Below are 115,343 nucleotides of genomic sequence, written 5' to 3' on the forward strand. Positions count from 1 at the left end.
AGCCCGCGAAGAAGATCGGCGTCCACAGGGCGTTGAGCACCATCTGCACGGCGAACAGCACGAGAACGCGTTTTGCCGCGTTCTTCTCGGGCGCCCGGAAGCCCGAGCGCCAGATCAGGAACCCCGCGAGAGCGATCAGCAGATAGAGGATGCTCCACGCCGGCCCGAACACTCCGTTCGCCGGGTTCCACGGCACCTTCTCCACGTCGGCGTACCAGCCGTCGGTGTGCGACACCGACGCAAGCGATCCGACCACCGCGGTCGCGGCCACGACGGCCAGAAAGCATGCGGCCATGATGATCTGCCGTTGCGGGCGCGGGGTGCTGTTGGTCATCGGAGCTCCTGGCACGAGCCTAGGGCCTCGGACGCGCGGAGTGGGGCGCGGCGCGGATGCCGGACGAGGTCCGACCCGGGGACGGCGCGTTCCGGGCATAGCATGTGCCCATGCCCGGTGGATGCCTCGCGCTGCGCCCCGTGTCCGCCGTCCGGATCCGTCGCAGGAGACCGCGTGCCTGAAGGCGACACCGTCTTCCGCGCCGCGCGCCGTCTCAACGCGGCACTCGCCGGATCGGAGGTGACGCGTTTCGATCTCCGCACGCCGAGGGTCGCCACCGTGGACCTCAGCGGGCAGACGGTGCACGAGGTCGAGGCGCGCGGCAAACACCTGCTGATGAGGATCGGCAGCCGGACGGTGCACTCGCACCTGGGGATGGACGGCGCATGGCACATCTACGCCCCCCGCCAGCCCTGGCGTCGGCCCGCCTTCTCGGCGCGAGCGATCATCGCCTCGCAGGCGTGCACCGCGGTGGGCTTCGACCTCGCGCGGCTCGACGTGGTCCCGACCACCGAAGAACACAGTCTCGTCGGGCACCTCGGGCCCGACCTTCTGGGGCCGGACTGGGATCCGATCCAGGCGTCCGAGAACCTCGCCCGAGACGCGCGGCCGATCCACGTCGCGCTCCTCGACCAGCGCAACCTCGCCGGCCTCGGCAACGTGTACGCGAGCGAGATCCTCTTCCTGCGCGGCGTCCGTCCGACGACACCGGCGGCGGAGGTCGCGACCGCCGATCTCGCGGAGACCGGCGCACGGACGATCCGCGCGAACCGCGATCGTTCGGTGCGCACGTTCACGGGAGACGCCAGAGCCGGGCGCACGACATGGGTATACCAACGGGAGAACAGACGATGCCGCCGCTGCGGCACGCTGATCCTCGCGGGTGGGATCGGGGCCGATCCCACCCGCGAGCGCCGTGTGTTCTGGTGCCCCACGTGCCAGACGTGACGTGAGGTCTGCCCCTCCCCGGCCCTCGTCCTACCGTGCCGCGCGCAGCGTCACCAGCTGGAACGGCCGCAGGCGGAGGCGAGCCCCGCCGCCCGCCGCCTCGACGCCGTCGGGGTCGACGGGGCGCTCGAGCAGGTCGGTCTGCGTGATCGACGCCGTGTCGAAGCCGAAGCGCACGGCGGTCGACGCGCGCCGCCCGAGCGCCTCGTAGAGCCGCACGACGACGTCGCCCGATCCGTCTTCGGCGAGCTTCACGGCCTCGACGACGACGCCCTCGTCCTCCACGACGACGAGCGGCGCGATCTCGGTCGCCGCGGCGCCCTCGACGAGGCGCTCGGGGAGGTTGATCCGGTAGCCCTCCGCGATCGCGTCCTGGACCTCGGCGCCCACGACGAGGCCGACCCGCACCGTGTGCGCGCCCTGGTCCTGCGTGGGATCCGGGAACAGCGCCGAGCGGATGAGCGAGAGCCGCGCGTTCGTGATCGTGCCTCCCCGCTCGTCGCGCTGCTCGCGCGTGATGTCGTGCCCGTACGTCGAGTCGTTCACCACGGCGACCCCGAAGCCGGGCTCCTCGACCCGGATCCAGCGGTGCGCGACGGTCTCGAAGCGCGCCGCGTCCCACGACGTGTTCGTGTGCGTCGCGCGGTGGATGTGCCCGAACTGGATCTCCGAGGTCGCGCGATCGGCGTGCACGTCGATCGGGAACGACAGCTTGAGCAGCTTCTGCGTCTCGTGCCAGTCGATGTCGAGGGCGAACTCGAGGACCCGCGATCCGGCCGCGAGGCGGATCCGCTCCCGCACCGTCGAGGAGCCGAACGAGCGGTCGACGACGAGCGCGTCGCCCTCGACCGCGATGCCGTCGACCCCGTCGAGATCCGTGACGGTGTTGCGGTAGTGCACGTCGACGTCCCACGCGTCCCACTGGGTGGGGGTGTCTCGGTGCAGCTGCAGGAGCCCTGCCGCGCGGCCCGGCGCCACGGCCTCGCGCCCCGTCGCGACGTCGACGGCGCTCGTGACGAGCCCGCGCGCGTCGACGACGACGCGGATGACGCCGTTGTCGAGCACCCACTCGTCGCCTGACGGGGCCGGGCGGACGGCCGCGGCGGAACGGGGCGCCCCTGCTCCCAGCGCGGCGACGGAGAGCCGCGGGTGCGGCGCCGCGTTGGCGAGGAGGGTCTGGGATCCCTCGCCCGCGAGCGCGCGCAGGCTCTCGGCGATGATCTCCTCGAGCTCGACCGCGAGGGCCGCGTAGTTGCGCTCGGCGTCCTGGTAGACCCACGCGATCGACGACCCGGGGAGGATGTCGTGGAACTGCTGCAGGAGCACCGTCTCCCAGATCCGCCGGATCCGCTCCGCGGGGTACGCGTACTCCGTGCGGACCGCGGCGGTCGTCGCCCACAGCTCGGCCTCGCGCAGGAGGTGCTCGCTGCGGCGGTTGCCCTGCTTCGTCGCGAGCTGGCTCGTGTAGGTGCCGCGGTGGAACTCGAGGTACAGCTCGCCCGCCCACACCTCGGGGTGCGGGTACTCGGCCTCCGCCGCCTCGAAGAAGCGCCGCGGCGAGCTGTGCACGACACGGGGCGATCCCTCGAGGGAGCGGGTGCGCGCGACCGCCGCGACCATCTCGCGCGTCGGCCCGCCGCCGCCGTCGCCGTAGCCGTACGGCAGCAGCGACACCGAGCTGCGGCCCTTGTCGGCGAAGTTCTCCTCGGCGTGGGCGAGCTCCGCGGCGCTCACGCGCGAGTTGTAGGTGTCGACGGGCGGGAAGTGGGTGAAGAGCCGCGTGCCGTCGATGCCCTCCCAGCGGAAGGTGTGGTGCGGGATCCGGTTCGTCTCGTTCCACGAGATCTTCTGCGTGAGGAACCAGCGCGCTCCGGCCGCCTGGGCGATCTGCGGGATCGCGCCCGAGTATCCGAACGAGTCGGGCAGCCACACCTCGGCTGTGTCGATCCCGAACTCGCGGAGGAAGAAGCCCTTTCCGGCGACGAACTGGCGGGCCATCGCCTCGGATCCCGGCAGGTTCGTGTCGGACTCGACCCACATGCCGCCCACCGGCACGAAGCGCCCCTCGGCGACGCGCGCGCGGATCCGCTCGAACAGCTCGGGGTACGTCTCCTTGATCCAGGCGTACTGCTGGGCCGACGACGCGGCGAAGACGAAGTCCGGATCCTCGTCCATGAGCGAGAGGACGTTCGAGAAGGTGCGGGCGACCTTGCGCACGGTCTCGCGCACGGGCCACAGCCACGCCGAGTCGATGTGCGCGTGGCCGACGGCGTGCAGGGTGTGCGCGCTCGCCGCGGCCGGGAACCCGAGGACCCCGGCGAGGATCTCGCGCCCCGCGAGCGCCGTGCCGGCGACGTCGTGCGGGTCGACGGCGTCGACCATGCGCTCGAGGGCGATGACGATGTCGGCGCGCCGGGGAGACGCCTCGGGCAGCTCGTCGACGAGACCGCGCAGGGCGGCGACGTCGCCCGCGAGCGCCGTGACGGTGAGGTCGCGCAGCCGCACGTCGACGTGACGGAGGGCGTAGACCGGATCCGTGCCAGCGGTCGCCCTGTCGCCGACGGGCGTCGGCTCGAACTCCGCGAGGCTTCCGACGTCGGGGTTCGAGGCCGCCTCGATGTACACGTCGATGCGGCCCGCCTCGTCGACGGGCTCGGTCGAGGCGTTGTTGAAGGGCTCGACGCCTCGGAGGATCCGCCCGTCCGCCGACCACAGCATCGCCTCGCACTGGAATCCCGCCTGCCCGCCCGTGAACCCGAGGTCGACGACGAGCTCGGCGCGCGTCCCCTCGGGCAGGGATCCGTCGTCGGCGCGCCAGGCGTCCGGCACCCGGCCCGCGACCCGCATCCAGGTGGTGCCCCACGGCCGGCCCCACGGATCCCCGGGCCGGAGCGGCTCGTAGGCGCCTGCGGCGGCCTCGGCGAAGGGGACGGGTTCGCCCGGCGCCTCCCACGCCGTGACGTCGAGCGGTTGGGAGCGGCGGAACTGCGCGGGCAGCAGGCGTTCGCGGGCGAAGCGGTCCACGCGGAGGAGGGCGAGATGAGTGCGATCGTGCATGGTGATCCTTCTGGTGGGGGCTCAGCCCTTGACGGAGCCGGCGAGCGCGAACGAGCCGCCGGAGAGACGCTGGACGATCACGTAGAGGACGACCATCGGCGCCGCGTAGAGCACCGAGTAGGCGGCGAGCTGACCGTAGGCGATCGTCCCGTACTGACCGAAGAAGTTGAAGATGGAGACGGCGGCGGGGAACTTGTCCGACGTGAAGAGCAGGACGAACGGGATGAAGAAGTTCCCCCACGCGCCCGTGAACACGAAGATGAACACGACGCCGATCCCGGGGCGCATGAGCGGGATGACGATGCGCCACAGCGCGGTCATCGAGCTCGCGCCGTCGACCCACGCGGCCTCCTCGAGCGAGATCGGGACGGAGTCCATGAAGTTCTTCAGCATCCAGATCGCCATCGGCAGGGAGGTCGCCGACATGAAGACGATGACGCCCGCGAGCGAGTCGAGCATGCCGAACGAGACGAACAGCGCGTAGACGGGCACCATCATCGCCGTGATCGGAAGGCCCGTGCCGAACAGGATCGTGTAGAGGAACGGCTTCTGATAGCGCGCCTGGAACCGCGAGAGCGGATAGGCCGCGAGGAGCGACACGACCGTCGTGATGACGGCGGTGCTGAGCGACAGCCAGATCGAGTTGAGGAGCGGGCGCCAGGCCTGATCCCACGTCATGACGGCGGCGTAGTTGCCGAGCGTCCACTGCTCGGGGATCGTCATCGACACCGTCGCGCTCGCGTCGAACGACGAGAACAGCACCCAGAGCATCGGAACGAGGAAGAGCAGCCCGATCGCGGCGAGCACGACCGAGGAGATCGCCGTCTGCATGCGCTTCCGCGGCGCCGCCACGCTCAGCGAGCGCTTCCGCTGCGTCGTCACGACGCGGGTCTCGGTGATCGTCATCTCAGTCCACCTCCGGCTTGAGCACGCGGATGTACACGATCGAGAACAGCGCCCCGATCAGCAGGGTCGCCGTCGCGAGCGCCGTGCCGTAGCCGACCTGCGAGAACTTGAACGCCTGCTGGTAGGCGAGGACCGGGAGCGTCGACGACGAGGTGCCGGGGCCGCCTCCCGTCATGACCCAGATCAGCGTGAAGACGCCGAGCGTCTGCAGCGTCGTGAGCATGAGGTTCGTCGAGATCGACCGGCGCACGACGGGGATCGTCACGCGGGTGAAGCGCTGCCACGCGTTGGCGCCGTCGATCGTCGCCGCCTCGGTCAGCTCGGGCGGGACCTCGGCGAGCGCCGCGTTGTAGACCATCATCGAGAACGCGGTGCCGCGCCAGATGTTCGCGAGGATCACCGCGAGGAGCGGGAACGTGTAGAGCCAGGTCGTGCCGCCGAGCCCGAACCAGCCGAGGAAGACGTTGAGGGATCCGTCGCGCGAGAAGAACGCGTACATCGCGAAGGCCGCGACGATCTCGGGCAGAACCCACGCGAGGATCACGATGCCGCTCACGATCGACTTCAGGGGGCGCACGGCGCCGCGGATCAGGACCGCGAGCAGCATGCCCAGGACGTTCTGCCCGACGACGGCCGAGGCGAGGACGAACACGACCGTCAGGACGAACGAGGCCCAGAAGTCGGGCGAGGTGAAGAGGCTCGCGTAGTTGTCGAGCCCGACGAACTCGGGGTTCGCCGCGCGGGGGCCGGTGAGGGACCGGTTCGTCAGGGATCCGTAGAGCGAATAGACGATGGGGCCGAGCATGAACGCCGCGAGCAGCAGCACGGCGGGGACGAGGGGCAGGAGCCTGCCGAGGGAGCGCAGCGGCCGCCGCGGCCGGGACACGAGATCCCGGCCGCGGAGCGCGGCGCCGTTCGCGGGAACGGTGCTCATCGCGATCAGCCGGCCTGCGTGTTCTCTTCCCCGACGATGCCGACGAGCGTGGCATCGTACGTCGCCTGCGCGTCCTCCGGTGTGGCCTGGCCCGTGAACACCGACTCGGTGGCGACGGGGATGGCCGAGGAGATCTGCGAGTAGTCGGGCGTCGCGGGGCGGAAGTGGGTGTACTCGACGAGCGACGAGAAGAACTCGAACGACGGGTTGTAGCTCAGGTAGTCGGGGTTCTCGGCGACGTCCGAGCGCACCGCGATCTGGCCGTTCTCCTCGTGGAACATGAGGGCGTTCTCGGGCGTCATCGCCTGCTTGATGACGTCGAAGGCCGCGGCGGGGTCGTCCGCGTTGGCGCCGACCGCGAGCGTCCAGCCGCCCGACATCGACGTGTATCCGCCGCCGTCCTCCGTCGGCATCGCCGCGAAGCCCAGCTCGTCGTTCCACTCGGGCCACGCGTTGTCCCCGTCGATCCAGCCGCTCGGCAGCCACGATCCGTCGATCGCGATCGCGATCTCGCCCTGCGGGAGCAGCTCGTTCGAGACGCGCGAACCCCAGGTCGCGTCGAGGGCGTCGGCGGGATCCGGGCCGAGCTCCTCGTCGGCGACCGTCTGGTAGAAGCCGAGCGCGTCGAGGAAGCCTGAGGATCCCGTCGTCCAGGCGCCAGACGAGGTGTCCATGAGCTCGTGACCCGTGCCGTACAGCAGCATCTCGAAGCCCTGCATCGAGGTCTGCTCGCCGCCCGACTGCGCGGCGTAGATGTTCAGCGGGATGACGTCGGGAGAGGTCTCCTTGACGGCGCGGGCCGCGTCGAGGAGGTCGTCCCAGCTCTCGGGCTGCCAGTCCTCGTCGTACCCCGCCGCCGCGAGAATCGCCTTGTTGAAGTAGATGCCGCGGGTGTCGGTCCCGAGCGAGACGCCGTAGGTCTTCCCGTCGTCGCCGACGCCCGCCTGCTTCGCGCCGTCGTCGTAGAGCGACCAGTCGTCCCAGTCGGCGAGGTAGTCGTCGACGGGCTGCAGGTATCCGGCCGCCGCGTCGGAGCGGATCTGGAACGTGTCCTCGTAGATCACATCGGGCGCCGTGTCGGCGGATCCGTTCATGAGCGCGAGCTTCGTGAAGTACTGGTCCTGCTCGGCCTCGATCGGCACGAGCTCGACGGTCTTGCCCTCGTTCGCGGCCTCGTACTCCTCCTTGACCTTCTTCATGAGGTCGTCCATCGCGGTGAACGAGGCCGTCTTCTGGTAGGCGACGCGGATGGTGTCGGGGTCGCCGCCTCCGCCCTCGGAGGAGCAGCCGACGAGGCTGAGCGCGAGGCCGCCGGCGGCGACGATCGCGAGGGTTGTCCGGGTTCGCTGCATCAGAAGCTCCCTTGCTCTGGATGGCGGCAGCAGGCACCGTTGCCGGCTGACGTGCCTAATTTCTAAAACATAGTGAGTAATTACGTCAAGGGGTCGACGGAGTCGAGACCGGGTCGTGATCAGCCGCGGCGGATCATGAGGCCGCTGGGCCGTGCGGTGAAGACCTCGTCGAGGATCAGGCAGGCGGCGCCCGCAGCGGCGAGGTCGCTTCCGAGGCGGGCCTCGAGGAGCGTGATCCGGTCGGTCGTCGTCGCCTGCGGGACGTGGGGGAGCAGCGCGCGGACGCGGGGGAGGAGCTCAGGCGCGAGGGCGCTCCAGGCCGGGCCGCCGACGACGATCGTGCTCGACTCGAAGACGTTGTTGAGAAGCACCGAGGCCGTCGCGAGCGCGTGCGCGACGTGCTCGAGCGCCGCGCGTGCGTGCCGGTCTCCGCCGGCGGTGCGCTCGCAGACCGCGTCGAGCGCGGCGAGGGCGCCGGCCGGCGTCTCGTCCCGCGGCATGACGGTGGCGTTCCGCAGGATCCGCCCGAGGTTCAGGGTCTCCCCGAAGCAGCCGCGGGATCCGCAGAAGCACTCGGGCCCGCCGCTGTCGACGACGAGGTGGCCGATGTCGCCCGAGTTGCCGCTGCGCCCGCGCACGATCTCGCCGCCGACCGAGGCGCCCATGCCGATTCCCGTGCCGAAGTAGATGAGCGTCGCGTCGGACAGCGCGCCGGCGGCGTCGACCCACAGCTCGCCGACGAGGGCGGCGATCACGTCCTTCTCGACCGCGACGGGCAGCCCCGTCGCCGCGGCGAGGGGGTCGCGCAGGGCGACGTGATGCCAGTTCGGGAGAAGGGGCGGGGTCGCGAGCGTGCCCGTCTCGTGGTCGAGGGGCCCCGGCGCCGCGACGCCGATCCCGAGGACCGCGTCGGGTGCGACGCCGGCGCGCGCGATGAGCGCCCGCGCCGAGGAGGCGAGGTGGCGGATCAGCTCGTCGGGATCGGCGGCGGTCGACGGCGGCTGCGCCGCGTGGGACACGACGGACCCTGCGAGGTCGACGAGCACGAGGGTGTCGACCGAGGGGTCGAGGTGCACCCCGACGGCGAAGCGGGCCGAGCGGTCGAGGTGCAGCAGGGTGCGGGGCTTGCCGGGCCCCGACACGACCCGGTCTCCCTCGAAGACGAGGCCCTCCGCGACGAGGCGGCGCGTCACGTTGCTCAGCGTCTGGGCCGACAGCCCGGTCTCGGCGGCCAGCTCGGAGCGGCTCAGCCCGGCGTCCGAGCGCCGGATCATGTCGAGGACGAGCGCCTGGTTGTAGGTGCCCACGGCGGGCATGTTCGAGCCGCTCTTCATGGATCCCCCTCGATCCGTACGCTATCCCAGCGCCTCAGCCGGGCGGCGATCAGCGCCCGCGTCGGTTCAGCGGGCGGGCGAGGTTCACGTGGATCGACGCGCGCCTGCCCGGGTGCTCGGGGCCGTAGCGGACCGTGTACCGGTCGCCGACGCGCGGCTTGTCGGCCTTCGCGGTCGGGATCGACGCGGTGTGCCAGCGGGTCCGCCCTTCGGCGTCCTCGTACTTCAGGGTGGCCTTCCAGCGGTACCGATCGTTGACGATGTCCATGTCGGCCTTCGTCACGGTGGCCGTCGCAGGGGTCCCGTGGATGCGCGCCCAGTCCTGGCGGCGGGCGTAGCCGCGGCCGATCCGGTGCGTGACGGGCTCGATCAACAGGCAGGCGGCGCCGCGAGGATCAGGAGAGTCGGGACGAGCCAGCCGACGGGGCCCAGGATCACCGCGACGAGCGCACCGACGCCCAGGCCGAGGAGGGTCCAGCCGAACGCGCGGGCGAGCGGCCACCCCTCGCCGCCCCCGCCGCGGTGGCGCGCGTACCCCTCGACGAAGCCCGCGACGACGACGGGCCACGCGACGACGACGAGCGAGACCTGGGAGATCCGGACGACGGGCTCGGCCACGCCCTCGACCCCGACGAGCCAGTCGGCGCCCGCCCACGTCGCCCACTGGGATCCCGCGGAGTACAGCGCGTTCGACCAGCCCGTCACGGCCGCGACCGCGAAGACGACGACCCAGAGGGAGGCGGCGATGATCCACAGGGTGCGCGCGTTCCGCCACCACCGCAGCTCGGGATCGACGGTGCTCATGGTGCCTCTTCCTGGTCTGGGCGCGGGCCGCCCGCGAGCGCGACCGCTCAGGGCCATTTTCGCGGGCCGTCCGGTCATAGGAACGGCATAGCCTCGTCATCGGGGCCGCCTCGGGGCGGCCCGCAGCGTCGCCCGCATGATGACCGCACACGACACAACCAGCAGGCTGCGCCGCGTGGCGCGGTCGAAAGCCCCCTGGATCACGTCGGCGCTCGCCGTCGGATCCCTCGTCCTCGCCGGGTGCACGGCCCAGGCGGCGGACGACTCCACGGGATCCGCCGGATCCTCTTCCACCTCCGCGTCGACCTCGACGGCCGACGACGCGATCGAGACGACGTCGACCGATTCGGACGACGCGACGACGACGCAGGAGACCATCACCGACACGACGGCCGCGATCGAGGCGTTCCTCGACACGCTCTCCGACGAGCAGCGCGCGGCCGTCGTCTTCGACTACGACGACGAGACCAAGACGACGTCGTGGTCGAACTTCCCCGTCACCTTCGTCGACCGGGCGGGGCTCAACCTCGCCGACCTGACCGACGAGCAGCAGGAGGCGGCGATGGCGGTGCTCGAGGCGCTGCTGAGCGACGAGGCCTACCAGCAGGTCGTCGACATCATGGGCGGCGACCAGTACCTGCTCGAGAACAGCTCGTCGACCGAGACATCGCTCGGGCAGTACTACATCGCGTTCTTCGGGGACGCGTCCGTCACCGACGCCTACGCGGTGCAGTTCGGCGGCCACCACCTCGGCCTCAATGCCGACCTCAACGGGGCGGAGAACGCGATCACGTTCGCGCCGACGCACCTCGGCATGCAGCCCCTCGAGTACACGAACGAGGACGGCGAGACGGTGTCGACCTTCGACTCGATCTACTCCGACGCGTTCGCCTTCTACGACAGCCTCACGGAGGAGCAGCAGGCGACGCTGACCTCCGGCGACGTCACGATGTGCGCCCCGGGCGACACCTGCGATTACGAGTCCGGCGACGGGCTCATGGGGTCCGACCTCACCGACGAGCAGAAGGAGCTCCTGCTGCAGCTGATCTCGCACTGGGCAGGCATGGCGGACGAGGAGACGACCGAGGCGGCGCTCGCCGCGATCGAGGAGACGCTCGACGGCACCGTCATCGCCTGGTCGGGCGCGACGACCTACGACACGAGCACGGGCGACGGGATCAGCTTCTCGATCTCGGGGCCGAAGGTCTACCTGGCGCTGCAGGCGCAGGACGGATCCGCCGGGGCCGACATCGACGGGGTCTCGACCTCGGGATGGGGCCACGTGCACTCGATCTACCGCGACCCGTCGAACGACTACGCGAACAGCGTCGAGCAGCAGGAGGCGGCGGGCGGCATGGGCGGCGGCCCTGCGGCGGGCTGACACGGCGCGACGCGCGCGGAGGGCCCCTCGGAGACGAGGTGCCCTCCGCCGCACTAGCGTGATCTCGTGCCCCACGCCGCCTTCATCCATGTGCGCACCCAGCGCGACCCCGCGAACCGGTGGTTCCAGGATCTACTCGAGGAGCTGAACGCCGGGGCGCTCGCCGCGGCCGAGGCCGCGGGGATGACGGCGGCGCTGCACGCGGCCGCCGAGGAGGACGAGGGCGAGATCCGCGCCGCCGCGCGGGACGCCGATCTCGTCGTGATCCTCGGGGGCGACGACGTGGATCCCGCGCTCTTCGGGGCAGAGGACGCGCGCGACGCGTCGTTCCCCTACGAGACGCGGGCCGACGCGGTCCAGGCGGCGATCGTGCGCGACGCCGTCGAGGGCGGCCGGCCGCTTCTCGGGGTGTGCCGGGGGAACCAGCTCCTCAACGTCGTGCTCGGCGGCACGCTCGACCAGGAGATGACGGGCCATCGCCGGGCCGAGGGCGACGGGTATGTGTCGACGCCGATCGCTCGCGTCGACCCTCGGGGGCTCGACGCCCCGGACGCCGTGCTGTGCACGCACCACCAGGCGATCGATCGCGTCGCGGATCCGCTCGTCGTCACGCACCGCGCCGCCGACGGCGTCGTCGAGGCGGTCGCGCACCGCACCCTGCCGATCCGCGGCGTGCAATGGCACCCCGAGCACCCGCGCGTCTCGACGACCGAGCTCGCATCGCTGATGCGGCAGATGCTCGCGCTCGCCTGACCCCCGCCTTCGCCCACAGAAATCGCCTTCCCGCACACGGATCCGACGAGGATCTGTGCGGGAAGGCGATTTCTGTGCGGGAGGGTGCGCGGGTCAGCGGATGGCGGCGCGGATCTCCGCGGCGGCCGCCGCGACGTCGTCCGCGCTGTAGATCGCGCTGCCGGCGACCGCGACCTGCGCGCCGGCGTCCTGGACCGACGCGACCGACGACGCGTTCACGCCGCCCGCGACCGAGAACGGCACGCCGGCCGACTCGCCGTCGCGCAGCAGCGTCTCGAACGTGAAGCCGGGCTCGGCCTGCTCGTCGAGGCCCGCGTGCATCTCGACGAACTGCGCGCCGAGGGCCACGACCTCCTTCGCGCGGGCGGGCTTGTCGGCGACGCCGATGAGGTCGACGACGACGCCCTTGCCATGCTTCTCGGCCGCCTTCACGGCACCGGCGATCGTGCTGTCGCCCGCGGATCCGAGGACGGTCACGAGGTCGGCGCCCGCCGAGAACGCGATGTCGGCCTCGAGCTCGCCGGCGTCCATCGTCTTCAGGTCCGCGAACACGATCTTGTCGGGGTGCGCCTCCTTGATCGCCGTGATGGCGCGGAGGCCCTCGCTCTTGATGAGCGGGGTGCCGAGCTCGAGGATGTCGACGTGCGGCGCGGCGGCCGCCGCGAGCTCGAGGGCGGCCTCGGTCGTGAGGGTGTCCATGGCGAACTGCAGCTTCATGGGATCCAGCTTTCTTTCGGTGGTGGTCATTCGAGGTTGGCGTGGCGCGGCCACAGCTCGTCGGCGGTCGCTCCGCTGCGCCGCCACAGCTCGTGGAAGAGGGCGTCGCCCGCGAGCACGACGCCCTGCTCGAACAGCGAGCCGGCGTACTGCGCCGACGCGGCGCCCGATCGGTCGGTCTTGTGCGCCGCGGGCAGCACGAGCGTGACGGAGGCGAGGCGCGAGAGGGGCGAGTCGCCGGTCGTCGAGATCGCCGCGACGTCGGCTCCCGCGGCGCGGGCGGCCTCCGCCGCGCGCACGATGCCGCCCGTGGTGCCGGATCCGCTCGCCGTGAGGAGCAGATCCCCGGGTCCGATCGCCGGCGTCGTCACCTCGCCCACGACGAACGTCGTGACGCCGAGGTGCATGAGCCGCATCGCCGTCATCCGCAGCGCGAGGCCCGAGCGGCCCGCGCCGTGCACGAAGACGCGCTGCGCGGATCCGATCCGGTCGGCCAGGCCGTCGACGGCCGGGATGTGCTCGAGGAGGGCCGTGATCTCTGACGCGACGATGCGCAGTGCGGTTTCGGGCATGCATCCAGCGTGATCGCCCTGATCCGGTCGCGCCGCTACCCGACGCGGTGGCCGCCCCATCCCTCCGGGTGGGATCCGCCGGAGGAATAGGCTGGGCGCATGACGGACCTGCCCGAACCCGCGACGCGCGCCCTCGTCGCCCAGCACGCGCGGCTCGTCGCCGAGCAGGCCGACCGGCACGCGCTGACCCTCGAATCGCTCCTCGCGGTTCTGCGGTCGTCGCGCCTCGACGACCGCGCGGCGCGCGTCGAGGCGGTCGAGATCGCGTCGTCCGAGCTCGTCGCCGTGCGCACGCGGTCCGACGCGCAGCAGAGCGCCCTCGTCGAGCCCGTGTCGTCGGCCTTCCTGCGCCTGCGCAACGACCTGCGTCCGCTCGTGCGCTTCGGATCCGTCGACATCGAGTTCGTCGAGCCGCCCGCCACGGGCCGCGCGCTCCCCGGTGAGGTCGCGCACACGGCGCGGGCGATCGTCCGCGGCGCCGTCCTCGCGCTCGTCGACCGCGGATCCGCCGAGCGCGTGCGCGTGCAGTGGGACTGCGACGGCCGGAACCTGCTCGTCGAGATCCGCGACGACGGCAACGGCGACCTCGACGTCCACGACGACACGATGCGCCCGATGGCGGAGCGCGTGTCGGCGCTCGACGGGCGCCTGAGCGTCGCGTCGACGGCCGGATGGGGGTCGACGATCTCGATCGTCATGCCGCTCGATCCGCCGGCGCTGTCGGAGCAGATCGACGACGCCGAGGCCCTGACGCCGCGCGAGCGCGACGTCCTGCGGCTCGTGACGTCGGGGGCCGCCAACGGGGCGATCGGCGAGCAGCTCGGCATCAGCGTCAACACCGTGAAGTACCACGTCGCCAACCTGCTGCGGAAGTACGGCGCCCGCACCCGCGGCGAGCTGGTCGCGCTCGCGCGCTGACGGTCGGCGCCGAGCCGCGCGGGAGGGGATCGCGCGTACCGTTGATCCGTGCCCGCGCAACGCGTTCTCTGGATCGCCATCCTCGCGTCGTTCTGCGCGTTCCTCGACGGGACGATCGTCAACGTCGCCCTCCCGGCGATCGACCGCGGCCTGGGCGGCGGGCTCGCGACGCAGCAGTGGGTCGTCGACGGCTACCTCATCACGCTCGGCGCGCTGATCCTCGTCGCCGGCTCGATCAGCGACGCGTTCGGGCGCACGCTCGTGCTGCGGATCGGCCTCATCGGGTTCGGCCTCTCGTCGCTCGGCGTCGCGCTCGCTCCCGAGCCGATCACCCTCGTCGTCGCGCGCCTCGTGCAGGGCGCGGCGGGCGCCTTCCTCGTGCCGAGCTCGCTCGCCCTCATCACCTCGGCCTTCTCGGGCGCGGCGCAGGCGAAGGCGATCGGAACGTGGACGGCCTTCACGACGGGCGCGCAGATCGCGGGCCCGCTGATCGGCGGCCTCCTCGTCGACCTCGCGAGCTGGCGCCTCGCGTTCCTCATCAACGTGATCCCCGTGGCCGTCACCCTCGTCCTGCTGCGCGGGGTCGCGGATCCGCCCCGCCGGCCCGGCGCGCGCGTCGACCTCGTCAGCGCGTCGCTGTGCGTCGTGGGGTTCGGATCCCTCGTCTTCGGCCTCATCGAGCAGCCGCGGCTCGGCTGGGGGCACCCCGCGATCCCCGTCACGCTCGTGGTCGGCGCCGCGCTCTTCGCCCTCTTCCTCCGGCGCCAGCACACCGCGGCCGAGCCGATGCTGCCGCTGTCGCTGTTCCGGGTGCGCAACTTCGGCGTGGGCAACATCGCGACGGCGTTCATCTACGCGGCGCTCGCGCTCAACGGCTTCGTCGTCGCGATCTACCTGCAGCAGGGAGCGGGCCTCTCGGCGACGCTCGCGGGCCTCGCGAGCCTGCCGGTGACGATCCTCATGATCCTGCTCTCGTCGCGCGTCGGCGCGCTCGCGGGCCGCTTCGGGCCGCGGATCTTCATGACGGCCGGCCCGGTCCTCATGGCGATCGGCTCGCTCATGCTGCTCGCGGTCTCGCCCGACTTCTCGTACTGGCGGCAGGTGCTGCCGGCGATGACGGTGTTCGGGCTCGGCCTGTCGATCATGGTGTCGCCGCTGACGTCGGCGATCCTCGGCGCGATCGAGCCCGCGCGGAGCGGCATCGCGAGCGCCGCGAACAACGCGATCTCGCGCGTCGCGGGGCTGCTCGCGACGGCGGCGATCGGCGGCATCGTCGGCTCGACGCTCGACCTCGACGGCTTCCGCCGCTCGGCGATCGTCGTCGCGGCGCTGATGGCGGCGGGCGGCGTCGTGTCGTGGATCGGGATCCGCAGCCCGCGGGCGTGACGCGGGCGCCCGGATCCGCGTTCGGATGACGCCCCGGCACCTTCGATCGGAAACGAACATGCCCCGGCGTCATATGAACGCGGAAGGCGGCGTCCGGATGACGCGAACGGCTGGGGCCGATAGCGTCGAAGGGTGTCAGAGCAGACCCCCGACCTCCGAAGCTTCGACCTCGCGGCCGTCGCGGCCGGCGTGCCGTACCGGCCGATCCCGCGGGCGGGCGACGACCTCTGGGCGCAGCGCGACGGCGCGAGCGCGGACGGCGTCGTCGCGGCGGCGGCCGAGGCAGCGCTCGAGGCGACCCCCGCGCTGACCCGCGAGCAGTGGGCCGCGTTCGTCGACGACGGCACCCGCACGACCTTCGAGACGCCCTACTTCGAGCGCCGCCGCCGCGTGACGCTCTTCGCCCTCGCGGCGGCGCTCCGGCCCGACGACGCGGGGCTGCGCGCCTCGCTCAAGGTCGAGCTCGGCGCGATCCTCGCCGAGGACAGCTGGTGCCTGCCCGCGCACTACCGCCTGCCGGACGGCGAGCTCATGCCCGAGCCCGACCCCCGCGTCCCCGTGCTCGACCTCTTCGCGGCCGAGACGGCCGGCACGCTCGCCTGGATCGCCTCGGTCCACGGCGACGACGGGCGGATCGTGCGCGAGATCGAGCGCCGCGTGCTCGAGCCCTTCGAGCGCGACGGCCGCCGCTACGGGTGGTTCGGCCAGGCCGCGAACTGGAACCCGTGGATCGTCTCGAACGTCCTCACGGCGCTGCTCCTCACCGAGCCCGAGGACGCGACCCGGATCCCCGCCCGCCTCGACCTCGCGGCCGAGAGCCTGCAGAGCTACGCCGACGGCGTGCCCCGCGACGGCGGATCGCAGGAGGGCGTCATGTACTGGTGGCAGTCGGGGGCCCGCTTCTTCGAGGCGATCGAGCTCCTGGGCCTCGGCGACCCCGACTCGGCCGTGCGGGCGTTCCTCGCGCCGCTCCTCGGAGCGACGGCGTCGTACCCGCTCGCGGTCGCGCTTGGCGACGGGCGCTGGAACGCGACCTTCGCCGACGGCAAGGCCCGGATCACGGCCGGCGCGGGCTTCGTGCACGACCACGTCTCGCCCGAGCTGCTGCACCGCTTCGCGACGCTCACGGCGCAGCCCGAGGTCGCGGAGTACGCGCGGGCTATGCGCGGATCCGGCCCCGCGACGCCCACGCCGCTGCCGCTCGGCCGCGCCGTCCGGTCGCTCTTCGACGACGCGTGGAACGCCCTCGATCCGCGACCCGGCGCCGTGACGTTCTCCGCGCGGTGGCTGCCCGACACGGGCGTCTTCTCGGCGACGAACGACGGCGTCCGCGTCGTCGCGAAGGGCGGGCACAACGGCGAGCCGCACAACCACCTCGACGTCGGCACCTTCGTCGTCGCCGTCGCGGGGGAGCCCGTCGTCGTCGACATCGGCGCGGGGCAGTACACCGCCGCGAGCTTCTCCGAGCGCCGCTACGAGCAGTGGTTCACGCGCTCGGAGTTCCACGGCGTCCCGATCGTCGCGGGCGAGCAGCAGGGCGTCGGCGCCGAGTTCGCGGCGGCCGACGAGCGCGGCAACACGGGCGACTCGTGGCGCTTCTCGCTCGACATCGCGGGCGCCTACCCGGCGGGCGCGGTCGCGACGTGGGTCCGCACGATCGAGCCCGTCCCGGGCGGGATCGCGGTGACCGATGCGTGGGCGGGCGCCGACGCCGAGCTCGTGCTCATGCTCCCGCGCGAGCCCGTGCGGCGCGACGACGGATCTCTCGGCCTCGTCGGCGTCGACTCGGGCGAGGTGCGGGCGGCGCTCGCGACGGGCGCGGAGGCCTCGTGGGAGCGGATCCCGACCGACGACCCCTCGCTCGCGGCGGCGTGGGGCGAGGCGGTCTTCCGACTGCGCCTCGCCCCTCCCGTCCCCGGGAACCGGATCGAGATCCGGGCTATTTGATCCCCGAGGTCGCGAAGCCCGCGACGTAGCTGCGCTGCGCGAACAGGAACACGACGACCATCGGGACGACGTAGAGGATCGCCGCGGCCGCGATGAGGTTGTTGAGCGGGAATCCCTGGTCGTTGACGTATCCCGACGCGAGCGCGACGGCGAGCGTCGTGTTGTCGTAGTTGAGCAGCAGGTTCGGGGTGATGAAGTCGCCCCACACGCCCGTGAACGAGAGCACGAAGACCGTCACGATTATCGGCTTCGACACCGGCAGGAAGATCCGCATGAAGGTGCCGAACCGCGAGCAGCCGTCGAGCGTGGCCGCCTCCTCGAGCTCACGCGGCAGGCCCGCGAAGAACTGGCGGTAGAGGAAGATCATGTACGGCGATCCCGAGATGCCCCACAGCACCCACGGCCAGTAGGTCCCGACGAGCCCGATCTGCGAGAACATCAGGTAGGTCGGGATGAGCGTCACGATCCCGGGCACGAGCATCATCGAGATCAGCACGCCGAACATGAACTTCTTGCCCGGCCCGCGCAGGCGCGCGAAGCCGTAGCCGACGAGCGCCGAGAAGAACGTCGAGAGCACGCCCGAGATCGTCGCGAGGAAGAACGAGTTCACGGCGTAGATCGCGAAGGGCTCCTCCGTGAACGCGCTGACGAAGTTGCTCCACGCGGCGGGGATCGGCAGCCACACGAAGTCGCCGCTCGAGAGCTGATCCGCCGACTTCAGCGACGTGATGATCAGCAGCAGGACGGGCAGCAGCAGGACGACCGAGATGATCGTCAGGACGATGAAGAGGCCGGGGCGCGCCTTCAGGCGCTCGCGGATCCGCTTCGGGGCCCCGGCCGTGACGATCGTCTCGGTCTCGGATCCCATGGTCCTGTTGTCGGTGATGGTCATCGCCCCTCCTCGGACGGATCGACCGCGTAGAACACCGTGCGCCCGCCGATGCGGAACGTCAGGACGGTGACGACGAGGATGGCCAGGAAGAACAGCCAGAGCATGGCCGAAGCGGGGCCGTACTGCGAGAACGCGAAGTACTTCGCGTAGACGTCGATCATGTAGATCTGGTTGGCCTCGGGAACGGCCGTGATCGCGGCGGCGCCCGCCGCGGGCGAGAGCAGCAGCGCCGGGACGAAGGTCTGCAGCGCGCCGATTGTCGCTGTGATCGTCTGGAACAGCATGACGGGCGAGATCGACGGGAGCGTCACGTTCCAGAAGCGCTGGAGCGGGTTCGCGCCGTCGAGCGTCGCGGCCTCGAGCAGCTCCTGTGACACGTCCTGCAGCGCCGCGAGGTTGATGATCACGCCGCCGCCGATGCCCCAGAGCATGACGCAGATCAGCACGCCGAACACGGCGTCGCCGTTGAACCAGTCGACGGCGTCGAGCCCGAGGAAGCCGAGGAAGGCGTTGAGCGCGCCCGTGTCGCGGTCGAAGATCAGCTTCCACGTCAGGGTCGCGGCGACGGGCGGCACGATCGCCGGCAGGTAGATGAACACGCGGAACCACGTGCGGCCGCGCACCTTCTGGTTCAGCAGGATCGCGAGCAGGAGGCTCCCGACGATCGTGATCGGGACGACGACGAGCGCGAGGAGGCCCGTGCGGCCGAGGCTCGCCCAGGTGTCGGGATCCGTCAGCACGTCGGCGTAGTTCGCGAGCCCGACCCAGCTGAACGAGGGCGAGATCCCGTCCCAGTTCGTCATGCTGATCGCGAACGCGTAGATCAGCGGGAACAGGGTCAGAAGCACGGTGCCGGCGAGCCACGGCGAGATGAAGCCGTAGAACGCGCGGCCCTCCGCGCGGCGGGCCCGCGACGGGCGCGCCTTCGGGCGGGATCCGGGCGGCGGGGCCGTGACCTCGCGGGTCGTCGGCTCGGATGTCAGAACGGTCATGCGGGTCACATCCCCACGAGAGAGACGCCGTTCGCGAGAAGCGCGTTCACCGACGTCGTGGTCGAGTCGGCCCACTGGCCGATGGTCATGTCTCCGCGCACGACGCGGCCGAACTTGTCGGAGAGCGTCGCGTCGATCGCGGTGGGATCGATGAAGGGCGAGGACGGGATCGCCTGCAGATACTGCAGCTCGTTCATCTGCGTCTCGTACGCCTGCTTCTGGAGATCCGTCTCCTGCGGCAGGCGCCCGTAGAGGCTGTCGATCGGCGGGATCCCGCCGCCCGTCGTCGCGCGCCGCTCGGCGGGCTCGCCGCCGCAGAACCACTCGATGAACTGCCACGCCTCGTCCTTCATGCGCGAGTTCTCGGCGATCCAGAAGCCCGTCGCGGCGCGGGTGGGGCTGATCCGGGTGTCGCCCATCGTCGGCGCGGGCACGAGCTGCGCGTACTGCGACACCTCGTCGTCCGGGGTGATCGTCCCGGTCATCCAGTACCCGGCGCCGTCCATCGCGAGGCGCTGCGCCTGGAACGCGGGCCAGTCCCACCCCTCGGGGCTGACGTCGACGAGCGTGTATCCGACCCTCTCGCTCGCGACGTCGACGAACCACTGCATGGCGCGCTGCGCCTCGGGCGACGTGAAGTCGATCTTCGAGAGGTCGTCGTTGTAGATCGTGCCGCCCATCGTCGCGACCATCTGCGAGATCGAGGCGACGGACGGGGTCGTGTTGAACAGCCCGTACTGGGTCACGCGGCCGCCCTCGCGCGAGGTCATCGCCGTGCCGTACTCGAGCAGCTGGTCGTAGGTGAGGGGCCGATCGGCCGTCGGGACGGCGAGCCCCGCCTCGTCGAACATGCGGGTGTTGATCCAGTACATGAAGTCCTGCGACCAGTCCTTCGTCATGCCGTAGTGCGGGCCCTGGCCCTGCACGGATCCGTCCCACCGCCACACGTCGTTGACGACCGCGAGGTCGTCGAGCGCGACGAGGCTCGACTGGCGCATGTAGTCGTCGAGCGGGTGCGAGAGGCCGCGGGCGGCGTAGTACGCCGACTGCGAGGCGCCCGTCGCGCGCACGACGTCGGGCGGGTTGCCCGCCGCGATCATCGAGTTGAGGCGGACCTGGTCGAAGTTGATGAACGACAGGCCGATGTCGGGGTGCGACTGCTCCCAGGCGGCGAGCAGCTCGTCGGTGACCTCGCTCGACACCGTCATGACCGTGATGGTCTTGGCCTTGCCGCTGAACGAGTTGGTCGAACAGCCGGTGAGGGCGAGCGCCGACAGCCCGGCGGTCGCGAGCATCCCGCCGAGGAAGGCCCGGCGGGAGAAGGGCGCGGGTGCGCGCATGAACGTACCTCCATCGCTACGTGCGTCCGCCGCCGTCGTCGGCGCCGGAACGCCCCTCATCCTGGGAGCGCGGTCGATGTAGGGTCAAGACCCGATATTCACTCGATCAGAAATCGAACATGGAGGTTCGATGGATCTGACGCAGCGGCAGGAGAGGATCCTGTCCGAGCTCAAGCTGCACGGGAGCCTGTCGGCGACCGACTTCGCGGACCGCATGGGGATCTCGGCGATGACGGTGCGCCGCGACCTCGGCGAGCTCGCCGAGCGCGGGATGCTCCGGCGGGTGCACGGCGGCGCCGTCCCCGTCGACGAGCCCCAGCGCCCCGAGCGCGCCGACGTCACGGCGTCGGGCCACCGCCCGCCCCCGCGCTCGTCGGCGGGCCCCGTCCCGGTCGCGAACGAACCCCTGTTCACGTTCGGATTCGTCGTCCCGGATCCCGGGTACTACTTCCCGGCGATCGTCGACGGCGCCGTCGAGCGCGTGCAGTCGCTCGGCGGGCGCCTCGTGCTCGGGATCAGCGACTACGACGCCGGGCGCGAGCGCTTCCAGGTGCAGCGGCTCATCGACCGCGGGGTCGACGGGCTGCTCGTGACGTCGGCGACGAACGAGGAGTTCGAGACCTTCGGGATGCTGATCGACTCGCCCGTGCCGGTCGTCGTCGTGGAGCGCTCGCTCGACGACGCGATCCACGCGGGCGCCCTCGACCTCGTGCGCACCGACCACGCGGCGGGGGCCGTCGTCGCGATCCGGCTGTTCGCCGAGCTCGGGCACACGCACGTCGGCATGGTGACCTTCGCGACCCCGACGATGCCGCACCTGCGCACGGGCTTCGACCGCGCGGTCCGCGGGCTGGGGCTCGCGTGCGGCGCCGAGGCGGTCGCGCAGATCGACCACCGGCGGGGGATCCGCGAGCAGAGCACGGCGTACCTCGAGCGGGCCGTCGCGGCGGGGGTGACGGCGGTCTTCGTGCACTCGGATCGCTACGCCGTCGAGTTCGTCGAGGCGGCGCTCGCGATGGGGCTGTCGATCCCGGGGGATCTCTCGGTCGTCGCGTACGACGACGAGGTGGCGGCGCTCGCCGCGGTCCCGCTCACGGCCGTGAGCCCTCCCAAGCGCGACGTCGGGTGGGCGGCCGTCGGCATGCTCTTCGACCGCGTGTCGACGACGCCCGAGCGCGCCCTGACGTCGCGCCACCTCACGCTCCGCCCCAACCTCGTCTCGCGCCGGTCGACGGCGTCCCCGCGGTCGTGATGTTCGAGTGATGTTCGTTTGAACTGCGCGGCTTGACGCCGATTGCCGTCTTCGCCTTTCGTAGATCCCGCCGTCGGAGACGAAGGAGAAGCCGACATGCCGCACCCCGAGGACCCTGCGCGACGGGCCGTCGCGTTCCTCATGCCCGATCGCACGTTCGCGAGCGTGTTCGACGCGCCCGACGTCGCCCGGCTGATCGCCGAGCCGTCCCTCGAGCTGCTCTCGCCCGAGCCGCTCGATCCGCGCGACCTCGCCGACCGCGAGCTGCTCTCGCGCGCCGAGATCGTGATCACGGGGTGGGGGACGCCCGTCATCGAGGGCGAGATGCGGGGCGCCCTGCCGGCGCTCGCCGCCGTCTCGCACGCGGCCGGGACCGTGCGCCCCGTCGTGACCGACGCGCTCCTCGACGAGGGCGTCGCCGTCGCGTCTGCGGCAGGTGCCAACGCGGTGCCGGTCGCGGAGTTCGCGTTCGCGATGGTCGTGCTCGCGGCCAAGCGCGTGCTGTGGGCCGAGGAGGGGTACCGCGCGAGCGGCCGTCAGCCCGACGCGCGCGCCGCCTGGCCGTGGATCGGATCCCACGGGATCCGCGTCGGCGTCGTCGGCGCCTCGCACGTGGGCCAGCTCGTGATCGAGCGGCTCGGCTCGCTCGACGTCGAGGTCGTGGTCTCGGACCCGACGCTCGACGCGGACCAGCGCCGCGCGCTCGGCGCGGAGGTCGTCCCCCTCGAGGAGCTCGTCGCGACGAGCGACGTCGTCACGCTGCACGCCCCGTCGCTGCCGTCGACGCGGGGCATGATCGGGCGCGAGGCCATCGCGAGCATGAAGCCCGGCGCGGCGCTCATCAACACGGCCCGCGGCGAGCTCGTCGACGAGGAGGCGCTCGCCGACCGCCTCGAGGCGGGCGACATCGCGGCGTTCCTCGACGTCACGGCGCGCGAGCCGCTCCCCGCGGGCGACCGGCTCTGGTCCGCCCCCAACACCCTCCTGACGCCGCACCTCGCGGGATCCGTCGGGAACGAGAACGGCCGCCTCGCGGCCCACGCCGTCGACGAGGCGATCCGCTTCGCCCGGACCGGCGCGTTCGCCGACGCGATCACGCCGCGGCGGATGGCCGTCATCGCGTGACCGGGGGATTCCTCGCGCGGTTCGGGGCCGACGCGCGCGCCGCGCTCGACCCCGCGCTCTGGGCGCCCGCCCCTCCCGTCTCGGAGCGAGCCGCGTGGGCGGGCCTCGACGCCGCGCGGCTGACGGCGGCGGCCGACGCCCGGCGCGACGAGGCCGCCGCGGCGCCGCCCGCGCTCTCGCTCTGGGCGCACTACGCCGCGACGGGCGAGCGCATGCCGTACGAGCGCGCGCAGCGGGCCCTCCTCGCCGAGACCGCGACGGCGGCCCTCGCATGGGGCGCGACGGGCGACGCCGGCGCGTGGGCGCCCCGCCTCGCCGACGCCGTGTGGCGCGTGTGCGAGCTCACGGCCTGGTGCCTGCCCTCGCACTACCTCGTCGGCGCCGACAGGCCGCCGCTCCCGATCCCCGGCCGCGACGTCCTCGACCTCTCGTGCGGCTACGTCGGCGGCATGCTCGCGGCGATCGACCGCATCGCGGGCGACGCGCTCGACGACGCCTTCCCGGGGATCCGCGCGCGGATCCGCCACGAGATCCGCCGCCGCGTGCTGCGGGAGTGGGGGCGCGAGGAGCACTTCTGGGAGGTGGGGGAGGAGGGCCGCCCGCCGAACAACTGGGCGCCGTGGATCGTGTCGAACGTGCTCGCCTGCGCGATGGTCGCCGAGACCGACCGCGACGCGCTCGTCGGCACCGTCGAGCGCTCGCTCGTCGTCCTCGACCGGTTCCGCGCCGGATACGCCGACGACGGCAGCTGCGAGGAGGGCGCGACCTACTGGTGGTGGGCGGGGGCGACGCTCTTCGAGGCGCTCGACCTGCTCGCGGCCGCGACGGGAGGGTCCTACGACGGCTTCGCCGTGGCGCCCGTCGCTGCCATGGCGCGCTTCCCGATGGCGATGCAGCTGGGCCGCGGCACGCAGGTCAACTTCTCCGACGGATCCCCCGCCCACCCGCCGAACGCCGTGTGGCACCTGCTCGCGCGGTTCGGCGCGCGGGTCGGCGACGACGAGGTCGTGCGGCACGCGCGGTGGATGGGATCCGCCCACCCGGCCGGCCTCGACGGGCAGCTCGCGCCCCTCTTCCTGCGCACGATCGCCGAGCTGCGCGATCCCGGATGGGCGGCGGCCGGCCCCACCGAGCCCGGCATGCCCGCGAGCTGGTACGCGCCAGGCACCGAGGTCGCGATCGCCCGCGAGCGCGCGCACGACGCGTCGGGTTTCGTCGTCGCCGCGAAGGGCGGGCACAACGCCGTCAGCCACAACCACAACGACGCGGGCGGCCCCATCGTGTCGCTCGACGGCGAGCCCGTGCTCATCGACGTCGGCGTCGGCGACTACGTCCGCGAAACCTTCATGCCCGACATGCGGTACGCGATCTGGACGATGCGCAGCGGCTGGCACAGCGTGCCGCTGCCGAACGGCGTCGAGCAGGCCCACGGATCCGCGTTCCGCGCCGCGGGGACGACGTTCTCGGACGACGGATCCCTGGCCGCGCTGCGCATGGATCTCGCCCCCGCCTACCCGCCCGAGGCGGGGCTCCTGTCCCTCGAGCGCGAGATCGCGCTCGACCGCGCGGCGGGGGAGGTCGTGATCGACGACGCCTGGCGCTTCGCCTCGCCGGGCGAGATGCGGCTCGTGCTCATGACGGCCGCCGAGCCCGAGCCCGCGGCGGGCGGCCTGCGGGTCGGGGCTGCGCTCCTCGCGTTCGCCGGCCTGGCCGCCGAGACGCAGCGCATCGACATCGACCCCGGCGACTCCCGCCTCGCCCGCGCGTGGGGCGACGCGGTGTTCCGCACGGTTCTCACGACGCCCCCGGGCGACGGATCCGCCCGCGTCACGATCAGGAGGGCCTGATGGATCTGCCCGCCGAAGACCGCGCGCTCTCGCCCGTCACGGGGTGGACCCGCGGGCACTGGGCCGCCGTCGGACACGAGTGGCTCGCGCAGGTGCGCCGCTTCTCGAGCCCGCTCGGCGCCGCCACCCGGCTGCCGGGGCGGGCGACGGGAGACGGCGAGCGCCGCGAGAGCATGGAGGCCGTCGGGCGATCCTTCCTCCTCGCCGCCCCGCTCGTCGCGGGCGCCGACGACGCCGCGTCCGACGAGGTCCTCGCCTGGTACGCGCGGGCGCTCCTCGCCGGGACGGATCCGGACGGGCCCGAGGCGTGGCCGCTCGGCGTCACCTGCCGCTTCCCCGTCACGGGGGTGACGAACAACATCGTCGAGGCCGCGAACATCGCCTTCGGCCTGCACGTCAGCCGCGACCGGCTCTGGGCCGGGCTCACGCGGCCCGAGCGCGCCCGGATCGCCTCCTGGCTGCGCCACCACGCGCGCCTCGAGGTGTGGCACAACAACTGGCAGCTCTTCCCCGCGATGGCCGAGGGCTTCCTCCGCTCGGTCGACGAGGACGTGACGGGCTGCATCGGCGAGCGGAACGTCGCTCGCGTCGAGTCCTGGTACCTCGAGCAGGGCTGGTACACCGACGGTCCCGAGCACGCGCTCGACCACTACAACGCATGGGCGATCCACCCCTACCTCTGGGCCTGGTACGAGATGACCGGCCGGACGGGGACGCCCGAGGGGATCCGGCACCGCGAGCGCCTGCACGACTTCACGGCCTCCTTCTCAGACCTCGTCGCGCCCGACGGATCCCTCCTGCACATGGGCCGATCCCTCACCTACCGCACGGCGGCGCTCGCCGCCGTGTGGTGCGCCGAGCTCTCGGGCGCGAACGCGCTGACCCCGGGGCGCACGCGCGCCCTCGCATCGGGGGTCCTCCGGCGCTTCGTCGACGCGGGCGTCGGGGCCGGCGAGCCCCTCGGCCTCGGCTGGCTCCGCCCGCACGAGCCGATCGCGCAGGCCTACAGCGGGTTCGGATCGCCGTACCTCGCGGGCATCGGATTCCTCGGGCTCGCGCTCCCCGCCTCGGCGCCCGTGTGGGCCGAGGACGAGGAGCCGCGCGTGCCCGGGCCGCGCACGATCCCGCGGGCGGGATGGATCCTGACGCCGCAGAGCGACGGCATCGTGCGGCTCGCGAACCACGGCAGCGACCACTGCGAGATCCCCGTCGAGCCCACGCGGCCCGACCCCGACGACCCGCACTACGCGAAGCTCGGGTACTCGACGCACACGGCGCCCGGCACCGGGCCCGCCTTCGAGGAGGGGATCGACGGGCACCTCGCGCTCATCGGCGACGACGGGCGCGCCAGCCGCCGCGGGCCCATCCGTGCGATGCGCGCCGAGGGGCCCGTCGCCGCGTCGGCGCACATCCCGCAGCGCGACGGGATCCCGTTCCCGGGCGTCACGGTCGCGAGCGCGACGATCGTCGAGGGCGACCTCGAGATCCGCGCCCACCTCGTGCGATCCGACCGCCCGTGGCCTGTGCGCGAGGGCGGGTGGCAGATCGCGGGGGATGACGCGCCGGCCGCCGCGTCGTCGGGCCTCGCCGCGTCGGCGACGAACGCGAACGGCCTCACGGGGGCGATCGTGGGCCTCACGGGGTGGTCGTCGGCCGAGATCGCGCGCGTCGACGGATCCGACGCGTTCGGGCCGCGGGCCGCCGTGCCGGTGCTTCGGGGATCCGTCCCCGCCGGCGAGACCCTGCTCGTCTCGCTCCACGCCCTCTCGGCGGCGCCGCGCGACCTCGCGGGCGCCGCCGAGGCGGCCGTGTCGGGCACGTCGCTCACCGTCCGCTGGGCGACGGGGCGGACGCACGAGATCGACCTCGCGGCGTTCCTCTGGCCCGTGCTCAGCTCACGGTGACGCCGCCGACGACGAGCCAGCCCGACTCCGTCGTCTCGGCCGACGTCGCGAGCTCGATCGCCGGGGCGCTGTCGCGCGTCGTGTCGACGATCGCGACGCCCCAGCGATAGCGGCCCCGCGCGACCTGGCCGATCGTCGGGGTCGTCGTGTAGTCGTACGTGCGCCGCTCGCGCCACGTGTGGGTCGGGATCCCGTCGTCGGCGTACACCTCGACGGGCTCGCCCGCGCCGTCGAGCAGCGCGAAGGCGACCTGGTACTTCCCGTGCCACGGCGCGAGGTCGCTCGGGAAGTACGCCCAGCCCCGGTTGACCCACGTGTGGGCGATCGTCGCGGACCCGCCCCGCGCGACCTTCGACGGCGCCTGGACGCTCTGGGGCAGCAGCCGGTACCCGCCCTCGGCGTTGAACTCCTTCACGAGGTCGAAGCACTCCTCGAACCACGAGTCGGTCTCGCCGACCCGGAAGTCCATCGCGTTGACGTGCGCCTGCTGCGAGTCGTCGAACTCGCCCTGGCGCACATCGGCCGCCGTCTCGTAGCCGCGCGGGTCGTCCGAGATCGAGTGGCTCGCCGTCACCCAGCCGCCCTCCATGAGGATCGGGCGTTTGAAGAGGTACGCGCCCGCGACCTCCCGCTCCCACTGCCCGTAGTAGGTCGTCATCCCGAACGCGTCGTGGCGCAGGATCCAGCCCAGGCCGTACGCGTAGTCGAGGAGCGCGCGGCTCTGCGGATCCGCCGAGCCCCAGCCCACCTCGGATCCGATCGTGCGGTGGTAGTTGAGCGCGATCGGGACGTCGGGGAACAGGCGCGTGAAGAGGTCGACGTTCCAGCGGAACACCGCCTCGCGGTTCGCGGGGTCGCGGTACTTCATCGTGTGGCCCTCGCCCCAGAGGCCGAGGCCGTACCCGTCGACGAAGTCCATCTCTTCCGGATCCCCGAAGCGCGCGGCGAACGCCGTGAGGAAGGCCGCGTACTTCTCCTGGAAGACCGGGTCGTCGGGGTAGGGGGACCAGAGCGTCACGTCGCCCGTCTGCGACTCGTAGCCCTCCGCGCCCGCGTCCCGGACGTAGTCGGGCGTGAACCCGACGGGCTTGTCGCGGCTGTCGACGACGATGCGGAAGGCCAGGCGCATGTCCCGCCGCCGCGCCTCGGCGATCATGCTCGCGACCTTCGTGTCGGCGTCCCACGCGTACGCGCCCTCCTCGGGCTCGAGGGCCGACCACGCGATCCGCATGTACAGGGTCGGCGCGTAGTCCGACACCTTCACGGCGCCGTCGATCCCCGGCACCTGCATGCTGTCGTAGTGCTCCCAGTAGTCGTCGGCGACCGTCGCGGTGCTGTAGAGCACGAACCCGTTCAGCGGGTTGCGCAGAAAGCGGTCGGGGTCGTGGTCGAACGTCGTCGTGAGCGTGCCGCCCGACGTCGACGTGCTCGAGTGCGCCGGAGCCGCGGATCCCGTCGCCGCGTGCGCGGCGCGCGGCAGCACGACGCTCGCCGTGACCGCGAGCGCGCCCGCCGCCCCCATCCCGAGCACCGAGCGCCGGCCGAATACCTGCTTCTGTCCCATCCTGATCTCTCCCTTGAGTCGATGGCGAGACACACGCTCCCGCCCCGGAATCGCGCGGGTCAAGGGATCCGCCCCGCTCGCACACAAAGCGAACAGCGGGGAATGCGCGCGGGATCCGGGCGGTTGCACCGCGTATGGCTTCCTCCGACGACCGCCTCGAGATCGAGGTCTGGGCCGACGTCCTCTGCCCGTGGTGCTACCTGGGCGACGCGCGACTCGAGAAGGCCATCGAGGCCTCGCCCCACCGCGACCGGATCGACGTCAGGATCCGCACCTTCCAGCTCGACCCCGAGTTCCCGTCCGAGCCGCGGCCCGTCGTCGAGTACCTCGCCGACAAGAAGGGCATGACGACCGAGCAGGCGCGGCAGATGGAGGGGCAGATGGCCGGGCTCGCCGCGGCCGAGGGCCTCGCCTACGACAGCGACCACCGGGTGCAGAACACGCTCGACATGCTGCGGCTCGTGCACCTCGCGAACGACCACGGCGCCGGGTGGGAGTTCATGAAGGCCATGCAGACGCTGCTCTTCTCGGGCGACGACGCGGCCTTCGACCCCGAGACGCACGTGCGCGTCGGAACCTCGCTCGGCATCCCCGAGGCTGAGATCCGCGACGTCCTCGCGGGCGACCGCTACGCCGACGCCGTGCGCGCCGAGCACGAGGAGGCGCTCCAGCTGGGCGCGCGCGGCGTGCCGTTCACGGTCCTGGGGCGCCGCCTCGGGATCCCGGGCGCGGTTCCGACCGAGGCCTACGGCCAGGCGATCGAGCAGGCGGCCGCGGGTGTCTGACCCGAAGCTCCTGACGTTCCTCGCGGCCGACGACGCGGTCGTCTGCGACCCCGAGACGGGCGTCTGCGAGATCCCGCCGGCCCACCCCGCCTCCGCGCCCGCCTGACCCGCGCCCGCTTGACCCGCGCGGGAGCGTCGACTTCTCGCCCGGCGCACGACGACGGCAGAACTTGAGCCCGGCCGGGTTTCTGCCGGCGTGTCGGCCGCTGAAGTCGAAATCTGCCGTGGTCCTGCCGGGCGGGGCGCCCGGCACCCCGCCCGGCCGAAGCACCGGCCGCCCCCTGCTGAGGCGCCGCGCACCGCTGCGGCCTGCCCGACCCGCGCGGTTCACGACTACGGCAGGAATCAGGCTCCGGCCGGTTTGCCCCGGCGTGTCGGCCGCCGCGGCCGAGATCTGCCGTGGTTGTGCCCGCGGGGGTGCCGCGCCGCGCGGCGGGGGCTCGGCCGTGCCGCCGCGGCGCGTCCCGCCGCGCGCCGCGCACGACGACGGCGGAAACCGAGCCCCGCCCGTCTTCCGCCGGCGTGTCGCCGGCTGTGGGTCGGATCTGCCGTCGTCATGCATCGGCGATGACCCGCGGCGGGCCGTCGACAGCGCGCGCGGCGCGGAATAGCCTGGCCGCGAGGGGCGGGCGGGCCGCCTCCTCAGCGACGAAGGGGCAGAACGATGGACACCATGATGATGAACGCCATGACGACCGACATGTCGGGCATGGAGGAGATGGACATGCCGACCATGCAGGCGTGCATGGACGCGTGCTCGGCGGCCGAGCAGGCGATGACGATCTGCTCGACGCAGATGATGGACTGCGCGCCGGCGTGCATGAACGGCGCCGACATGTGCCACACGATGATGCGCGCCATGATGCGCATGGACGGCGTGACGCCCGGCGCCATGATGTCGATGCTCGACGCCTGCATCGCGATGTGCCAGGTCTGCATGGACGAGTGCGCGGCGCACGCGGCCGAGAGCGAGATCTGCGCGATGTGCGCTCAGGCCTGCCAGGCGTGCATGGACTCCTGCATGGCGATGAAGGACATGATGATGAAGGCGGCTGCGTAAGCCGCCCCTCTCACACCTCGGCGACGTTGAACTGCGCGCGGCCGACCGCGAGCACGCGGTAGCGCGCGTGCAGCGCGACGGGGGTGCCCGCGGGCGCCTCGAGCGCGGCGCCCGACGCGTTCCACACGCGGTGGGCGGATCCGTCGAGCCCGCGGATCACGAGGGATCCGCCGGCGACGTCGGCGTGCTCGACGATGCCGTCGACCCACTCGAGCGGCGTCGCGGAGGCGAGGCGCGCCTGGATGAGCGACAGCCCGTGCCCCGGAGCGTGCGACGAGCAGACCCCGCCGTGCCCGCACATGCACTCGACACGCTCACGCACCTCGGCGGAACGGGTGGAGTGCAGGGGGCTGATCACGGCGGGATCCTCTCTCGATGAAAGCGTTCCGGCTACGGTAGGTCGCCCCGCGCCGCCCCGGAACCGCGGGCGACACGGGGCGTCACAAACTACTCGTAGCGGTAGAAGCCCTCGCCCGTGGCGACGCCGAGCTTGCCCTTGTCGATGTAGTTCTCCTTGAGCAGCGCCGCGAACCTCTGCGACGTCTCGTCGCCCATGACCGACACGTTGTAGGCCGTCGTGAGGCCGACGATGTCGAAGATCTCGAACGGGCCGCGGGGCGCGCCGGTGCCGATGCGCCACGTCTTGTCGACCGTCTCGGGGTCGGCGACGCCCTTCGCGTAGAGCGCGCCCGCGGCGTTCAGCAGCGGAACGAGGAGCGAGTTCAGCACGTAGCCGGGCTGCTCCTTCCTGACCTCGATCGGCACCATGCCCTGCTTCTCGGCGAAGTCGACGACGGTGCGGAAGACCTCGGGATCCGTGTCGTCGGTCCCCATGATCTCGGCGGTGTTCTGCGCCCAGATCTGGTTGGCGTAGTGCAGCGCGAGGAACTTCGCGGGGCGGCCCGTCGCGTCCTTGAACGACGAGGGGAGCAGCGTCGACGAGTTCGTCGCGAAGATCGTCTTCTCGGGCGCGAGCGCGCCGACCTTCTGCCACGTCGACGTCTTGATCTCGGGGCTCTCGGGCACGGCCTCGATGACGAGGTCGGCGTCGGCGAGCGCGGCGGCGAGGTCGCTCGTCGCGGTCAGGCGCGTGAGCGCCGCGGCGGACTTCCCGTCCTTCGCTCCCTCGACCTCCGCGACGTAGCGCTCGGCGAGCCCCGCGAAGCGCTCGCCGGCCTTCGCGACGGCGTCGTCGTCGATGTCCCAGGCGGTCACGGTGAAGCCGGCGTAGGCGGTCTGGAACGCGATCTGCGATCCGAGGACGCCCGTTCCGAGGACGGTGACGTTCGTGATGTCGGTCATGATGGATCCTTCTCTCTGCGGCCCGATCGGGGCCTCTTCCCTCAGGATCCTCTCCTCGTCTGGGTGCACTCACAGGGAAAAGTGCAAACTTGCACTTCATGAGCGAAAGTGCACCGGGTCTGCGAGCCCAGAAGCGGAACGAGACGCGCCGGCGCCTCGTCGACGCCGCGCGCACCCTCACGACGGAGCGCGGCCTCGCGGGCTTCACGATCGAGGAGGCGTGCGAGAAGGCGGGCGTCTCCCGCCGCACGTTCTTCAACCACTTCGCGCAGAAGGAGGACGCCGTCCTCGGCATCCCCCTGCCGCGGGAGGACGACGACGCGTCGACCCACTTCCTCGAGGCGGACGGCGACCTCGCCGACGACCTCGCCACCTACTTCGCCGAGCGCTTCGGGGCGCTCGACGTGAGCAAGCGGGAGGCCCGGATCATCGGGTCCCTCGTCGAGAACGAGCCGAAGCTGCGTTCGCGCGCCTTCGCGCTCATGCGCACCACCGACTCCCTGACCATCTCCCTCGTCGAGCGCCGCGCCGGGCTCCCCGAGGGCGATCCCCGGGCCCCCGTCCTCGTGCACCTCGTCGGTGCGCTCAACCGCGTCGCGGTCGAGTCGCTCCTCGACGAGAGCGAGGGCACGCCCACCCTCGACCAGTTCCGCACCGCCCTGCGCGAGCGCCTCGGATACGCCCGCGAGATCCTCTCCGAAGGACAGAAATGACGACGACCGCATCCACGGGGACACCGTTCCTCCTGACCAAGCACCGGATCTGGACGATCTTCGGCGCCCTCATCGCGAGCATGCTGCTCTCGAGCCTCGACCAGACGATCGTCTCGACCGCCATGCCGACGATCGTCGGCGACCTCGGCGGCGTCGAGAACCAGGTGTGGATCACGACCGCCTACCTGTTGGCGACGACGATCGTGATGCCGATCTACGGCAAGTTCGGCGACGTCCTCGGGCGCCGCAACCTGTTCCTCATCGCGATCGCGGTGTTCACGCTCGCCTCGATCGGCTGCGCCTTCGCGCCCGACTTCTGGACCTTCGTCGTGTTCCGCGCCGTGCAGGGTCTCGGCGGCGGCGGGCTCATGATCCTGTCGCAGGCGATCATCGCCGACATCGTGCCCGCCGACGAGCGCGGCAAGTACATGGGCCCCCTCGGCGCGGTCTTCGGCCTCTCGGCCGTCGCCGGCCCGCTGCTCGGCGGCTTCTTCGTCGACCACCTCACGTGGCACTGGGCGTTCTACATCAACATCCCCGTCGGCATCGCGGCGTTCATCATCGCGTTCGTCGCCCTCAAGCTGCCGAGCCACAAGGCGAAGAACCCGATCGACGTCCTCGGCGTCGTGTTCCTGTCGGCCGCGACGACGTGCCTCATCTTCTTCACCGACTTCGGCGGGGACGGCGACCACGGCTGGTCGTCGCCCGCGACCTGGGCGTGGGGCGCCGGCCTCGTCGTCGCCGCCTCGGCGTTCGTCTTCGTGGAGTCGCGCGCCAAGGATCCGATCATCCCGCTGAGCCTCTTCCGCAACCCGATCTTCATCAACGCGACGGCGATCGGCCTCGTGATCGGCATCGGCATGTTCTCGGTCATCGGCTTCATGCCGACGTTCCTGCAGATGGCGTCCGGCACCTCGGCGGCCGTCTCCGGCCTCCTGCTGATCCCGATGATGGTGGGCCTCATGGGCACCTCGATCACGTCGGGGATCCTGATCTCGAAGACCGGGAAGTACAAGATCTACCCGATCCTCGGAACCCTGATCACGGTCGGCGCGGTCCTCCTGTTCACGACGCTCGCGGCCGACACCCCGCTGTGGCTGATCTGCGTGTTCCTGTTCGTCTTCGGCGTCGGGCTCGGCCTCATCATGCAGGTCGTCGTCCTCGTCGTGCAGAACGCCGTGCCCGCCGATCAGCTCGGCACGGCGACGAGCACGAACAACTACTTCCGCGAGGTGGGCGCCTCGCTCGGCACCGCCGTCTTCGGAACGCTGTTCACGACGCGCCTCACCGAGAACCTCGTGAACGCGTTCAGCTCGGCGGGCGCGAGCGCGTCCGACGCCTCGTCGTCGGCGGCGTCGATCGACCCGTCGATCATGAGCTCGCTGCCCGACGGCCTGCGCGACGGGATCATCAGCGCCTACGCCGACGCGCTCGTGCCGGTGTTCTGGTACATCATCCCGTTCCTCGTCGTCGCGTTCCTGCTCTCGCTCCTGCTCAAGCAGATCCCGCTGCAGCACGAGTCGGGCATGGTTGCGCGCGGCGAGGCGATCTCAGGCGAGGAGGCCGAGCGTCTCGAGGCCGAGCAGCGCGCGAAGGCCCTCGGCACGACCGAGTAGCGGCCCGGACGATGCCCCGGGGATCCGCGGATCCCCGGGGCATCGTCGTCACTCGAAGAGGAACCGCTCGCGCGGCTCGGGCCGCGGCGCGCGGGACGTGACGAGGAGGCCGGCCGCGAGCGCGAGCGCGCCGATCCCGCACGCGAAGAGGACGGTCGGGGCCCAGCCCTCGCCGCCGAAGCAGCCCCATCCGAGGGGGAACCACGACCAGGTCTCGGGCTCGGTCGGGGCGGCCCAGGATCCGTCGGCGAAGCAGGCGGCCTCGGCGGGCCCGGGGATCCACGCGACGAGCGGGCCGATCGCGATCCCGCCCGCCCCCGCGGCGCCCGACGCGAGCGCATGCGCGCGGAGCGGCCGGACGGGCTCGATGCCCGCCGCGCGCCCCGCGATCGCGGCCCCCGCGCCGATCCACAGCGGGCCGCCGAGCGCGCAGAAGGCCACGAGCGCGTACGGCACGAAGAAGACGGCGAACTCCGCGAAGGACCCGTCGGCCAGCGCGACGGCGCACACCGCGGCGGCGAGCCCGACCACCGCGCAGCCGAGCGCGCGCCGGAACACCTGCGAGAGCGTCGCCGCGCGGCGCATCGCGGGCCACGCGAGGAGCGTTCCGACGCCGGCCGCGACGAGCCCGATGAGCCCGATCCCGTCCGCCGTGCCCCTGGGCTCGGAGATCGTGAGGACCCACAGGATCGCGTACGCGACGGCGAAGGGCGCGGCTATCGTTCCCGCCGCGACGCCGAGCGCGCGCAGAGCAGTCATGCGCCCACGGTATCGGCTCACGGGCGGCTCATAGGGAGGTCAGAGCCGGGCCGAGGTGGGTTCCGTAGGGTGGGATCATGACGGACATCACGGTCGACGGCCGCATGATCGCGCTGGCGAAGGAGCTGCGCGACGATCTGCAGAGGTTCCTCAACGAGTACGGCTTCGGTCTCAAGGAGATCGAGACGAAGCTCGAGATCCTGCGTGACGACTTCTCGCACGAGCACGAGTACAACCCGATCGAGCACCTCTCGAGCCGCGTCAAGAGCCCCGACTCGCTCATCGAGAAGGTGCAGCGAAAGGGCATCGACGCGACCCTCGAGAGCATCCGCGAGAACATCACCGACATCGCGGGCGTGCGCGTGACGTGCAGCTTCGTGACCGACGTGTACCGGCTCTTCGAGCTGCTCGCGGGGCAGGACGACATCGTCGTACGCGAGGTCAAGGACTACATCGCGCACCCCAAGCCCAACGGCTACCAGAGCCTGCACGCGATCGTCGAGGTGCCCGTCTTCCTCCCGCGCGGCACCGTGATGGTGCCCGTCGAGGTGCAGTTCCGCACCATAGCGATGGACTTCTGGGCGAGCCTCGAGCACAAGATCTACTACAAGTACGACCGGCAGGTGCCGCAGGAGCTGCTCGACCAGCTGCACGAGGCGGCGGTGTCGGCGAGCGAGCTCGACGAGCGCATGGAGAACCTCCACCACGCGATCCGCGGCGGCGGACGCCCGGCGCCCGCCCCGATCCAGATCCCCGAGCGCGGGGGCTCGGCAGCCATCAGCGCGTAGCGTCGACGCCGTGGACGATCTGCGGGCGCTGCTGGACGACGCGCGCTCGCGCCTCGACGGGGTGCCGCAGGTGCGGCTCGGGCTGGGGCGCGAGGCGTCGCGGTTCCGCCGCGCGTTCGGCGGGCGGCCCGTCATCGAGCCCGTCGCGCCCGCGTGGCACCTCGGGGTGCTGCTCCTCGGATCCGCGGATCTCTGGGCCGTGGGCGACGTCATCCGCGCCGCCGAGGAGGTGCGCCGCGGCTACACCGCCGACGCGCAGCGCGTGCGCGCGTCGATGCGGGGCATGGCGTTCCGGGGCGGCTTCGCCGAGGGCGAGACCTGCCACATCGACTGGGAGCCCGTCGACGTCGACGCCGTCTCGGGCGGCGCCGACTCGGGCCCCCTCGCCTGGGCGGACGGACGCCTGCAGGTGCGGTGGTCGAAGACGGGCTGGCTGCGGCCCCTCGACGGCTACCTCGACGAGCAGGTCGGCCTCGCCACGGCCCCGCGCGCCGGCTGAGGGCGCGCCGGGATCAGTCGCCCTCGCCGCCCTCGGGGTACTCGGCGACCTCGGGCCGGGCCGCGAGGAAGCCGATCGAGGCGAGCAGGCCGCCCCACACGACGACCGCCGCGATGACGAGGAACAGGATCGCGATCGCGCTCATCGGCGCGCTCCCTTCGTCTGGAGCTGCGCGGCCGCGGGCCACGGCTCGAACTGCTCGGGATCGTGTCGCCACCGGACGAGCGGGAAGGCGACGGCCGCGACGATCGCGACGACGACGGATCCCCATCCGGCGACCGCCAGGTACCAGCCGTCGTAGCCGCCGTACCCGTTCGCGACGAGGTCGATGACCTTCGCGACGAGCATCCACACGAGGACAGCCGGCGCCAGGAGGCCCGTGAAGAACACCCAGATCGGGCCGACGCGGAAGGTCGACACGGCGCTCAGGTGCCGCGCGAGCTCGCCGCCGCGCCGCTTGACCCAGATCACGATGACCGTCATCGCGATCGCCGAGGCGACGATGCCGACGTTGTTCGTCCACTGGTCGATCGTGTCGAGGGCCGTGAGGCCCGACGTGGTGCCGATGAGGAGGATCGAGATCACGGCGAACACGCTGATGATCCCGACCGCCTGCCCGCGCGAGAGCGCGAACTTGTCGCGGATCGCCGCGATGACGACCTCGAGGATCGAGATCAGCGAGGTGAGGCCCGCGAGGACGAGCGCGCCGAAGAAGAGCGCACCGCTCCAGCCGCCTCCCGGCATCTCGCTGACGATCGCGGGGAAGGTCATGAACGCGAGGCCCACGCCCGTGAGGCCGTCGAGATCCGAGATCGCGACGCCCTGCTGGAAGGCGAAGAAGCCGAGCGTCGAGAACACGGCGATGCCCGCGATGATCTCGAACGACGAGTTCGCGAAGGCGACGACGAGGCCGGCGCCCGTCATGTTCGACCGGCGCCTGCGGTACGACGCGTAGGTGATCATGATCCCGAAGGCGACCGACAGCGAGAAGAAGATCTGGCTGTACGCCGCGATCCACACGTTCGGGTCGGCGAGCGCCGCGAAGTCGGGGGTGAAGAACTCGTTCAGGCCGTCGATCGCGCCGGGGAGGAACAGCGCGCGGATCGTCAGCGCGAGGAAGCCGACGACGAGCAGCGGGATGAAGATCGTGTTGGCCCACTGCACGCCCTTGACGACGCCCGCGGCGAGGATCCCGATGACGACGACCCACATGAGCACGAGCGGGATGAGGACGCCGGGCACGAACTCGAGCGTCGCGGGCTCGGCCGACGCGTGCAGGTACTCGCCCGTGAAGAACGCCGTCGGATCGTCGCCCCACGCCTCGCCGAACGAGAACACGAAGTAGCTGCCCGCCCAGGCGAGGACGCCCGCGTAGTAGATCGAGATGAGCGCCGCGATCGCGACCTGGAACCAGCCGACGCTCTCGCCGAGCCTGCCCGCGATGCGGCGCAGCGCGAGGGGAGCGGATCCCCGCCCCCGGTGCCCGATCGCGTAGTCGAGGAAGAGGATCGGGATCCCCGCCGTCAGCAGCGCGACGAGATAGGGGATGAGGAACGCGCCGCCGCCCGACTCGTAGGCGACGCCGGGGAAGCGCCAGATGTTCCCCAGGCCGACGGCCGAGCCGATGGCCGAGATGATGAAGCCGAACTGGCCCGTCCACTGCTCGCGCTGGGGCACGGCGGTTGTCTGTCCTCGCGACATTGAAGCTCCTCGCTGGGCGTACGCAGATTGCGAAGAGCCTAGGGGAGCGAGGCGCCGCTGCTGGGCGATCTGCTCAGAATGCTGGTCGTGTCACCGCGACGAGCGGGCGGTGCGGCCGCGCGTGATGCCGACGAGCGCCTGCACGTCGTCGTCGTCGCGGTCGCGCAGCCAGGCGAGGACGACGCTCGAGAGGGGGCCGCCGACGAGCGGGCGCGTCACGACGTCGCGGCGCTGGTTCGCGCGGGCGAGCGACATCGGGACGACGAGGATCCCGACGCCCGAGGCGACCGTCGCGATCGCGTCCTCCGTCCGCTCGATGGGGGCGAAGGACGGGGCCGCGGTCGGCAGCGCGAGGGGGCCGAGCACGTCGTCGAGCGGCGTGATGAGGATCTCGCCGTCGAGGTCGGCGGGGACGAGCTCGTCGGCGGCCGCGAGATGCGAGTCGGCGCCCGCGACGACGACGGGGATCTCGTCGTAGAGGTCGACGGCGTGCAGGTCGTCGCCCGTGAGGGGGCGGCGGGCGATGACGGCGTCGGCGCGGCCGTCGCGCAGCGCGGCGATCTGGTCGCGGGCCTCGACGTGCACGAGCTCGATCGGCTGGAACGGCCGCTGCTCGCGCCACCGCGAGATCCACTTGCCCGGCGTCGCGCCGGGAACGGCGGCGAGGCGGAACGGGTCCCTGCGCGCGGGGGGCGGCTCGGGGTCGGTCTTCTTACGCGCCATGCCTCCAGGGTACGGAAGAGGCCACCCCTCGCCGCGGAGGGGTGGCCTTCTGAGGTGTCGCTACGCGGCCAGGCGCAGGCCGCGCGGGTCGGTCGCGACGCGTTCGCCGTCGCGGATCGTCTGGTCGTCGCCGATGAGGGATCCGCCCGCGACCTGGGCGCCGCGGCCCACGAAGCTGCGCACGCCGATCTTGGCCTTGGGGCCCACGGCGGCGTCGGGGCCGATGTGCGCGCCCGCGTCGATGATCGCGCCCGGGCCGATCACCGCTCCGGGTTCGACCCATGCCCCCGCCGCGATGCGCGCGCCGTCGAGCACGCGGGCGCGGGGCTCGACGTAGGCGCCGGCCTCCACGCGGGCTGTCGGGGAGACCTTCGCTCCGTGCGCGACGAGGCCGCGACCGTTGGCGTGCTTGCGGTAGCGCAGGGTGCCGCCCTGGTCGTCATCGATGTCGACGTAGTTCTTGCCCATGTCGTCCTTCCGGGATCGGGAATGGCCGGACATCGGGATCAACGAGGCGGGTGCCGCGTGTATTCCCGGTGGGACTCTCCATGCTCACCCGGGCATGATGTGGTTCGCTGTGATGCTCCTATGCCGCGTCTGTGGATCCGGGTCCTGTCGCATGTCGGAGGCCGTCAGTAGCGTGGACCGCATGGTGAGGACGACGCTGTCGGCGGCCGAGGCGCGCCGGGTCGCGCTGGCGGCGCAGGGGATCGGGCGCGAGCGCGCCGGCGGGGGCACGCGGGCGATCCGCGGCGAGATCGCGCGCATGGGCGTGCTGCAGATCGACTCCGTCAACGTGTTCGCGCGCTCGCACTACATGCCGCTGTTCTCGCGGCTGGGCGCATACGACCCGGCCGATCTCGACCGCGTCGTCCTGAGGAGCGGCACGCCGTCGCGGCCCGCGCGGTTCGTCGAGTACCTGCCGCACGAGGCCGCGTTCATGCCCGTCGACGACTGGCCGCTGTGGGGCTTCCGGCGCGCCGACGTCGTCGAGCGCTCGGGGCGGTGGGGATCCTGGGCGGCCGAGAACGCGTCGGCCGTCGACCGCGTGCGCGCCGAGCTCGCCGACCGCGGGGCGCTGCGCGCCGGCGACATCGAGTCGGTCGTCCGGCGCGCCGACCGCGGGCCGTGGTGGGACTGGGATCACGCCAAGCGCGCCCTCGAGTACCTCTGGTCGGCGGGCGAGGTCGTGGTCGCGGGGCGGCGGGGCTTCGAGCGCCTCTACGCGCCGGCCGAGCACGTCGTCGCGCCCGAGCTGCTCGCGGCCGAGGTGCCGCGGCATGACGCGATCCGCGAGCTCGTGCGCCGCGCCGCCCGCGCGTACGGCGTCTCGACCGTCGCCGACCTCAACGACTACTACCGGCTGCGTGCCCAGGTCGACGTGCGGGCGGCGGTGCGCGACCTCGTCGACGCGGGCGAGCTGATCCCCGTCGAGGTCGACGGGTGGCGCGACGCGGCGGGGCGGCAGATCCCGGCCTTCCTGCACCGCGGCGCCCGGGTGCCGCGGCGCGTCGAGACCGCGGCGCTCCTCAGCCCGTTCGACCCCGTGGTGTGGTTCCGCGATCGCACGCTCCGGCTCTTCGACTTCCACTACCGCATCGAGATCTACGTGCCGCAGCCGAAGCGCGCCTACGGCTACTACTCCCTGCCGCTCGTCGTCGACGACAGGATCGCGGGGCGCATCGACCTCAAGGCCGACCGCGGCGCGTCGACCCTGCTCGTGCAGTCGGCCTGGTGGGAGGGGCCGGCGGGCGCGGCCGACCGGGTCGCGGCCGAGCTGCGCCGAGCCGCCGCGTGGCAGGGGCTCGACCGGATCACGGTGTCGCGCTGGGGCGACGCGTCCGACCACCTCGCCGCGGCCCTCGCGGCCGAGCGCCACGAGCACCCCAACGCCGGGCTGCCCCGCCCGTGAGGCGCCGCGGGGTCAGGCCGCGGGAGCGGCGCGGACGACGCCCGTGAGCGGATCCACGGGGTAACGCGTCTCGCCCGCATCGGTGACGACGGGGTAGCCCTCGCGCGCCCAGTACTCGAAGCCGCCGATCATGAGCCGCACCTCGTAGCCGAGCTCGGCGAAGGCGAGCGCGGCCTTGTCGCCGCCGTTGCAGCCGGGGCTCCAGCAGTAGACGACGACGGGCGTGCCCGCGGGGATCTCGGCCGCGGCGCGATCGGCGATCTCGCGCGTCGGCAGGTGGATCGCGCCCCGCGCGCGGCCCTGCGCCCACGCCTCGGCCGAGCGCGTGTCGACGAGCACGAAGTCCTCGCCCGCCTTCTGCGCCACGCGCACGTCGGCGGCGTCGGTCTCGAAGCGCAGCTTCGCGCGGTAGTGCGCGGCGATGTCCTGTGTCATGCCGCGAGGCTACGACGGCGGCCGCCCCGGGAACCGGGCTTGGCAGGATTCGCGCGGTGCCTGGCCGGGGCGCGCGGCGTCACCGCGCCCGGCGCAGGGTGAGCCCCTTCGTCGACTCGACGAAGCCCGCCGCCCGCAGGTGGCGCGCCGCCGGCGCCTCGTAGACGAAGACGCCGTTGACCTTCTCGATCGTGAGGGTCTCGAGGCGGCGCTCGGCCGCCGTCTGGGCGAGCCCCCGCGCGGCGGCCGCCAGCGCGGCGTCGTCGTCGGCGAACGACAGGACCGTGCGGCCCCCGCGCTCGAGGTAGAGGGCGAGGGATCCGTCGACCATCACGACGACGGCGCCGGCCTTGCGGCCCGGCCGGTGCGTGACGTCGACGAGCGCGGGCCAGGGGAGTGCGGCGCCGTAGGGGTTCGCGGGGTCGGTCGCCGCGAGGACCCGGGCGCGCAGCGGCGCCGGGTCGGGCAGGCCCGAGAACGTGCGCAGCCGGTCGATCGTCGGAGACGCCGCGAACTGGGCCGCGCCGAGCTTCTCGATGAGGTAGCCGCGGCGGCAGTGGCCCTGCTCCTCGAAGGTCGCGAGGGTGCGGTACGCCTGCGCGAAGCCGCCGGGGGATCCCTCGTTCTGGACGGACCCGCGCGTGACGACGCCGTACCGATCGAGCAGCAGCGACGCATGGGCCGCGGCGCGGAGCGCGGCGTCGCCGTCGGGCGCGGGGAGCGCCGACCAGCGGCCGCCGACGACCGGAGCGGGGCGCGGCGCCGACGACCCCGAGAACGAGACACCGCGGAACGAGCGCGTGCGCGGGGGTCGGCGCGCGGCCTTGTGAGCCTGGGATCCGCCCGCCATGAGCTGGCGCAGCGGCGCGAAGGTGTCGTTCGTCACCCGGCCCGCCCAGACGAGCCGCCACAGGGCGTCGACCACGGCGGTCGTCGAGGCTTCGGGGTCGTCGAGCGCGAGCACGACCTGCCCCGCGAACATCGCGCCGCCGGGGCCCAGGGCCTCGAGGACACGCGCGTCGAGCGACGCGGCGTCGACCTCCGACTCGGGCGGCGCGAGGGTGATGGGGAGGGCGTCGGCGGGGTGCAGCGCGACCCACCCGTCGCGTCCGGCGATCGCGCCGTGGCCCGTCCACACGACCTCGCCCGCCGCCGTGAGCTCGTCGAGCATGGCCGGGGCGTAGTCGGCGATGCGCGAGGGCAGGACCATCGACTCCCACGCGCTCGCGGGGATCGGGACGCCCGCGAGCTGCTCGACGACCTGCAGGACGCCGTCGACGCCCTCGAGCGGCCGGTCGAGGTGCTGCCAGGCGGGGAGGAAGCGCGCGAACGCCGCGGGATCGACGGGCTCGATGGATCCCCGCAGCGCCGCGAGCGATCGCATGCGGATGCGGCGCAGCGCCTCGGCGTCGCACCACTCGGGCTCGTCGGCGAGCGTGGCGGCTGCGCCATCGGGCAGGAAGAACCCGCTGACCGCGCGGCCCTGCTGCTCGAGGCGCTGCAGGGCGTGCCGCGCGACGGCGGCGCCGATGCCGAGGCGATCGGCGACCTGCTGCACAGCGAAGGGGCCGTGCGTGCGAGCGAAGCGGCTCACGAGGTCGCCCAGCGGGTCGGCGACGGACTCGGTGAAGGCGACGGGAACGCCCGTCGGGAGGGCCGTGCCGAGGGCGTCGCGCAGGCGGCCCGCGTCCTCGATCGCGGCGAAGCGCTCGGATCCCGCGACGCTCACCCGGATCGCGCGGCGGGAGCGGACGAGCGCGTCGAGGTGCTCGCGCGCCTCGGCCTCGGTCGCGTGCGGGGGATCCGGCTCCCGCTCGTCGCCGGCCGCGTCGACGACGACCGGCTCGGCGACGCGCGGGGCGTCGGCGCGGTCGAGCCGCGCCGCGACCTCGTCGGCGCCGAGCGGCCCGAGGAGGCGCAGGAGATCGGCGACGCCCTCGAGGCCCCGCGCGCGGCGCCCGGCCGCGAGGCGCTGGACCTCGAGCTCGAACTGCGCGAGGACGTCGGGGTCGAGCAGCTCGCGCATCTCGACCCGGCCGAGGAGCTCGCCCAGCAGGGCGGGGTCGACCGACAGCGCGGCCGCGCGGCGCTCGGCGAGGGGCGAGTCGCCCTCGTACATGAACGCCCCGACGTAGCCGAACAGCAGGTCGCGGGCGAACGGCGAGGTCTGGGCGGGCTCCGACTCGACCAGGCGGATCCGTCGCTCGCCGATGCCGCGCGCGATCCGGACGAGCGACGGCAGGTCGTACACGTCCTGCAGGACCTCGCGCAGCGTCTCGAGGATCACGGGGAACGTCGGGTGGCCCCGCGCGACCTCGAGCAGGGCCGCCGACCGCTGGCGCTGCTGCCACAGCGGCATGCGCTTCCCGGGCTGCAGCCGCGGCATGAGGAGCGACCGCGCGGCGCACTCGCGGAAGCGCGACGCGAAGAGCGCCGACCCTCCGACCTCGTCGGTCACGAGCTGCTCGAGCTCGTCGGGGTCGAAGACGAACAGCTCGGCGCCCGGCGGATCGGTCTCGGTGTCGGGGATCCGGGCCACGATCCCGTCGTCGCTCGCGACCGCGGATCCGTCGACGCCGAGGCGCTCGCGGATCCGCGCGTTGACCGCGAGCGCCCACGGGGCGTGCACGGGCATGCCGTACGGCGAGTGCAGGATGATCCGCCAGTCGCCGACCTCGTCGCGCCCGCGCTCGACCGTGAGCGTGCGGTCGGTGGGGAGGGATCCCGTCGCCTCGCGCTGCTCGTCGAGGTAGGAGAGCAGGTTGGCCTGCGCGTTGTCGTCGAGGCCGGCCGCGCCCATGCGCTCGCGCGCCGCCTGAGGATCGGCGGCGGCGATCTCGCGCGTGAACCGGCCGAGCGCCTCGCCCAGCTCGGCGGGGCGGCCGAGACCGTCGCCCTTCCAGAACGGCACGCGCCCCGGCTGCCCGAACGCCGGGACGACGTTGACGCGGTCGTGCGTGATCTCGACGATCCGCCAGCTCGTCGTGCCGAGCGTGAAGACGTCGTTGACGCGCGACTCGTAGACCATCTCCTCGTCGAGCTCGCCGACGCGTGCGCCCGTCGTCTCGCCGATCGCGAAGACCCCGAAGAGGCCGCGGTCGGGGATCGTGCCGCCGCTCGTGACGGCGAGCCGCTGCGCGCCGGGCCGGCCCTCGAACACGCCCCGGTCGCGGTCCCACACGATGCGCGGGCGCAGCTCGGCGAACTCGTCGGACGGGTAGCGGCCGGCGAGGAGGTCGAGCGTGGCCTCGAACGCGCTGCGCGGCAGGGCGCGGAACGGCGCCGAGCGGCGGACCGTCTCGAACCAGTGCTCGACGTCGACGGAGTCGAGCGCCGCGGCCGCGACGGTCTGCTGGGCGAGGATGTCGAGCGGGTTCTGGGGGACCGCGATCGCCTCGATCCGGCCGTGGAGCATGCGCTCGGTCACGACGGCCGTGTGCAGGACGTCGCCGCGGTGCTTCGGGAACAGATCCGCACGGCTGATCTCGCCGACCTGGTGGCCCGCCCGGCCGACGCGCTGCAGGCCGCTCGCGGCGCTGGGCGGCGACTCGACCTGGATCACGAGGTCGACCTCGCCCATGTCGATGCCGAGCTCGAGGCTGCTCGTGGCGACGACGCAGCGCAGCGCGCCCGACTTCAGCTCCTCCTCGACGATCGCGCGCTGGTCCTTCGACACCGACCCGTGGTGGGCCTTCGCGAGGACGGCGGCGGATCCGCCCGTCTCCATCTCGGTCGGGCCCATGAGCGCGGCCTTCGCCGCGGGCGGCGGCTCGAGGCCGAGGCGCTCGGCGTAGATCTCGTTGAGGCGGCCCGTCAGCCGCTCGGCGAGGCGGCGCGAGTTCGCGAAGACGATCGTCGAGCGGTTCGCGAGCACGCGGTCGACGATCGCCTCCTCGACGTGCGGCCAGATGGATCCGCTGATCTCGGGGTCGTGCGACGACGGCATGCCGTCGTCGACGCCCTCCCAGAAGGCGTCGTCGGCCGGCGCCACGGGGCCGGCCTCGGCGCGGGCGGGCGCGGGCGGGTGCTGCATGTCGTCGACGGGGACGCGCACCGCGAGGTCGAATGTCTTCGACGCCTTCGGGGCGACGATGTCGACGGGCGCCGAGCCGCCGAGGAAGCGCGCGACCTCGTCGATCGGCCGGACGGTCGCCGACAGGCCGATGCGCTGCGCCGGCGAGTCGAGCAGCTCGTCGAGGCGTTCGAGCGAGACCGCCAGGTGCGCGCCGCGCTTCGTCGCCGCGACGGCGTGGACCTCGTCGACGATGACGGTGTGCACCTGCGCGAGGGTGTCGCGGGCGCGCGAGGTGAGCATGAGGTAGAGCGACTCGGGCGTCGTGATGAGGATGTCGGGCGGGTTGCGCACCATCTTCTGGCGGTCGCTCGACGGGGTGTCGCCGGAGCGGACGCCGACCGAGACCTGCGGGGCCTCGAGGCCGAGGCGCTTCGCCGCCTGCGCGATGCCGACGAGGGGCGACTGCAGGTTGCGCTCGACGTCGACGCCGAGCGCCTTGAGCGGCGAGACGTAGAGGATCTTCGTCGTCGGCTTGGCCCCGGGTTCGGGCCGCTCGCGGAACACGCGGTCGACGGCCCACAGGAAGGCCGACAGGGTCTTGCCCGAGCCCGTCGGCGCGACGACGAGCGCGTGGCGGCCCTGCGAGATCGCGTTCCACGCTCCCTCCTGGGCCGCGGTCGGCGCAGGGAAGGCGCCGCGGAACCACGCCGCGGTCGCGTCGCCGAACCGGCTCAGAACGTCCATGGATCCATCCTCCCGCCGACCCCCGACACGCGGGCCCGCCCCGCCGCCACCGCCCACCCCACCCGGTGCAGAACCACGGCAGATCCGGCCCGTACCTGCCCGACACGCCGCGCGCCCCGCGGCGGCGGCGAGATCTGCCGTGCTTATGCCTCGGCAGGCGCGCCGAGGGAGACGGTGACCGCGGGGCGCGCGCCCCGCGGCGGACCTGCCGCCGCACCGTCCCCCGCCGCCTTCGCCCGACCACCCGCGCAGGACTACGGCAGATCCGGCCGGCACCTGCCCGACACGCCGCGCGCCCCGCGGCGGCGGCGAGATCTGCCGTACTCCTGCGGGCGGTGCTCAGCCGCCCGCGCGCGTGAGGCGCCGCTCGACGGGTGCCCATCCGCGCTCGAGCATCTCGAACCCGGCCTCGAGCGTCGCCACCTGGTCGTCGCTCTCGGTCACCATGGTCTGCAGCTGCAGCACGAAGCGGGCGTAGACCCGGATCTCGGTGGTCGGCTCGTCGAGACCGAGGGCATCGGCGATCGCCTCGGACAGCGCGTCGCCGTGGCGCAGCCACATCCGTGCGCCGTAGTCGCGCAGCGCGGGCGTCTCGTGGAGGAACCGCATGAAGATCCGGGCCACGTCCTCGCCGTGCTCGTCCACGTTGAGCCCGATCTCCGCGGCGTAGAAGTCGCGGATCGCGCGGTTGATCCCGACCCCGTCCGGCCGATCTCGCACCGCCCCGACGAGGCGGTCGCGCTGCTCGTCGTCCTCGTCGAAGACGAGCGCCTCCTTCTGCGGGAAGTGCGCGAAGACGGTCGTCGGCGACACGTCGGCGGCGTCGGCGATCTCACGGATGCTCACGTTGTCGAAGCCGCGCTCGAGGAACATCGTCGTCGCGACGTCGGAGATGTTCTTGCGCGTCGCGGCCTTCTTGCGCTCGCGGCGGCCCAAGGGCTCGGCGGTCGTCATGCAGTCAGACTACCGACTTCAAAGTTGTATTGACTCTGAAACTGGTATTGATACAGTTTTGGCATGACTTCACTGAATCAGCCCGCGCGCGGCTCCCAGCGCGCCTGGATCATGCTCGTCACGCTGACGATGCTCACCGTCGTCGGCATGACCGTCGTCCTCCCCGTCCTCCCGTTCGTGGTCCTGCAGTACGTGCCCGACGAGGGCCAGCTCTCCCTCTGGGTCGGCGTGCTCGAGTCGGTCAACGGGCTCTGCGCCTTCTTGGTCGCGCCGTTCCTCGGCCGGCTGTCCGACCGCTTCGGGCGCCGGCCCGTCGTGATCGCGGCCTCCTTCGGCGCGGCCCTCGCGATGACGCTGTTCGGCATCGGGGGAGCCCTGTGGATCCTCGTGCTCGCCCGGGCGATCCAGGGCCTCACCGCAGGCGACCTGCCCGCGCTCTTCGCCTACCTCGCCGACATCACCCCGCCCGAGCAGCGCGCCAGGCGGTTCGGGCTCCTCGGCGCGCTCACGGGGATCGGCACCATGGTCGGCCCCGCGATCGGAGGAGTGCTCGCCGCCGTCAGCATCCAGCTGCCGGTCTTCCTCACGGCCGCCGTTTCGCTCGTCGTCGCGGTCGTCAGCATCTTCCTGCTCCCCGAGAGCCTCCGGCCCGAGAACCGGATCCCGCGGATCTCGATGCGCGAGGTCCAGCCGTTCACGGTGTTCGTCGACGCGTTCCGCCGACCGGCGCTGCGCGGGCTCATGATCGCGTTCGGGATCATGGCCCTTCCCTTCGGGTTCTTCGTCAACAACTTCAGCGTCCTCGGCCTCGACGCGATCGCGTGGGGGCCGACTCAGATCGGGCTGCTCACGGCGGCGGTGGGGGTCATCGACATCGTCGTGCAGGGGGTGCTGCTCGGGATCCTGCTGCCCCGCATCGGCGAGCGCGGGGTGATCGTGAGCGGGATCGCCGCGCAGATCGTCGGGCTCGCGGGGCTGGCGCTCGTCGCGTCGATCGCCGCCCAGCCGTGGCTGTTCATCGTCGGGGCGCTCGCTCTCGCCGCGGGGCAGGGCGCCTCGCAGGCTGCGATGGACGGCGCGATGTCGAACGCCGTCGGGGACGACGAACAGGGGTGGCTCGGGGGTGCGACCCAGTCGCTCACGGCCGTGATCGGCGCCGTCGCGCCGCTCATCGTCGCGGGGCTGTACGTCGGGTTCGGCCACGCGGTGCCGTATGCGGTGGGCGCGGCGCTCATGGTCGTCGCGATCGTGGTCGTCGCCCGCGCGCACATCGCGAGCCCCGCGAAGGGCGAAGCCGAGGCGGCGCTCGCCGCATAGGCCGGGGTCCCGGCCGCACGACGACGGCGGATCCGTCCGGCACCCCGCCGACACGCCGTGCGGGCGGCGTCGGGGGCTGATTCTGCCGTCGTCGTGCGGGCGGGGCCGGGCGGCCGGCGTGGGGGAGCGCGGACGGCGGCCGGGATCCGCGCGGCGGCCGGGCGACACCGACCCCGCCGCACGACTGCGGCAGGATCGTCCGGTGCCGGGCCGACACGCCGGGGCTGGGATGGCCGGGGACTGAATCTGCCGTCGTCGTGCCTGCGGCGTCACACGGCGTCGCCCTCCGCGGGGCCGGCCTCCGCGAGGCCGCCGTCCCGCAGCTCCAGCACGAGGTCGGGGGCCAGGCGCCGGAGGAACGCGTCGTCGTGGCTCACGATCAGCACCGCTCCGCGGAACGCCGTCAGGGCGGCGAGGAGCTGCTCGGCCGTCTCGATGTCGAGGTTGTTCGTCGGCTCGTCGAGGACGAGCAGCTGGGGCGCCGGATCCGCGAGCAGCAGCCGCGCGATCGCGACGCGGAACCGCTCCCCGCCCGACAGCGTCCCGACGGACCGGTCGGCCTCGGCCCCGCGGATCAGGAAGCGCGCGAGCCGGTTGCGCAGCGCCTTCTCGTCGATCCCCGGCGCCCCGGCAGCGACGGATCCGAACGCCGTCTCGGCGTCATCCAGCCCGTCGAGCCGCTGCGGCAGGTAGGCGACCCGGTCGGTGTGCAGCTCGGCCGACACCGGTCCCGGCGCGGCGCCGCCGCGCACGAGTGCCTCGAGCAGCGTCGACTTGCCCGCCCCGTTCGGCCCGACGAGCGCGACGCGCTCGGGCCCCTGGACGATCCACGACCGTTCGCCGTCCGAGAGCGTCAGGATCCGCCGGCCGGCCGCGACGTCGGGGTCGGGCAGGTCGAGCGCGACGGCGTCGTCGTCGCGGATCCGCCGGCCCGCCGCGTCGAGCGCGGCTCGCGCCTCCGACTCCTTCCCCTGCGCCTCGCCCCGCAGCCGCCCGGCTGTCGACTCCGCCGACGAGCGCAGGGAGTTCGCGAGGATCTTCGGCATCGACTCGGCGGCCTTCTTCCCGGCCTTCGCCCGCCGTGCGATCTTCGTCTCGAGCTCGATCCGCTGCCGCTTCTCGCGCGTGAGCGCCTTCTTCGCGTCGGCCTCCGCCTGCCTGGCCGCGTCCTGCTCGGCGTCGAGGTGCTCCCGCCAGGCCGAGTACGGGCCGCCGAACACCGTCAGGCCGCCGTCGTACAGCTCGGCGGTGTCGTCCATGAGCTCGAGCAGGTCGAGGTCGTGCGACACGACGACGAGGGCGCCGCGCCACCCGCGCACGAGGTCGTGCACGGCGGCGCGCCCCGCGCGGTCGAGGTTGTTGGTCGGCTCGTCGAGGAGCGTGACGGACGCGCCCCGGAGCCGGATCCCCGTGAGGGCCGCGAGCATCGCCTCGCCGCCCGAGAGCTCGCCGACCCGCCGCTCGAGCATCGCGGGGTCGAGGTGCGCCTCGGCGAGCGCCGCGCGGGCGCGGGCCTCGACGTCCCAGTCGTCGCCGACCTCGTCGAAGCGCTCGGGCGCGACGTCGCCGTCGGCGATGGCCCGCACGGCGTCGAACGCCCGGTCGACGCCGAGCAGCTCGGCGACCCGGAGGTCGCGGTCGAGGGTCAGCTTCTGCGGCAGGTACGCGACGTCGCCGTCGGCGGTGACGCGCCCCGCGGTCGGGGCGAGCTCGCCCGCGGCGAGCCGCAGCAGGGTCGACTTGCCGGCGCCGTTGCGGCCGACGAGGCCCGTGCTCCCGGAGTCGAAGGATCCGCTGACGTCGCGCAGGGCGACGGATCCGTCGGGCCAGGTGAAGGAGAGATGGTCGAGGACGAGATTCGGCATGGTGCCTCCCGGTTGTCAGAGCAGAGGGGTGCGCTGACGCGGGGCGTGCCGGGGCCTGTCGGCCGGGAGGGCGAGCATCGACGATCAGCGCGGGAAGGCGCTGGCGATGCTCCGAGAACGGAGTCGACGATCAGCGCGGGTCACGCGTGTGCGTCGAGGTTCCTCACCGGTTCGTTCCGTTCGTCGGGGACAGGACCCCACCAGCTTAACGCGGCGCGACCCGCCCGCGCGGACTTGCCCCGAGGGCCCGCCCCGGCGTAGCTTTCTGAAATTAGGCAAGCCTTGCCTTGTGCGCGCGACCGCTCGTGTCGCGATCCCCCGTTCTGAATGCGAGACCCCCGCGTTGTTCGCGACCTTCCTCATCGGCCTGCGCGAGGGCCTCGAAGCGGCGCTCGTCGTCGGCATCCTCGTCGCCTACCTCGTCCGCTCCGGCCGCCGCGACGTCGTGCCGCGCATGCTGATCGGCGTCGGCCTGGCCATCGCTCTGGCGGTCGGCATCGGCGCGATCATGACCTTCGGCGCCTACACCCTGAGCTTCGAGGCGCAGGAGATCATCGGCGGCGGGCTCTCGCTCCTCGCGGTCGCGATGGTCACCTGGATGGTCTTCTGGATGCAGAAGACGGCCCGGTCGATGCGGTCCGACCTCGAGCGCAGCGCCGAGCGCGCGCTCCTCACGGGATCCCTGTGGTCGATCGTCGCGATCGGCTTCGTCTCGGTCGCACGCGAGGGCATCGAGACGACGCTCCTCCTCTGGTCGATGGTCCGGTCGTTCGGCGACGCGCCCCAGGCGCTCCTCGGCGCCGTGATCGGGATCCTGACGGCGATCGTCCTCGGGTGGCTGCTGCAGCGCGGCTTCGTGCGCCTCGACCTCCGGCGGTTCTTCACCTGGACCGCGGGCGTCCTCGTCGTCGTCGCGGCGGGCGTCCTCGCCTACGGCCTCCACGACCTGCAGGAGGCGGGCGTCCTGCCGGGCCCCTTCAGCGCGTTGGCGCCGATCGACCAGGCGACGGGCCTCGTCGCGACGGGCCTCTCGGGCTTCCCCTTCGGGTACGCGTTCGACGTGAGCGCCGCGATCCCGCCGGGAGGCGCACTCGCCGCGATCCTGCAGGCGACGCTCGGCTTCACCCCGCAGATGACCTGGGTCCAGGTCGTCGCGTGGGCCCTCTATCTCCTGATCGTGGGCGGAATCTACCTCCGCCGCGTGCGGCAGGGAGCGCGTCGTCCCCGCGCCGCTGCCGCTGTCCCCTCACCCTCACAGCAAGGAGCATCATGATCACCCCACGCGCTTACCTCGCGCTCGCCGCGGGAGCGGGCGCCGCCCTGCTCCTCACGGGCTGCGTCGCGAACGACCAGGGGGGTTCCTCCTCCGGCGCGCTCGCCGTCGCCGCCGACGACACGTCGTGCGCGGTCGACGCCGCGACGTCGACGAGCGGGACGGTCGCGTTCGACGTGACCAACAGCGGATCCCAGGTGACGGAGTTCTACCTCCTCGCCGACGACGGCCTGCGCATCGTGGGCGAGGTCGAGAACATCGCCCCCGGAGCCTCGCGCAGCCTGACGGTCGTCGCCCAGCCGGGCGACTACTTCACCCTCTGCAAGCCGGGCATGGTCGGCGAGGGCGTCGGCCGCGCGGCCTTCTCGGTCACGGGAGACGCCGTCGAGGTCAGCGGCGAGGACGCCGAGGTCAAGGAGCAGGCGGTGTCGCTCTACGGATCCTTCGTCAAGGACCAGGTCGAGCAGCTCGTCCCGGCGGTCGACGCGTTCGTCGCGGCGTACGAGTCGGGCGACGACGACGCGGCGCGCGAGCAGTTCCCGCAGACCCGCGCGTTCTACGAGCGCATCGAGCCCGTCGCCGAATCGCTCGGCGACCTCGACCCGCACATCGACTACCGCGAGGTCGACGCCGTCGCCGAGGGCCTCGACTGGACCGGCTTCCACCGCATCGAGAAGGACCTCTGGGTCCCGGCCGAGGACGCGCTCAACGCCGACGGCGAGACGTCGGCGTGGCAGGACTGGGAGCCGTCGACCGACGAGCAGCGCGCCGAGTTCGGCGACCAGCTCGTGGCCGACGTCGCCGAGCTCAACGACTACGTCCACTCCGACGACTTCGCCGCGGCGCTGACCGACGGCGGCATCGGAACGATCTCGAACGGCGCGATCGGCCTCCTCGACGAGGTCGCGACGGGCAAGATCTCGGGCGAGGAGGACTGGTGGTCGGGGACCGACCTCTACGACTTCCAGGCCAACGTCGAGGGATCCAAGAACGCGTTCGAGATCGTGCGCGACTTCGCTCTCACGAAGGACGAGGACCTCGTCGCGTCGATCGACGACGGCTACGCCGCGCTCGAGGACGCCCTCGCCGCGCACGGATCGATCGAGGACGGCTTCGTCTCGTACTCTGAGCTGAGCGATGACGACAAGCGCGATCTCAGCGATCTGCTCAACGCGCTCGCCGAGCCGCTCTCGCAGCTGACCGCAACCGTCCTGGAGTGAGATGACCTCGGATCAGGTCCCGAATGTCCCCGGCGGTCTCAGCCGCCGGGGACTTCTCGGTCTCGTCGCGGGGGCCGGCGTCGTGGGCGCCGCGCTCGGCGCCGGCGCGACCGCCGCAGTCGCGGCGACGCGCGGCGACGCGGCGTCGGATGCCGTGCACCCCTTCGCGGGGGAGCACCAGGCGGGGATCACGACGCCCGTGCAGGACCACCTGCAGTTCGCGGCGTACGACATGGCCGACGGCGCGACGCGCGACGACCTGATCTCGCTGCTCGACGACTGGTCGTACGCTGCGTCGCGCATGACGCAGGGGCTCGACGTGAGCGCGACGGGCGCCGTCGGCGGATCGCCCGAGGCCCCGCCGGACGACACGGGGGAGGCTCTCGGCCTGCCGGCGTCGAACCTCACGATCACCTTCGGCTTCGGCCCCACGCTCTTCGAGAGCGACGGCGAGGACCGCTTCGGCATCGCCGACCGCCGCCCCGCGGCCCTCGAGCGACTCCCGTCCTTCCTCGGCGACGACCTCGACCCCGTGGCGAGCGACGGCGACCTGTGCATCCAGGCGTGCGCCGACGACCCGCAGGTCGCGTTCCACGCCGTCCGCAATCTCACCCGGATCGCCTTCGGCCGCGCGCGCCTCCGATGGTCGCAGCTGGGCTTCGGGCGCACCTCGAAGACCGTCGCCGACCAGGCGACGCCGCGCAACCTCTTCGGCTACAAGGACGGCACCGCGAACATCCTCGCCGACGACGAGGACGCGCTGCGCGAGCACGTGTGGGTCGGATCCGACGACGAGCCCGCGTGGCTCGCGGGCGGCTCCTACCTCGCGGTCAGGCGCATCGCGATGCTCATGGAGACGTGGGATCGCACCCGCCTCGCCGAGCAGGACCGCGTCGTCGGGCGCGACAAGGCCGACGGGGCGCCGCTCTCGGGCGGGTCCGAGACGACGGCGCCTGACTTCTCGGGCGGCGCGATCGACGCCGCGAGCCACGTGAGCCTCGCGCACCCCGACCACAACGACGGCATCCGGATCCTGCGCCGCGGCTACAACTACGTCGACGGCAACACGTCGCTCGGGCGGCTCGACGCGGGCCTGTTCTTCCTGTCGTACCAGCGCTCGCCCGATCAGTTCGTGACGCTGCAGCGCGCCCTGTCGACCGACCTCATGGGCGAGTACCTGAGCCACACGGCGTCGGCGCTGTTCGCGATCCCGCCGGGCGCGCGGGACGGCGGATCCGTGGGCGCGGGCCTCTTCGCCTGAGCCCGCGCCGGCGGGTCAGGCCTGCCGGCGCAGGAACGCCGCGAGGTCGGCGAGCTCCTCGTCCGAGACGGCGTGGCCGAGCCCCGGGTAGACGCGGCCTGCGAGCGCGCTGTGCGGCGGGAGCTCGAGCGTCGTCAGCGTGACGGCCTCGGCCGGGACGACGGCGTCGTCGGCGCCGCGCCCCCAGAACACCGGGACGGGCGCCTCGGCGAGGGCGGCGTCGCCCGGCAGGGATCCACCGGCCCAGTAGCCCGACAGGTTGACGACGAAGTCGAAGCGCTCGGGCGCGAGCCGCATCGCCTGCAGCGACACCGCGCCGCCCTGCGAGAAGCCGACGAGCCCGACGGCCTCCTCGGGGAGCCACGCGAGGAGAGCCTCGGCGGCGGCGGTGACGGCGGCGGGATCCCGCGACGCGAGCCCCTCGATGGGGTACCAGCTCCACCCGCCCTGCGGGAACGGGGGAGTGAGTGGCGCGCGCACGGCCGCGTACGAGAACTGCTCGGGCAGACGTGAGCGGAGGGCGAAGAGGTCGCGCTCGTCGGATCCGTAGCCGTGCAGGAGCACGACGAGGGGGAGCGACGGGTCTCCGGATCGCAGCACGGCGGCGTCGTCGAGGCTGAGCGTCATGGATCCATCCTCCCACGCCGCGGCAATACCCCCAGGGGGTAGGCGGTGCGCGGGGCGCCGCGACGCGAACCCGCCGCCCGGGCAGCCGCGAGGGCGGCGGGCGACGCGCGCGGTACCGTTGCCGCATGGCCGTGCGCACACCCGATCCCGATCCCGGCGACGAGTTCCCCGACGAGCCGCGGCTGCCGAGCGACCTCGGCATGAGCGGGCTCGGCGGCGTGCCGGGCGGATCCGCGAACCCGGCCTGGCTCACCGACCTCGAGCTGGCCGAGGCGCGGCAGCGCCTGCCGATGCTCTACGTCGAGGCCGTCCCCGTGCGCACCGACGGCACGGGCCAGGTCATCGAGGTCGGCGTGCTCCTGCGGTCGACGAGCTTCGGCGAGCTCGTCCGCACCGTCGTGTCGGGGCGCGTGCGCTACGGCGAGACGGTGCGCGACGCGCTCTACCGCCACCTCGAGAACGACCTCGGCCCCATGGCGTTCCCGCAGGTGCCGCCGCAGCCCGTGCCGTTCACGGTCGCCGAGTACTTCCCGATCCCCGGGGTCTCCCCGTACCACGACGACCGGCAGCACGCCGTGTCCCTCGCGTACGTCGTTCCCGTGACGGGCACGTGCGAGCCGCGCCAGGACGCGCTCGAGGTCACGTGGATGACCCCCGAGGAGGCCGCGAGCGACGCGGTCGCGGAGGAGATGGAGGGCGGCCGCGGGCTGCTGCTCCGCCACGCGCTCGCGTCGGTCGGCGCGCTGCGCTGAGCCCGGGCGGCGCCTCAGAGCGCCGCGATGCCGTGGAGGCGGCGGCGGTGGTAGACGATCGGCGAGCGCTCGTCGATCGCGGCGGCGGCGCGCACCTCGAGCAGGACGATCTCGTGGTCGCCCGCGGGCGTGACCGAGACGATCGAGCACTCGAACTGCAGCGGCGATCCCGCGAGGAGGATCGCGCCGTCGTCCGTCACCTCGGAGTCGAGGCCCGCGAAGCGGTCGCCCGAGCGCGACGAGAGCTGCGTGCAGGCGAACGACTGGTCGTCGGCGAGGAGGCTCACGCCGATCCGGCCGGCCCGGCGGAGGCGGGGCCACGTGCGCGACGAGCTCTGGGCCGAGAAGAGCACGAGGGGCGGGTCGTACGACACCCCCGTCGTGAACGACGACGCGATCATCCCGATCCGCTCGCCGTCGACCTCGGCGCCGAGCGCCGCGACACCCGAGGGCGCCTGGCCCATCATCGCGCGCACGTCGGCGGGATCGGAGGCGATCGGTGCGAGGCGCGTGGCGGTGATGGGCATGCCGCCCATGGTCCTCGTCCGCGGGCGGCGCGTCGAGAACGGGGTTAACAGGGCGTCACAGAGCGGCGTCGAACACGCGGCCGAGCGCCTCGCGCGCCGCGACGACCCCTGGCGCGGTGCGCGACGCCTCGCGCGCGGCCGTGAAGATCTCGCGGGTCGGGGATCCGGGCAGATCGACGAGCGCCACGGGCGTCTCGTCGCCGGCGAGGAGGAGCTCGGGAAGCAGTCCGACGGCGTGGCCCGCCGAGATGAGCCGCACCTGGGCCAGGAGGTCCTCGGCCGTGAAGCGCACGTCGGGTTCGAAGCCCGCGGCGCGGCACTGCTGCCGCGACCACGCGTGCACGGCCGTGCCGGGCGGCTCCATGACCCACGCAACCCCCGCGGCGTCGGCGAGCGATCGGATCCCCGAGTCGGGCCCGACCGCGAGGCGGATGGGATCCCGCCCCAGCGGCACGCGGTCGAGCCCCGGCCGCAGCTCGCGCGTGTGCCCGGGGTACTGCTCGGCGATGACGAGGTCGAAGCCGCGCGCCTCGACCTCGAACAGCCCCTCCTCGGGCGGGATCACGGCGATCTCGACGCGCAGGCCCGGGTGCGACTCGGCGAGCGCGTCGAGCATCCCGGGCACGAGGGCCCGCGCGACGGTCTGCAGCGCCGCGATCCGCACGGGCGCCGGCAGCGGGTTCGCGAGGTCGATCTCCTCCCGGACCCGCTCCTCGAGCGCGAGGACGCGGGCCGCGTGCTCGGCGACGGCCTCGCCCTGCGCCGTGAGCCGCACGCGCCGCCCGTCGGCCTGCAGGAGGGGCGCCCCGACCTCGCGCTCGAGCTGCGCCAGCTGCTGCGACACGGTCGACGGCGAGTAGCTCAGCGCGCGCGCGACCTCGGTGATCGTGCCGCGCAGCTGCAGCTCGCGCAGAAGCTGCAGCCGACGCGTGTTCCAGGCGATCTGCATACTTCGAAGCTATCGAATGGAGCCGTTCGGAACTGTGCGCTTTACCAAATGGATGGGCGGCCGGATCCTGAAGGGACCACGATCGAGGAGCAGGAGCACCCATGACCATCGAGCAGCGCCCGGCGTCGCTTCAGACCCCCGACGCGACGGGAGGATCCGTGAGCACAGGCATCGACGCCGCGCTCGCCGAACGGGCGATCGCGCAGGTGCGCACGTGGCTCGCCGCCGCGCGCGACGAGAAGGTCGACGGAGCCGCGCGCAACCTCGCGGGCGTGCTCAGCGACCCGAAGGGGCTCGACTTCGCCGTCGGGTTCGTCGACGGCGTCGTGCGCCCCGAGGATCTGCGGGTCGCCGCGCGCGCGTTCCAGCTCGTCGCGAAGGACGTCCCGTCGTTCCTCCCCGCGCCGCTGCGCGCCCTCGTCCGGCTCGGCGGATCCGTCGCCCCCGCGTTCCCGGGGATCGTCGTCCCGATCGCGCGCCGCGTGCTGCGCGGCATGGTCCGCCACCTCATCGTCGACGCGACCGACGCCAAGCTCGGCCGCGCGCTCGCCGAGATCGCGACGCCCGGCACGCGCCTCAACATCAACCTGCTGGGCGAGGCGATCCTCGGCCAGCGCGAGGCCGACCGCCGGGTCGCCGACACGATCCGGCTCATCGAGCGCCCCGACGTCGACTACGTGTCGATCAAGGTCTCCTCGACGGTCGCGCCGCACAGCCTCTGGGCGCACGAGCAAGCCGTCGCCCACGCGGTCGACGCGCTCGCGCCCGTCTACGAGGCCGCGCTCGCGCACGACACGTTCCTCAACCTCGACATGGAGGAGTACAAGGACCTCGACCTCACGATCGACGTGTTCCAGGCGATCCTCGAGCGGCCCGCGTTCCGCGACGTCCGCGCCGGGATCGTGCTGCAGGCCTACCTGCCCGACTGCCTCGGAGCGATGATCCGCCTCCAGGAGTGGGCGGCGCGGCGCGTGGCCGGAGGGGGACGTCCCATCAAGGTGCGCGTCGTCAAGGGCGCGAACCTGCCGATGGAGCAGGTCGACGCGGAGACCCACGACTGGCCGCTCGCGACGTGGCCGTCGAAGCGGCACACCGACGCGGGGTACAAGCAGGTCCTCGACTACGCCCTGACGCCCGAGCGCCTCGCGAACGTGCACCTCGGCATCGCGGGTCACAACCTCTTCGACGTCGCGCTCGCGAAGCTCCTCGCCGAGAAGCGCGGGATCCCGCTCGGCGCCGGATCGCCCGTCGAGTTCGAGATGCTCCTCGGCATGGCGACGGCGCAGGCGGCCGTCGTCCGGCGCGACGTCGGCGAGCTGCTGCTCTACACGCCCGTCGTCCACCCGCAGGAGTTCGACGTCGCGATCGCCTACCTGATCCGCCGGCTCGAGGAGGGCGCGAGCCCCGACAACTTCATGTCGGCCGTGTTCGACCTCGACGCCGACGCCGCGCTGTTCGACCGCGAGCGGGACCGATTCCTCGCCGCGATCTCGGCGATTCCCACGGGGATCCCGGCGCCGCACCGCGTCATGGACCGCACGCTCCCCGCCGCGGCCGGGCCGCGCGGCGCCTTCCGGGGCACGCCGGACACCGACCCCGCCGTCGCCGTCAACCGCGCGTGGGCCGCGGGGATCCGCTCGCGCATGCAGGGTTCGGAGCTCGGCGCCGCGACCCTCGCCGCGTACACGCTCGAGACGCCCGAGCAGCTCGACGCCGTCCTCGAGGCGGCCGCCGCGTCGGGATGGGGATCCGTCCCGCTCGCCCATCGCGTCGAGATCCTGCACCGCGCGGGCGACGCGCTCCAGGCGCGCCGGGCCGACCTGCTCGAGGTCATGGGATCCGAGGCGGGCAAGGTCATCGAGCAGGGCGACCCCGAGGTCTCGGAGGCGATCGACTTCGCGCACTTCTACGCGGCGTCGGCCGAGCGCCTCGCGGACGTCGACGGCGCGGCGTACGCGTTCGCGCGCATCACCGCCGTGATCCCGCCGTGGAACTTCCCGGCCGCGATCCCCGCCGGGGGCGTCCTCGCGGCGCTCGCCGCGGGATCCGCCGTCGTCTTCAAGCCGGCGCCGCAGGCCGCGCGCACGGGGGCCGTGATCGCGGAGGCACTCTGGGAAGCCGGGGTCCCGCGCGACGCCCTGCACCTCGTGGGTCTCGAGGAGGGCACGCTGGGCGCGCGGCTGATCGCGGATCCGCGCGTCGACCAGGCGATCCTCACGGGCGCGTACGAGACCGCCGAGCTGTTCCGGTCCTTCCGGCGCGACCTGCCGCTGTACGCCGAGACGAGCGGCAAGAACGCGATCATCGTCACGCCCAGCGCCGACTACGACCTCGCCGCGAAGGACATCGCCTACAGCGGGTTCGGGCACGCGGGGCAGAAGTGCTCGGCCGCGTCGCTCATCGTGCTCGTCGGATCCGTCGCGCGGAGCGAGCGCTTCCGCCGCCAGCTGCTCGACGCGACGAGCGGCTACGAGGTCGGCATGCCGTGGACCGAGGGCGCGCGGATCGGGCCCGTCATCGAGCCCGCCCAGGGCAAGCTGCTGCGCGGCCTCACGGAGCTCGAGGCCGGGCAGTCGTGGCTCGTCGAGCCGCGGCGCATCGGCGACGCGCTCTGGACCCCCGGGATCCGCGACGGCGTCCGGCCGGGGAGCGAGTTCCACCTGACGGAGTACTTCGGGCCCGTCGCCGGGATCATCGCCGTCGACACCCTCGACGAGGCGATCGAGGTCGTCAACGCCGTCGACTACGGGCTGACGTCGGGGCTGCACTCGCTCGACGTGTCGGAGATCCAACGCTGGCTCGGATCCATCCAGGCGGGCAACGCCTACGTCAACCGCGTCACGACGGGGGCCATCGTGCAGCGGCAGCCCTTCGGCGGGTGGAAGCGGTCGGCGGTCGGCGCGGGCACGAAGGCGGGCGGGCCGAGCTATCTCTTCGGCCTCGGGTCCTTCGCCCCCGCCCCGGTCGCGTCGACGACCGGGCTCGACGACCTCGGCCGTCGGGCGCTCGCCTCGGCGCCGTCGCCGTGGCTCGAGGGCGCGCTGCGCACCGACGTCGACGCGTTCGCCGCCGAGTTCGGGGTCGCCCGCGACGTGCAGTCGCTCGCGCTCGAGCAGAACGTGCTGCGCTACGTGCCGACGGCCGTGACGGTGCGGTTCGAGGGGGCGGACGCGGCCGAGCTCGTGCGCGTCGTTGCGGCGGGGGTCCGGGTCGGCGCCCCCGTGCGGGTGTCGGCGGCCGATGCCGTGCCCTCCGCGGTCGCGGAGTGGCTCGCGTCCGCGGGCGTTCCGGTCGAGGTCTCGGCCGGATACGACTGGGCGCGGGCCCTCGTGTCGGGCGGCGGCCGCGTTCGGCTCGTCGGCGGGTCGGCGGATCCGATCCTCGAGGCCACGGGCGGCGCCCCGGACGTCGCGATCTACGACGGGCCCGTGACGGCCGCGGGCCGCGTCGAGACGCTGCCCTTCGTCAAGGAGCAGGCCGTGTCGATCACGGCCCACCGCTTCGGCAACCCGCGCCGCTACGAGGTCCCGGTGGTCGCGGGCACGGCCGGCCTCGTCGCCCGGTAGCCCGGCCCCGCCGCAGGACTACGGCAGATCCGGCCGGATCTGCCGGGACACGCCGGGTTCGGCCCGCCGGGGTCCTGTTTCTGCCGTGGTTGTGCCCGGCGGGTGCCGGGACGGGGTGCCGGCGAGGGCCCGGGAACCCGCCCCACCTGTCCTGGGGTCTGGTCCCCGCCGCCCCGGGCAGGAGTACGGCAGATCCGGCCGGACCTGCCGGGACACGCCGGGTTGTGCCCGCCTGGGTGCTGTTTCTGCCGTAGTCGTGCCCGGCGGGGGCAGGATCCCGGTGAATAGAGTGGATCCGTGAAGAGCCTGCACGACACCGACCTCCGCGGATTCGCGTCCGACAACTACGCGGGAACCCACCCCGAGGTGCTGGAGGCGCTCGCCGCGGCCAACGGCGGCCACGCCGTGTCGTACGGCGAGGATCCCTACACGGCGGCGCTCCAGGAGCGGTTCGCGGAGCTCCTCGGCGACGGCGTCGCCGCCCACCCCGTGTTCAACGGCACGGGCGCCAACGTCGTGAGCCTGCAGAGCATGGTCACCCGCTGGGGCGGCGTCATCGCGCCGGCGATCGCGCACATCAACACCGACGAGGGCGGGGCGCCGGAGAAGGTCGGCGGGTTCAAGATCCTGCCCGTCGCGACGCCCGACGCGAAGCTCACCCCGGATCTCGTCCGGGCGCACGCGGGATCCCGCGGCGTCCACACGATCGTGCCGCAGGTCGTCTCGATCACACAGTCGACCGAGCTCGGCACGCTCTACGCCGTCGAGGAGATCCGCGCGATCGCCGACGCCGCCCACGAACTGGGCCTCACGGTGCACATGGACGGCGCGCGCATCGGCAACGCGGCCGCCGCGCTGCGCCTCCCGCTCCGCGCGTTCACCCGCGACGCGGGCGTCGACGTCCTGAGCTTCGGCGGCACGAAGATCGGCGCGATGGGCGCCGAGGCCGTCGTGGTCCTGAACCCCGACGCCGTCGCGGGGACCGAGTTCCTGCGCAAGAGCACGATGCAGCTCGCGAGCAAGATGCGCTTCGTGTCGGCGCAGCTCCTCGCGCTGCTGGAGGACGACCTCTGGATCCGCTCGGGCGCGCACGCGAACGCCATGGCCGCCCGTCTCCGCGCGGCGCTCGAGGAGCGCGCGATCCCCGGAGTCTCGTTCACGCAGGCGACGGAGTCGAACGGCGTCTTCGCGATCCTGCCGGAGGGCGTCGCCGACCGGGTGCGCGAGCACGTGCGCTTCTACGACTGGAACTCGGCGACCCGCGAGGTGCGCTGGCTGACCTCGTGGGACACGACCGAGGCCGACGTCGACCGCTTCGTCGACCTGATCGCGCGCTACGCCGCGCCGAATAGCCTGGACGCATGACCCACGCGCGCAGCCAGGCCACCTACCAGGTCCGACTCGGATGGGGCGCCGCGGCGCTCGAGCTCCTGGAGCCCGCCGACGTGATCGTGGTCGTCGACGCGATCGGATCCTCACCCGCCCTCGAGCGAGCGGCGCAGGACCGCGCGGACATCGTGTTCGCGGCGTCGCTCCGGAACGCGACGGCGACGGCGCGCGCCGTGTACGCCGCGCAGCGGGAGCGCGCGGCGCGCACCTCGATCGCGCTCGTCCTCGCGGGCGACGACGGCGCCTTCGCCGTCGAGGACTACCTCGCGGCCGGCGCCGTCGCGGACGGCCTCTCGGCGCTCGGCATCGACCACACGGCGCCCGACGCCGCCGTCGCGGGCGAGGGCTTCCACGGCCTCACGCGCGCGCTCAAGCACCTGCTCTCGTCGAGCGCGACGGGGCTCGCCCTCGCCGAGGAGGGCCGCCGCGAGGAGGTCCTCGCCGCCGCGGCTCTCGACGCCGACGACGCGGCGCGCCGCCTCTGAACCGCCGTCAATCGCGGGGCGTCTGCGCCGCGACGCGGTCGGCGCGCGTGATCTCGCGCCGCGCCCAGCTCAGCTCGTAGGCCGGGTCGTACCGGCGCGAGCAACGGGTGCACGAAGACGCGCGCGTCGGCCGGCGGTGCCGGTAGACGACGTGGCCGTTGGGGCAGGTGCCGATCCAGGGCGCGAGCTCGACGGCCGTCTCGCCGCGGTGCGTCGTCCCACCCTCGTACCCGAGGTCGCGCGCGATCCGCAGCCACGCGGCGGAGTGCCCCGCGCCGGGGCCCGCGAGCGCGTGCGCGACCTCGTGCAGGAGCGTCTGGTGGATCTCGTCGTCGTCGAACCGCGCCGCGAGGTAGCGCGACACCGAGATCCGCCGCCGCGTGTAGTCGCACAGCCCCGCCCGCCGCTTGGCGTTGTCGAAGGCGAACGTCCACGACGGGTCGAGATGCATGCGGATCAGCGCATCGGCCCACACGCGTACGCGGTTGAGATCGGACATGTCCCTCACGGTAGAGCGTCGGTCCGACACGCGAACCCGGAGGACGCCGGGCCCGGCGTCAGGCGCTGCGCGCCGACCGGTGCCGCTCGGCCGCCTCGACGAACGCCGAGGCCTGCTCGATCTGCTCCTCGTCGGATCCGAGATCCTGGCGCAGCGAGAGCTCGCGGCGGAAGTCGGCGCGCGCGCCGTCGAAGTCGCCGGCGTCGTAGCGCACGCGGCCGCGGTGCGAGTGCGCGAGCGCGCTGATCCGGGGCCACCCCTGGCCCTCGGCCTCCTCGATGCACGTCGTGAGCTCGCCCTCGGCGGCCGTCAGACGGCCGAGCAGCTGGTTCACCGATGCGTGGACGATGCGGGCGTGCAGCAGGTCGCGGCGCGTGCCCGACATGCGCGCGAGCCGGACGGTGCGCTCCGAGACCTCGCGCGCTTCGTCGAGCTCGCCCAGGACCTTCAGCAGCCACACCTGCTCGAGCTGCGCCGTGAAGCTGCGCTGCGGCCGCACCTCGACGAGGCGCTCGTACACGCCCTCGCGGTCGACGTTCTCACGCAGAGTCTCGGGGTCGTATCCCTGGATGAAGCCCACGCCCTGATCCCTTCACGCAGACGGCAGTACGAGGATCCAGTCTGCAGGGTCGCGCCTCGGTGTCGGCTCCGGCGCGCGGCGGTCAGCCAAACAGGGTCGGAGACGGCAGGGGCGATGCGGTCGCGTCGGCGTCGGTCGCCGGCAGCGCGCCGCCGATGAACTCGTCGATCTCGCGGCCCTCGGCGACCTTCGCGGGGTGCGGGCCCGCGGCCATGAGGCGCGGCAGCCACTCGGACGGCAGGGGCGAGGCCGACGCCGCCATGACGAGGTTGCCGAACCGGCGGCCCTTGAGGGTCTGCACCTCGGCGAGGATCGCGACGTTCGGCAGCACCTCTCGGATCGTCGCCGCCTGCCGCCGCGCGAAGCGCAGGCCCGTGCCGTCGGCGACGTTCACGAGCAGCACGCCGCGGGGCGCGAGGAGCGCCGCCGCCTCGCGGTAGAACTCGACGGTCGTGAGGTGGGCGGGAGTCTGCGCGCCCGAGTACACGTCGCTCACGAGGAGGTCGACGGATCCCCGCATCGACGCGGGCATGCGGGCGAGCCCCTCGCGGGCGTCGCCGATGCGCACGCGGATCTGGGCGTCGCGGGGGAGGGGCAGGCTCTCGCGCACGAGGTCGACGAGCGGCTGCTCGATCTCGACGACCTGCTGCCGGGATCCGGGGCGCGAGTGCGCGACGTAGCGGGGGATCGTGAGCCCTCCCGCGCCGAGGTGCACGGCCGTGAGCGGCCCCGCGGGCAGCTGGTCGATGACCGCGCCCATGCGCGCGACGTACTCGAAGGCGAGGTACGACGGGTCGGCGAGGTCGACGTGCGACTGGGGCGTGCCGTCGACGATGAGCTCATACCCGGATCCGAACTCGCTTGGGCGGATCTCGGCGGTCCCGCCTCCCGCGAGGCGCGCGTGCGGGAAATCGGCGTCCTTGGATCTCTGCCTGCCCATGCCCTCATTGTCCCCCGGGGCAGGAGTACGGCGGATCTCGCCGGCGGGGTCCGGATCCGCCCGATCCGGGCTCCGGCCGCGAAATCTGCCGTACTTCTGCCGTCGATAGCCTGGCGGGATGCGCGCACTGACACTCGCCGGGATCACCGCGACCCTCACGGGTTTCACGAGCTCGGCGGCCGTCGTCCTCGCGGGTCTCCGGGCGATGGGGGCGACGCCGACGCAGGCCGCGTCGGGCCTCGTCGCGGCGTGCGTTCTGCAGGCGATCGCGATGCTCTGGGCGACGCGGCGCACGCGGATCCCCCTCATGATCGTCTGGTCGACGCCCGGCATGGCGCTCCTCGCCTCGGCGTCCGCGCCGCAGGGCGGCTTCCCCGCCGCCGTCGGCGCGTTCCTCGTCACGGGCGCCCTCATCGTGCTCACCGGCTTCTGGCCCCTCCTCGCGCGCCTCGTGACGTCGATCCCGACCCCGATCGCGCAGGCCATGCTCGCGGGGGTCCTCGTCCAGCTGTGCCTCAAGCCCGTCGCGGGGGCGATCGCCGACCCCGCCGTGATCCTCCCGCTCGTCGTCGTGTGGCTCGCGCTCATGCGCTTCGCCCCGACCTGGGCGTCGACAGCAGCCTTCGCGGCCGGGCTCGTCGCGCTCGGGGTCGAGGCGATCGCGGGCGACGGCGTCGACGGCCGGATCCTCCCCGCGCTCGAGTTCGTCGCGCCGACCCTCGACGGGGGAGCGATCGTCGGGATCGCGCTCCCGCTCTACGTCGTGACGATGGCGTCGCAGAACCTGCCGGGCACGGCGATCCTCGCGTCGTACGGCTACCGCGCGCCGTGGCGCTTCACGATGGGGCTCACGGGCGTCGGTTCCATGGTCTCGGCGCTGTTCGGCGGCGGCACGCTCAACATGGGTGCCCTCACGACCGCGATGGTCGCGTCGCCCGACGCGCATCCCGACCCGGCCGAGCGCTGGAAGGGCGTGCGGGTCATGGGCATCGGCTACGGCGTGATGGCGGTCTTCGCGACGGCCCTCATGGCGCTCAGCGACGTGGATCCCGCCGTCCTCGCGGCCGTCGCGGGTCTCGCGCTGATCCCGACGCTCGCCTCGTCGCTGACGGCGGCGGTGTCGGACACCGCGCACAGGCTCCCCGCCGTCGTGACCTTCCTCGTCGGCGCGAGCGGCGTCACGATCCTCGGGATCGGGGCGGCGTTCTGGGCGCTGCTCGTCGGCCTCGTCGCCTACGCCGTGCTCAGGCCGCGGGCGCCTGCGGCCGGCCGGTGAGCCGGCCCGTCACGGTGACGGCGCCGCCCGACAGGTCGACTGCCACGTCGGTCAGGCCGAGGGCGTCGCGCACGGCCGCGATGCGCGGGATCACGGGGGTCACGCGGCGCTCGATGCGCGGCCACACGAGCTGGGTGAGGCGCTTGGCCGTCCCCGTCGACGGGTCGACCGAGACCGTGCCGTTCGGCGCGACCGTGACGTCGAAGCCGACGGATCCGGGCAGCGGCACGGGGCCGAGCTTGATCGAGCCCTTGATCGTCACGTCGAACATGCGCGGCCCGATCGTCGAGATCGCGATGCGGAGCTTCGACAGCGACGAGAACGGCACGATCTTCTTCATCACGGGGTCGGCGACGCGCGAGGCGATCCGCGCGAGGCTCTCGAGGGTGATCGAGGCGCGGAAGTCGCCATCGATCGCGCCGGACTCGGGCGTTCCGAAGGCCCCCGCGAGCCCGTCGCGCGAGACGACGGCCCAGTCGACGGGGAGCGGGCGCGCCGTGAGCGACGCCGAGAACGGCTCGCCCGCGACCGTCGCGGGGTCGGCGACGACGCGCACCGAGGGGATCTCTCCCGGCGTGCGCGAGACGACCTCGTCGCGCGACGGATCCGGGACCCAGTCGGCGAGGAGCGGGCGCATGCGCGTGGCCTCGATCTCGGCCGACGCGCCGGTCGCGTCGATGTCGATCGACAGGTCGTCGGCGACGCGCACGCCCGGCGCATCGCCCCACGAGACCGCGACGCCCGCGGTCGCGAGGTCGGCGACGATCTGCTCGATCCCCGCCAGGAGGCTCGGGGCCGTCGGCGGCCACTCGGTCACGGTCGTCAGCTGCCACGGCCACTTCATGCGGCCAGCCTAGGGGACGAGACGACCTGTTCCGCGCGTCTTATACCCGCGGGTCGAACCCGAGTCAACTACCGAGCTGGACAGCGCGTGTCGCGTGGGGTATCTTAGGTATTTGCGCTCATTGGGTCTTCCCTGCCTTCATATGGTGGTCGGCGGGACGGATCCCCAGATCCCCGCAGATAGCGGCGCGGGTCGGATCGGGATCCGCTGGAACGGGTGAGCGCGCCTCACACACCTGTCGGCAAGGATAACGGCGCCCCTCACACGGGCCCACGGAGGTCATCCCCTTGGCTGCTTCGCGCAACGCATCCAACCCCACCACCAAGAACGGCCGCGATGCGTCGCGTCTGTCGTTCGCCAAAGTTCAGGACGCTCTGACCGTCCCCGACCTGCTCGCGCTCCAGACCGAGTCGTTCGACTGGCTCGTCGGCAACGACGCCTGGAAGGCGCGCGTCGAGGCGGGCACTGAGACCGGCGGCCGCAGCGGACTCGAGGAGATCTTCGAGGAGATCTCTCCGATCGAGGACCTCGCCGAGACGATGCAGCTGTCGTTCGCGAACCCGTACCTCGAGCCCGAGAAGTACTCCATCGAGGAGTGCAAGGACCGCGGCAAGACCTACTCGGCCCCCCTCTACGTCGAGGCCGAGTTCATGAACCACCAGACGGGCGAGATCAAGACCCAGACGGTGTTCATGGGCGACTTCCCGCTGCAGACCAGCGAGGGCACGTTCATCATCAACGGCACCGAGCGCGTCGTCGTGTCGCAGCTCGTCCGTTCGCCCGGCGTCTACTTCGACAAGACCGCCGACAAGACGTCCGACAAGGACATCGTCTCGGCCCGCGTGATCCCGAGCCGCGGCGCGTGGCTCGAGTTCGAGGTCGACAAGCGCGACCAGGTCGGCGTGCGCATCGACCGCAAGCGCAAGCAGTCGGTCACGGTCTTCCTCAAGGCGCTCGGCCTCACGAGCGAGCAGATCCTCGAGGAGTTCGCGGGGATCGCGTCGATCGAGGACACCCTCGCGAAGGACACCGTCCTGACGCAGGAGGAGGCCCTCCGCGACATCTACCGCAAGCTGCGCCCGGGCGAGCAGGTCGCCTCCGAGGCCGCGCGCTCGCTCCTCGACAACTTCTACTTCAACCCGAAGCGCTACGACCTCGCGAAGGTCGGCCGCTACAAGGTCAACCAGAAGCTCGGTCTCGCCCGCGAGATGAGCGACTCGGTCCTCTCGGTCGAGGACATCGTCGCGACGATCAAGTACATGGTCCTGCTGCACCGCGGCGACGAGACCATGGAGGGCGTCAACCGCCAGGGCGAGGTCGTCGACCTGCGCATCGCGACGGACGACATCGACAACTTCGGCAACCGCCGCATCCGCGCGGTCGGCGAGCTGATCCAGAACCAGGTCCGCACGGGCCTGTCGCGCATGGAGCGCGTCGTCCGCGAGCGCATGACGACGCAGGACATCGAGGCGATCACGCCGCAGACCCTGATCAACGTCCGCCCCGTCGTGGCCGCGATCAAGGAGTTCTTCGGGACCTCGCAGCTCTCGCAGTTCATGGACCAGAACAACCCGCTCGCTGGCATCACGCACAAGCGCACGCTGTCGGCGCTCGGCCCGGGTGGTCTGTCGCGCGAGCGCGCAGGCGTCGAGGTGCGCGACGTGCACCCCTCGCACTACGGCCGCATGTGCCCGATCGAGACGCCTGAAGGCCCGAACATCGGCCTCATCGGCCGCCTCGCGACCTTCGGCCGCATCAACTCGTTCGGCTTCATCGAGACCCCGTACCGCCGCGTCGTCGACGGCAAGGTCACCGACCAGATCGACTACCTCTCGGCGTACGAGGAGCAGCCCTTCAACACGGCTCCCGCGAACACCGAGCTGAACGCCGACGGCTCGTTCGTCAACGAGCGCGTGCTCGCCCGCCAGCACGGCGACGAGGTCGACCTCATCCCCGCGAGCGAGGTCGGCTACATGGACATCTCGCCGCGCCAGATGGTGTCGGTCGGAACCGCCCTGATCCCGTTCCTCGAGCACGACGACGCGAACCGCGCCCTCATGGGTGCGAACATGCAGCGCCAGGCCGTTCCGCTCCTCCGCCCCGAGGCGCCGCTCGTCGGCACGGGCATGGAGAAGTTCGCGGCGATCGACTCGGGCGACTCGATCATCGCCGACAAGGCGGGCGTCGTCATCGACGTCACGGCCGACTACGTCACGCTGCAGCTCGACGAGGGCGGCACGCAGGACTTCTTCCTGCGCAAGTTCGACCGCTCGAACCAGGGGAACACCTACAACCAGCAGGCGATCGTCCGCATGGGCGACCGCGTCGAGATCGGCGAGGTCATCGCCGACGGCCCCTCGACCGACAACGGCGAGCTCGCGCTCGGCAAGAACCTCATGATCGGGTTCATGTCGTGGGAGGGCTACAACTACGAAGACGCGATCATCCTGAACCAGCGCCTGGTGAAGGAGGACGAGCTCACCTCGATCCACATCGAGGAGTACGAGGTCGACGCCCGCGACACGAAGCTCGGCAAGGAGGAGATCACCCGCGACCTCCCCAACGTCAGCCCCGAGCTGCTGAAGGACCTCGACGAGCGCGGCATCATCCGCATCGGCGCCGAGGTCCGCCCCGGCGACATCCTCGTCGGCAAGGTCACGCCGAAGGGCGAGACCGAGCTCTCGGCCGAGGAGCGCCTGCTCCGCGCGATCTTCAACGAGAAGAGCCGCGAGGTCCGCGACACGTCGCTCAAGGTGCCCCACGGTGAGCAGGGAACGATCATCGCGGTCAAGGAGTTCGACGCCGAGGAGGGCGACGACGAGCTGGGCTCGGGCGTCAACCGCCGCGTCGTGGTCTACATCGCGCAGAAGCGCAAGATCACCGAGGGTGACAAGCTCTCGGGCCGCCACGGCAACAAGGGCGTCATCGCGCGCATCATGCCCGAGGAGGACATGCCCTTCCTCGCCGACGGCACGCCGCTCGACGTGATCCTGAACCCCATGGGAATCCCCGGTCGAATGAACTTCGGCCAGGTCCTCGAGGTCCACCTCGGCTGGATCGCCAAGCAGGGCTGGAAGATCGAGGGCGACCCCGAGTGGGCCGCTGAGCTCCCCGAGTCGTTCAAGGACGTCGCCCCCGGCACGCCCGTCGCCACCCCGGTGTTCGACGGCGCGCACGAGGACGAGGTCCGCGGCCTGCTCGACTCGACGCTGCCCACGCGCGACGGCGAGCGCCTCATCGACAGCTCGGGCAAGGCCCAGCTGTTCGACGGCCGCACGGGCGAGCCGTACCCGTTCCCGATCGCGGTCGGGTACATGTACATCCTGAAGCTGCACCACCTCGTCGACGACAAGATCCACGCGCGTTCGACGGGCCCGTACTCGATGATCACCCAGCAGCCGCTCGGTGGTAAGGCGCAGTTCGGCGGTCAGCGCTTCGGCGAGATGGAGGTGTGGGCCCTCGAGGCCTACGGCGCCGCCTACGCCCTGCAGGAGCTGCTCACGGTGAAGTCCGACGACATCCTCGGCCGCGTCAAGGTGTACGAGTCGATCGTCAAGGGCGAGAACATCCCGGAGCCCGGCATCCCCGAGTCCTTCAAGGTGCTCATGAAGGAGATGCAGTCGCTCTGCCTGAACGTCGAGGTGCTCGGCGCCGACGGCCAGCCCGTCAGCCTCCGCGACACCGACGACGAGGCCTTCCGCGCTGCGGAGGAGCTCGGCATCAACATCTCGAGCCGATTCGAGTCCGCCTCGATCGACGAGATCTGATCCGCCGCCCGATATAGAGATTTCCCACACAGGAGAAAAATTGCTCGACGCAACTTCTTTCGATGAGCTTCGTATCGGCCTGGCGACCGCCGACGACATCCGCCGTTGGTCCTTTGGCGAGGTCAAGAAGCCCGAGACGATCAACTACCGCACCCTGAAGCCCGAGAAGGACGGTCTGTTCGGTGAGCAGATCTTCGGCCCCTCGCGCGACTGGGAGTGCGCCTGCGGCAAGTACAAGCGCGTGCGCTTCAAGGGCATCGTGTGCGAGCGCTGCGGTGTCGAGGTCACGAAGTCGTCCGTGCGCCGTGAGCGCATGGGCCACATCGAGCTCGCCGCCCCCGTCACGCACATCTGGTACTTCAAGGGCGTCCCCTCGCGCCTCGGCTACCTGCTCGACATGGCGCCGAAGGACCTCGAGAAGGTCATCTACTTCGCCGCGTACATGGTGATCTCGGTCGACGAGGAGGCCCGCCACCGCGACCTCCCCACGCACGAGAACAACCTGCGCCTCGAGATCAAGGCGGTCACCGACCGTCGCGACTCGCGCGTCGCCGCTCGCCTCCAGAAGCTGGAGGAGGAGCTCGCGGCTCTCGAGGCCGAGGGCGCCAAGGCCGACCAGAAGAAGAAGACCAAGGACGCCGCCGAGAAGGAGATGGCGACCATCCGCAAGCGCGCGGATGAGCAGGTCTCGAAGCTCGAGCGCATGTGGGAGGAGTTCCGCACGCTCGAGGTCGGCCAGCTGAAGCCCGAGGACGACGTCTTCCAGGAGCTCCAGGACCGCTTCGGCCAGTACTTCGACGCCCGCATGGGCGCCGAGGCGCTGCAGATGCGCCTCGCCGAGTTCGACCTGGCCGCCGAGGCCGAGTCGCTGCGCCTGCAGATCGCCGAGGGCAAGGGCCAGCGCAAGATCCGCGCGATCAAGCGCCTGCGCGTCGTCAGCTCGTTCCTCTCGACCGGCATGACGCCGGCCGCGATGGTCCTCGACGTCGTTCCCGTGATCCCGCCCGAGCTCCGCCCCATGGTGCAGCTCGACGGCGGCCGCTTCGCCACGAGCGACCTCAACGACCTCTACCGTCGCGTGATCAACCGCAACAACCGCCTGCGTCGCCTGCTCGACCTCGGTGCCCCCGAGATCATCGTGAACAACGAGAAGCGCATGCTGCAGGAGGCCGTCGACGCGCTGTTCGACAACGGCCGCCGCGGTCGCCCCGTCACGGGCACCGGCAACCGCGCCCTCAAGTCCCTCAGCGACATGCTGAAGGGCAAGCAGGGTCGCTTCCGCCAGAACCTGCTTGGCAAGCGCGTCGACTACTCGGGCCGTTCGGTCATCGTCGTCGGCCCGCAGCTCAAGCTGCACCAGTGCGGTCTGCCCAAGCAGATGGCGCTCGAGCTGTTCAAGCCGTTCGTGATCAAGCGCCTGATCGACCTCGGTCACTCGCAGAACATCAAGGCCGCGAAGCGCGCCGTGGAGCGCACGCGCCCCGAGGTGTGGGACGTCCTCGACGAGGTCATCCGCGAGCGCCCCGTTCTGCTGAACCGCGCGCCCACGCTGCACCGTCTGGGCATCCAGGCGTTCGAGCCCCAGCTCGTCGAGGGCAAGGCGATCCAGCTGCACCCGCTCGTCTGCACGGCGTTCAACGCCGACTTCGACGGCGACCAGATGGCCGTCCACCTGCCCCTGTCGGTCGAGGCCCAGGCCGAGGCGCGCGTCCTCATGCTCGCCTCGAACAACATCCTCAAGCCGTCGGACGGCCGCCCCGTGACCCTGCCCTCGCAGGACATGATCATCGGCCTCCACCACATCACCACCGTCAAGGAGGGTGCTGTCGGCGAGGGCCGCGTGTTCGGCACGGTCGATGAGGCGCGCATGGCGTACGAGGAGGGCACGCTCGACCTGCAGGCGAAGGCGCGCATCTTCCAGCCCGGTCTCGCGTTCCTCGAGGGCGACGCCCCCGAGAACTACGAGACGAGCGGTCTCGTCGACGCCTCGCTCGGCCAGATGATCTTCAACGACCAGCTGCCGAAGGGCTACCCCTTCGTCCGCGAGCAGGCCGACAAGGGCAAGCTCTCGGAGATTGTCAACAAGCTGGCCGAGGAGTACCCCAAGGTCACGACCGCCGAGACGCTCGACAAGATCAAGGACGCCGGCTACTTCTGGGCCACGCGTTCGGGTGTCACGGTCGCGCTGAGCGACATCGTGACGCCGCCGGCCAAGGCCGAGCTCGTCGCCGAGTACGAGAAGGAAGCCGCCGCGATCACCCGCAAGGGCGAGACCGGTCGCTACACCGAGGACGAGGTCCGCGCCGACCTCGTCAAGCTCGGCTCCGACCTCGAGAAGCGCCTCCAGCAGGAGATGCGCGACGCGTTCCCCAAGGACAACACCATCTACCGCATGGTGTCGTCGGGTGCACGAGGCAACTGGCTCCAGATCCGCAACATCGCCGCGATCCGCGGCCAGGTGGCGAACACCCGTGGTGAGACGATCCCGCGCCCGATCCTGTCGTCGTTCCGCGACGGCCTGACCTCGGCCGAGTACTTCATCGCCACGCACGGTGCCCGCAAGGGTCTGGCCGACACGGCCCTCCGCACGGCCGACTCGGGTTACCTGACCCGTCGTCTGGTCGACGTCTCGCAGGACGTGATCATCCGCGAGGAGGACTGCGGCACGTCGAAGGGCCTCGTCTACCCGATCGCCGAGAAGCTCGAGGACGGCACGCTCGTCAAGGACTCCAACGTCGAGAACGCGGTGTTCGCCCGCAGCCTCGCGGAGGACGTCGTGGCCGAGGACGGAACGGTCCTCGCGAAGCGCAACGACGACATCGGCGACCCGCTGATCAACAAGCTCGTCGCGGCGGGCATCACCGAGATCAAGGTCCGCTCGGTCCTGACGTGCGACTCGGCCGTGGGCGTCTGCGCCCACTGCTACGGCCGCTCGCTGGCCACCGGCAACCTGGTCGACATCGGCGAGGCCGTCGGCATCATCGCGGCCCAGTCGATCGGCGAGCCCGGCACGCAGCTCACGATGCGCACGTTCCACACCGGCGGTTCGGCCGGCGCCGACGACATCACGCAGGGTCTTCCCCGCGTGCAGGAGCTCTTCGAGGCCCGCACCCCGAAGGCCGCGTCGCCGATCGCCGAGGCCAACGGCCGCATCACGATCGAGGAGACCGAGAAGGGCAAGAAGGTCATCCTGACGCCCGACTCGGGCGACGAGGTCGTGGTCTACCCGGTGCTCAAGCGCGCGACGCTGCTCGTCGAGGACGGCCAGCACGTGAACGTGGGCCAGGCGATCCAGGTCGGCACGCTCGACCCCAAGGAGATCATGCGCGTGCAGGGCGCTCGCGAGGCGCAGAAGTACCTCGTGAACGGCGTGCAGGGCGTGTACCGCTCGCAGGGTGTGCCGATCCACGACAAGCACATCGAGGTCATCGTGCGCCAGATGCTGCGGAAGGTCACCGTGGTCGACCACGGCGAGACCGACCTGCTGCCGGGCGAGATGGTCGACATGCGCCACTACCAGGACGTGAACCGCAAGTCGGTCGCCGAGGGCAAGCGCCCCGCCTCGGGTCGCCCCGAGCTCATGGGCATCACGAAGGCCTCGCTCGCGACCGAGTCGTGGCTGTCGGCCGCATCGTTCCAGGAGACCACCCGCGTGCTCACCGAGGCGGCCCTCCAGGGCAAGCGCGACCCGCTGATCGGTCTCAAGGAGAACGTCATCATCGGAAAGCTGATCCCGGCCGGTACGGGCCTCGCCAAGTACCGCGACGTGGTCGTCGAGGCGACCGAGGAGGCGAAGAGCGAGCGGTACCCCAACCGCATCTTCGCGTCGGACGGCGCCTTCGCCGAGGGCGATTACAGCTACGTCGACTTCGACGCGTTCTCGACCGACGACTTCACGCCGGGTACGTACAACTGATCGGGCGGCCGGAGCTGAGCGCTCCGGCCCCTGACCGGCTCAGGGCCCCGGGATCTGCGGATCCCGAGGCCCTTCGTTGTTCGTCATCCATTTGCTCCGCGGTTCCCGGCGTCGATATCCTCGCACGTGCATATACCAGCATCGTCACTGGGGGAATGATATGAGCGACCAGCCCGAGCAGCCGCCCGCACCGCAGCAGCCCGTCCCGGCGCAGCCGGTCGCGCCGCCCGAGCCGGTCGCCGCGGCGCCCGCCCGGCCGAGCTTCCTGGCCGCGATCACGCCGGGCCAGTGGCTCTCGTCGCTGTGGCTCGGCGGCCTCGCGCTCGCGGGATCCCTCGCCGTGAGCCTCGTCACGGTCCTCCTCGCCGTCATCGGCATCTCGACGAGCGGCGACCTGCCGGACGACGTGGCCGGGATGATCGGCGGCATGTGGTTCGCGGCCGTGTTCCAGTTCGTCGGCATGGGCTTCCTCAGCCCCGCGAGCGCGCGGATCCAGCCGGGTGAGAACCTCGAGGGCGTCCTCGGGTTCTTCTCACCCGAGCTCGCGCAGGTGAGCGGAAGCGTGAGCGTCCTCGTTCCGCTCCTCCTCATCCCCGCCGGCACGATCGCGGTGGTCCTGATCTTCGGCCGCCGCGTCGTCGGGGCGGACGTCGCCGCGTCGCGCGGCCAGCGCTTCGCCCTCGCCGCGGCCGCGGGGCTCGGCTTCGCGCTCGTGATGCTCCTCCTGCAGACTCTGGTCCCCATCAGTGCGACGGTCCCGGGCATCGCGCCCGTCGCCCTCCGGGCGATCTCGCTGTGGGGCGTCATCCTCATGGCCGTCGTCGGCGCAGGCTCCGCCTACGTCGTGCTGGGCGAGCGCCCGCGCGTCGCCGGGCCCTGGCGCGATGCGGCCGTGCACGCGGTCCAGCACCTCGGCGCCTACGCCGCGCTCCTCGGCGTCGCGAGCTACGTCGTCGCGATCGTGCGGGCCGCTGACGGCGACGGCCCCGTCGGCGCGATGCTGCTCCTCGCGCCCGTGCTCCTCCCGTTCGTCGCCGTCGACGCGCTGACGGTCGGGATGTTCGGGCTCCTCATCGGATCCGGATCCCTCACCTCGTTCGTCGGGAACTCGCAGACCGTCGGCATGTTCTCCGACTTCCTGCCGCTGTGGCTGCGCATCGTGCTCCCGATCGTCACGGTCCTCGTGATCGTCGTGGCGGGCCTCCGCTGGCGGGTGCGCGCGGGCGCCGCGCGCACGGGCGCCGTGTCGTGGCTCGTCCTGCCCGTCGCGTACGGCGCCGCCGGGCTCATCGTCCTCGCGTTCGGCACGGTGTCGGCGGGCGCGACCGTCGCGAGCTTCGCCGGGTTCTCGGGGGCGTTCGGGCCCGCGCCCTGGGCGTTCCTGCTCTTCGCCCTCGTCGGCCTCGCGGTCGATGCGATCGCCCGCTTCGCCGCGGCCCCGATCGCAGGGATCCTGCCCGCCGGCGTCGTCTCGGTCCTGACCTGGGGCGTGCCGCGCCCCGGTTCCGTGCCGGCCGCGGCGCCCGCCGCTGCGCCAGCCCCGGTCCTTCCCGCGGGCTACGCGGCCGCCGCGCTCGGCGACACCGCGGCTCCCACGGTTCCCCTCGAGCCCGTCGCTCCCACGGCTCCCGCGGCCGACCCGCTCGTCCCCTCGAAGCCGATGAGCCGCCGCGCGAAGCTCGCCTGGGCGTGGTCCGCGGGCGGCGTGGCGGTCGTGGCGCTCCTCGTGATCGGGGGCTTCGTCGCGCACGGCCAGCTCGCGCAGACGACCTTCGGGCCGCAGGCGAAGGCCGAGGCCTACCTCGAGGCCCTCGTCGACGGAGACGCCGAGACCGCCACCGAGCTCTGGGACCCGAACGTCACCTCGGGCGAGCGCGTGCTCCTCACCGACGCCGTGTACGGCGCGGCCGAGGATCGGCCGACCGCGTACGAGATCACCGACGTCCAGTCGTACGAGGGGTCCGCGACGGTCTCGGCGACGCTCACGGTCGACTCCAAGAGCTACCCCGTGACGCTCGAGATGGCGACGTCCGGCCGGCAGGCGGTTCTCTGGGACGACTGGCGCATCGCGCAGGGCCCGCTGCAGTACATCTCGCTCGGCGACGTCTCGGGCGTCACGACGGTCAACGGTGCGACGGTCGACCTCACGGGCGTCTCGCCGACGGCCGAGGAGGTCGCGCAGTCGGGTCCCGTCACGATCCCCGTGCTCCCCGGCAGCTACACCTTCCAGGCGCCGGAGTCGACGGGCGTGTTCACCTACGGCGACGACCAGACGATCACGGTGCTCCCGGGAACGACCGACGGCGGGTTCTTCGACGGCATCGGCGGCGACACCGAGATCGCCCACTTCGAGGCGACCTGGACCGACGAGGCGCAGGAGGACGCGATCGCGCAGGTCAAGGACCGGATCGCGGGCTGCATGACGAGCGACCGCTTCGAGCCGACCGACTGTCCCAACACGCTCGACATGTACGAGTCGGGCTACGGCGCCGTCACCGGGATCACGCGCTCGTGGGCCGAGGAGCCCACCTACTCGTTCTCGACGGAGGACGACGCGTCGTGGTTCTCGAGCGACTCGGGCCCCGCCGTCGTCATCGAGGGCGGCGAGATGACGATCGACTACCAGTGGCGCTACGACGACGAGGACGACTGGGAGGACGAGTCCGACACCGAGTACAGCGTGTACGGATACGGCACCCGGGTCCCCGTCGAGGCGAACGACGACGGGACCGTGACGGTCGACTTCTCGGAGTTCTGATCGGCCGCCTCGGGGCCCCGGATCCGCGGATCCGGGGCCCCGAGGCCTACCCTGGAACGATGGCGAAGGGCGGACGCAGCTGGACGGCGACGATCATCGGCATCGTGATCGCGGTGGCGGTCATCGCCCTGCTGCTGTGGGCGGCCCTGCCGCTCTTCCCGGCCGTCGGCGACTGGCTCGACGAGATCTTCTTCGGCTTCTTCGACTGGCTGCGCGCGCAGGGCTGAGGCCCCGAGCGCGGCCGGCTCAGAGGCGCGCGATCTCCTGGCGCGGGCGCAGCGCGACGTCGGTGATCTGGGCGTCGGCCGGCAGGTCGACGAGTCCGCGCACGGCTCCGGCGACGGTCTCGGGGCGGATGTAGCGCTCGGGCGTGTACGAGCCCTCGGGCGTCGAGGCGCGCAGCATCGCGGTGTCGGTCTGGCCGGGCGCGAGCGTGACGACGCGGATCCGGTTGCGCTCCTCGTCGATCCGCAGCACGTCGGCGACGGCCCGCAGGGCGTGCTTCGTCGCGGTGTACACGGCGCTGCCCGGCACGGACTTCGTGCCGGCGCCCGAGCCGATGAAGACGACCGTGGCCTCGGCGGCTCGCAGCGCGGGGAGCAGGGCGCGGGTCAGGAGTGCGGGGCCGATGACGTTGGTCGCGAGCGCGCGGGCCCAGAGCGCGGCGTCTGCGTCTTCGACCGACACGTGGCCGCTGATCGCGGCCGCGTGCACGAGGACGTCGACGCGGGGGAGCGACGCGCCGAAGGCGGCGAGGGCGTCGGCGTCGGCCAGCTCGACGGCGTGGGGCTCGATGCCGAGCTCGGCGAGCGCCGCGAGGGCGTCCGCGTCGCGGCCCAGCGCGTGGACGGTGTGGGTGCGCGCCAGGTCTCGGGCGATCGCGCCGCCCATCCCTCCTGTGGCTCCCGTGACGACGGCGACGGGGCGGGTGGTCTCGGTCATGCGGTGGCCTCCAGGGCGGTGCGGAGAAGGGATGCCGCGACGCGGTCGGTCTCGCGCAGCATCGTGGGGTCGGATCCGGGCATGGGGCTGATGACGGCGTCGTGCATCGCGGCGTCGATCGGGATCCCCGAGATGTGCAGCGCGGGATCGGGCGTCCCGTCGGCGCGGATCGCGCGACCCGTCGCGGGGTCGACGTCGAACGCCTCGGTCGTCTGGGGAGCGCCGGACGCGGCGGGGGCGCGGAAGGGGCGGATCCTCCCGGCGGCCTCGAGGGAGGCGACGAGCGGGTCGGCGCTCGCGCGTACGTCATGGGAGTGCATCCACGCATCGACGAGGGCGCGCGCCGTGATGCCGGAGCGCGCCACGGCGGGCGCCTCGGCGCGGAACCCGTCGTCGCCGACTGCGACGATCGCGGCGGGGCCGAGGAAGCGCACGAGACCCGCGGCGTGGAGCGCGAGCAGCTGGCGGTTGCGGAACGCGGGCGGGCCCGATCCGACCATGCCGCCCACCGACATGAGCTCGCGGAACGCCGAGCGGCGCGACTCGGCGTTCAGGCCGCCGAAGGAGCCGACGCGCGACACGAAGGCGCGCGATGCGGAGATCGACCAGAGCGCGGCCTTCACGAGGCTGCGGGATCCCCGCTCGGCCTCGGCGAGGTCGGCGGCGACGAAGGCCGCGACCCACGCGTCGAACGCGGCGGGGGAGTCCCACCGCTCGTCGGCGCCGGGGTATGCCTCGGCGATGAGGTCGATCGGCTCGGCGCCCGTGAGGTGCGGGCGGATCGCGTCGGCGAGGCGGCGCGCGATCTCGCGGGTGCGGTCGCGGAGGGCGCCGCGCACCTCCACATCGCACGCGTCGATCGCCGACTGGGCGGCGTCGAGGTCGATGGAGCCGGGCGAGACCCGCGCGAGCGCGTCGCACCAGTCGGCGTACGCGTCCTGGAGGATGAGCGGCCACATGCGGGCGTCGACGTCGATGGGGCGCGGCTCGGCCGCCCAGTCGACGGCACGCAGGTGCCGCAACGGGGCCTTGGGCGGGAGGGATCCGTAGAGCGCCTTGGCGCGGAACGGCACGCCGCGGTGCGAGGTCACGTGGAGGATCGGCTCGCGCCCGGACGGCTCGTAGCGGAGCCCGCCCGGCGCGGCCGCGTCGGCGACGAAGCGCCCGCCTCGGCCCGCCGTCACGAGCGCCATCGCGTCGAAGAAGCCCATGCCGAGGCCGCGCACGATCGCGTGCCCGCCCGCGGGGATCCGGTCGAGGTCCTGGTCGACGGGGCTGTCGGGCCGCACCCACACGAGATCGGGGTCGGCCGCGACCGCGCGCGTGAGGTCCTCCTCCTCGGGCGTCTCGGTGCGCGGCAGCCAGCCGGTCGCGGCGACGACGGCGTCGGCCGAGACGACGGACCCGTCCGAGAGGGCGAGGCGCTCGCGGCCGCCCTCGCGGTCGATCCGCGTCACCCGAGCCGTGTGCATCGCGAGCGAGACCCCCGCGGGGAGCGCGGCGGCGGCCCGGTCGAAGCACCACGAGATGTACTCGCCGTACAGGGCGCGGCTCGGGTGCGACTCGGGCCGCTGTCCCTCGAGCTCGTCGCGGTACTCGTCGACGAACCCGGGGCGGACGGGCGTGCGCTCGAACACGGCGCGGTGCGCCGCAGGGACCCCCGCCGCGGCGGGGCCGCCGAGCGCCAGCATGCACCACTCGTGCAGCGTCGGGCCCGCGACGACGGGGCCCGTCATCGTGACGGACGCGTCGGGGAAGAGCGTCACGGCGTCGGCGAGCGTGTTCATGTACAGCTGTCGGCTCTGGTCGGTGCGCCAGATCCGCCCCGCGCCCACCTGGGTGTCGTCGACGATGCGGACGTCGAGCACCGCGTCCGAGCCCGCGAGGCGCGCCCCGATGCGCTCGAGGATCGACACCCCGCGGGGCCCGCCGCCGATGATCGCGATCGTCGGGCGGGGGTCCTGCGGAGCACTCATGGATTCCATCCTCCCGCCGCGGGGCGGCGGGAGGCCTCCGGGGCGCCCTCGATGACGAACTGTGACCGCAGACGCGGCCCAGTGCGCTCCCGGCGTGCTGAAATCGAACTCTTCCCATTTCCCAAGGAGATCCCCATGCCACGTCTGTCCCGCGCCCTCGCCGCAGCCGCATCCGTCGTCGCGATCGGGGCGCTCGTCGCCGGCTGCTCGGGCGGATCGTCCGGGGCGGGTGCGACGGGCGAGCCGCACGAGGGCGGCACGCTGACGTACCTCGAGCCGCAGACCTGGCAGACGCTGTACCCGCCCGCCGGCGGCTTCTACCCCAACGGCGGCGTCATCAACAACATCACCGACCGCCTGCTCTACCAGGACCCCGAGACGCTCGAGCTCGAGCCCTGGATCGCGAGCGACTGGGAGGTGAACGACGACGCGACCGAGTACACGTTCACGATCCGCGACGGCGTGACCTACTCCGACGGGACGCCGCTCGACGCCGAGAACGTCGCGGCGAACTTCGATCTCTTCGGCCTCGGCGACCCCGACCGCGCGCTGTCGGTGTCCGAGGCGATCAACAACTACGAGTCGAGCGAGGTCACGGGCGACGACACCGTCGTCTTCCACTTCTCGGCTCCCTCGCCCGGCTTCGCCCAGGCGACCTCGACGATCAACTCGGGCCTCGTGTCGAACTCGACGCTCGAGCGCACGGGCGACGAGTTCGGCCCCGGCAACGCGGCCGAGATCATCGGATCCGGCCCCTTCGTCGTCTCCGACGAGCAGATCGGCACGCAGCTGTCGCTCGAGGCGCGCGACGACTACGACTGGGCCCCGCCGTCGCTCGACCACCAGGGCCGCGCCTATCTCGACGGCATCGACTACATCGTCGCGGGCGAGGACAGCGTGCGCGTCGGAACCGTCACGTCGGGCCAGGCGGACATCGCCCGCCAGATCGAGGCTCCCGACGAGGCGCAGTTCGACGCCGACGGCCTCGAGATCGTCGCCGCCGCCACGAACGGCGTGAACAACGGCCTGAACTTCCGCTTCCGCAACCCGCTCCTCAGCGACATCCGGGTGCGCCAGGCGATCATCGCGGGCATCGACCGCCAGGCGATCATCGACACCCTCTTCAGCGACAGCTACACGCTCGCGACGGGCGCCCTCGCGTCGACGGCTCTCGGTTACGTCGACACCTCGGACTCCTACGTCTACGATGAGGACCAGGCGAACGCGCTGCTCGACGAGGCCGGCTGGGAGCTGAACGGCGACGGCCTGCGCGAGAAGGACGGCCAGACCCTGACGCTCACGTTCAACGAGGCGCTGCCGCAGCCGCGCTCGCGCGAGGTCGTGACCCTGATCCAGGAGCAGCTCGCGAAGATCGGGATCGGCGTCGAGCTGTTCCCCGGCGACCAGGCCGCCCAGGACGAGGCACGCCTCTCGAGCGACACGATCCAGGTGTACCACTCCATGGTCGGCCGCGCCGACTACGACGTCCTCAAGTCGCAGTACTCGGGCGACAACCGCAACTCGCTTCTGAACTACGACACGTCCGACGAGTCGTACGGCGACCAGGAGCTGCAGGATCTGCTCGACGAGGTCGCCTCGGAGCCCACCGAGGAGGGCCGCGCCCAGGCGTCGGCCGACGCGCAGCAGCGCATGGCGGACGAGGCGTACATCCTGCCGCTCTTCGAGGAGCCCCAGGTGTTCGGACTGCAGAGCGACGTGAAGGACTTCTCGACCGAGTCGGTCGGCCGCCCGTCGTTCTACGCCACGTGGCTCGACCGGTGACGCCCGCCCCGTGACGTACATCCTGCGGCGCCTCGGGCAGGCGGTGGTCGTCCTCGTCCTCGCCTTCACGGCCGCGTTCCTCCTGCTGAGCGTGCTGCCGGGCGACGCCGTCATGGCGCGCTACGGCAGCCCCGACCTCGGTCTCTCGCCCGAGCAGCTGGCGGCGATCCGCGAGTCGTTCGGCATCGACCGGCCGCTCGCGGTCCGCTACCTCGACCAGGCGGCGGGCTTCCTCCGCGGCGACTTCGGGTACTCGGTCCAGAGCGGCGCCGCGGTGAGCGACCTCATCGCCACGGCCCTGCCGTCGACGCTCGCGCTCGCGTCGCTGGGCCTCCTGCTCGCGGTCGTCCTCGCGGTGACGATCGCCTTCACGGCGACGTACGGTGGGTGGTCGTGGCTGCGCCGCGCGTTCCGGAACATCCCGCCGCTGTTCGTCTCGCTGCCCGTGTTCTGGATCGGCATCGTCCTGATCCAGGTCTTCTCCTTCCAGCTGGGCCTCGTCCCCGTGATCGGGGCGAGCCCGGCCGAGGCGCTGATCCTGCCCGTCATCACGATCGCGATCCCGATCGCGGCGCCGCTCGCGCAGGTCCTCACCCGCACGATCGACGAGGTGCGCGAGCAGCCGTTCGTCGCGGTCGTGCGGTCGCGCGGCGCGAGCACGTCGTGGATCCTCTGGCGGAACGTCGCGCGCAACGCGCTGCTCCCCGCCCTCACGATGGCGGGCGTGCTGTTCGGCGAGCTCGTCGGGGGCGCCGTCGTGACCGAGACGGTGTTCGGGCGCGCGGGCGTCGGCCAGCTGACGGCGCAGGCCGTCGCCGCGCGCGACACCCCCGTCCTCCTCGCGGTCGTCGTGATCTCGGCGGTCGTCTTCGTCGCGATCAACCTCGTCGTCGACCTCCTCTACCCGGTCCTCGACGCCCGTCTGCGGAAGGGGGCGACCCGATGAGCACCGTCGAAGCATCGCGCCGCGCGCGGCCCGCCTGGCTCACGGCCGGCGCCGTCGTCTCGGGCGTCATCGTCCTCGTCGCGATCGCCTGGGCCGTCTTCCCGGGCCTCTTCGCGCCCGGCGACCCGACGGCGTCGGTCGCCCCGTCGCTCCAGGCCCCGAGCGGGGCGCACTGGTTCGGCACCGACGCGACGGGCCGAGACGTCTTCACCCGCGTCGTCCACGGCGCCGCGCAGTCGGTCCCCGCGGCCCTCGTCGCGGTCGTTGTCGGCTTCGTCGCCGGCACGCTCCTCGGCGTGACCGCGGGCGCGACGGGCGGCGCCGTCGACGAGGTGATCATGCGCGTCGTCGACGTGCTCCTCGCGATCCCGGCCCTGCTCCTCTCGCTGAGCGTCGTCATCATCCTCGGCTTCGGCACCATGCCCGCGGCGCTCGCCGTCGGGGTCACCTCGATCGCGACCTTCGCGCGCCTCGTGCGATCGCAGGTCGTGAGCGTGCGCGTCTCCGAGTACGTCGAGGCGGCGTACGGATCCGGCGGCACCTTCCTCTCCGTCCTCTGGCGGCACATCCTGCCGAACTCCCTCACCCCCGTGATCGCGCTCGCGGCGCTGCAGCTCGGGTCCGCGATCCTGCAGATCTCGACGCTCGGCTTCCTCGGCTACGGCGCCCCGCCGCCCACGCCCGAGTGGGGCCTCCTCATCGCCGAGGGTCGTGACTACGTCGCGACCGCGTGGTGGCTGACGGTGCTCCCCGGAGCCGTCGTCGCCGTCGTCGTGATCGCGACGAACCAGCTGAGCCGGGCCCTCGGAAGGAGCGCGCGATGAGCGGGAACCTCCTCGAGATCCGCGACCTCGGCGTCGCGTACCGCACGCGCTCGGGCGAGCGCACCGTCGTCGATGGCGTCTCGCTCGACGTCGCGCCCGGCGAGGTGACGGCGCTCCTCGGCGAGTCGGGATCCGGCAAGTCGACGGTCGCGCAGTCGGCGATCGGCCTGCTCGCGTCGAACGGGCGCGTGACGGGCGGATCCGTCCGCCTCCGCGGCGACGAGCTCACGGGCCTCGCGGAGCGCCGCTGGCGCGCGATCCGCGGCGCCCGCATCGGCCTCGTCCCGCAGGACCCGGGCGGATCCCTGAACCCCGTCGCCACGATCGGGGCGAGCGTCGGCGAGGCGCTGCGGATCCACGGCTGGAAGGACGGCGCGAAGATCCGCCGCCGCGTCGTCGAGCTGCTCGACCGCGTGGGGATCGACGACCCAGAGACGCGCGCGCGGCAGCACCCGCACGAGCTGTCGGGCGGCATGCGCCAGCGCGTCCTGATCGCCGCCGCGATCGCGCTCGAGCCCGAGCTGATCATCGCCGACGAGCCGACGAGCGCGCTCGACGTGACGGTGCAGCGCCGCGTGCTCGATCTGCTCGACGAGCTGCGCGCCGACACCGGCATGGGCGTCCTCCTCATCACGCACGATCTCGCCGTCGCGGCCGACCGCAGCGACCGCGTCGTCGTCATGCAGGGCGGGCGCGTGCAGGAGGAGGGCCGCACGGCCGACGTCCTGCGGGATCCCGAGGCCCCGTATACGCAGATGCTGCTCGCCGACGCGCCGTCGCTCGCGTCGGTCGTCGAGCGTCGCCCGCCCGAGATCGCGGCGCGGGAGCGCCCCCTCGTCGAGGTCGCGGGCCTCCGCCAGGAGTTCGGCCGCGGCCGGAGGGATCCCTTCGTCGCGGTCGACGACGTGTCGTTCACGGTCGCGCGCGGCACGACGCACGCGCTCGTCGGCGAATCGGGCTCGGGCAAGACGACGACGGGCCGCGCGCTCGCGGGCTTCGCGAAGCCGACGGCGGGATCCGTCCGCGTCGGCGACGTCGACGTCACGGCGCTGCGCTCGGCGCGGGCATTCCGGCGCACGACGCAGCTCGTCTACCAGAACCCTCTCGGCTCGCTCGACCCGCGCCAGACGGTCGGGCAGGCGATCGGCGAGCCGCTGCGCAACTTCCGCCTCGGCTCGGCGTCCGAGCGGGCCGCGAAGGTCGCCGCGTCGCTCGACCTCGTCGCGCTCCCGGCCGACGCCGCGTCGCGCCGCCCCGCCGAGCTCTCGGGCGGGCAGCGGCAGCGCGTCGCGATCGCCCGCGCGTTGATCCTCGAGCCCGAGCTCGTCGTCCTCGACGAGGCCGTCTCGGCGCTCGACGTCTCGGTGCAGGCGCAGATCCTGCGCCTCCTCGCCGACCTGCAGGAGCGGCTCGGTCTCACCTACGTGTTCATCTCGCACGACCTCGCGGTCGTGCGGCAGATCGCCGACACCGTCTCGGTGCTCCAGCGCGGCCGGCAGGTCGAGCAGGGGCCGACGGCGGCGGTCTTCGCCGATCCCCAGCACGACTACACCCGCCAGCTGCTCGAGGCCATCCCCGGCCGGGCGGCGCGAGAATAGGGGTCATCATGCCCGACATCATCGAACTGCTCGCGGGCCTTCCGGAAGGCCACCCGCTCATCGCGCTGCGCGGCCGCCGGCAGCAGGCGCGCGACAACGCCCAGCTGAGCTTCGAGGCTCTCCTCGAGCCCGCGGAGCCCGGATCCTTCCCGCTCTCCGAGCGCTACGCGGTCGCGGCGTTCGCGGCGCAGCTGCACGGCGACGAGCACTCCACGGCGTTCTACGCCGACCTGCTCGGCGACGAGGCCCCGGGGCTCAGCGGGGTCATCGCCCGCGCCGCGGCGTCGGGCCGATCCGAGGGGCCCTTCGGCAACTACCGCGAGCCGGGCCTGCAGGGCGAGAACGAGCCGGGATCGGCGTGGGCTCCCGACGCGCTCGTCGCGGGCGAGGTCGGAACCCGCCTCGCAGCGGCGCTCGCGCACACCCATCTCCTCGTCTTCCGCCCCCGCGAGGCGAGCGCCGACGCCGTGCGCGCCCTCGCCGACGCGGGATGGAGCGCCGACGACATCGTGTCGCTCTCGCAGCTCGTCGCGTTCCTCTCGTTCCAGCTGCGCGTCGCCCGCGGGCTGCGCGTCATGGCCGACAACCCCCGCACCGAGAACGGAGCAGCAGCATGAGCGCGACGATCACCGAGTACGGTCCCGAGCTGCCCCGCCCCGAGGCCTTCACACGCGAGGCCCTCCGCTGGGAGCCGTGGGTCGAGCCCCTCGCCGAGAGCGAGCTGACGCCCGAGCAGATCGACGCGCTCGTCGAGCCCCTGCGGGCGAAGAATCCGTACTTCCGCCTGCTGGCGCGCGACCCCGCGGCGCTCAAGGCGCGCACGCTGACCGACAAGGACATCTTCTTCAACGTGACCGACGGCGTCGGCCGCGCCGAGCGCGAGCTATCGGCCGCGGCGACCTCGCGCTACAACGGCTGCGTCTACTGCGCCTCGGTCCACACGGCCGCGGCCGTGAAGGAGTCGGGCCGCGCCGACGACGTCGACCGGCTCATCGCCGAGGGCGTCGGCGCCGATCTCGGATCCGAGCAGTGGAACGCGATCTCGGCCGCTTCGGTCGCGCTCGCCGACACCCCTCTCGCCTTCGGGGCCGACGACCTCGCCGGCCTCCGCGACGCGGGCTTCGACGACGCCGAGATCCTCGACATCCTGGGCGGCGCGGCCTTCTTCAACTGGGCGAACCGCCTCATGCTGTCGCTGGGCGAGCCGTCCCTCCCGCCCACCCGTCGCTGAGACTCTGACGATCCCGCGACGCTCTGGCGATTCGGCCGGTTCGGGCGGGTCGCGGCGCATCGTCAGAGTTTCGGGGCGGCGAGGCTCCCGGGATCCGCGGGTCGCCGGCGTTAGCCTGCGGTGGGGAGAGTCCCCGTCTGTGAGGAGCGCATGCGATGAGCGACGCCCAGGGTCCCAAGAACGACGCGACCGGCGAGCCCGAGCAGGACGCCGAGACGCAGGCCGTGCCCGAGACGCCGGCTGAGGCCGTCGAGCCCGCCGCGGATCCCGTGGCCGCGCCCGAGCCCGTCTCGGAGCCCGAAGCGGCGCCCGCGCCGGCTGAGGCCGGCGAGCCCGCGACGGCCGAGCCCGAGCCCGCGACGACGGCGTACCCCGCCGCATCGTCGGCGGAACCTCAGCAGGGGGACCCGGTCGAGGACGACGAGCCCGCGACGTCGGAGCCCGACTACGAGGCCCTCGCCGCCGAGCTCGACCGCCTCGAGAGCTCGCTGCCTCCCGAGGAGAAGCCCGCCCAGGCCGCCGCCGGCGCCGCCGCGGCGAGCCCGTGGTTCGAGCCCGCGAAGACCGAGACCTTCACGGCCACGGAGCCCGCGGTCACCCCGAGCGAGCCGACCGCCCCGACGGTCGCGGCGCCCGCTCCCGCGCCGTCGCCGATCTTCGTGCAGGCCCCCGAGCCGCCTCGCCGCCGCGGCAACCGCGCAGCGGCCGGCGCGATCGGCCTCGTCGCCGCCGTCGCCTTCGCGGCGATCTACGGCGCCGCGACCCTCGCCTGGGAGTACCTCGTCGCGCTCGTGAACGGGCAGCCCGTCACCGACTGGGCCGCGTTCGTCGCCGACCCGCTTCTGTCGGCGGGCTTCTGGTTCACCGTCATCGCGTTCTGGCTCGCGTTCTGGCTGCTCGGCGTCTTCGTCAACCGCGCGCGCTGGTGGTCGTGGGTGATCCTCGGCGTCCTCGTCGCCGCGCTCACCTACGCGGGCCACATCGGCGGCGTCTTCCTCGACGCGCCCTTCTGGAACATCACGGCGTCCGAGGGAACCGACCTCCTCGTCGCGCATGTGCTGCACCCGCTGAGCCTCCTCGCCTTCATCTCGGCCCGCGAGGTCACGGTCTGGTTCGGGGCGTGGGTGTCGCGCCGCGGATCCAAGGTCACGGCCGCGAACGCCGAGGCCAAGGCCGAGTACGAGCGCGTCATCGCCGAGGGCCCCGAGTCGCAGATCTGATCCGCCGTCCCGCCGCGCGTCGGCGGGACAATGGACGCATGACCCCGCGCGCTCCCCTCGCCGTCGCGGCCCTCGCGACCGTGGGGTACCTCGCGCTCCTCGTGGCGGGGCTCGGCTTCGCGAGCCTCTGGACCGGCAGCGAGGTCATCGCGATGCCGGGCATCGACATCCCGACGGCCTTCGTCGCCGCGGGCGCCGCGCTCGTCGCGTTCGGCCTGCTCCTCTGGGCGGCCCTCGACCGCTGGCGCCCGAGCTACGGATCCGTCGCGGGCGTCGCGCTCGCGTCCGGCGCCGTGCACGCCCTGGTCCTGGGGGTCGCGGTCCTCGTCGACACGGGCGATCTCGGATCCGTCATCGGCGTCCTCGAGCACGTCCTCATCGGCTGGGTCTCGCCCGTCGTCGTCCTCGCCGCGGCCGTGGCGGCCTGGGCGGCGGTCGCGATCCGACGCACGGGCGCGAACCCGCCGCGCTGGCCGTGGGAGGGCCGCGGCGGCGACGGCCCCGACGACGCGCCCTAGTCGAACGGGGTGTCGAGCGAGCTCGTGAGCTCGGCGAGGAGTGCGTCGATCTGCGGCTCGACGAACTCGGTCACGGCGGCGCGGATCCGCATGCGGTGGCGCAGCAGGAGCGCGCAGACCTCTCGCCCGATCTCGTCGGCGAACTCGTCGGCGAGGCGCACCTCCTGACGCAGCGCCCGCTTCGCCTCCTCGCTGAGCGGAGGAAGCGGCGCCGACTCGGCCGCCGCCTGCTGCTCGAGGCCCGCGATCGTGAAGAGGAACGGCTGGCCGGGCAGGGGATCCGGGTCGAGGGGGAGGCCGTCGAACTCGGGCGCGAGATCCTCGCGCGGGCGATAGGAGCGCGCCCTGTTGCGCGCGGTCTGCTCGTCGAGCTCGGCCTGCAGGAGCGGCAGGTTCTTCGCGGTGTACTCGCCGACCTGCGCGTCGACGATCGCCTTGATCCGGGTCGACATGCCGTGCTGCACGCCGTGCGGCACGTCGGAGGCGAGGCCGGCCGCCTCGAGGACCGGGGATCCGAGGCAACGGCGGCACGGAGAGCGGCGTCCGCGGTGCGTCGCCGGCTCCCAGCGCGGCAGCCAGCGCAGCCAGGCCTCGACGGCCTGGTCCACCCGCGTGTCGAGCGACCGCTCCATACGTCAAGAGTACGGAGTTCGCGGCGTTTGCGGGGCGCGTGTCGCGGACGTATGATGGATCAGTGTGCGTGCGCGCGTTCGTCGCGCGTGCGTGGACACAGGGTCGAGATCTGCGAACAGGTCCGCCCCCACGGCATATCCACCGCACAACGCCCGGGCATTCGCCCGTGCGGGTGGGTCGACGTGAAACATCACGCCGCTGTCACCGTGCAGCGAAAACAAGGAGAAACGTGCCAACTATTCAGCAGTTGGTTCGCAAGGGACGCAAGCCGAAGGTCACCAAGACCAAGGCTCCCGCCCTGAAGTCGAACCCGCAGCAGGCCGGCGTGTGCACCCGTGTGTACACCACCACGCCCAAGAAGCCGAACTCGGCGATGCGCAAGGTCGCCCGTGTGAAGCTCCGCAACGGCACCGAGGTCACCGCGTACATCCCGGGTGAGGGTCACAACCTTCAGGAGCACTCGCTCGTGCTCGTCCGCGGTGGTCGTGTGAAGGACCTCCCCGGTGTCCGCTACAAGATCGTCCGGGGTGCGCTCGACACCCAGGCCGTCAAGAACCGTCAGCAGGCTCGCAGCCGCTACGGCGCGAAGAAGGGCTGAGTCTCATGCCTCGTAAGGGTCCTGCCCCCAAGCGCCCGGTCGTCAACGACCCCGTACACGGCGCCCCCATCGTCACGCAGCTCGTCAACAAGATCCTCGTCGACGGCAAGAAGTCGATCGCCGAGAGCATCGTCTACGGCGCCCTCGAGGGCGTCGAGGCGAAGGCCGAGGGCGACGCCGTGACGACGCTCAAGAAGGCGCTCGACAACGTGCGCCCGACTCTCGAGGTCCGCAGCCGCCGCGTCGGCGGCTCGACCTACCAGGTGCCGGTCGAGGTCAAGCCCCACCGCGCCAACACGCTCGCCCTCCGCTGGCTCGTGAGCTACGCGAAGGGTCGCCGCGAGAAGACGATGACCGAGCGTCTCATGAACGAGATCCTCGACGCGTCGAACGGTCTTGGCGCCGCTGTGAAGCGTCGCGAGGACACGCACAAGATGGCCGAGTCGAACCGCGCGTTCGCTCACTACCGCTGGTAGTCCATCGCGTGACCCGCTGGATCCGGATCGTCTCCGGGCGGTCCGGATCCGGCACCTGCAGCAGCATTTTTCTCCTCTCCACGTAAGGAAACGCAAGTGGCACAAGACGTGCTCACCGACCTCAACAAGGTCCGCAACATCGGCATCATGGCGCACATCGACGCCGGTAAGACGACGACGACCGAGCGCATCCTCTTCTACACGGGCGTCAACCACAAGATCGGTGAGACGCACGACGGCGCTTCGACGACCGACTGGATGGAGCAGGAGCAGGAGCGTGGCATCACGATCACGTCCGCTGCTGTGACGTGCTTCTGGGACGGCACCCAGATCAACATCATCGACACGCCCGGCCACGTCGACTTCACGGTCGAGGTCGAGCGTTCGCTCCGCGTTCTCGACGGCGCTGTCGCCGTGTTCGACGGCAAGGAGGGCGTCGAGCCCCAGTCCGAGACCGTGTGGCGCCAGGCCGACAAGTACAACGTCCCGCGCATCTGCTTCGTCAACAAGATGGACAAGATGGGCGCCGACTTCTACTACACGGTCGACACCATCGTGAACCGCCTCAAGGCGAAGCCGCTCGTCATGCAGCTTCCGATCGGCGCCGAGAACGACTTCGTCGGCGTCGTCGACCTGCTGTCGATGAAGGCCTTCGTGTGGCCGGGCGACGCCAAGGGCGACGTGACGATGGGCGCCTCGTACGAGACGCAGGAGATCCCCGCCGACCTCGTCGAGCGCGCCGAGGAGTACCGCGCCGCTCTCATCGAGACGGTCGCCGAGACCGACGACGCGCTGCTCGAGAAGTTCTTCGGCGGCGAGGAGCTCACGATCGACGAGATCAAGGCCGGCGTGCGCAAGCTCACCATCACCGGTGAGGCGTACCCCGTGTTCTGCGGCTCGGCGTTCAAGAACCGCGGCGTGCAGCCCATGCTCGACGCCGTGGTCGACTACCTCCCCGCTCCCGTCGACGTGCCCGCCATCGAGGCGCACGACCCCAAGGACGAGTCGATCGTCATCGAGCGCCACGCCTCGGCGGAGGAGCCCTTCACGGCCCTCGCGTTCAAGGTCGTCACGCACCCCTTCTTCGGTCGTCTGACCTACATCCGCGTGTACTCGGGTCACCTCGAGTCGGGGGCGCAGATCGTCAACTCGACGAAGGGCAAGAAGGAGCGCATCGGCAAGATCTTCCAGATGCACGCCAACAAGGAGGTGCCGGTCGACTCGGTCACCGCGGGTCACATCTACGCGGTCATCGGCCTGAAGGACACCACCACGGGTGACACGCTCTCGAACCCCGACCACCAGGTCGTGCTCGAGTCGATGACGTTCCCCGAGCCCGTCATCGAGGTCGCGATCGAGCCGAAGACGAAGGCCGACCAGGAGAAGCTGGGTCTCGCGATCCAGAAGCTCGCTGAGGAGGACCCGACCTTCCGCGTCGAGAACAACGCCGAGACCGGCCAGACCACGGTCAAGGGCATGGGCGAGCTGCACCTCGACATCCTCGTCGACCGCATGAAGCGCGAGTTCAAGGTCGAGGCCAACGTGGGCAAGCCCCAGGTGGCCTACCGCGAGACGATCCGCAAGGCCGTCGAGCGCCACGACTACACGCACAAGAAGCAGACCGGTGGTTCGGGTCAGTTCGCGAAGATCCAGTTCGCGATCGAGCCCATGGAGGTCGAGGGCGACAAGGTCTACGAGTTCTCGAACGAGGTCACGGGTGGACGCATCCCCCGCGAGTACATCCCCTCGGTCGACGCGGGCTTCCAGGACGCGATGAACGTCGGCGTGCTCGCCGGCTACCCGATGGTGGGCGTCAAGGCGCGCCTCCTCGACGGTGCCTCGCACGACGTCGACTCGTCGGAGATGGCGTTCAAGATCGCCGGTTCGATGGGCTTCAAGGAGGCCATCCGCAAGGCGAACCCCGTCCTCCTCGAGCCGCTCATGTCGGTCGAGGTCCGTACTCCCGAGGAGTACATGGGCGACGTCATCGGCGACCTGAACTCGCGTCGCGGCCAGGTGCAGTCGATGGAGGACGCCCAGGGCGTCAAGGTCGTCCGCGCCCTCGTCCCGCTCTCGAGCATGTTCGGCTACATCGGCGACCTGCGCTCGAAGACCTCGGGCCGCGCCGTGTACTCAATGGAGTTCGACAGCTACGCCGAGGTTCCCAAGGCCGTCGCCGACGAGATCATCCAGAAGGGCAAGGGCGAGTAAGACACTCCCCGCCTTCCGGCTCTCGGATGGGGCCGGGCCGCTCCCGGCCCCATCCGCCATCACACAACTTCACATCGACTGTCTCTATTAGACTGAAACAAACCCCCGGATCGACGCGGTCGCAATCCAGCGCCCTCGTCTTTCCCTGACGTCCTGAGGAGGACACAGTGGCCAAGGCCAAGTTCGAGCGCAGCAAGCCGCACGTGAACATCGGAACGATCGGGCACGTCGACCACGGCAAGACCACGCTCACCGCCGCGATCTCGAAGGTGCTCGCCGAGAAGTTCCCGTCGGACGTCAACGTCCAGCGCGACTTCGGTTCGATCGACTCGGCTCCCGAGGAGCGCGAGCGCGGCATCACGATCAACATCTCGCACGTCGAGTACGAGACGCCCAAGCGTCACTACGCTCACGTCGATGCCCCCGGCCACGCCGACTACGTCAAGAACATGATCACCGGTGCCGCCCAGATGGACGGCGCGATCCTCGTGGTCGCCGCGACCGACGGTCCCATGGCGCAGACGCGTGAGCACGTTCTTCTCGCCAAGCAGGTCGGCGTTCCCTACCTGCTCGTCGCGCTGAACAAGTCGGACATGGTGGACGACGAGGAGATCCTGGAGCTCGTCGAGCTCGAGGTCCGCGAGCTCCTCTCGTCGCAGGGCTTCCCCGGCGACGACGCTCCCGTCGTGAAGGTCTCGGGCCTCAAGGCTCTCGAGGGCGACGAGAAGTGGGTCCAGTCGATCCTCGACCTCATGGACGCCGTCGACGAGTCGATCCCCGACCCGGTGCGTGACAAGGACAAGCCCTTCCTCATGCCGATCGAGGACGTCTTCACGATCACCGGTCGTGGCACGGTCGTCACGGGTCGCGCCGAGCGCGGCATCCTCGCGATCAACTCCGAGGTCGAGATCGTCGGCATCCGCCCGACGCAGAAGACCACGGTCACGGGTATCGAGATGTTCCACAAGCAGCTCGACGAGGCCTGGGCCGGCGAGAACTGCGGTCTGCTGCTCCGCGGCCTCAAGCGCGAGGACGTCGAGCGCGGCCAGGTCGTCGTGAAGCCGGGTTCGACCACCCCGCACACGAACTTCGAGGGCACCGCGTACATCCTCTCGAAGGACGAGGGTGGCCGTCACAACCCCTTCTACACGAACTACCGCCCGCAGTTCTACTTCCGCACCACCGACGTCACGGGCGTCATCTCGCTGCCCGAGGGCACCGAGATGGTCATGCCCGGTGACACCACCGACATGACGGTCGAGCTGATCCAGCCCATCGCCATGGAGGACGGCCTCGGCTTCGCCATCCGCGAGGGTGGCCGCACGGTCGGCGCCGGCACGGTGACGAAGATCATCAAGTAAGACCTCGCGTCTTCACCGAAACGGGATCGGACCCTCAGGGTCCGGTCCCGTTTCGTCGTTACGGTGGCAGGCATGACCCGAGCAGATGATCGCCGCCCGCCCCGCAGCCGCATGCGCGTGGGGATCGCCACCGTCCTCTTCGTCGTCTACCTCGCGTTCGTCATGTGGGTGACGATGACCCCGTCGCTCGACGGGGTGGGGGTGCCCTCGGTCGCCGAGCGGCTCCTGCAGGTCCTCCACCGCATCGGCGTGCCCGACGCCTTCGGGTACGACGAGCTCGAGTTCACGGCCAACATCGGCATGTTCGTGCCGCTGGGCTTCCTCCTCGGCCTCGCCCTTCCCGGGTGGGGATGGTGGCTCGCCCTGATCCTGCTGCCGCTCTACTCGGCGGGCATCGAGTGGACGCAGGGCGAGTTCCTCGCGGGCCGCGTGAGCGACGTGCGCGACATCGTCTCGAACTCGATCGGGGCGTGGATCGGCACCCTCATCGCGGCGTTCCTGCGCGCCATGGTGCACGCGCGCGACCGGCGGGTGCTCGAGCGCGCGCTGTGGGACGAGAAGCAGTCGCGGCGCCGCCGTCGGGAGCCCGACGCGACGCAGGTGCTCGACACGTGGATGACCGAGCAGTCCGCCGGGCGGACGCCGACGGCGCCGACCCAGCGGATCCGCTACTGAGTCACTCCCCGCAGGCCTCGACGGTCGTGTCGGTCGCGTTGACCATCGGCGTCGACCAGACGTCGGCCGGACCGAAGTCGCCGTCGCCCGAGAAGGTCGCGGTCACGGTGGCCTGCTCGGTGGGCTGCAGGTAGGCCTGCACGGCCGCGACGGGGCGGCCGAGGTCGTCGACGTCGGTGCTCAGGACCGTGACGTCGCGGCCGTCGATCTGCACGTCGCCCACCGTGGTCCCGGGAGGGCCGTAGACGTAGATCGTCGTGCGGAACTGACTGGATCCCCAGTTGCCGCTCATGACGTAGGCGGGGAGCGCGTCGGCGTCGGCCTGGCTGATGTCCATGTGGAGCGTCGTCGCGACCTGGAAGGTCGACCCGCCGTCGGAGCACGTCTGGGCCACGTCGATCGCCGACTTCATGTAGTAGTCGATCTTCGAGGACGACTCGTCGCGCAGGTACACGCCGACGGTGCTCGCGGTGTCGTTCGAGGTGGGCAGGATCCCCGCGATGCGGTCGTCCTGGATCACCTGCTGCACGCTGTCGTCGAAGCTGTGGAACAGGATCGAGCCCTGGTCGATGCCCTTGCCGACCGAGGAGATCATCGTGGGGATGTCGAAGTCACCCGTCGCGATCTTGTCGAAGACCTGGCCCGCGACGCTCGCGAAGAATGCGTCGACGACGTCGCCGTCCGCCATCGAGTCCCACCGCGTGTACACGTCGCTCAGGAGCAGCTGCACGGCGTTGTCCGCCGTCATCTCGTCGCCCGTGGCGAGCTCGAGGGGGCCCGTCGCCTCGAGGATGTACGAGAGGGCGATGGGGTCGATCGAGAGCACGCCGTCGATCTGCTGGTCGCCGATGTCGCGGTTCCAGAAGGCGCGCATCTGCTCGGCCATGGAGGGGAAGTCGGGGCGCGCGGGCGCCATGTTGACGCGGCTGCCGTAGTAGTCGCCGTAGAGCTGGTTGGCGCTGTCGGGGATGTCGACGTCGACGAAGTTGCCGACGTGGTTGTCGTAGTCGGCCGAGCTCGCCTGGGCGGTGATCGAGAGGTCGCCGCCGTCGGCCGAGAGCAGCGTCTGAGAGGCCGCGGATCCGCCGAGGCCGACCGACTCGGCGTTGTTCTGGAACACGAGCAGGTAGTTCTTCGCGCCGTCGGCGCCCAGGAGGTCGGGCATGATCGCGACGAACGGCGAGGTCGCGCTCATGACCTGGTCGACCATGTCGACGCCCGAGCGCACGGGGCCGATGAGCGAGTCGGACGCGGCTACGTCGTGGACCTCGCCCGCGAGTTCGGTGATCTCGGGGGCGGAGTCGGTGATGTAGGGGAGGACCGTCTCGAGGACGGGGGCGTCGCCGCCACCGTCGATCGCGCCGAGGGCGGGGCGGGCGAGGTCGTTCACGAGGACGTCGAGCGATTGCGACGCGAGGCGCACACCGCGCAGGTTGTCGCCGGCCCACGGGATCCACTCGCTCGCGCGCCAGATCGGATCGCCTGCGGCCGAGGCGGCGGCCGCGGCGTGCTCGCCGATGCCGCCGAGCGAGTCGCCGACCGTCGAGGGATCGTCCTGCACCTTCGCGATCTGCGACTGCGCGGACGTCAGGTCGCCGCGCACCTGGACGACGCGGATCCCGAGCCACACGACCCACACGATGACGACGAGGACGAGGATCCCGATGCCGAGCAGGACCCACCTTCCCGTGTGCCGCTTCTTCTGCGGGCCGGGCGCTGCCTCGCGGAGCTGACGTCGGGTGGAGCCGGAATCTGCGGTCACAGTCATCCTCGGTGGTGCGGAACGGACGCCCCGAGCCTAACCCAGCGGGGCAGGCGGAACCGCGGGGCCTCAGATGACGCCAGAGCACCTTCCGCGGCGGATGAAGGTGCTGAAGCGTCAGCTGGGGGCGTGGGCGGCCGTTCGGATGACGGGAAGGGCTCGCGTGCGCGATGCTGGAGGCATGGCGTCCGCCGCTGGCGGCACGGCCCCGACAGGAGCACACGATGAGCGCTGAACCCGAGCGATCCCCTCTCGACGAGACCCCGTACCTCGACGGGGCCGCGCAGGCGAAGTCGCGGTACGGGAGGTTCAACCTCGCGGTCGTCGGCGGCACGGGCGTGGGGAAGTCATCGCTCGTGAACGCGGTGTTCGGCCGCGACCTCGCGAAGGTGGGGAAGGGCCTGCCGGTCACGCGCGGCGTGCAGTACTACAGCGACGACTCGCTGGGCATCTGGGACATCGAGGGGTTCGAGATCGGATCCGCCCTGTCGCCCGCCGAGCAGCTGCGCGGGCACCTGGCGCAGATCGCGGCGCATCCCCGGAACGAGCAGATCTCGGTGGTCTGGTACTGCGTGAAGGCGAACGACGATCGCCTGACCCCGGCCGACGTGGCCATGATCCGGGAGCTGAGCGCCGCGGGCCTCCCGGTGATCCTCGTGCTCACGAAGGTCGACTGGTCGCGCAACCCCGTGACGGGGCGGTTCCGCGCACCGCAGGGGGTCCAGGAGTTCGTGGACTGGCTCGAGAAGCCGGTCGACGAGCACGGGTGCCGCCTCGAGATCGGCTACGAGCGCGTCATCCTCACCTCCACCAGCGACAAGCACGGGAAGGGCAAGGGGCACGGCCTCGGTGAGCTCGTGGCGGAGACCCTGACACTCTCGCCGGAAGACGAGAAGGACGCGTTTCGCATCGCGCAGCGCCTCAACCTCCCCTGGAAGCGGGAGCTCGCCCGCCCCGTCATCACGGCGGCGGCCGCCGCGGCCGCCGGTGCCGCGGCCGTTCCGCTTCCTGTCGCGGATGCGGTCACCCTGGCGCCGATCCAGCTCGGGATGATGGCTCGGATCTCGGTGATCTACGACATCGAGATGCAGACGGCGCTGTCGACGAGCGCGCTCGCGAACCTCGGCGCGCAGCTGGCGGGCCGTGCCCTGGCCAGCAGCCTGCTCAAGCTGATCCCCGGCGCGGGCAGCGTCGTCAACGCGGGGGTAGCGGCCGCCCTCACCGCCGCGACCGGCGAAGGATGGCTGCGCCTCTGCGAGCAGGTGCACACGGGGAAGATCGATCTCGAGCAGATCAACGGGGCCTGGAGCGCCTACGTCCCCGGCATCCTCGACGTCGTCGGCAAGATGACCCAGCAGCGCCTCGGCAGGTGACGCCCGGATACGACGACGGCAGGGCGCCTGTGCGGTGCCCTGCCGGTCTGAGGTGGAGGGGATGACGGGAATCGAACCCGCGCTGTCTGCTTGGGAAGCAGAAGTTCTGCCATTGAACTACATCCCCGGACGGGACGAGCTTACCCGGTCGGATCCGCGGTGCCAAAAGATAGAGTTGCTCCGTGCTGCTCTCCGACCGCGACATCCGCGCCGAACTCGACGCGAACCGCATCGCCCTGGACCCGCTCGACCGCGACATGGTGCAGCCGTCGAGCGTCGACGTGCGCATCGACAGGTACTTCCGGCTGTTCGACAACCACAAGTACCCGTTCATCGATCCGTCGGAGGAGCAGCCCGACCTGACGCACCTCGTCGAGGTGCAGCCGGACGAGCCGTTCGTCCTGCATCCCGGCGAGTTCGTGCTCGCGTCGACCTTCGAGGCCGTGACCCTGCCCGACGACATCGCCGCGCGGCTCGAGGGCAAGTCGTCGCTCGGACGCCTGGGCCTCCTGACCCACTCGACGGCCGGCTTCATCGACCCCGGCTTCTCGGGCCACGTGACGCTCGAGCTGTCGAACGTCGCGACGCTGCCGATCAAGCTGTGGCCCGGCATGAAGATCGGCCAGCTGTGCTTCTTCCGGCTGTCGTCGCCCGCCGAGAACCCCTATGGATCCGGCCCCTACGGCAACCGCTACCAGGGGCAGCGGGGCCCGACGGCCAGCCGCTCGTTCCTGCGCTTCCACCGCACCGACGTGTCGGTGACGGAGTCGGGGGCGCTCGGCGGCTGACCCGTCAGTGCTGGTGGATCCCCTCGGTGAACTTGAAGCCGAGGCGGCCGTGGGCGTACGCCCCGCCGGCGCGGATCGCGGCCGCGACCCACGCGGCCTCGGCGAGCTCCTTCTCGGTCGCCCCCGCCTTCGCGGCGGCGATCGAGTGCGACTCGATGCAGTACACGCACTGCGTCGTGAGCGCGACGCCGAGCGCGATGAGCTGGCGGTACTTGAGGGGGATCTCGCGCCCCTCCTCCGCGAAGACCGCCTGGTCGAACGCGCCGAACGCCGCGAGGATGTCGGGCGTCTCCTGCTTGTAGACCTTCGTGTACTGCTTGTCGTTCTCGTCGAAGAAGTGATCTGCCATGGATCGCAAATTACTCTGAACCCATGCCCTACGACCCGGAGATTGCGGATCGTGTCCGCGCGATCATCGGCGGCGCGACCGTCGACGTCGAGGAGAAGCGGATGATGGGCTCGCTCTGCTTCATGGTGAACGGGAAGATGGCCGTCGGCGTCTCCTCGAGCGAGGTCTTCTTCCCGATGGGCGGCGGCGAGGCGCTCGCGACGGCGCTGCAGCGCGGCGCGCACCGGCTCACGATGAAGGGCGGCCGCACGGCCCCCTTCGCGGCGCTCGACGACCCCGACGACGACAGCCTCGCCGACTGGATCGGCGAGGCCGTCGAGCGGGCCCTGAACGCCTAGGGCGTATTGATCACGAGGATGACGCGTCGCTCGGCCACTCGGTCCACGGCCCGGCGACGTCCCGCAGGACCGCTTCGGCGGCCGTGAACCGCTCGGTCGAGACCCCGCGCTCGCGGGATCCCCCCGAGCTCGTGCCGTCGGGATACGTGAACGCGTACCCCACCCAGGGATCGAGGTCTCGTCGTTCGATGGCCTCGCGGTAGTGCCCGGTGACGACCGCGAGCACGTCTCGCTCGAGGCTGTCGGCTTCTGCTTGCCAGTTCGAGTCGCAGGCGTCGCATCCGCAGGCGGGATAGTGGAAGTCGTTGAGCAACCCCGCGTGCACGCATACCCCGGGGTACGCGGTGAAGACGATGGTCACGGCTGCGCATGTCGGGTCGTTCGGTCGTATTCGTGCGGCTCGCACCACCTCGTGATACGAGGCGTGGAGGAGGTCCTCGGCGGCTTCCACGCCCTCCTCGACGTCGACGTCGTAGGTGTCCCGAAGGTGTGCGATGAGAGCGTCGGCGACTGTGTGGAGCGGCGCGAATCGTTCGGGGTGCGTCTCTACCGAGTACGTGTCCTCCGGCGGTGACCCAGCACCCCACAGGCTCCCGTAGTCGATGACCTGCCCATCGGCGTGGCGGAAGATCGGCGCGTCGATCGACGGACGCACGTAGGAACTCACCTTGTCATCCTCGCGCATCAAGCCCGCCGCGGAAGCGACCGATCTCGTGATCAGGCGGCTCGGACCGCAGGCTCATGTGACTCGGACGAGCCTCCTGGGTCCCGCAGCGCCTGATCAACACGGCTCAGCCCGAGGCGCCTCGCGAGGGTACCCGCTGATAACCTCGTCGGGCTCAGCGCTCGGAGACGGGGAGGTGCCGATGTTCTATCCGCCGATCGTCGGCTACGTCCTCGTCGCCGTCGTCTCCTGGGGGCTGGCCAGGATGACCGCTCGCGGCGGGCTCGAGTCGAACTCCGCCGTCGGCATGAGGACGAGGCACTCTCTCCGGTCCCGCAGCGCGTGGGACGCGGCGCAGCGCGCCAGCGTCCCGTACCTGATCGCGATGGCGGTCGTCGCCCTCGCCCACCTCGCGGCGCTGCTCGCGGTCCAGCTGATCGGTGCCCCGGAAGCGGCGGGACACGTGCTCTCCGTGAGCGGATACGTCCTCGTGGTCGCGATCGCCCTTCTCGCGCGGAGGGCGGCGGATCGGGCGGCCCGACGCGCGCCGGACGAAGGACCGCGGGCGGCGTAGGACCCCGACGACGACGGCCTCGCCGACTGGATCGGCGAGGCCGTCGAGCGGGCGCTGGACGCCTAGATCCGGTACTGCGCGGCGCGGTGCGTGTCGCGGACGCGGTCGGATCCCTGCAGCTTGCGCCGCAGCGTGCCCGGCTCGTACGACGCGGGGTAGGCGCCGCGGGCGCGGAGCACGGGGATCACGTGCTCGATGACGTCCTCCCAGGTCTCGGGCGCGACGGCGTAGGCGAGGTTGAAGCCGTCGACGTCGGACTCCTCGACCCAGCGCTGCAGCTCGTCGGCGATGCGCTCGCCCGAGCCGACGATCGTCGGGCCGAGGCCGCCGATCGACTTCGCCTCGGCGAGATCCCCGACGGTCCACTCGCGCCCGAGGTCGGCCTCGGCCTTGAGGTGCGAGACGGCCGACTGGATCGCGTTCGACTCGACGTCGCCCACGGGCTCGTCGGGCGAGTACTGCGACAGGTCGACGCCCATCCAGCCCGACAGGAAGGTGAGCGCGCCCTCGGCGCTCGCGTACTGCAGGTAGTCGGCGTGCTTCGCGCGCGCCTCCTCGTCGGTCGCGCCCGTGATGACGGTCATGAGGGTGTAGATCTTCGCGTCGTACCGGCCTCGGCCCGCCGCCTCGAGGGCGTCGCGGATCCGCTTCACGGTGCCGGCGAGCACCTCGACCGACGGGGCGGCGACGAAGATCGCCTCGGCGTTGCCCGCCGCGAACGCGATGCCGCGCGGCGAGGCGCCGGCCTGGTAGATCACGGGGGTGCGTTGCGGCGACGGCTCGCTGATGTGGATCCCCGGCACGTCGAACCACTCGCCGTGGTGCTCGATCGGGTGCACCTTCGCGGGGTCGGTGAAGACGCCCGTCTCGCGGTCCTCGACGACGGCGTCGTCCTCCCACGAGCCCTCCCACAGCTTGTAGAGCACCTCGAGGTACTCGTCGGCGTGGTCGTAGCGGCGGTCGTGCGCCATCTGGTCGTCGGAGCCCATGTTTCGGGCGGCGCTCGGCAGGTACCCCGTGACGACGTTCCAGCCGACGCGGCCGTTCGTCAGGTGGTCGAGCGTCGTCATGCGGCGCGCGAAGGGATAGGGGTGCTCGAACGCCGTCCCCGCCGTGATCCCGAAGCCGAGGTTCTCGGTGACGGCGGCCATCGCCGTCGTGAGGAGGATGGGGTCGCCGACGGGCACCTGCGCGCCGTTGCGCAGCGCGGCCTCGTTCGTGCCGCCGTACACGTCGTACGTCCCGAGGACGTCGGCGATGAAGAGCCCGTCGAAGGTGCCCTCCTCGAGCAGCCGCGCGAGGTTCGTCCAGTAGCCGAGCGTGTTGTAGTTCCGCGAGGTGTCGCGGGGGTGTCGCCACATGCCGGAGGCCTGGTGTGCGACGCAGTTCATGTCGAACGCGTTGAAGCGGATCTGGCGGGTCATACCCGCCAGCAGACCACCGGGGATCCGCGGATCCAAAACCCGGGTCACACGGCGTCACGGACCGATCGGCCGGTCAGGCGACGTCGCCGTCGACGTAGACCCAGCGGCCGGCGCGCTTCGCGAAGCGGGAGTGCTCGCTGAGGGATCCGCCCTCGTACGTCGCGGTGAAGTCGACGGTGCCCTCGTCGCCGCGTTCGGCGGATCCGTGCACCGTGAGGCCCGTCCATCGCGTTCCGTCGACGCCGACGTCGTCGGGGCGGGTGCGCGGGTGCCACGTGCGGGCGAGGTAGAAGGCGTCGCGCTTCGCGAACGCCGCGTACCGCGCGCGCATGAGCTGCTCGGGCGTCTCGGCCTGGCGCTCGCCGCGGTGCAGCGCGCCGCAGCACGCGTCGTAGGCGAGGCCGGATCCGCAGGGGCACATGGCCCCCACCCTACGGACGGCGGCCGGGGCGCCCGCCGGGAGCCTGCGCCCGTCGCGGGCGGAGGATCCAGGCGGCGAGCGCGCCCCCGACGGCGCCGAAGAGATGCGCCTGCCAGGAGACGCCCTGCGCGGCGCCGAAGATGCCCGTGAGCATGACGCCGCCGTAGGCGATCGCGACGACGACCGCGACGATCGCGTACACGATCCCGCGCCCGAGCGATGGGGCGACGAACGCCCGCGCCAGGAGGTAGCCGAAGTAGCCGAAGACGACGCCCGACGCCCCGATCGTGAGGGTGCCCGGCGCGTTGAACACCCACGCCCCGACGCCCGAGACGATCGCGGCGAGGAGCGTGACCGACCAGAAGCGGCGCACGCCGTCGAGCGACGCGATCCCGCCCATCACGAGGAGCGGCCACGTGTTCGAGATGAGGTGCGCCCAGCTCGCGTGCAGGAGGGGAGCGGCGAGGATGCCGAAGGATCCCGTGAGGCTCCACGACCGGATCCCCAGAACCGAGAACGACCCGGGCAGGATCGCGTCGAGGACCTGGATCGCCCAGATCGCGATCACGAGGACGGCGGGCTGGGCGAGGCGCGTCAGGATGTTGTCGCGGCTCGGCGCGGGGACGTCGGTCATTCGGTGAGCCCCAATCGGCGGGTGGCGGCGACGGCGTCTGCCCACGAGGAGACGCCGAGCTTGCGGTAGATCGAGCGCAGCTGGGTCTTGACCGTGTTGGGCGAGACGTGCAGCAGCTGCGCGAGGTGGCGGGTCGACTCGGCGTCGGCGAGGCGGGCGGCGACGGCGCGCTCGCGCTCGCTCAGCGTCATGTCGACGCGGGTCGCCCCCTGCAGGTCGTCGCGCACGCGCGCGAGCTCGTCGACGAAGCGGCGCCCCGCGGCGTCGAGCCCCAGGTGCTCGGCCTGCGCGATCGTCGCCGCGAGCGCCGCGCGCCCCTCGATGACGAACGGCAGCACGGGCCGAGCGCGCGAGGCCGAGACGATCGCGAGCGCGAGGTGGTCGCGGGCCGGCCCGTCGGATCCGAGCGCCGCGTGCGCGTGGAAGAGGAGGGCGTGCGCCCACACCGAGATGATCCCCGTGCCGCGGTCGTCGTGGAAGCGCTCGAGCGCCGCGACGGCGCCCGCGTGGTCGGACGAGGCGAGGAGCGCGCGCGCCAGCAGCACGTCGAGCGGGCCCGCGGCCGGCGCGTCGCCCCGCAGCTCCTCGAGGGCGGCGACGGCGCGGGCGCTCTCGCCCGTCTGGATCCACCCCTCGACGCGCGCCCACGTGAGGAGCGCCGTGTGCAGCGGCGAGAGCTCGTGATCCGCGACCGACGCCTGGAAGATCTCGAGGGATCGGGCCGCGACGTCGGGGGTCTCGAGCAGCCCGTGCGCGACGGTGCGCATCGCGATCGACACGAGCCTCAGCGCGAGCGGGTCGGCGAACGCGGCCGCCTCGGCGTCGTCGAGCGCCGCCTGCACGGCGGCGGGGTCGACGACGTAGAGCGCGTTCCAGATCTCGACGACGCTCCGCAGCGGGCGCGACTCGACGCGCGCGCCGATGAGGCTGTCGACGAAGCTCTGGTAGGCGCCGATCGACGGCGCGACGGTCGTCGACGCGATCATGAGGATCTCGTGCGCGTAGCCGGCGAGCTGCGCGTGGCCGCCCGCGTGGGCGATGGCGGCCGCGGCGGTGAGGCGGTCGGCGGCGAGGCGCGGGTGCGTCGCGTCGAAAGCGCTGAGCCCCGCGTGCACGAGGAGGTTCGCGAGGACGGCGGTGCGCTCGGGGCCGTCGTCGGCGCGCCCTCCGTTCTCGTTCGCGAGCCGGTCGTGCAGGTCGTGGGCCTCGGCGTAGCGTCCCTCAAGGCGCAGGATCACGCCGCGCAGCACCTCGGCCATGAGCGCGATGCTCGGGCAGACGTCGTCGCCGGCCGTCGCCTGGTCGAGGAGGCGCGCGGCGGCGCGGCGGTCGGCGGCCGTGATCCGGCCCGAGTGGCCCGCGCTCGTCACGTCGATGAGGGTGCGCGCGGCGGCGATCCGGAGCGACGGATCCGCCGCGGCGCGCGTCGCCTCCTCGAGCCACGGCGCGACCCGCGCGACGTCGAGCTCGCCGAGCTGCCACCAGTGCTCCGTGAGCAGCCGCCTGCGGGCGCCGGGCAGATCCGCGACGACGTTCCAGCCGTCCTCGACGGCGCCCGTCCGAAGCAGCCGCGACGCGAGCTCGGCGACGACGGCGTCGACGGCGCCCGCCTGCGCCTCGGCCTCGATGCGGCGGATCACGGCGCCGCGGATGTCGGGGCGCAGCTGGATCGTCTCGGTCTCGATGTCCTCGACGAAGAACCCCGACTGCAGGATGTTGTCGAGGGCGGCGCGGACGACCTCGTCGAGGTCCCAGACCGCGAGGAGGGTGCGCCGCGGCATGGGGCCGATGCGGGCCGACGCGAGGACGGCCGCCCAGGCGTTCGGGCGGAAGACCCCCGCCGCGGCGTCGCTCGAGAACGCCTCGGTCGCCTCCTGGCTGCCCGCCCGGATCGCCTGCTCGTCGAGGGATCCGCGCGCCGCGGCCGCGCGCAGCACGGCGTCGACGAAGCCCGCGTGCGTGCCGATGCGCTCGAGCAGCTGCGCGGCGTCGTCCCACGCGAGGTCGAGGCCCAGCTGGGCGGCGCGGTCGAGCGCCTCGTCGGGCGTGAACCCGAAGAGGGATCCCGCGAAGACGCGCTCCGGCCGGAACCCCCGGCCGGGCAGCTGCGGGGGCCAGCGGGTCGACGACACCGCGATGAGGGTCGCGTCCGGCCAGCGCTCGCGCGCGTTGACCACGGCCTGGCCGTGCGGCTCGCGCATGCCCTCGAGGTCGAGCACGACGACGTCGGCGTCGGGGGCGGAGGCGGGCACCTTGGTGCGGTTCGACGACCACTCGACGAGCTCGCGGCCCGAGCCGGCGAGCCACTCGCGCACGCTCGTGGCGACGCCCGAGCGGTGCTGCGCCGTGACGAGGACGGTCGATCCCGGCATCACGCGCTCCCAGAGCGACACGAGGCGCGGCCGACTGAGACGCTCGTCCATCGCCATGTGCTCACCCCTTGCGCGCGTGGTTCCCTCGTATCCTCGCACGCCCGGGGTGATCCGGATGATTCGAGGGTGAGAGGCGGGTGAAACAGCGCGGAACGGCCGTGATCGCGCGGGTCCGGTCGGTAACGTCAGAGCTGTCGGATCTCGCGGATACCGCGCCGACGAAACCGCAAGGTGTGGGGCCCGGGACGCGATCGGGGGAGCGCAGCCCGGGCTTCCTTCGTGTACGGGGCCTGCCGCGCTCAGCGCGCGTCGCGCACGGGCAGCAGAATCAGGAGCCCCGCGAGCAGCACGACGACGATGCCGAGCACGCCGTACAGCGTCGCCCCCGTGATCGCGATGAGCAGCGCCCAGAGCGCCGACGACATCCAGCTCGCGGCGCGGCCCGTCGTCGCGTACAGGCCGAAGATCTCGCCCTCCCGGCCCGCGGGCGTGACGCGGGCGAGGAAGGAGCGGCCGGCCGACTGGGCGGGGCCGACGCACGCGCAGAGGACGAGGCCTCCGACCCAGAACACCATGGATCCGAGGCCCGCGAGGGCGAACACCGCGATGCCCGCGACGATCATGACGACGAGCGACGACACGATGATCGCCTTGGGGCCGTAGCGGTCGTCCCACCGCCCGACGAGGATCGTCGAGAGCCCCGCGATGAGGTTCGCCGCGATGCCGAAGATCACGAGCTCGATGAACCCGAAGCCGAAGACGCTGCCCGCGATGACGGCGCCGAAGGTGAACACGCCGCTGAGCCCGTCGCGGAAGACGCTCGACGCGACGAGGAACCAGAACGTGTTGCGCGTCGACGGCGAGCGGTAGAGGCTGACGACGTCCTTCACGAGCAGGGCGTAGCTGCGGAGGAAGCCCACGCGGCGTGACGGCTTGCCGATCGGGTCCGGCTCGGGGACCGCGACGAAGACAGGGATCGTGAAGGCGATCGCCCAGACCGCGCAGCCGACCGCGATGATCCGGAACGGGAGCCCGCCGTCGTCGGAGATCCCGAACCAGTCGGAGACGTAGAACACGACGACGAGGACGAGCGCGACGATGCCGCCGATGTAGCCGAAGCCCCACCCGAGCCCCGAGATGCGGCCGACGTTCTTCGGGGTCGCGATGCTCACGAGCAGGGAGTTGGCGTTGACGGATCCGATCTCGCTGAACACCGTGCCGACAGCGACGAGCGCGACGCCGAGCCAGAACAGCTGCGGGGTCGGCTCGGCGAACCAGAGGCCGAGCATCGCGAGGATCATGCCGCCCGTGCCAATGCCGAGCCAGAGCTTCTGCCTGCCCGCCGCGTCGGCCTGCTGGCCGAGGACGGGCGCGATCGCGAGGATCAGGAGGCCCGCGATCGTCGTGCCGAGGCCGAGCCCCGACGCGAGGTCGGCGAGCGCGCGGAGCTTGAGCGGATCCTCGTCGTCGAGTGCCGCGACGTCGGCGGGGAGGAAGGCGTCGGTCGTCAGGTAGAGCGCCGTGAAGATGAAGGTGACGATGACGGTGTTGAACGGCTGCGTCCCCCAGTCCCAGAACGCCCACGACAGGATCGTGGAGCGCTTCGCGGGCTCGCGGTCGAGCTGCTTCTGGAGGCCGATGACGGGGAGGGCCTCGCTGTCGGCGGCCGCCGGGACGTGTTCGGGCATGCGCGCAGGGTATCCCGCCGGAGGGAACCGCCGGTTGCCCGCCGTTCCCCGGAGTTCATCTCAAAACCTGAGCCGGGTCATATCAAGTTTATTGACAGGGCGGATCGCGCGCGGTACAGTTGAGCCATCGCGACTCAAGTATCGCGACCTGACTTCGCCAACGAATGGAGTAACGACATGGCACGTGCTGTGGGTATCGACCTCGGAACGACCAACTCGGTCGTCGCCGTCCTCGAGGGCGGCGAGCCCAAGGTCATCGCGAACGCCGAGGGCATGCGCACGACCCCGTCGGTCGTGGCCTTCGCCAAGGACGGTGAGGTGCTCGTCGGCGAGACCGCCAAGCGCCAGGCCGTCACGAACGTCGACCACACGATCGCCTCGGTCAAGCGCCACATGGGCACCGACTGGACGTTCGCGGTCGAGGACAAGAAGTACACGCCGCAGGAGATCTCCTCGCGCATCCTCCAGAAGCTGAAGCGCGACGCCGAGCAGTACCTCGGCGACACCGTGACCGACGCCGTCATCACGGTCCCCGCGTACTTCAACGACGCCGAGCGCCAGGCCACGAAGGAGGCCGGCGAGATCGCGGGCCTCAACGTCCTGCGCATCGTCAACGAGCCCACGGCCGCCGCCCTCGCGTACGGCCTCGACAAGGGCCAGGAGGACGAGCTCATCCTCGTCTTCGACCTCGGCGGCGGAACGTTCGACGTCTCGCTCCTCGAGGTGGGCAAGGACGACGACTTCTCGACGATCCAGGTGCGCTCCACCTCGGGCGACAACCGCCTCGGCGGCGACGACTGGGACCAGCGCGTCGTCGACTGGCTGATCACGCAGTTCAAGGCGACGACGGGCGTCGACGTCGCGGGCGACAAGATCGCGCTGCAGCGCCTCAAGGAGGCCGCCGAGCAGGCGAAGAAGGAGCTCTCGTCGAGCGCCTCGACGAGCATCAACCTTCCCTACCTGTCGCTGACGGCCGAGGGCCCCGCGTCGCTGAGTGAGACGCTCACCCGCGCGAAGTTCGAGGAGCTCACGAGCGACCTGCTCGAGCGCACCAAGAAGCCCTTCGACGACGTCATCCGCGAGGCCGGCATCAAGGTCGCCGACATCGCCCACGTCGTGCTCGTCGGCGGATCGACCCGCATGCCCGCCGTGAGCGAGCTCGTCAAGAAGGTCGCGGGCAAGGAGCCCAACAAGGGCGTCAACCCCGACGAGGTCGTCGCCGTGGGCGCCGCCCTGCAGGCCGGCGTGCTGAAGGGCGAGCGCAAGGACGTCCTCCTCATCGACGTGACCCCGCTGTCCCTCGGCATCGAGACCAAGGGCGGCATCATGACGAAGCTCATCGAGCGCAACACCGCGATCCCGACCAAGCGCAGCGAGACGTTCACGACGGCCGAGGACAACCAGCCGTCGGTGGCGATCCAGGTGTTCCAGGGCGAGCGCGAGTTCACCCGCGACAACAAGCCGCTCGGCACCTTCGAGCTCACGGGCATCGCCCCGGCCCCCCGCGGCCTGCCGCAGGTCGAGGTCACGTTCGACATCGACGCGAACGGCATCGTCCACGTGTCGGCCCAGGACAAGGGCACGGGCAAGGAGCAGTCGATGACCATCACGGGCGGATCCTCGCTCGCGAAGGAGGACATCGACCGCATGGTGCGCGAGGCCGAGGAGAACGCGGCCGAGGACAAGAAGCGCCGCGAGGCCGCCGACACCCGCAACCAGGCCGAGACGCTCGCCTACTCGGTCGAGAAGCTCATCGCCGACAACGACGAGAAGCTCCCCGCCGACGTCAAGGAGTCGGTCTCGGCCGACGTCGCGGCGCTCAAGACGGCCCTCGCGGGCGATGACGACGACGCCGTGAAGACGGCGCTCGACGCCCTGAACGCGAGCCAGACCAAGCTCGGCGAGGCGCTCTACGCGCAGGCCCAGCAGGAGCCGGCCGCCGACGCGGCGCCCGAGGCCGACGCCTCGAGCGACGAAGACGTGGTCGACGCCGAGGTCATCGACGACGAGGACGAGAAGAAGTAATCATGGCAGCGACGGATCCCACCGAGCCGAACGGCGACGACGAGATCCAGCAGCCCGACGAGGCGGGGGCCGAGGACACGGCCCCCGCCTCGGGGGGATCTGCTGACGGCGACGGCCTGACGGTCGACGACATCCTCGACGCCGAGCAGACCGACGAGGCGGCCGAGGCCGAGAAGAGCGACTACGAGACGCAGCTGCTCCACGACCTCAAGCGCCTGCAGGCCGAGTACGCGAACTACCGCCGCCGCACCGAGGAGCAGCGCCAGGTCGAGATCGACCGGGCGACGGGCCAGGTGGCCAAGCGCCTCCTCCCCGTGCTCGACGACCTCGACCGCGCGGCCAAGGCCGGCGACCTGCCCGAGGGCTCTGCCTTCGCGCTCGTGGCCGACAAGATGCGCGGCGTCGCCGAGGGCACGGGCCTCGTGGCCTACGGCGCGGCGGGCGACGTGTTCGACCCGCAGCAGCACGAGGCGGTCTTCCAGCAGCCGACGCCGGGAGCCGAGACGGCGACGATCCTCGAGGTCGTCGAGGTCGGCTATCGCCTGGGCGACATCGAGCTGCGCCCCGCGAAGGTCGTCGTCGCGGTCCCCGCCGAGTAACTCCGGCGTCAGAACACCAAGAAGGAACGCATGGCAAACCAGGACTGGTTCGACAAGGACTTCTACAAGGTCCTGGGCGTCTCGAAGGACGTCAGCGAGGCCGATCTCAAGAAGACCTATCGCAAGCTCGCGCGGAAGCACCACCCGGACTCCAACCCGGGCGACGCCGCCGCCGAGGCGAAGTTCAAGGAGATCAGCGAGGCGTACTCCGTGCTCTCGGACGCCGAGCAGCGCAAGGAGTACGACGAGCTGCGCGCGATGGGATCCGGGGCCCGCTTCACGGCGGGGGCCGGATCCCAGGGCGGCGGCTTCGAGGACGTCTTCAGCCGGTTCGCGCAGCGGGGCGGCGGCTCGCCCGACTTCGACGACATCTTCTCGATGTTCGGCGGGGCGACGGGCGGCCGGCCCGCGGGCTTCGGCGCGGGCGCTGGGTTCGGCGGCCCGCAGAAGGGTGCAGACACGCGCGCCCGCACGACGATCGACTTCATGACGGCCGCGAAGGGCGAGACGATCTCGCTCCGCGGCGAGGACGGCAAGCCGTTCAAGGTCAAGATCCCCGCCGGCGTCGCCGACGGGCAGAAGATCCGCCTCCGCGGCCGCGGCCGCGCGTCGACGTCGGGTGGGGCCAACGGCGACATCGTCGTCGAGGTCTCGGTGCGCCCGCACCCCGTGTTCTCGCGCGACGGCCTCAACCTGCGCCTCACGGTGCCCGTCCTCTTCACCGAGGCGGTGCTCGGCACGACGATCGAGGTCCCGACGCTGGACGGCGACCGCGTCAAGCTGCGCGTCGCCCCCGGCACGCCGTCGGGGCGCGTTCTGCGGGTCAAGGGGCGCGGCATGACGACGTCGAAGGGCACGGGCGACATGCTGGCCGAGGTGCAGATCGCGGTCCCGTCGCACCTGACCGACGAGCAGACCGAGGCGCTCGAAGCGTACCGGGCCGTCGAGTCGCCCGAGGATCCGCGCGCCGCGCTGTTCCGGTGACCCGACGCGCCACGATCGACTGAGAGGAGGGGATGCAGATGCAGCTGCCGGACGGCGTGACCGACACCGACCCGATCTTCCCGATCGCGGCGGCGAGCGAGCTCTCGGGCCTGCACCCGCAGACCCTCCGCCAGTACGACAGGATCGGCCTCGTCGTGCCGGGGCGCACGCGGGGCGGATCCCGGAGGTATTCGCTGCGCGACATCGCGCAGCTCGGCGAGATCGCGCGCCTCTCGGGCGAGGGGGTCCCTCTCGCCGTGATCCAGCGAATGCTCGACCTCGAGAACGAGGTGCAGCACCTGCGTGCCGAGGTGCGCACGCTCGAGCGCGAGCTGCGCGAGGAGCAGCAGAACCGCCCGGGCGCCCGCGTCTTCGCGACGAACGCGCGCGGCGGCGTCGTGACGCTGACGGGCGGGGCCACGCGGATCCGCCGCCAGACCGACGTCGTCGTCTGGCGGCCACCGATCGAGTAGGGCACGTCTGACATTTTCCGGATCCAGGCGTCGACCGCGTTGAGAATCACGGCCGCGGGGTAGACGATCGCGGGTTTGTCGTACCGGATGGCCAGCCGTTGCCGATGCTTAATGTGGCTGTAGCGGCGCTCGATGATGTTGCGACCATCGTCGTCGGCGTCGTCGGGGCCGACACGAGTCTGCCGATGAGTGATCCGCGCCGCTCGCGGTGTCCTCGCTGATCGGGCGCCTCGGGGATGGCCACATTGAAGCCACGGTCGCGCAGAAGCCGGGGCGCGCGAGATGAGTATGTGTTGTCACCGTGGACAGCATCTGGTCGCGTCCATCGCCGGCCAGGAGAGCGGCCGGCGCTCGCCCGCGCCATCAGTGGTGGGGGCATCGGTGAGTCGCCCGCCTGGCCCGCGGGGAGCAACGCGGCCAGCGGCAGGGTATTGCCGTCGACGAATGGTGGATCTTCGTCGAGAGCGCGTCTTGCAAGCGCCCGACGGTGTAATCAGGTGGCTGGACGCGAACGTTCTTGTAGTTCGAACCAGACTCAGTGAGGCGCTTCGTGTGTGTCGCGTGTTGATGCGCTCGGACGTTCGTGGAGCCCACCGACAGCGACCAATCCATCAGTCTCGCGCCTCGCCCGTAGCGGTGGGGGCTTGACCCCGCCATGTGCCATCTGTGGCCATGTGGTGATGCCCCGTGCGCGCCGCCCTTCCGACAGCTTCTGAGGCCCTGACCGGACGCTGATGGCTGTGGGGTCGAGGTTAGAGGCGGGATTATATATTTCGATACCGAAGCGCCGTCGCGATTTTGTCGAACATCCGATGAACGACTAGTGTCGGTCTGGTGGACAACGACCTGAGGCGCATGAAGCCGAGTGTCGAGGGTGCCATCGGTGGCGAGGCGCGTAGCGGACGTGTGGGCCCGTCTGAGTATCCCGATTCAGCGGCACGTCTTGAGAGTGCCGATCGCGAGCGCCTCTGCCGTGCATATGAAAACCCTCTCCTCACGCGCCCGGTCTACTTAGACGCGCGAGCTGTTGCAGACTTGAGCAGTGACATCGCAGTTGTGGCCGATGTATTGCTGTCCCTGCCTGATCGACTCGCTGACGGAGATGAGACGCAATTTGCGCGGCAAATGGGCGTCACTGAGGATCGAATGGAATTAGCATCCATCGGGGCGACCCGCTCCTCCCGGCACATCGGTCGCGCGGACGTTCTCCGGACCGAGCACGGGTTCCGCATGGTCGAGCTGAACCTAAGTTCAGCGCTCGGCGGATTCGAGACCGGCGCTCTGAACCAGGCGTTCCTCGCCGAAAATGACGTGTCCCATTATGTTGCTGATGGCAACCTTGGATACGTAGACCCGGTGCAGCATCTTGTTGCCTACCTCAAAGAGGCAACTTATGGCGTGCCGGGAACCGTCGGGCTGGTAGACACACCGACGGGATTCTCGAAGTCCGGCCCACATCTCGAGCTGCTCGCCGAAGCTCTCGCCCAATATGGAGTGGAAGCGGTACCGACCCACCTTGGGGAGCTCGAAGTCGGCTCAGCTGTCACTGTCCGAGGACGGCGCATCCATACAGTGCACCGTTTCTTCACGCTCAGCGAGTTGGTCGTCGACGTGTCAACCGTCCGGTGGGCCGGCGAGGTGCTGCGGCGACTGGAGAACACCGCCGTCCCAATCATCTCGCCGCTATCGTCGTCCATCTTTGGGAACAAGCGCAGCTTGGCAGCGCTCTGGGAACCAGCCACAAGGAGCGTGCTCAGCCTTGCGGAGAAAATGGCGATCGAGCAGCTCGTTCCGTGGTCGGCATCGATCACTTCTGGATCAGAAACGGTTGCCGAACGCGCCGCCTTCATTGAACGCTGCGTCGAGGAGCGAACGCGACTTGTGCTAAAACCGGCGTTTGGTGCCAGTGGCCGGGGGGGTTGTAATCGGTTGGGAAACGGATCAAGACGCCTGGGTGGATGCGATCACTGGCCTCGGAGAAGCTGCTTACGTCGTCCAAGAGTCCGTGCGCCCAGTGGTCGAGCAGTTCCCGGTCGAGGGCGGGATCGCTCGTCGCGGGTGGCGGTTGAACTACGGCTTCTTCGATCTAGCAGGGGTCTTCGCTGGGGCCTTAGTGCGCGGGCTTCCCGCTTCGGGAGGGGCGGTGATCGGCGAGCGTGCGGGGGCGTCTCGCGGTTGCGTATTCATCGCCGGTGATGACAGCCGTCTCCGGGGAGTCCAGAGGTCGTGACGGATGTGGAGTGTGGGTCAGCACTTCGGACAGAGGAGCTCGAGGGAAATTATGATCTTGACAGGGCCGCAGATCACGAAGGCGGTGGGCGTCGGAGATATTGTCATCGAGCCGTTCCACGAAGCAAACGTCAATCCGAACAGCTATAACTTCACCCTCGGGTCGACGCTTCGCGTGTATGACGATGAGGTGCTTGATCCGAGGATGCCCAACGGCTTCCATGAGATTAACATCCCGACCGATGGTTTGGTCCTCGAGCCTGGGCGGTTATACCTGGCGCACACTCGGGAGAAGCTTGGTGGTCAGATCTACGCCCCGACCTTCGCGGCAAGGTCATCGGTGGCTCGGCTGGGCCTGTTCATCAATCTTTCTGCGTCGCTAGGTGATGTCGGGTTTGTTGGGCAGTGGACCCTCCAGCTCTACGCCTCCCAGCGCGTGCGGGTTTACCCGGGGATGGCAATCGGCCAGATGATGTGGTGGCGAGTTGAAGGAGAAATCGAATTGTATGACGGAAAGTACCAGGGGGCTTCAGGTCCGCGGAGCAGTGACATTCACCTCGACATGGACCTGAAGGAGAGCCGCTGGGCGCTCCCGCGGTTCGGGCTAGCGATCGATGGGCAACAGTCTGGACCGAAGTTCGCAGCCCTCGCGAAATGGTCCGAGCATGTGCCCGTGCCGCCCGCATTCTCTGTTCCAGTCGAGTTCACTGACCGCAGTCTCGATGCGTCGATGCTCGCGAAACTCGAGGAGGCGATGACGGATCTCCGTACGACGGTCGGCTCGTACTACTTCGAGGGGCTCGCCAAGGTCGAGCAGATCGCCGCGGACTTCCGGCTCAACGACCGCTCGCGCGCCGTGCTGGCCGCAGCTATCGACGAGTTGCGGGATGAGCCTGACGCCCGATTTGCGGTCCGGTCATCCGCCGTCGACGAGGATACGTCGGCGGCAAGCAACGCGGGGGTGTTCTCCTCGGTGCTCGATCTCGGTGCCGATGAAGAGGTCTTCTCGGCCGTGGAGGCCGTGTGGCGGTCCTGGTACGCGGCGCCCGCCGTGGCGGCGCGCGTGCGTGCAGGAGACTTCTCGGCTCGTCCGCGCATCGGTGCCTTCGTCCAACGCATGATCGCGCCGGTACGTGCTGGCGTCGCTTTCTCCTCGGAACTGGGTCAGCGCGTCGAGATCTCGTACGTCGATGGTCTGGGGGATGCCCTCATGGCGGGCACCGCGACTGGGACGACCATCACAGTCGAAGGATCGGAGGTGCCCGATGAGCTCGATGCCGTTACTGCGGTCGTCCGGAGGATCGCACATGCCGAGGGCCGCGACGTCGACGTCGAATGGGCCGAGGACGACCGGAAATGCTGGATCGTTCAGGTCCGTCCGGTAACGGCTTCGTTGACGTCTGCCGACAGGAGCGACAGCCCGACGTTCGACGCTTCCTCGCTGTACGGCAAGGAAACCCCTTCGGTGCCACTCGGCGACGTCGCATCTATCTACGCCGGCTACGTCGCCAAACGCGGTCCGGCGCACGCGATCGCCCGCACCTACGGGCTCCGGACAGGCGCTGGCGTCGTCCTTCGCTTCAACCGGGCTGGCCTCGCCGAGGTCGTTGAGACTGGACGGATAACGTCTCTACTGCCCGCGGAGTCGGCTGAGTTTGTGGCTGACCTTGGGGATACCGTCCGCCAGATCATCGAACCGGTCAGCCAGCTCGAAACAGTCCTCGCGCAGACGCTCCACGGCCGGGCAGACGGCGGTTTCGGGTACGCCATCGTCCGGGAGTTCATCCGCGGCGATGCCGGCGTCATCACTCGTCTGCAGCCCGGCGGTGTGCATGTGGAGGTCTCCTCGGAGGGGCTGCTCGCGATGAATCGGGGTACGGCGCACGCGTCGCAGCTACGCATCAGCGACGATGGAACCGTCGTGGATTACGCAGACGTGCCTGCCACTTTCGTGGGGATCGTCGAGTCCGAAGCGCAGTCGCTCATCGCGTTCAGCCGGGCGATGGAGAAGAAGTATGGACCGACCACGTTGGAGTGGGTGATTCGTGGTGGGCGACTGTTCTTCACCGACTACTCCCGCACCGACATCTCGCACAGCACCATCAGTGCGCGGCAGAACATGATCGCACCGGGGACAGCCCAGGGACCCGTTGTCGACCTCCGACCCCATGACGCTGTCTTGTCGCGCCTATCGGTCGGGCCAGCAGTCAGCATCGACCACAGCGCGGATCTCTCTGGGCACGCTGGACTCGAGGCGGTCGCCGACCTGATCCGCAGTGTTCCTCGGAAGCCCATCGTCATCGCCCGCTCACCGTACGCTGTCCTTTCGGTGTTCCTCGACGACGTCGCTGGGTTCCTCTTCGAAGGAGGCTCGAGCCTGTCCCACCTCGGGATCCTGCTCCGGGAGAGTGGCGTCCCCGCAGTCATAGGAGAGCACGAGGAAACCGTAGACGAATACCTCATCGCCGACGGAACGGTGGCGGCGCTGTGAACAACATCGACCACGCTCCGTCCCTGATTATCGCTGCCCCAGGTCTTGTGGACGGGCTCCTGAGCACCGACGAGCAACTCCGGGCGAGCGCGCTCACGGTCGGCCTGCCCAGAGCTGCACTCCAGGGCCTCGAACTCGATGATCCGAACACCCTGATATTGGACTGGCGAACTGCGGTTGACGAGGAAGTGCTCCTCCGCTCGAGCGAGGGCGACGTGCGACTGCCGTTCGGACGGCTCTTCGAGCGGATGCTGCCCGGTCCTGTTGTTCGTGAGGCGGCTGCTGCCGCCGGCTACCAGGGACCTCTGGTGCCGCAGAGCGTTGTGGTGCCTACGCACCATGGCCACGCGCACGTGTGGACGCGTCTCCGGTACAGCGACGTCGACGCCGTCTTCATTCGGGTCACGACTGATCCGCTTCCGTTCAGCGGCAGTGCCGATGCGGCGTTCCTCGCTTCGGTGCGCAGTCTGAACGAAACTCACCACCTGTTCTTGAACAACCACCAGTGCTATTACACCCGCCGGTTCCCCGGCGAGGAACTCGAGCACAAGTACCTCCTTGACGGTGGTGACATCTGGACGGCCACCCTCGATGTATACAACGCTGTGCGCCGCGGCGATCTTGATGGGTTTGTCCCCGAGTACCACGACGAGTTCCAGACTTGGGACTACGAGAATCATTTGCACGAGATCGAAGGGCCTGGTGATGAGAAGGGCTATGTCTCGTTCATCCCGCTCGTAGGCGGCGGATACACGGTGAAGAGGAAGTGGTTCGGCGTGGACGCTTTCCGCCGTGGGGAACGCATGCGCCGGGAGACCGAGACGATCGACGACTTCGTCGCATACGTTGCAGACCGGATGGGGGTCGTCGCGCGGCCGCTCCCACCGTTCCGCCGGGTCAGGTACGACGTCAACTTCGAATCGCTCGCGACGGGCCACGTCTACGGCATCTTTTTTGACCAGAGCACCATTGAAGCCGCCCCGCGGCACAGGATGATGCAGTGCGAGCTCGAGTACCTCAGGACCCGCTCCGTGCTCCAGCAGAATGATAGTGACGTCCTCCGCGAGATGGAGACGATCGCTGTCTGG

96 protein-coding genes and 1 tRNA gene (2 of these 97 only partly in view) are annotated in these 115,343 nt (G+C 71.5%); 53 read left to right on the forward strand and 44 right to left on the reverse strand.

Annotated elements, in window-relative coordinates:
• On the reverse strand, positions 1-334 hold the 5' portion of the coding sequence (locus H576_RS0105440; RefSeq protein WP_036319454.1) for a TspO/MBR family protein. 188 nt of this gene lie to the left of the window's left edge; 334 of the gene's 522 nt are visible here — the first part of the coding sequence; the start codon lies at positions 332-334; the stop codon falls past the left edge of the window.
• A 174-nt stretch (positions 335-508) separates the two neighbouring features.
• On the opposite strand from H576_RS0105440, the gene H576_RS0105445 reads away from it, so the two are divergent.
• Positions 509-1,282: a DNA-formamidopyrimidine glycosylase family protein gene (locus H576_RS0105445; protein ID WP_029150109.1), complete on the forward strand. Its 774-nt coding sequence runs from the start codon at positions 509-511 to the stop codon at positions 1,280-1,282.
• Positions 1,283-1,312: 30 nt separating this feature from the next.
• Here H576_RS0105445 and H576_RS0105450 read toward each other — a convergent pair whose 3' ends face one another.
• The 7 genes from H576_RS0105450 to H576_RS0105480 all read right to left on the reverse strand — a co-directional run bounded on the left by H576_RS0105450 (position 1,313) and on the right by H576_RS0105480 (position 9,669).
• Positions 1,313-4,339 (reverse strand): alpha-mannosidase, encoded by a 3,027-nt coding sequence (locus H576_RS0105450; protein WP_029150110.1) that lies wholly within the window; start codon positions 4,337-4,339, stop codon positions 1,313-1,315.
• Between the two features lie 21 nt (positions 4,340-4,360).
• Positions 4,361-5,245, reverse strand: coding sequence for a carbohydrate ABC transporter permease (locus tag H576_RS0105455; protein WP_084502476.1), 885 nt, complete (start codon positions 5,243-5,245; stop codon positions 4,361-4,363).
• A 1-nt stretch (position 5,246) separates the two neighbouring features.
• The gene (locus H576_RS0105460; protein WP_029150112.1) at positions 5,247-6,179 is read right to left on the reverse strand and encodes a carbohydrate ABC transporter permease; all 933 of its coding nucleotides are present in this window, start codon (positions 6,177-6,179) and stop codon (positions 5,247-5,249) included.
• A gap of 5 nt (positions 6,180-6,184) precedes the next feature.
• Positions 6,185-7,531 (reverse strand): extracellular solute-binding protein, encoded by a 1,347-nt coding sequence (locus H576_RS0105465; RefSeq protein WP_029150113.1) that lies wholly within the window; start codon positions 7,529-7,531, stop codon positions 6,185-6,187.
• A gap of 119 nt (positions 7,532-7,650) precedes the next feature.
• On the reverse strand, positions 7,651-8,865 hold the full coding sequence (locus tag H576_RS0105470; RefSeq protein WP_029150114.1) for an ROK family transcriptional regulator: 1,215 nt from the start codon (positions 8,863-8,865) through the stop codon (positions 7,651-7,653).
• Positions 8,866-8,914: 49 nt separating this feature from the next.
• Positions 8,915-9,238, reverse strand: a complete 324-nt coding sequence (locus H576_RS14420) for a DUF3592 domain-containing protein (RefSeq protein WP_036319457.1) — start codon at positions 9,236-9,238, stop codon at positions 8,915-8,917.
• Positions 9,235-9,669, reverse strand: coding sequence for a hypothetical protein (locus tag H576_RS0105480; protein ID WP_029150115.1), 435 nt, complete (start codon positions 9,667-9,669; stop codon positions 9,235-9,237). Before H576_RS0105480 ends, H576_RS14420 begins: the two co-directional genes overlap by 4 nt.
• Positions 9,670-9,844: 175 nt before the next feature.
• Between H576_RS0105480 and H576_RS0105485 the strand changes: the two genes are divergently transcribed.
• The gene (locus H576_RS0105485; protein WP_029150116.1) at positions 9,845-11,050 is read left to right on the forward strand and encodes a DUF3500 domain-containing protein; all 1,206 of its coding nucleotides are present in this window, start codon (positions 9,845-9,847) and stop codon (positions 11,048-11,050) included.
• A 66-nt stretch (positions 11,051-11,116) separates the two neighbouring features.
• Positions 11,117-11,803 carry a gamma-glutamyl-gamma-aminobutyrate hydrolase family protein gene (locus tag H576_RS14425; RefSeq protein ID WP_051172218.1) on the forward strand — a complete coding sequence of 229 codons (687 nt, stop codon included), beginning with the start codon at positions 11,117-11,119 and terminating at the stop codon, positions 11,801-11,803.
• 93 nt (positions 11,804-11,896) lie between these two features.
• Here the strand turns inward: H576_RS14425 and hxlA are convergent, their stop codons facing one another.
• The gene (hxlA, locus tag H576_RS0105495; protein ID WP_029150117.1) at positions 11,897-12,520 is read right to left on the reverse strand and encodes a 3-hexulose-6-phosphate synthase; all 624 of its coding nucleotides are present in this window, start codon (positions 12,518-12,520) and stop codon (positions 11,897-11,899) included.
• Between the two features lie 26 nt (positions 12,521-12,546).
• A complete protein-coding gene (gene hxlB / locus H576_RS0105500) occupies positions 12,547-13,092 on the reverse strand; it encodes a 6-phospho-3-hexuloisomerase (protein ID WP_029150118.1) in 546 nt (181 codons plus the stop codon).
• A 99-nt stretch (positions 13,093-13,191) separates the two neighbouring features.
• On the opposite strand from hxlB, the gene H576_RS0105505 reads away from it, so the two are divergent.
• From H576_RS0105505 to H576_RS0105515, 3 genes are all read left to right on the forward strand, one after another.
• Positions 13,192-14,010 carry a helix-turn-helix transcriptional regulator gene (locus H576_RS0105505; RefSeq protein WP_051172219.1) on the forward strand — a complete coding sequence of 273 codons (819 nt, stop codon included), beginning with the start codon at positions 13,192-13,194 and terminating at the stop codon, positions 14,008-14,010.
• Positions 14,011-14,058: 48 nt separating this feature from the next.
• On the forward strand, positions 14,059-15,396 hold the full coding sequence (locus tag H576_RS0105510) for an MFS transporter (RefSeq protein ID WP_029150120.1): 1,338 nt from the start codon (positions 14,059-14,061) through the stop codon (positions 15,394-15,396).
• A gap of 132 nt (positions 15,397-15,528) precedes the next feature.
• On the forward strand, positions 15,529-17,343 hold the full coding sequence (locus H576_RS0105515) for a heparinase II/III domain-containing protein (protein ID WP_029150121.1): 1,815 nt from the start codon (positions 15,529-15,531) through the stop codon (positions 17,341-17,343).
• Here the strand turns inward: H576_RS0105515 and H576_RS0105520 are convergent.
• The 3 genes from H576_RS0105520 to H576_RS0105530 are packed head-to-tail and all read right to left on the reverse strand — an operon-like array spanning position 17,336 to position 20,567.
• On the reverse strand, positions 17,336-18,235 hold the full coding sequence (locus H576_RS0105520) for a carbohydrate ABC transporter permease (RefSeq protein WP_084502478.1): 900 nt from the start codon (positions 18,233-18,235) through the stop codon (positions 17,336-17,338). The two genes, H576_RS0105515 and H576_RS0105520, sit on opposite strands and share 8 nt — an antisense overlap.
• Positions 18,232-19,227, reverse strand: coding sequence for a carbohydrate ABC transporter permease (locus H576_RS14430; RefSeq protein ID WP_036319460.1), 996 nt, complete (start codon positions 19,225-19,227; stop codon positions 18,232-18,234). Before H576_RS14430 ends, H576_RS0105520 begins: the two co-directional genes overlap by 4 nt.
• Before the next feature lie 5 nt (positions 19,228-19,232).
• Positions 19,233-20,567: an ABC transporter substrate-binding protein gene (locus tag H576_RS0105530; protein WP_029150123.1), complete on the reverse strand. Its 1,335-nt coding sequence runs from the start codon at positions 20,565-20,567 to the stop codon at positions 19,233-19,235.
• Between the two features lie 130 nt (positions 20,568-20,697).
• On the opposite strand from H576_RS0105530, the gene H576_RS0105535 reads away from it, so the two are divergent.
• The 4 genes from H576_RS0105535 (at position 20,698) to H576_RS14445 (ending at position 26,695) form a co-directional block, all read left to right on the forward strand.
• Positions 20,698-21,819 (forward strand): substrate-binding domain-containing protein, encoded by a 1,122-nt coding sequence (locus H576_RS0105535; protein WP_029150124.1) that lies wholly within the window; start codon positions 20,698-20,700, stop codon positions 21,817-21,819.
• Positions 21,820-21,915: 96 nt separating this feature from the next.
• The gene (locus H576_RS14435) at positions 21,916-22,944 is read left to right on the forward strand and encodes a hydroxyacid dehydrogenase (RefSeq protein WP_036319462.1); all 1,029 of its coding nucleotides are present in this window, start codon (positions 21,916-21,918) and stop codon (positions 22,942-22,944) included.
• Positions 22,941-24,791, forward strand: a complete 1,851-nt coding sequence (locus H576_RS14440; RefSeq protein WP_051172222.1) for a heparinase II/III family protein — start codon at positions 22,941-22,943, stop codon at positions 24,789-24,791. Before H576_RS14435 ends, H576_RS14440 begins: the two co-directional genes overlap by 4 nt.
• Positions 24,791-26,695, forward strand: a complete 1,905-nt coding sequence (locus tag H576_RS14445; RefSeq protein WP_051172223.1) for a DUF2264 domain-containing protein — start codon at positions 24,791-24,793, stop codon at positions 26,693-26,695. The genes H576_RS14440 and H576_RS14445 overlap by 1 nt, the downstream gene beginning before the upstream one ends.
• On the opposite strand, the gene H576_RS14450 is transcribed toward H576_RS14445, so the two are convergent.
• Positions 26,682-28,259, reverse strand: a complete 1,578-nt coding sequence (locus tag H576_RS14450; RefSeq protein WP_156888136.1) for a DUF4832 domain-containing protein — start codon at positions 28,257-28,259, stop codon at positions 26,682-26,684. The genes H576_RS14445 and H576_RS14450 overlap by 14 nt on opposite strands.
• A gap of 134 nt (positions 28,260-28,393) precedes the next feature.
• Between H576_RS14450 and H576_RS0105560 the strand changes: the two genes are divergently transcribed.
• Together H576_RS0105560 and H576_RS0105570 are read left to right on the forward strand one after the other, a co-directional pair.
• Positions 28,394-29,044 carry a DsbA family oxidoreductase gene (locus tag H576_RS0105560; RefSeq protein ID WP_029150125.1) on the forward strand — a complete coding sequence of 217 codons (651 nt, stop codon included), beginning with the start codon at positions 28,394-28,396 and terminating at the stop codon, positions 29,042-29,044.
• A gap of 664 nt (positions 29,045-29,708) precedes the next feature.
• Positions 29,709-30,104, forward strand: coding sequence for a four-helix bundle copper-binding protein (locus H576_RS0105570; protein ID WP_029150126.1), 396 nt, complete (start codon positions 29,709-29,711; stop codon positions 30,102-30,104).
• Between the two features lie 10 nt (positions 30,105-30,114).
• Here the strand turns inward: H576_RS0105570 and H576_RS0105575 are convergent, their stop codons facing one another.
• Together H576_RS0105575 and H576_RS0105580 are read right to left on the reverse strand one after the other, a co-directional pair.
• Positions 30,115-30,462 carry a hypothetical protein gene (locus tag H576_RS0105575; protein WP_029150127.1) on the reverse strand — a complete coding sequence of 116 codons (348 nt, stop codon included), beginning with the start codon at positions 30,460-30,462 and terminating at the stop codon, positions 30,115-30,117.
• 89 nt (positions 30,463-30,551) lie between these two features.
• Positions 30,552-31,406 carry a 3-hydroxyacyl-CoA dehydrogenase gene (locus tag H576_RS0105580; protein WP_029150128.1) on the reverse strand — a complete coding sequence of 285 codons (855 nt, stop codon included), beginning with the start codon at positions 31,404-31,406 and terminating at the stop codon, positions 30,552-30,554.
• Positions 31,407-31,504: 98 nt separating this feature from the next.
• Between H576_RS0105580 and H576_RS14455 the strand changes: the two genes are divergently transcribed.
• Together H576_RS14455 and H576_RS0105590 are read left to right on the forward strand one after the other, a co-directional pair.
• Complete coding sequence (locus tag H576_RS14455; protein WP_036319464.1) at positions 31,505-32,119, forward strand: TetR/AcrR family transcriptional regulator; 615 nt, start codon at positions 31,505-31,507, stop codon at positions 32,117-32,119.
• The gene (locus tag H576_RS0105590; protein ID WP_029150129.1) at positions 32,116-33,735 is read left to right on the forward strand and encodes an MDR family MFS transporter; all 1,620 of its coding nucleotides are present in this window, start codon (positions 32,116-32,118) and stop codon (positions 33,733-33,735) included. The genes H576_RS14455 and H576_RS0105590 overlap by 4 nt, the downstream gene beginning before the upstream one ends.
• A 48-nt stretch (positions 33,736-33,783) precedes the next feature.
• Here the strand turns inward: H576_RS0105590 and H576_RS14460 are convergent, their stop codons facing one another.
• A complete protein-coding gene (locus H576_RS14460) occupies positions 33,784-34,494 on the reverse strand; it encodes a hypothetical protein (protein WP_036319467.1) in 711 nt (236 codons plus the stop codon).
• Between the two features lie 77 nt (positions 34,495-34,571).
• Between H576_RS14460 and H576_RS14465 the strand changes: the two genes are divergently transcribed.
• Both H576_RS14465 and H576_RS0105605 read left to right on the forward strand, forming a co-directional pair.
• A complete protein-coding gene (locus H576_RS14465) occupies positions 34,572-35,282 on the forward strand; it encodes a GTP pyrophosphokinase (RefSeq protein WP_051172227.1) in 711 nt (236 codons plus the stop codon).
• 10 nt (positions 35,283-35,292) lie between these two features.
• Entirely contained in the window at positions 35,293-35,781 is a 489-nt protein-coding gene (locus tag H576_RS0105605) for a hypothetical protein (protein ID WP_029150130.1), read from the forward strand.
• A 13-nt stretch (positions 35,782-35,794) separates the two neighbouring features.
• On the opposite strand, the gene H576_RS16585 is transcribed toward H576_RS0105605, so the two are convergent.
• The 4 genes from H576_RS16585 to H576_RS0105625 all read right to left on the reverse strand — a co-directional run bounded on the left by H576_RS16585 (position 35,795) and on the right by H576_RS0105625 (position 38,673).
• Complete coding sequence (locus H576_RS16585) at positions 35,795-35,926, reverse strand: MetS family NSS transporter small subunit (protein WP_156888137.1); 132 nt, start codon at positions 35,924-35,926, stop codon at positions 35,795-35,797.
• The gene (locus H576_RS0105615) at positions 35,923-37,482 is read right to left on the reverse strand and encodes a sodium-dependent transporter (protein ID WP_029150131.1); all 1,560 of its coding nucleotides are present in this window, start codon (positions 37,480-37,482) and stop codon (positions 35,923-35,925) included. The genes H576_RS16585 and H576_RS0105615 overlap by 4 nt, the downstream gene beginning before the upstream one ends.
• Positions 37,483-37,572: 90 nt before the next feature.
• On the reverse strand, positions 37,573-38,205 hold the full coding sequence (locus H576_RS0105620) for a LysR substrate-binding domain-containing protein (protein WP_051172229.1): 633 nt from the start codon (positions 38,203-38,205) through the stop codon (positions 37,573-37,575).
• A gap of 60 nt (positions 38,206-38,265) precedes the next feature.
• Complete coding sequence (locus tag H576_RS0105625) at positions 38,266-38,673, reverse strand: transferase (protein WP_029150133.1); 408 nt, start codon at positions 38,671-38,673, stop codon at positions 38,266-38,268.
• A 181-nt stretch (positions 38,674-38,854) separates the two neighbouring features.
• Between H576_RS0105625 and H576_RS14470 the strand changes: the two genes are divergently transcribed.
• The gene (locus H576_RS14470) at positions 38,855-40,117 is read left to right on the forward strand and encodes a winged helix-turn-helix domain-containing protein (RefSeq protein WP_036319469.1); all 1,263 of its coding nucleotides are present in this window, start codon (positions 38,855-38,857) and stop codon (positions 40,115-40,117) included.
• 12 nt (positions 40,118-40,129) lie between these two features.
• Here H576_RS14470 and H576_RS0105635 read toward each other — a convergent pair whose 3' ends face one another.
• From H576_RS0105635 to H576_RS0105645, 3 genes are all read right to left on the reverse strand, one after another.
• Positions 40,130-40,552, reverse strand: a complete 423-nt coding sequence (locus H576_RS0105635; protein WP_029150134.1) for a rhodanese-like domain-containing protein — start codon at positions 40,550-40,552, stop codon at positions 40,130-40,132.
• A gap of 79 nt (positions 40,553-40,631) precedes the next feature.
• Positions 40,632-45,311, reverse strand: a complete 4,680-nt coding sequence (locus tag H576_RS0105640; RefSeq protein ID WP_029150135.1) for an Lhr family ATP-dependent helicase — start codon at positions 45,309-45,311, stop codon at positions 40,632-40,634.
• 339 nt (positions 45,312-45,650) lie between these two features.
• On the reverse strand, positions 45,651-46,265 hold the full coding sequence (locus H576_RS0105645; protein ID WP_029150136.1) for a TetR/AcrR family transcriptional regulator: 615 nt from the start codon (positions 46,263-46,265) through the stop codon (positions 45,651-45,653).
• A 63-nt stretch (positions 46,266-46,328) separates the two neighbouring features.
• Between H576_RS0105645 and H576_RS14475 the strand changes: the two genes are divergently transcribed.
• Complete coding sequence (locus H576_RS14475) at positions 46,329-47,582, forward strand: MFS transporter (protein ID WP_245559118.1); 1,254 nt, start codon at positions 46,329-46,331, stop codon at positions 47,580-47,582.
• 269 nt (positions 47,583-47,851) lie between these two features.
• Here H576_RS14475 and H576_RS0105655 read toward each other — a convergent pair whose 3' ends face one another.
• A complete protein-coding gene (locus H576_RS0105655) occupies positions 47,852-49,447 on the reverse strand; it encodes an ABC-F family ATP-binding cassette domain-containing protein (RefSeq protein ID WP_029150137.1) in 1,596 nt (531 codons plus the stop codon).
• Positions 49,448-49,790: 343 nt separating this feature from the next.
• Between H576_RS0105655 and efeU the strand changes: the two genes are divergently transcribed.
• From efeU to efeB, 3 genes are read left to right on the forward strand one after another with little or no spacing between them, the layout of a single operon-like run.
• Positions 49,791-50,720 carry an iron uptake transporter permease EfeU gene (efeU, locus tag H576_RS0105660; RefSeq protein ID WP_029150138.1) on the forward strand — a complete coding sequence of 310 codons (930 nt, stop codon included), beginning with the start codon at positions 49,791-49,793 and terminating at the stop codon, positions 50,718-50,720.
• Positions 50,717-51,940 carry an iron uptake system protein EfeO gene (gene efeO / locus H576_RS0105665; RefSeq protein ID WP_029150139.1) on the forward strand — a complete coding sequence of 408 codons (1,224 nt, stop codon included), beginning with the start codon at positions 50,717-50,719 and terminating at the stop codon, positions 51,938-51,940. The genes efeU and efeO overlap by 4 nt, the downstream gene beginning before the upstream one ends.
• Before the next feature lies 1 nt (position 51,941).
• Positions 51,942-53,201, forward strand: coding sequence for an iron uptake transporter deferrochelatase/peroxidase subunit (gene efeB, locus H576_RS0105670; RefSeq protein ID WP_029150140.1), 1,260 nt, complete (start codon positions 51,942-51,944; stop codon positions 53,199-53,201).
• A 15-nt stretch (positions 53,202-53,216) separates the two neighbouring features.
• Here the strand turns inward: efeB and H576_RS0105675 are convergent, their stop codons facing one another.
• A complete protein-coding gene (locus tag H576_RS0105675) occupies positions 53,217-53,828 on the reverse strand; it encodes an alpha/beta hydrolase (RefSeq protein WP_029150141.1) in 612 nt (203 codons plus the stop codon).
• A 125-nt stretch (positions 53,829-53,953) separates the two neighbouring features.
• Here H576_RS0105675 and H576_RS0105680 point away from each other — a divergent pair, with 125 nt between their 5' ends.
• Positions 53,954-54,580, forward strand: a complete 627-nt coding sequence (locus tag H576_RS0105680; protein WP_029150142.1) for a DUF4916 domain-containing protein — start codon at positions 53,954-53,956, stop codon at positions 54,578-54,580.
• A gap of 14 nt (positions 54,581-54,594) precedes the next feature.
• Here the strand turns inward: H576_RS0105680 and H576_RS0105685 are convergent, their stop codons facing one another.
• Positions 54,595-55,107, reverse strand: coding sequence for a flavin reductase family protein (locus H576_RS0105685; protein ID WP_051172273.1), 513 nt, complete (start codon positions 55,105-55,107; stop codon positions 54,595-54,597).
• Positions 55,108-55,162: 55 nt separating this feature from the next.
• On the reverse strand, positions 55,163-56,056 hold the full coding sequence (locus H576_RS0105690) for a LysR family transcriptional regulator (RefSeq protein WP_029150144.1): 894 nt from the start codon (positions 56,054-56,056) through the stop codon (positions 55,163-55,165).
• A 101-nt stretch (positions 56,057-56,157) separates the two neighbouring features.
• Here H576_RS0105690 and H576_RS14480 point away from each other — a divergent pair, with 101 nt between their 5' ends.
• The 3 genes from H576_RS14480 (at position 56,158) to H576_RS14485 (ending at position 61,496) form a co-directional block, all read left to right on the forward strand.
• Positions 56,158-59,622 (forward strand): bifunctional proline dehydrogenase/L-glutamate gamma-semialdehyde dehydrogenase, encoded by a 3,465-nt coding sequence (locus H576_RS14480; RefSeq protein WP_051172230.1) that lies wholly within the window; start codon positions 56,158-56,160, stop codon positions 59,620-59,622.
• 297 nt (positions 59,623-59,919) lie between these two features.
• Positions 59,920-60,987, forward strand: a complete 1,068-nt coding sequence (locus H576_RS0105700) for a threonine aldolase family protein (protein WP_029150145.1) — start codon at positions 59,920-59,922, stop codon at positions 60,985-60,987.
• Positions 60,984-61,496: a 2-phosphosulfolactate phosphatase gene (locus H576_RS14485; RefSeq protein ID WP_036319474.1), complete on the forward strand. Its 513-nt coding sequence runs from the start codon at positions 60,984-60,986 to the stop codon at positions 61,494-61,496. The genes H576_RS0105700 and H576_RS14485 overlap by 4 nt, the downstream gene beginning before the upstream one ends.
• Before the next feature lie 7 nt (positions 61,497-61,503).
• On the opposite strand, the gene H576_RS0105710 is transcribed toward H576_RS14485, so the two are convergent.
• The 3 genes from H576_RS0105710 to H576_RS0105720 all read right to left on the reverse strand — a co-directional run bounded on the left by H576_RS0105710 (position 61,504) and on the right by H576_RS0105720 (position 63,515).
• Complete coding sequence (locus H576_RS0105710; RefSeq protein ID WP_029150146.1) at positions 61,504-61,995, reverse strand: SprT-like domain-containing protein; 492 nt, start codon at positions 61,993-61,995, stop codon at positions 61,504-61,506.
• Positions 61,996-62,053: 58 nt separating this feature from the next.
• On the reverse strand, positions 62,054-62,575 hold the full coding sequence (locus H576_RS0105715) for a hypothetical protein (RefSeq protein ID WP_029150147.1): 522 nt from the start codon (positions 62,573-62,575) through the stop codon (positions 62,054-62,056).
• Positions 62,576-62,657: 82 nt separating this feature from the next.
• Positions 62,658-63,515, reverse strand: a complete 858-nt coding sequence (locus H576_RS0105720) for a spermidine synthase (protein WP_029150148.1) — start codon at positions 63,513-63,515, stop codon at positions 62,658-62,660.
• Positions 63,516-63,633: 118 nt separating this feature from the next.
• Between H576_RS0105720 and H576_RS14490 the strand changes: the two genes are divergently transcribed.
• Positions 63,634-64,791 carry a benzoate/H(+) symporter BenE family transporter gene (locus H576_RS14490; protein ID WP_036319476.1) on the forward strand — a complete coding sequence of 386 codons (1,158 nt, stop codon included), beginning with the start codon at positions 63,634-63,636 and terminating at the stop codon, positions 64,789-64,791.
• Here H576_RS14490 and H576_RS0105730 read toward each other — a convergent pair.
• Positions 64,760-65,635, reverse strand: coding sequence for a hypothetical protein (locus H576_RS0105730; RefSeq protein WP_029150149.1), 876 nt, complete (start codon positions 65,633-65,635; stop codon positions 64,760-64,762). The two genes, H576_RS14490 and H576_RS0105730, sit on opposite strands and share 32 nt — an antisense overlap.
• A 287-nt stretch (positions 65,636-65,922) precedes the next feature.
• Between H576_RS0105730 and rpoB the strand changes: the two genes are divergently transcribed.
• The 4 genes from rpoB (at position 65,923) to H576_RS16590 (ending at position 76,303) form a co-directional block, all read left to right on the forward strand.
• Positions 65,923-69,402, forward strand: coding sequence for a DNA-directed RNA polymerase subunit beta (rpoB, locus tag H576_RS0105735; RefSeq protein ID WP_029150150.1), 3,480 nt, complete (start codon positions 65,923-65,925; stop codon positions 69,400-69,402).
• A 40-nt stretch (positions 69,403-69,442) separates the two neighbouring features.
• Positions 69,443-73,318 (forward strand): DNA-directed RNA polymerase subunit beta', encoded by a 3,876-nt coding sequence (locus tag H576_RS0105740; RefSeq protein WP_029150151.1) that lies wholly within the window; start codon positions 69,443-69,445, stop codon positions 73,316-73,318.
• Positions 73,319-73,478: 160 nt separating this feature from the next.
• Complete coding sequence (locus H576_RS0105745) at positions 73,479-76,076, forward strand: zinc ribbon domain-containing protein (RefSeq protein ID WP_029150152.1); 2,598 nt, start codon at positions 73,479-73,481, stop codon at positions 76,074-76,076.
• A 59-nt stretch (positions 76,077-76,135) separates the two neighbouring features.
• Complete coding sequence (locus H576_RS16590; RefSeq protein ID WP_156888138.1) at positions 76,136-76,303, forward strand: hypothetical protein; 168 nt, start codon at positions 76,136-76,138, stop codon at positions 76,301-76,303.
• Positions 76,304-76,322: 19 nt separating this feature from the next.
• Here H576_RS16590 and H576_RS0105755 read toward each other — a convergent pair whose 3' ends face one another.
• Both H576_RS0105755 and H576_RS0105760 read right to left on the reverse strand, forming a co-directional pair.
• A complete protein-coding gene (locus H576_RS0105755; RefSeq protein WP_029150153.1) occupies positions 76,323-77,018 on the reverse strand; it encodes an SDR family oxidoreductase in 696 nt (231 codons plus the stop codon).
• Positions 77,015-78,994 carry an FAD/NAD(P)-binding protein gene (locus H576_RS0105760; protein ID WP_029150154.1) on the reverse strand — a complete coding sequence of 660 codons (1,980 nt, stop codon included), beginning with the start codon at positions 78,992-78,994 and terminating at the stop codon, positions 77,015-77,017. The genes H576_RS0105755 and H576_RS0105760 overlap by 4 nt, the downstream gene beginning before the upstream one ends.
• A gap of 135 nt (positions 78,995-79,129) precedes the next feature.
• On the opposite strand from H576_RS0105760, the gene H576_RS0105765 reads away from it, so the two are divergent.
• From H576_RS0105765 to H576_RS0105800, 8 genes are all read left to right on the forward strand, one after another.
• Complete coding sequence (locus tag H576_RS0105765) at positions 79,130-80,776, forward strand: TIGR04028 family ABC transporter substrate-binding protein (protein WP_029150155.1); 1,647 nt, start codon at positions 79,130-79,132, stop codon at positions 80,774-80,776.
• A 10-nt stretch (positions 80,777-80,786) separates the two neighbouring features.
• Positions 80,787-81,722 (forward strand): ABC transporter permease, encoded by a 936-nt coding sequence (locus tag H576_RS0105770; protein ID WP_029150156.1) that lies wholly within the window; start codon positions 80,787-80,789, stop codon positions 81,720-81,722.
• Positions 81,719-82,546 carry an ABC transporter permease gene (locus H576_RS0105775; RefSeq protein ID WP_029150157.1) on the forward strand — a complete coding sequence of 276 codons (828 nt, stop codon included), beginning with the start codon at positions 81,719-81,721 and terminating at the stop codon, positions 82,544-82,546. The genes H576_RS0105770 and H576_RS0105775 overlap by 4 nt, the downstream gene beginning before the upstream one ends.
• The gene (locus tag H576_RS0105780) at positions 82,543-84,144 is read left to right on the forward strand and encodes a dipeptide ABC transporter ATP-binding protein (protein ID WP_029150158.1); all 1,602 of its coding nucleotides are present in this window, start codon (positions 82,543-82,545) and stop codon (positions 84,142-84,144) included. Before H576_RS0105775 ends, H576_RS0105780 begins: the two co-directional genes overlap by 4 nt.
• 8 nt (positions 84,145-84,152) lie before the next feature.
• Positions 84,153-84,761 carry a CMD domain protein gene (locus H576_RS14495; protein ID WP_036319479.1) on the forward strand — a complete coding sequence of 203 codons (609 nt, stop codon included), beginning with the start codon at positions 84,153-84,155 and terminating at the stop codon, positions 84,759-84,761.
• Entirely contained in the window at positions 84,758-85,375 is a 618-nt protein-coding gene (locus H576_RS0105790; protein ID WP_051172232.1) for an alkylhydroperoxidase domain protein, read from the forward strand. Before H576_RS14495 ends, H576_RS0105790 begins: the two co-directional genes overlap by 4 nt.
• Positions 85,376-85,530: 155 nt before the next feature.
• The gene (locus H576_RS14500) at positions 85,531-86,595 is read left to right on the forward strand and encodes a hypothetical protein (RefSeq protein ID WP_051172235.1); all 1,065 of its coding nucleotides are present in this window, start codon (positions 85,531-85,533) and stop codon (positions 86,593-86,595) included.
• Between the two features lie 38 nt (positions 86,596-86,633).
• On the forward strand, positions 86,634-87,113 hold the full coding sequence (locus H576_RS0105800) for a hypothetical protein (RefSeq protein ID WP_029150160.1): 480 nt from the start codon (positions 86,634-86,636) through the stop codon (positions 87,111-87,113).
• On the opposite strand, the gene H576_RS0105805 is transcribed toward H576_RS0105800, so the two are convergent.
• Positions 87,110-87,745, reverse strand: a complete 636-nt coding sequence (locus H576_RS0105805; RefSeq protein WP_029150161.1) for a hypothetical protein — start codon at positions 87,743-87,745, stop codon at positions 87,110-87,112. The two genes, H576_RS0105800 and H576_RS0105805, sit on opposite strands and share 4 nt — an antisense overlap.
• Positions 87,746-87,975: 230 nt before the next feature.
• Between H576_RS0105805 and rpsL the strand changes: the two genes are divergently transcribed.
• The 5 genes from rpsL to H576_RS16085 all read left to right on the forward strand — a co-directional run bounded on the left by rpsL (position 87,976) and on the right by H576_RS16085 (position 93,067).
• Complete coding sequence (rpsL, locus tag H576_RS0105810; protein WP_029150162.1) at positions 87,976-88,344, forward strand: 30S ribosomal protein S12; 369 nt, start codon at positions 87,976-87,978, stop codon at positions 88,342-88,344.
• Positions 88,345-88,349: 5 nt separating this feature from the next.
• Positions 88,350-88,820, forward strand: coding sequence for a 30S ribosomal protein S7 (gene rpsG, locus H576_RS0105815; RefSeq protein ID WP_029150163.1), 471 nt, complete (start codon positions 88,350-88,352; stop codon positions 88,818-88,820).
• Between the two features lie 96 nt (positions 88,821-88,916).
• A complete protein-coding gene (gene fusA / locus H576_RS0105820; protein WP_029150164.1) occupies positions 88,917-91,031 on the forward strand; it encodes an elongation factor G in 2,115 nt (704 codons plus the stop codon).
• Between the two features lie 167 nt (positions 91,032-91,198).
• Positions 91,199-92,392, forward strand: coding sequence for an elongation factor Tu (gene tuf / locus H576_RS0105825; protein ID WP_029150165.1), 1,194 nt, complete (start codon positions 91,199-91,201; stop codon positions 92,390-92,392).
• 72 nt (positions 92,393-92,464) lie between these two features.
• A complete protein-coding gene (locus H576_RS16085) occupies positions 92,465-93,067 on the forward strand; it encodes a VanZ family protein (RefSeq protein ID WP_084502480.1) in 603 nt (200 codons plus the stop codon).
• A gap of 1 nt (position 93,068) precedes the next feature.
• Here H576_RS16085 and H576_RS14510 read toward each other — a convergent pair whose 3' ends face one another.
• Positions 93,069-94,829, reverse strand: coding sequence for a DUF4012 domain-containing protein (locus H576_RS14510; RefSeq protein WP_051172239.1), 1,761 nt, complete (start codon positions 94,827-94,829; stop codon positions 93,069-93,071).
• A 224-nt stretch (positions 94,830-95,053) separates the two neighbouring features.
• Between H576_RS14510 and H576_RS0105840 the strand changes: the two genes are divergently transcribed.
• A complete protein-coding gene (locus H576_RS0105840) occupies positions 95,054-96,202 on the forward strand; it encodes a GTPase family protein (protein WP_029150166.1) in 1,149 nt (382 codons plus the stop codon).
• Between the two features lie 53 nt (positions 96,203-96,255).
• On the opposite strand, the gene H576_RS0105845 is transcribed toward H576_RS0105840, so the two are convergent.
• Positions 96,256-96,329, reverse strand: a tRNA-Gly gene (locus H576_RS0105845).
• Between the two features lie 55 nt (positions 96,330-96,384).
• Between H576_RS0105845 and dcd the strand changes: the two genes are divergently transcribed.
• The gene (gene dcd / locus H576_RS0105850) at positions 96,385-96,990 is read left to right on the forward strand and encodes a dCTP deaminase (RefSeq protein ID WP_029150167.1); all 606 of its coding nucleotides are present in this window, start codon (positions 96,385-96,387) and stop codon (positions 96,988-96,990) included.
• 4 nt (positions 96,991-96,994) lie between these two features.
• On the opposite strand, the gene H576_RS0105855 is transcribed toward dcd, so the two are convergent.
• A complete protein-coding gene (locus H576_RS0105855) occupies positions 96,995-97,339 on the reverse strand; it encodes a carboxymuconolactone decarboxylase family protein (RefSeq protein ID WP_029150168.1) in 345 nt (114 codons plus the stop codon).
• 23 nt (positions 97,340-97,362) lie between these two features.
• Here H576_RS0105855 and H576_RS16090 point away from each other — a divergent pair, with 23 nt between their 5' ends.
• A complete protein-coding gene (locus H576_RS16090) occupies positions 97,363-97,677 on the forward strand; it encodes a TfoX/Sxy family protein (protein ID WP_051172241.1) in 315 nt (104 codons plus the stop codon).
• 10 nt (positions 97,678-97,687) lie between these two features.
• Here H576_RS16090 and H576_RS0105865 read toward each other — a convergent pair whose 3' ends face one another.
• Positions 97,688-98,362, reverse strand: coding sequence for a DUF6226 family protein (locus H576_RS0105865; RefSeq protein WP_156888139.1), 675 nt, complete (start codon positions 98,360-98,362; stop codon positions 97,688-97,690).
• 181 nt (positions 98,363-98,543) lie between these two features.
• Between H576_RS0105865 and H576_RS16095 the strand changes: the two genes are divergently transcribed.
• The gene (locus tag H576_RS16095) at positions 98,544-98,915 is read left to right on the forward strand and encodes an SdpI family protein (RefSeq protein WP_051172242.1); all 372 of its coding nucleotides are present in this window, start codon (positions 98,544-98,546) and stop codon (positions 98,913-98,915) included.
• A 62-nt stretch (positions 98,916-98,977) separates the two neighbouring features.
• Here the strand turns inward: H576_RS16095 and H576_RS0105875 are convergent, their stop codons facing one another.
• From H576_RS0105875 to H576_RS14530, 5 genes are all read right to left on the reverse strand, one after another.
• The gene (locus H576_RS0105875) at positions 98,978-100,339 is read right to left on the reverse strand and encodes an LLM class flavin-dependent oxidoreductase (RefSeq protein WP_029150170.1); all 1,362 of its coding nucleotides are present in this window, start codon (positions 100,337-100,339) and stop codon (positions 98,978-98,980) included.
• Positions 100,340-100,412: 73 nt separating this feature from the next.
• Positions 100,413-100,760, reverse strand: a complete 348-nt coding sequence (locus H576_RS0105880; protein ID WP_036319678.1) for a YchJ family protein — start codon at positions 100,758-100,760, stop codon at positions 100,413-100,415.
• Between the two features lie 10 nt (positions 100,761-100,770).
• Positions 100,771-101,394, reverse strand: coding sequence for a rhomboid family intramembrane serine protease (locus H576_RS0105885; RefSeq protein WP_029150172.1), 624 nt, complete (start codon positions 101,392-101,394; stop codon positions 100,771-100,773).
• Positions 101,391-103,823, reverse strand: coding sequence for a helix-turn-helix transcriptional regulator (locus tag H576_RS17085; protein WP_036319482.1), 2,433 nt, complete (start codon positions 103,821-103,823; stop codon positions 101,391-101,393). The genes H576_RS0105885 and H576_RS17085 overlap by 4 nt, the downstream gene beginning before the upstream one ends.
• 242 nt (positions 103,824-104,065) lie before the next feature.
• Positions 104,066-105,454, reverse strand: coding sequence for an MFS transporter (locus H576_RS14530; protein WP_036319484.1), 1,389 nt, complete (start codon positions 105,452-105,454; stop codon positions 104,066-104,068).
• Between the two features lie 177 nt (positions 105,455-105,631).
• On the opposite strand from H576_RS14530, the gene dnaK reads away from it, so the two are divergent.
• The 6 genes from dnaK to H576_RS16865 all read left to right on the forward strand — a co-directional run.
• Positions 105,632-107,479 carry a molecular chaperone DnaK gene (dnaK, locus tag H576_RS0105900; protein WP_029150173.1) on the forward strand — a complete coding sequence of 616 codons (1,848 nt, stop codon included), beginning with the start codon at positions 105,632-105,634 and terminating at the stop codon, positions 107,477-107,479.
• Positions 107,480-107,481: 2 nt separating this feature from the next.
• On the forward strand, positions 107,482-108,078 hold the full coding sequence (locus H576_RS0105905; protein ID WP_029150174.1) for a nucleotide exchange factor GrpE: 597 nt from the start codon (positions 107,482-107,484) through the stop codon (positions 108,076-108,078).
• 30 nt (positions 108,079-108,108) lie between these two features.
• Positions 108,109-109,062 (forward strand): DnaJ C-terminal domain-containing protein, encoded by a 954-nt coding sequence (locus tag H576_RS0105910; RefSeq protein WP_029150175.1) that lies wholly within the window; start codon positions 108,109-108,111, stop codon positions 109,060-109,062.
• A gap of 38 nt (positions 109,063-109,100) precedes the next feature.
• On the forward strand, positions 109,101-109,535 hold the full coding sequence (locus H576_RS0105915) for a heat shock protein transcriptional repressor HspR (protein WP_156888140.1): 435 nt from the start codon (positions 109,101-109,103) through the stop codon (positions 109,533-109,535).
• A gap of 2,287 nt (positions 109,536-111,822) precedes the next feature.
• On the forward strand, positions 111,823-114,255 hold the full coding sequence (locus H576_RS16300; RefSeq protein ID WP_211215773.1) for a dCTP deaminase domain-containing protein: 2,433 nt from the start codon (positions 111,823-111,825) through the stop codon (positions 114,253-114,255).
• Positions 114,252-115,343, forward strand: the 5' portion of a protein-coding gene (locus H576_RS16865; RefSeq protein WP_051172245.1) for a hypothetical protein. Its footprint extends 117 nt past the window's final position; 1,092 of the gene's 1,209 nt are visible here — the first part of the coding sequence; the start codon lies at positions 114,252-114,254; the stop codon falls past the right edge of the window. Before H576_RS16300 ends, H576_RS16865 begins: the two co-directional genes overlap by 4 nt.

The sequence above is a fragment of the Microbacterium indicum DSM 19969 genome, from assembly GCF_000422385.1.
In the GTDB taxonomy this organism is placed as follows: domain Bacteria; phylum Actinomycetota; class Actinomycetes; order Actinomycetales; family Microbacteriaceae; genus Microbacterium; species Microbacterium indicum.

Excerpts from the sequence above, each read along its gene's own strand:
- H576_RS14465 (WP_051172227.1), top strand. The coding sequence starts at position 34,572 with ATGACGGACATCACGGTCGACGGCCGCATGATCGCGCTGGCGAAGGAG.
- H576_RS0105535 (WP_029150124.1), top strand. The coding sequence starts at position 20,698 with ATGGATCTGACGCAGCGGCAGGAGAGGATCCTGTCCGAGCTCAAGCTG.
- H576_RS14430 (WP_036319460.1), bottom strand. The coding sequence starts at position 19,227 with ATGACCGTTCTGACATCCGAGCCGACGACCCGCGAGGTCACGGCCCCG.
- H576_RS0105730 (WP_029150149.1), bottom strand. The coding sequence starts at position 65,635 with ATGAAGTGGCCGTGGCAGCTGACGACCGTGACCGAGTGGCCGCCGACG.
- H576_RS0105915 (WP_156888140.1), top strand. The coding sequence starts at position 109,101 with ATGCAGCTGCCGGACGGCGTGACCGACACCGACCCGATCTTCCCGATC.
- H576_RS14530 (WP_036319484.1), bottom strand. The coding sequence starts at position 105,454 with ATGCCCGAACACGTCCCGGCGGCCGCCGACAGCGAGGCCCTCCCCGTC.
- H576_RS14445 (WP_051172223.1), top strand. The coding sequence starts at position 24,791 with ATGGATCTGCCCGCCGAAGACCGCGCGCTCTCGCCCGTCACGGGGTGG.
- H576_RS0105780 (WP_029150158.1), top strand. The coding sequence starts at position 82,543 with ATGAGCGGGAACCTCCTCGAGATCCGCGACCTCGGCGTCGCGTACCGC.
- hxlB (WP_029150118.1), bottom strand. The coding sequence starts at position 13,092 with ATGCCCGAAACCGCACTGCGCATCGTCGCGTCAGAGATCACGGCCCTC.
- H576_RS0105840 (WP_029150166.1), top strand. The coding sequence starts at position 95,054 with ATGAGCGCTGAACCCGAGCGATCCCCTCTCGACGAGACCCCGTACCTC.
- H576_RS0105530 (WP_029150123.1), bottom strand. The coding sequence starts at position 20,567 with ATGCGCGCACCCGCGCCCTTCTCCCGCCGGGCCTTCCTCGGCGGGATG.
- H576_RS0105590 (WP_029150129.1), top strand. The coding sequence starts at position 32,116 with ATGACGACGACCGCATCCACGGGGACACCGTTCCTCCTGACCAAGCAC.
- H576_RS0105570 (WP_029150126.1), top strand. The coding sequence starts at position 29,709 with ATGGACACCATGATGATGAACGCCATGACGACCGACATGTCGGGCATG.
- H576_RS0105620 (WP_051172229.1), bottom strand. The coding sequence starts at position 38,205 with ATGGCGCGTAAGAAGACCGACCCCGAGCCGCCCCCCGCGCGCAGGGAC.
- H576_RS0105675 (WP_029150141.1), bottom strand. The coding sequence starts at position 53,828 with ATGACGCTCAGCCTCGACGACGCCGCCGTGCTGCGATCCGGAGACCCG.
- H576_RS16095 (WP_051172242.1), top strand. The coding sequence starts at position 98,544 with ATGTTCTATCCGCCGATCGTCGGCTACGTCCTCGTCGCCGTCGTCTCC.
- H576_RS0105765 (WP_029150155.1), top strand. The coding sequence starts at position 79,130 with ATGCCACGTCTGTCCCGCGCCCTCGCCGCAGCCGCATCCGTCGTCGCG.
- H576_RS0105745 (WP_029150152.1), top strand. The coding sequence starts at position 73,479 with ATGAGCGACCAGCCCGAGCAGCCGCCCGCACCGCAGCAGCCCGTCCCG.
- H576_RS0105655 (WP_029150137.1), bottom strand. The coding sequence starts at position 49,447 with ATGCCGAATCTCGTCCTCGACCATCTCTCCTTCACCTGGCCCGACGGA.
- H576_RS0105455 (WP_084502476.1), bottom strand. The coding sequence starts at position 5,245 with ATGACGATCACCGAGACCCGCGTCGTGACGACGCAGCGGAAGCGCTCG.
- H576_RS17085 (WP_036319482.1), bottom strand. The coding sequence starts at position 103,823 with ATGGCGATGGACGAGCGTCTCAGTCGGCCGCGCCTCGTGTCGCTCTGG.
- H576_RS0105580 (WP_029150128.1), bottom strand. The coding sequence starts at position 31,406 with ATGACCGACATCACGAACGTCACCGTCCTCGGAACGGGCGTCCTCGGA.
- H576_RS0105680 (WP_029150142.1), top strand. The coding sequence starts at position 53,954 with ATGGCCGTGCGCACACCCGATCCCGATCCCGGCGACGAGTTCCCCGAC.
- H576_RS0105885 (WP_029150172.1), bottom strand. The coding sequence starts at position 101,394 with ATGACCGACGTCCCCGCGCCGAGCCGCGACAACATCCTGACGCGCCTC.
- H576_RS0105910 (WP_029150175.1), top strand. The coding sequence starts at position 108,109 with ATGGCAAACCAGGACTGGTTCGACAAGGACTTCTACAAGGTCCTGGGC.
- H576_RS0105505 (WP_051172219.1), top strand. The coding sequence starts at position 13,192 with ATGACGGACCTGCCCGAACCCGCGACGCGCGCCCTCGTCGCCCAGCAC.
- H576_RS0105755 (WP_029150153.1), bottom strand. The coding sequence starts at position 77,018 with ATGACCGAGACCACCCGCCCCGTCGCCGTCGTCACGGGAGCCACAGGA.
- H576_RS16590 (WP_156888138.1), top strand. The coding sequence starts at position 76,136 with ATGGCGAAGGGCGGACGCAGCTGGACGGCGACGATCATCGGCATCGTG.
- H576_RS0105905 (WP_029150174.1), top strand. The coding sequence starts at position 107,482 with ATGGCAGCGACGGATCCCACCGAGCCGAACGGCGACGACGAGATCCAG.
- H576_RS14460 (WP_036319467.1), bottom strand. The coding sequence starts at position 34,494 with ATGACTGCTCTGCGCGCGCTCGGCGTCGCGGCGGGAACGATAGCCGCG.
- rpsG (WP_029150163.1), top strand. The coding sequence starts at position 88,350 with ATGCCTCGTAAGGGTCCTGCCCCCAAGCGCCCGGTCGTCAACGACCCC.
- H576_RS14455 (WP_036319464.1), top strand. The coding sequence starts at position 31,505 with ATGAGCGAAAGTGCACCGGGTCTGCGAGCCCAGAAGCGGAACGAGACG.
- H576_RS0105760 (WP_029150154.1), bottom strand. The coding sequence starts at position 78,994 with ATGAGTGCTCCGCAGGACCCCCGCCCGACGATCGCGATCATCGGCGGC.
- H576_RS0105625 (WP_029150133.1), bottom strand. The coding sequence starts at position 38,673 with ATGGGCAAGAACTACGTCGACATCGATGACGACCAGGGCGGCACCCTG.
- H576_RS14500 (WP_051172235.1), top strand. The coding sequence starts at position 85,531 with ATGAGCGACGCCCAGGGTCCCAAGAACGACGCGACCGGCGAGCCCGAG.
- H576_RS0105790 (WP_051172232.1), top strand. The coding sequence starts at position 84,758 with ATGAGCGCGACGATCACCGAGTACGGTCCCGAGCTGCCCCGCCCCGAG.
- H576_RS14435 (WP_036319462.1), top strand. The coding sequence starts at position 21,916 with ATGCCGCACCCCGAGGACCCTGCGCGACGGGCCGTCGCGTTCCTCATG.
- efeB (WP_029150140.1), top strand. The coding sequence starts at position 51,942 with ATGACCTCGGATCAGGTCCCGAATGTCCCCGGCGGTCTCAGCCGCCGG.
- H576_RS0105520 (WP_084502478.1), bottom strand. The coding sequence starts at position 18,235 with ATGACCATCACCGACAACAGGACCATGGGATCCGAGACCGAGACGATC.
- H576_RS16585 (WP_156888137.1), bottom strand. The coding sequence starts at position 35,926 with ATGAGCGCGATCGCGATCCTGTTCCTCGTCATCGCGGCGGTCGTCGTG.
- H576_RS0105470 (WP_029150114.1), bottom strand. The coding sequence starts at position 8,865 with ATGAAGAGCGGCTCGAACATGCCCGCCGTGGGCACCTACAACCAGGCG.
- hxlA (WP_029150117.1), bottom strand. The coding sequence starts at position 12,520 with ATGAAGCTGCAGTTCGCCATGGACACCCTCACGACCGAGGCCGCCCTC.
- H576_RS0105800 (WP_029150160.1), top strand. The coding sequence starts at position 86,634 with ATGACCCCGCGCGCTCCCCTCGCCGTCGCGGCCCTCGCGACCGTGGGG.
- H576_RS0105560 (WP_029150125.1), top strand. The coding sequence starts at position 28,394 with ATGGCTTCCTCCGACGACCGCCTCGAGATCGAGGTCTGGGCCGACGTC.
- H576_RS14475 (WP_245559118.1), top strand. The coding sequence starts at position 46,329 with ATGACTTCACTGAATCAGCCCGCGCGCGGCTCCCAGCGCGCCTGGATC.
- H576_RS0105875 (WP_029150170.1), bottom strand. The coding sequence starts at position 100,339 with ATGACCCGCCAGATCCGCTTCAACGCGTTCGACATGAACTGCGTCGCA.
- efeO (WP_029150139.1), top strand. The coding sequence starts at position 50,717 with ATGATCACCCCACGCGCTTACCTCGCGCTCGCCGCGGGAGCGGGCGCC.
- H576_RS0105645 (WP_029150136.1), bottom strand. The coding sequence starts at position 46,265 with ATGACGACCGCCGAGCCCTTGGGCCGCCGCGAGCGCAAGAAGGCCGCG.
- H576_RS0105640 (WP_029150135.1), bottom strand. The coding sequence starts at position 45,311 with ATGGACGTTCTGAGCCGGTTCGGCGACGCGACCGCGGCGTGGTTCCGC.
- H576_RS14470 (WP_036319469.1), top strand. The coding sequence starts at position 38,855 with ATGGTGAGGACGACGCTGTCGGCGGCCGAGGCGCGCCGGGTCGCGCTG.
- H576_RS0105775 (WP_029150157.1), top strand. The coding sequence starts at position 81,719 with ATGAGCACCGTCGAAGCATCGCGCCGCGCGCGGCCCGCCTGGCTCACG.
- H576_RS14495 (WP_036319479.1), top strand. The coding sequence starts at position 84,153 with ATGCCCGACATCATCGAACTGCTCGCGGGCCTTCCGGAAGGCCACCCG.
- H576_RS16085 (WP_084502480.1), top strand. The coding sequence starts at position 92,465 with ATGACCCGAGCAGATGATCGCCGCCCGCCCCGCAGCCGCATGCGCGTG.
- H576_RS0105460 (WP_029150112.1), bottom strand. The coding sequence starts at position 6,179 with ATGAGCACCGTTCCCGCGAACGGCGCCGCGCTCCGCGGCCGGGATCTC.
- H576_RS0105880 (WP_036319678.1), bottom strand. The coding sequence starts at position 100,760 with ATGTGCCCCTGCGGATCCGGCCTCGCCTACGACGCGTGCTGCGGCGCG.
- H576_RS0105855 (WP_029150168.1), bottom strand. The coding sequence starts at position 97,339 with ATGGCAGATCACTTCTTCGACGAGAACGACAAGCAGTACACGAAGGTC.
- H576_RS16090 (WP_051172241.1), top strand. The coding sequence starts at position 97,363 with ATGCCCTACGACCCGGAGATTGCGGATCGTGTCCGCGCGATCATCGGC.
- H576_RS0105450 (WP_029150110.1), bottom strand. The coding sequence starts at position 4,339 with ATGCACGATCGCACTCATCTCGCCCTCCTCCGCGTGGACCGCTTCGCC.
- H576_RS14480 (WP_051172230.1), top strand. The coding sequence starts at position 56,158 with ATGACCATCGAGCAGCGCCCGGCGTCGCTTCAGACCCCCGACGCGACG.
- H576_RS0105480 (WP_029150115.1), bottom strand. The coding sequence starts at position 9,669 with ATGAGCACCGTCGATCCCGAGCTGCGGTGGTGGCGGAACGCGCGCACC.
- H576_RS0105805 (WP_029150161.1), bottom strand. The coding sequence starts at position 87,745 with ATGGAGCGGTCGCTCGACACGCGGGTGGACCAGGCCGTCGAGGCCTGG.
- H576_RS0105690 (WP_029150144.1), bottom strand. The coding sequence starts at position 56,056 with ATGCAGATCGCCTGGAACACGCGTCGGCTGCAGCTTCTGCGCGAGCTG.
- H576_RS0105615 (WP_029150131.1), bottom strand. The coding sequence starts at position 37,482 with ATGTCGCGAGGACAGACAACCGCCGTGCCCCAGCGCGAGCAGTGGACG.
- H576_RS0105635 (WP_029150134.1), bottom strand. The coding sequence starts at position 40,552 with ATGACACAGGACATCGCCGCGCACTACCGCGCGAAGCTGCGCTTCGAG.
- H576_RS14450 (WP_156888136.1), bottom strand. The coding sequence starts at position 28,259 with ATGGGACAGAAGCAGGTATTCGGCCGGCGCTCGGTGCTCGGGATGGGG.
- H576_RS14485 (WP_036319474.1), top strand. The coding sequence starts at position 60,984 with ATGACCCACGCGCGCAGCCAGGCCACCTACCAGGTCCGACTCGGATGG.
- H576_RS0105465 (WP_029150113.1), bottom strand. The coding sequence starts at position 7,531 with ATGCAGCGAACCCGGACAACCCTCGCGATCGTCGCCGCCGGCGGCCTC.
- H576_RS0105865 (WP_156888139.1), bottom strand. The coding sequence starts at position 98,362 with ATGCGCGAGGATGACAAGGTGAGTTCCTACGTGCGTCCGTCGATCGAC.
- H576_RS14490 (WP_036319476.1), top strand. The coding sequence starts at position 63,634 with ATGCGCGCACTGACACTCGCCGGGATCACCGCGACCCTCACGGGTTTC.
- H576_RS0105685 (WP_051172273.1), bottom strand. The coding sequence starts at position 55,107 with ATGCCCATCACCGCCACGCGCCTCGCACCGATCGCCTCCGATCCCGCC.
- H576_RS0105720 (WP_029150148.1), bottom strand. The coding sequence starts at position 63,515 with ATGGGCAGGCAGAGATCCAAGGACGCCGATTTCCCGCACGCGCGCCTC.
- H576_RS0105710 (WP_029150146.1), bottom strand. The coding sequence starts at position 61,995 with ATGTCCGATCTCAACCGCGTACGCGTGTGGGCCGATGCGCTGATCCGC.
- dnaK (WP_029150173.1), top strand. The coding sequence starts at position 105,632 with ATGGCACGTGCTGTGGGTATCGACCTCGGAACGACCAACTCGGTCGTC.